Consider the following 115,343-nt stretch of genomic DNA (forward strand, 5'->3'; position numbering starts at 1 on the left):
GGCGGCCTTGCAGAGGATGAGGCCGCCGCGCGGACCGCGCAGGGTCTTGTGCGTGGTGGTGGTGACGAAGTCGGCGTGAGGGAAGGGCGAGGGGTGGTGGCCGGTGGCGACGAGGCCGGCGATGTGGGCGATGTCCGCGAAGAGCAGGGCGCCGACGGAGCGGGCGATCTCGCCCATGCGGGCGAAGTCGATGATGCGCGAGTAGGCGGAGGCGCCGACGGTGATCATCTTCGGCTTTTCGCGGAGGGCGACGGCGGCGAGCTCGTCGTAGTCGATCAGCCCGGTGTCCTCGCGGACGCCGTACTGGCAGAAGTCGTAGAGTTTGCCGGAGAAGTTTGCCGGGTTGCCGTGGGTGAGGTGGCCGCCGTGGCTGAGGTTCATGCCGAGGATCTTGTCGCCGGGCGACAGGACCGCGGTGTAGACGGCGAAGTTGGCCTGAGAGCCGGAGTGGGGTTGGACGTTGGCGTGCTCGGCGCCGAAGAGCTGCTTGGCGCGCTCGATCGCGAGGACCTCGACCTTGTCGACCTGCTCGCAGCCGCCGTACCAGCGCTTGGCGGGGTAACCCTCGGCGTACTTGTTGGTGAGGACCGAGCCGACGGCCTCGATGACGGCCGGGTAGGTGAAATTTTCGGAGGCGATCAGCTCGATGTGGCTTTGCTGGCGGGCGAGTTCGCCGGTGACGACGGCGTAGACGGCGGGATCGAGCTGGGCGAGGGGGCGGCGTTCAGGGACATGGAGAGATGGGCGATGGAGGATTCTCGGTTTTCGAATCCGGAGACAAAGGCAGCCCGGCCGGGCGCAATCCGCAATCAGAAATCCCGGCGGTGCGTGTCACGTCTTGGCCGTGAGCCGCTTAAGGAACTCGATGATCGACGGCACCGCCTCGACCATCTCATCGCGGCAGGATTCGTAGAGCCGCAGGGGGCCGCCGTAGGGGTCGCCGATCTCGTGGGCCGCAGGGGCGGGCAGGAATTCGCGGAAGAGGTGGAGGTGGGTCGGGGCCGGGCGGGCGCGGGAGCGGATGATGCTGCGGTGGGATTCGGTCATGCCGAAGACGACGAGGGCGTCGTCGAGCATCTTCTGGGTGAGTCCCTGGCTGTGCAGGTGGCTGATATCGATGCCGACCTTGCGGAGGGCGACGACGGAGTTCTCGGAAATGGGCTCGCCGGTGTGGGCGGCGACGCCGGCGGAGATGACCTTGAGGCTGCGCAGGGGTTCGGGCTGGGCCAGGAGCGCGTGGGCGAGCAGACCCTGGCCCATCGGGCTGCGGCAGATGTTGCCAGTGCAGACGACGAGGATGTGGCCGGGTTTGGGCATGAAGCTTGGGTCTGGGATCTAGGTGATAGGGTCTGGGCCGGGAAGCTAAAGGCTGAAAAACAGAAAGGCAAAAAGCGCCGGGTTGAGTCTGAGCGGAGCTCGCCGGCCGGCGGCCAGGGTGCGCCGCTACCGGGTAACTACCGTTTCAGCGCCAGCAGGGCCCGGTGCAGGTGGACGGCGCGCTGGAGCACGCGGTCGGTGGGTCGGGCGTTGACGGGGGCGTCGGCTCCGCCGCTTGGGGCGCCGGGTTCCGGCGGCGTGGCCTCGGGATGACCGAGCTTGAATTCCTGCACCAGGGTGGCCTCGTCATAACGCTCCTTTTCAATCGTGCCGGAGATGAGATCGGCAAGGGGGGTGCCGGTGGCGAGGGCGTCGTAGGCGCGGCGGTCGTCTGCTGCGGACTGGCTCACGACGACCTGCGGCGCGGGCTGCGAACCGGCGATGCCAAGGGTGAGCACGGGGGCGGGCAGGTGTTGGGCGAGGGCGGCCGGGGTGGCGGGGCTGACCAGCACGAAAAGTCGGGCGTCGGCGGGGCGGGCGGCGAGCGCAGCGGCAAAAGAGGTCACGGCCTCGGGGGTCGCCGTGGCGTGGCGCAGGTCGAGCACGAGCGCGGTGGCCCCGGCGAGCGGCTTGATCGACTCGTCCAGGGAATGGGCACGGAGGTAGCCGAGGCCTTGGCCGAGGTCGGTGAGCTCGGTGGCGGCAGCCGTGACCGAGAGCAGAAACGTCGCGAGCAAGCTCGCTCCCACAAGAAATGGTTTCATGGGCGGGTCAGCTGCCGGGCGCCGATGTCGCGGCGGTAGTATTTGGCCACGCACTGGATCTGGTCGCAGGCGGTGTAGGCGCGGTCGGCGGCCTCGCGGAGGGTCGGGGCGAGGGCGGTGACGCCGAGCACGCGGCCTCCATTCATCACGATCTGGCCGGCGGCGTTTTTGGTCGTGCCGGCGTGGATGATCGTGGTTTGCGGGGGAAGCATGGCCGGGAAGGTGATCACGTCTCCCTTCGGGTAATTATCCGGGTAGCCTTTGGCGGCGACGACGACGCAGAGGGCGGCGTCGGGGCGCACCTCGATCTCCATGCCGCGCAGTTCGCCGCGGGCGGCCGCCCAGAGCAGGGCGAGAAAATCGCTGGTGATGCGGGGGAGCACGACCTGGGTTTCGGGGTCGCCGAAGCGGGTGTTGTATTCCAGCACGCTCGGGCCGTCCGCGGTGAGCATGATGCCGATGAAGAGGGTGCCGCGGAAGTCCATGCCCTCGGCGGCGATGGCGTCGACGGAGGGTTTCACGATCTCGCGATCGATGCGGGCGAGGAGTTCGGGCGTGACCACCTCGGCGGGCGAGTAGGTGCCCATGCCGCCGGTGTTGGGACCAGTGTCGCCGTCGCCGATGCGCTTGTGGTCCTGCGAGACGGGGAGAATGACGTAGTCGCGGCCGGACACGACGACGAGGATCGAGGTCTCGTCGCCGAACATGCAGTCCTCGATGAGAATCTGGCTGCCGGCGGAGCCGAATTTGTTGCCCGCGAGCATGTCGCGCACGGCGGCCTCGGCCTCGGCGAGGGTCTGGGCGACGATGACGCCTTTGCCGGCGGCGAGGCCGTCGGCCTTGATGACGATCGGGGCGCCGCGTTTTTGGAGGTAGGCGAGGGCGGGCTCGATCGCGGTGAAGATGCCGGCGGGGGCGGTGGGGATGTTATACTTCAGCAGGATCTGCTTGGTGAAGACCTTGGAGGCCTCGAGGCGGGCGCCGTCGGCCTTGGGGCCGTAGGCGGGAATGCCGGCTTGCATGAGGGCGTCGACGAGACCCAGCGAGAGCGGGACCTCGGGGCCGACGACGACGAAGTCCACTTTTTCACGCTGCGCGAGTTCAACCAGGCCGGGGATGTTGTCGGCGGCGACGGGAAAGCAGGTGGCATCGGCGGCGATGCCGGCGTTGCCGGGGGCGCAGAGGAGGCGCGGCTTCGCCGGCGAAAGGGCAAGAGATTTGGCGAGGGCATGCTCGCGGCCGCCGGAGCCGACGATGAGGACGGAGGAGGGAAGAGGATTAGCCACGGATGGCACAGATGGACACGGATAAAGGCGGGCGTCCAGCCGAGTCTGCGGGTCCGTTATTTGTCGGATTTTTGTGCGGTTCTTCGGGCGGGCGGCGGTTACAAGGGGAATGAGCATGTCACCCGACCTCGAACTTCTGCAGCGCTACGCGCGGCACCGGGACGAACGCGCTTTTCGCGCCCTCGTCGAGCAGCACCTGGCCTTGGTCTATTCCGCCGCCCTTCGTCGCACGGGCGGCCGGGCCCCGCTGGCGGAGGAGATCAGCCAGAAGGTATTCGCCGACCTGGCCCGCAAGGCCGGATCGCTGTACCGCCATCCGGCCCTGGCCGCCTGGCTGCACCGCAGCACCCGCTATGCGGCCATCGACGCTATCCGCGCCGAGGCCCGCCGTCAAAAACTGCAGGAAACCATTGCAACCATGCCGGAAGATCACGCAGAAAAAACCGAATCGGTGGAATGGGCGCAATTGCGTCCCGTGCTGGACGAGGCGATGGACCAGCTGAAGGAGTCGGACCGGGCCGTGATGTTCCTGCGCTATTTCGACGGGCTGAGCTTCGGGGAGGTGGGGGAACGGCTGGGGCTTTCGGAAAATGCCGCGCGCATGCGGGCCGAGCGGGCGCTCGACAAGCTGCGGCACCAACTGGGCCGGCGCGGCGTGACCTCGACCGCCGGGGCGCTCGGGCTGTTGATCGCCAACCGGGCGGTAGCAGCCACCCCGGAGGGGCTGGCAAGTAGTGTGGCGGGGGCGGCGCTGAGCCAGGCGGCGGAGGCGACCGGTATTGTGTCGGTGCTCGTGGGCAGTCGCGTCATCGCATGGAGCGCGCTGACCATCGCCGTGGCGGGGACTGGCTTCGCAGGCTGGCGCTGGGCGGGCCCCGGGCGGCACAGCGGGGCAATGCCGGAGATGGCGATCGCGGCTGACGGCTTTGCGGCCACGGCCTTGGACGTCTACCGGATCATGGCGCTGGTGCACCCGACCGGGGGTGACCGGCCGGCGGCTGGAACTTCGGCCACGCCGGTCGTTCCGGCGGACAACGGCCTGGCCGCCGCACGCGCAGTCATGCTGAATTTCGCCGAGGCGTCCCGCGCCCGGGATGTCCCGCGGCTGGCGCAGCTGCTTACCTTCGACGCCAAGGGCGCCGAGGTGGCGCGCGGGATCCTGGCGAAGATCCCGCCGGCGCTGCGGGAGCAATTGCGCACGCCGGAAGAGCTGTTCGCGTTCTTCTACGCCACCGACACGCTGCTTTCGCCCGTGCCACCGGCCAAGTTCCTAGAGACCTTTATCGCGACGGAAATGAAGCCGGGGCGCGCCGCCGTGCACCGGCCCGGGACGGCGCCGCGCGGCCTGGAGTTTGTCCTGACGGACGAAGGCTGGAAGCATGAGATCCCCACCTCCTACCTCACGATTCTGGCAAACCGCATCCTGAGCAACGAAACGCTGGCGAAACTAAACGCCCTCCCCGAGATCCGCGGCCACGCGGCCACGACCGGACCGGTCCAGACGGGGACCGCCCGGGCGGCGCTGGCCAGCTATGCGGCGGCGTGCAACCGGGGCGATATCCCGGCGGTGACCGCGATGCTACATTTCGATCCGGGCGCGCGGGTGAAGGCGCTCGCCTTCATGGATTCGCTGCCCCCGGCAATGAAGGGCAAATGGCGCAGTCCGGAGGAGCTGGCGGCGGACTTGTTCGTCGACGGCGCGGTCGGCAATCCCTTCCCAACGGACGTGGTCCTCGCGACCGCGACCGAGAAAACGGCGGGTGACCGCCGGGTAATCCTGCTGCTGCCGGATGCGACCCGGGACCGCTTTGAATTCGAGCAGACCGATGCCGGGTGGAAGTACGTCGTCACCGAGGCCATGGTGGACGGCTATCTTCAGCGCCTGGCCGCGGGGGCCGCCCGCCCCTGAAGCGCGGGGCGGAGCGGCGGGGCGCTTACAGCACCTTCAGCGTCTTGCGGTAGAAGGCGATGACCTCGGCGGGGTCGTCGGTGAAGAGGATGTAGTCGCGCATCCAGGCGGGGGAGCGCTTCTGGTTGATCATCTCCTCGACCTGCTTCCGCAGGTTGCCCCAGAACTTCGCGTTGAAGAACACGTAGGGGACGCGCGGGCGGATACCGAGCTTGAGGTTGCAGAGCTCGATGCCGATCTCTTCCAGAGTGCCGACACCGCCGACGTTGAAGATGCAAAAGTCCGCCGCCTCGAACCATTTTTGGCGGAAGTGGCGGGAGTTTTCCTGGAAGGTGTTGAAGAAATCCACGCCGAGCTCGGGCGGCTGGGCCTCGAGTTCGAGGAAGCAGGCGCCGGTGAGGGCGCCCTTGTCGCGGGCCTGCTCGGTGGCGAGGCGCATGACGCCACCGCCGCCGCCGGTGAGCACGCCGAGGTTGGAGCCCATGAAGGCGGTGAGCTGGTGCACGAGGGCGGAGATGCGGTCGGTGTCGGCCTGGTCGAGGCCGACGGCGGAGCCGTAGAAGGCAAGGATCGTGGCTTCCTGGAACTTGCGGGCCATCTCCTCGCGCACGAAGAAGCCGTGGTCGCGGCGGTAGGTGTTCAGGTAGAGTTCCTTGGTCATCTCATCGTACCAGTAGACGGGGATGCCGAGGGAGTGGAAGGTGTCGAGACGGGCGTGGGCGTTGCTCGAGAGGAAGTAGCCGTGGGTGCGCGAGGCCTTGCGAAAGATGATCCGCTTGAGCCGGATGTCGCCGAGGCGCGTGACGAGTTCGGTGTGCTCGAGCAGGTCGGGGAAGTAGTCGACGATGAGGGTGTCGGCCTCGGGCGTATGGGCGTCGAGGGCCTGGATCATGGTGCGGGCGCCGATGGGGCAGGCGTCCTGGGCGAGGAGTTTCTTGAGGTCCTCGTCGCCAGCGCGGACGAGGAGGGAGCGATTTTCCATCGTGGCGGACTGGCCGCGGACGGAGATCTTGGTGCGCGGGCGGGCCTCGGTGTGGTCGACGGCGGGGGAGGCATCGAGGCACTTGTAGAGGGTTTTCGCGGTGGCGAGGAGGCGCTGGCGTTTTTTCGCGAGGGTCTTGAACTCGGGGTCCTCGGGCGGCGGGGCGCGGAAAATGTCGACCGAGACCATGGGGTTCACCACGGGCTGTTCGCCGGTGTTGTAGATCTCGAGCATGATGTTGGTGCCGGAGGTCTTGACGGGGTCGAGGAGGATGGCGGAGGTGTGGAGGCCGAAGTTGCCCTCGCCGGGGCTGAGCACGACGAAGTGCTCGCGGAGGTACATGGAGCAGCTGGTGAGCACGCCGGAGTGGGGCGGGATGGTCAGCGGCGAGGCGTCGTGGCGGACCTGGACCTTGTCGAGGAAGGAGCGGCCGGCGTAGCCCGACGCGATGTGCTCGAAGTTCACCCGGATGAGGCGGGGATTGAGGGTGTAGCTGACCGGGTGGGGCGTGAAGAAGACGCGGCCGGAGCTGTCGATGGAGAGGGTGTTCGGGAGCTTGAGCTGGTTCTCGCGGATGGCGGTCCAGACCTCGGTGGCGGAGAGCTTGGCGGCGGCGGGGGCGTGGAAGAGGCGGCCGACCGGGACGCCGGGGCGCAGGAGTTTCTGCCAGTAGCCCGCGTTGGGGAAGCTGGCGTCGTAGAGGAAGGCCTCGATGGTGAGGAGGAGGCGGTTGCCGTCGATGGCGGGGGTGCCGACCGTGACCATCTCGATGCCGATGCGGGCGAGCGAGCTGCGTTCGGTGAAGCGGAGGGAGGCGAGGTGGGTGCGGAGGAACTCCATCTCGGCCGGTTGGCGCGGCCAGAAGGCCACCGCGAGGGTGACGCGATCGGGGCTCTTGGCGCGGACGGTGAGGATCTGGCCGTCGGTGCTGTGCCAGAATTGGTTTTCGTTCATGGGATTGGGCAGGGTGGGGGACGCGGCGGGGGGAGACAAGCCCGGGATGGGACCGTTCCCCGAGGGAGAATTGCCGTGTAAGGGATTGATTTTTGCCGGGCGGGTGGGCAGTTTCGCGCGCTTTGACGGCACAAACCCACCCGGGCCGTTTCCCAACCGGGCACCCCTCATTCATGAAACTCAGCACCTCCCTCCTCACCGGCCTCGTTTGCGCCGGTCTGTTCGTTGCCGCCACCGCGCAGGACGCGGTCAAATTTGAAGTTCCGGGCGTCACCGCCCCGGCCAAGCCGGCGGCGGCCCCGCCGCCAAGCCCGCGGCCCGGCGCCGAAGCCGGCCGCGGCCGCCGCCCCGGCCGCCACCCCGGCGGCGACCCCGGCCGCCCCCGCCGCGGCGGTGCAGTACTCCGACGCGCAGCTCATGGAGGCGTATGGCTACATCTTCGTGCTCGAGAGCCGCATGGCCAGCCAGCTGCAGGCGCTGGAGATTTCCCCGGCGCTGCGGGAGTCGATGGTGCGCGGCATTGCCCTGGCGATGGCCGGCAAGGAACTCCCTTACGATCCGCAGCAGGTCCAGACCCAGCTCCAGGATTTCCTGGGCAAGCGCCAGGCCGCCTTCATGGCGAAGATCAAGCAGGCCCAGCTGACCGCCGGCACGGAGTACTTTGCCAAGCTCAAGGAAAACAAGAACGTCGTCGAGCTGCCCAGCGGCCTGCGTTATGAGATCACGCAGCCGGGCAAGGGCGCGGTGGCGAAGCCGGGTCAGCTCGTCACGATCCATTACACGGGCTCGCTCGCGAGCGGCCAGGTGTTTGATTCCAGCATCGAGCGCGGCCAGCCCGCGGAATTCGTGCTGACGGCGGCCACGGCGCAGACGCCCAACGGGGTCATCCCGGGCATGTTCGAGGGCATCCAGAAGACGGGCGTGGGCGGCAAGATCAAGCTGCACATCCCGCCGTCGCTGGCCTACGGCGATGAAGGCGCCCCCGGAGCGATCCCGCCCGGTGCGACGCTGATCTTCGACATCGAGATCGTGGGCGTGAAGGACGCGCCCGCCGCCAAGTAAGCGCGACCCCGCACACGGGATAGGATTCACGCCTCCCCTGACCGGGAGGCGTTTTTTTTGGGGCGCATGACCGGTGCGAAGCGGTCTTGCGCCGGCCCGGGGCCGGGTGTTGGCTCGGGGCCCACGCATGGACAGCAACCTCTATCTCGTCGGATTCATGGGCACCGGCAAAAGCACCGTCGGCCGGCTGGTGGCGCGGCAGACCGGTTTCGCCTTCCTGGACAGCGACCACGAGATCGAGCGGCAACAGGGCAAGCCGGTGACGCAGATCTTCGCAGAGTTGGGCGAGCCGGCCTTCCGGGCGATGGAGCGGGAATTCATCGAGCGCGGCCATCCGGCGAAACGGTGCGTGGTTTCGTGCGGCGGCGGACTCGTGGTGACGCCGGGGATGTTGCCGGTCCTCCGGGCCCGCGGGGTGGTCATCTGCCTGCATGCCCCGATCGAGACGATTTTGGAGCGCACGCGACATGCCACGCACCGGCCCCTGCTGACGGTGGATAATCCGGAACAACGCCTGCGCGATCTCTACGCCCAGCGGGAGGAAATCTACCGGCGCAGCGGCACGATGGTGCTGACGGACAAGCGGCCCCTGCGGGAGATCGCCGCGCATGTGCTGCGAATTTACCGGCAGGAAGCGGGGCCGGCGGGCAAATGAACAGCGGGGCCGGCCGGCGGATGGAGGGGTTGCCGCGTGAGGCGCTGCGCGAACGGTTGCATGGCTTGGGGTTTGACGAGGTGCGTTTTGCCCGGGCCGGCCGGGAGGCCGGAGCCGGTCTGCGCGACTGGTTAGGGGCGGGGCACCACGCCGACATGGCCTGGATGGAACGCACGGCGGAGAAGCGCGGCGCGGCTGACTTGGTGCTCCCGGGGGTGAAGACCGTCGTCATGCTGGGGGTCAATTACGGACCGGGGGCGGCGGAGAACGGAAGTCCGGGTGCGGAAGACAGGCCCCGGTGGGCACAGTATGCGTTGTATGAGGATTATCATGACACGATCGAACCGGCGCTGGCCGCGGCGGGCCGGGTATTGGAGGAGGAACTGGGCCTGGTGGCGGCGGATAACCGACCGTATGTGGACACCGGCCCGGTGCTGGAGCGCGGGTGGGCGGCGCGGAGCGGGCTCGGGTTCCGGGGCAAGAACGCGATGCTGATCTCGCGCACGCATGGCAACTGGCTGTTCCTGGCCTGCATCCTGACGCGGGGCGATATCGCCCCCGACGAACCCCTGCGGCCGGCGGCGGAGCGCCCCGGGAAGGAGGAGCCGGCGGGTTTGCTTTGTGGCAAATGCACGCGGTGCCTTGACGCGTGTCCGACCCAGGCGTTCCCGGCCCCCGGGGTGGTCGATGCGCGGCGCTGCATTTCCTACCACACGATCGAGAACAAGGGCATCATCCCACGGGAGCTGCGGGCGGGCATCGGCACGCGGATCTACGGGTGCGATGTTTGCCTCGAGGTCTGTCCGTGGAACCGGTTTGCCGCCGAGGGGCGGCGGCTGCTGTTGTCCGCGCGGGGTGACATCGCGGAGCTCGCGCTGGCGGAGATCCTCGCGCTGAGCCCGGCGCGCTATGCGGAGGTGTTCCGGCGCACGCCGATCAAGCGGTTGAAGCTGACCGGGCTGCTGCGCAACGCCTGTGTGGTGGCGGGCAACACCGGCGACCGCGCGCTGTTGCCGGCACTGGTGGCGCTGGCCGGGCATGAGTCCGCGGTGGTGCGGGCGCATGCGGTGTGGGCCGTGCAGAAAATCGCGGGAAACGGGGCGGACGGCCTGCTGGCCGCCGCGCGGGCCGGGGAGACGGACGCGGGCGTACTGGCGGAATACGCGGCCGGGGCTTAGACCGGACCTACGGGGCGAACAGTTCCTGCATCCGCGCGACCAGGGTGGCGGGAGGGCGGACGGGTTCACCGGCCTTGTTGATGAAGACGTGGGTGGTGAAACCGGTGACGAGCAGCTCGTCGCCGCGGCGGACTTCATACTCGAGATGGATCCGGAGCGAAGGGCGCTCCTTGAGCCGGGTGATGATGGTGAGCGTGTCGTCGTAGAGGGCGGGGCGCTGGTATTTCACGCCGAGCTCGATCACGGGCAGCAGGTAGCCCTGGGACTCGAGCTCGCGGTAGGGGAAGCCGCATTCCTTGAGCAGGGTGGTGCGGCCGACCTCGAACCACGGCAGGTAATTGCCGTGGTAAACGATGCCCATCATGTCGGTTTCGGCGTAGCGGACGGTGATCTGGGAGCGGGATTCGATCATGGTTCTGACGGGGGAGCGGGCGGCGGGGGCGGGCCAAAGAGGGCGAGGGCAGAGTCGTGCCAGGTGCGGGCGAGGGCACGGGTCCGCCCGGCCTCGCCGAAGCGACGGCGCAGGGCGGGGTCGGCCAGCAGGCGGGCGAAGGCCTGGGTGAGGCCCGGGCGGTCGCCGGGTTGCACCAGGAGGCCGGTCGCTTCATGGACGACCGCCTCGGGGACGCCGCCGATGTCATGGGCCACGATGGGCAGGCCGTGGGCGCCGGCCTCGAGGTAGACCAGACCGAAGCCCTCGACACTGTGTTTGTGGGGCATGCTGGTCATGGCAAAGATGTCGGCCTGCGCGTAGATGGCGCCCAGTTGGTCGTCGGGAATATCCCCGATGAACCGGACGGTGAAGCCCGCGGAAGCGGCGGCGGCGGTCAGCTGCCGGTCATAGTTTTCCTTCCCGTGACCGCCGACCAGCCAGTATTCGAGGGTGGCGCGTTGGGCGGCGGGCAGGGCCTGGAGGGCGTGGATGACCTCGAGTTGGCCCTTGCGCGGGTTAAGGCGTGCGACGGTGAGGATGATGGTGCGGGCCCCGGGCAGGGCGGCCGGGGCGGACTGCGTGAGGCGGAGGTCCGGGCGCAGGGCGCCCGGGGTGACGACGACCTTGGGTGCAGCGGTGGGGAAGTGTTTTTCCAGCAGGCGGCGGGCATAGTCGCTGACTACGCTGACCCGGTCGGTCTGGGCCAGCAGGTGGTTGGTGCTCCAGCGCAAAAGCCGGCGCGAACCCAGCCGCTGGATCTCGGAGCCATGGAAGGTGAGCAGCAGGCGGGCCGGCCGGATCGTGTCGAAATACTGCAGCAGCAGCATGGCGAGCAGGGGGCCGGGCTCCGGGATGTAGAGGGTGGCGTTGTTCAGGCGGCGGGCGTGGCCCAGAAGCTCGCGGGCCATGCGCCATTGGCTGACCAAGCTGTGGTCGCCGGCGAGGGTCAGGCGGCGCACCTGAAACGGCCAGGCGGGTTCAAGCAGGCCAGCCGGGAGGGCGGGGGCCCAGACTTCCACCGCATAGCCCATGGCCGCGGCGGCCCGGCCCATCTCCGCGGCGTACACGGCGATACCGCCGCGATGCGGAAAAAACTCGTGCGTGACGAGGATGAGCGGGGCCGGCACGGCGGCGGTGGGACTGGACCCCGGGGTCGTCGGCATGGTTGTCAAAAGGGGATGAACATGAGGCACGGGATGCCGGAAAGGGGGATGTCGGCGGTCATACTCGGCCTAGTCAACAAGCTTAATCATCCGTGGCGTCTGCGTATTTTTACGAAACCCCGGGAAGGATTTTGAGGTTTACATGTCATGTCCCCGCAACAATCTGTTTCACTAATGGCACAGTCAGTTAACAACCCCTCAGGGGTCACCCTCAAGCCGTTTACGGCGGAAGACGATAACAACTTGAGAGAGTCGCTTAAGCGCTGTTCTGCGGCTACTTATGAAGCGGCAGCCCAATTTCGCAAGACGGGTAATACGGAGCATCTGCCGGCCATTGTTCTGGGTATCATCGAGCGTTACGTGGAGCCGGACCTGCGCGCCAAATTGAAGGATGCTGATGATGATCTGCGGATTATCGAGGATCTGGGCATTGATTCCCTGACGATGATGGAAATCGTCGTGCTAGTGGAGGATGTACTCCAGATGACCATCAACAACGAGGAGCTGCGGCACCTGCGTACGGTCGGCGACGTGAAGACTTTCATTGAGTACAAGGTTCGCGGTCTCCCGCTGCCCAAGCCGACGAAGTTCATCCCGATCGAGCAGATCGTGTCGGTCATGCCCATCCAGCCCCCGTTCCTTTTCCTGGGCGAGGCCTCGGTGAGTGCGCATGGCGCCAACGCCAAGTACAAGATCAGCGGCCAGGAGTTCTTCCTGCAGGGTCATTTCAAGGACAACCCGGTGTTGCCGGCCTCCATCATGCTGGAGGCGTTGGGCCAGCTGGCCGTGCTGTTCCTCCTGGAGGGGCAGGTGGGCGAGGGCGGCAAGACCGTCGATCACCGCACCATTTTCTTCACCTCCTGCGAGGGGGTGCGTTGCCACCGCATCTGCCGGCCGGGCGATGTGCTCAGTCTTTCGATCAAGCCCAAGCGGCTCAAGTCCCCCCTGGCCACGTTTGAGGGCCAGATCCGGGTCGGACAGGAGAAGGCCGCGATCGCCGAGGAAATCACGCTGACGTTCGCGTATGCCGAGGAAGTCGCCCAGCCGACCATCCCGCAGGTTTCCGTGGCGCCCGCCGAGCAGCCCGTGGCGGTCAGTCCGGTCAAGCCGAAGGCCAAGACCGCGGCCAGCGCCTGAGTGGCCCGGTGATTGACCCCCGGCGCAAAACGCGCCTTGCTCGACGCTGTCGTGTCCGTGCGATTCCGCGCGGAGGCGCAGCCTGACCCTCATGCGGAAAGTATACATCACCGGCGTCGGATTCATCACCAGTATCGGCAACGATGCCGCCACCGTGGCCGAAAGCCTGCGGGAACTGCGGCATGGAATCGTGCAATACCCGCCCTTCCAGAAGCCGGACATCCCGGTCAAGGTGGCGGCCCCGATCCGGGATTTCCAGACCGACACGACCGACCAGGAGGACTGGGTTTTCCCCGCCCGCTACCGCATCAAGCGCGAACTGCTGCGCGGCATGGCGCCCCACGGGGTTTACGCCTACTGCGCCATGCAGCAGGCCGTCGAGGATGCGAAGCTGACCGAGGCGGACATCTCCAATCCCGGTACCGGGCTTTACGCCGCCTCCGCCGGTTCACCCTTCCTGCTCGGCCACCACCTGGAGCGCATGCGCAAGGTGGGCGTGATGCGCTGCCCGCCCCTCGGCGTGGTCGCCTCGATCTCCGGCACGATCAATTTCAACCTCGTCTCGCACTTTCGCATCAAAGGCGCCTCGACGGGTTTCTCGTCGGCCTGCGCCTCGTCGGCGCACGCACTCGGTTTTGCCTATGACGAGATCGCGCTCGGCCGGCAGCAGCGCATGTTCGTGGTCGGGGCCGAGGATGGCAACGTCGAGAGCATCCTGCCCTTCGCGGGCATGCGCGCGCTATCGCTGCAGAGCGATCCCTCCGTGGCGTCGCGGCCCTTTGACGTGGCGCGGGATGGTTTTGTCGGCACCGGCGGCGCCACTGTGCTGGTGATGGAAAGCGAGGAGGAGGTGAACCGGCGCGGCGTTACCCCTTACGGCGAGGTGGCCGGCTGGGGGCAGGCCTCGGATGGCCACAATGTCGCGATCTCCCATCCCGAGGGCGAGGGCCTGCGCCTCGCCATCGAGAACGCCCTGAAATATGCCGAGGTCGCACCGGACGAGGTGGACTACGTGAACGCCCACGCGACCTCGACGCCGATTGGCGACATTTCGGAGACGAAGGCGCTCAAGGCCATCTTCAAGGGCAATCCCTCGCGACCGGCGGTCAGCAGCACCAAGGCCCTGACCGGCCACGGGCTGTCGCTGGCCGGCGCGATGGAAGCCGGATTCTGCGCCCTCGCCATGAAGGAGGGGTTTATTCCCGGCTCGGCCCACATCACGAACCTCGATCCCGCGTGCGCCGGGCTGAACATCATCCGCGCCACGCTCCCGCAGCGGCCCAACGTGGTGATGAGCAACAGCAGCGGCTTTGGCGGCGCCAACGTCTGCCTCGTGTTCCGGGCCGTCTGACGCGCATGAGCGCCGGCGCACTTTCCTCCCGCTACCGTTCGGCGTTCGTCACCGGCGCCAGCACGGGGCTGGGGCTGGCGTTCACCGAGATGCTGCTGGCCGAGGGGGTGGAGGTCTGGGGCACCGCGCGCGACGCGGCGCGCCTGGCCCCGCGGCCGGGGTTTCACCCGGTCACGCTCGATCTCACCGACGGGCCGGCGGCCGAGCAGGTTTTCCTGGCGGCGGACCGGGCGGCCGGCGGGTTCGACCTGGTGATCAACAACGCGGGCTTCGGCGCCTTCGGTTCGTTTGCGCACACCGACTTTGCGGTCTGGGAGCACCAATTCCAGGTGATGCTGGTGAACACGGCGCGGCTCAGTCACGCGGCCCTGCGCGGCCTGCGGGCGCGGCGGCGCGGCGCGTTGGTCAACATCTCGTCCATCGCCGGGGAGTTCGGGATGCCGTACCAAGCGGTGTACAATGCGGTGAAAGCGGGCCTGTCCGCCTTGAACGAGAGCCTCATGCAGGAAGTGAAGGACACGGGCGTCGCCGTGATTGATTTCCGACCGGGCGACTACCGCACGGATTTCGAGGGCTCGGTGCGGCGGCCTGAGCAATCCGGGCTCGAGGCGCGGGATGCCGGCCGCATGGCGCGCGCCTGGGCGGCCTTCGAGGCGATGATGCGCACGGGCCCCGCGCCGGCGCATGCGGCCGCGTCGTTGCGGCGGGCCTTGCTCCGCGGTCGCAGCGGCACCGTACGCACCGGCCGGTTCTTCCAGGCGGACCTCGGGCCGTTCCTGGCCCGGTTCGCCCCGCTGGGGTTGAAGCGGTGGATCCTGGAGAAATATTTTGGTTTATGAATCACTCCGGGCACCCCTTGTCGGCCGGTCGGTGTCAAGTTGCCCTCACCCCATGACGCGCGTCCGCATCCTTGTCCTCACCTCCAGCACCGGCGCCGGCCACGACACGCGGGCGCAGGCCTTTGCGGAGTGGTGCTTCGAGCTTTACCGGCACAACGTCGATGTACGGATCGAGCAGATGCTCGAGAAGTCCTCGGGGCTGTTCAGCCTGGGGGTGCGGTTCTACAACTGGATCCAGCAGAAATCCCCTTGGATCCACAAGGCCTTCTTCCTGCTGGTCGAGTTGCTCAGCCTGCTCAACCGCCGGTCGGTGGCGATTGGCCGGGGGTACTACGAGCAGGTGCTGCGGGAATACCGGCCGCACCTCGTGTTCAGCGTGCATGATTGCCTGAACCGCGGTTATTTCCAGACGGCGCGCCGGATCCTGGGCGCCGACAAGGTGCGGTGCGCCACCTATTGCGGCGAGTTTTCCGGCGGCTTCGGCTATAGCATCAACTGGGTGGAGCCCTCGGCCGATCTCTACATTTCGCGCACGGCCACGGCCCGGGACTATGCGGTGAAGCTGGGCATGCCGCCGGAGCGCACGCGGGTGCGGGGTTACCTCATGCAACCGCGGCAGCACCTCGGCTTCATGTCGCCCGCCGAGCGGCACGCGTACCTGGAGCACGAGCTCGAGCTGCGGCCCGACCGGTTCACGGTGTTCCTGGCGACCGGCGGCAACGGCGCCAACAACCACCTGAGCCTGCTGGAACAGCTGCTGCCGTTCGCCGACCGCGTGCAGGCGGTCGTCATCTGCGGCAAGAACCGCGAGGTGTACAACCAGGTGCTGCACTGGCGCATCGAGCATCCGCAGCTGCCCTGTTTCCTGGACGGTTACTCCGAGGCTGTGCACCTGCTCATGCAGGTCAGCGATGTGATCGTGACGCGCGGCGGCACGACCTCGTGTGCGAAAGCCCTGCATTTCCGGTGCCCGATCCTGTTCAATGCCATCGGCGGCGTCATGCCGCAGGAGTCGCTGACGGTGAAGTTCTTTAACCGCGGGGCCGGCGTGCCGCTGATCGACCGTCCCGCCGACCTCGGCCGGGTCGTCGCCGGCTGGCTGGCGGATCGCTCCAGCTACGTGCGTTTCCGGGACGATTTCCGTAATCTGCGTTATGAGGAGGATCCCACGCTGGTGATCACCGAGCTGGTGAACCTGGCGCAGGAGGTGGCCCACACGAACCATCGGCCCGGCCCGTTTCCGCAAAAGCCGCGGCGCCGCGCGGAGGAAGAGGGTGAGCCGATTTACTAGAGCGGCTTGATTTGAGCTGTGGCCGGGGTCGGGGACCGCGGCCCGTGCCGGTGCCTCGGTCGCGTTCGTCCGGGGTCAACGACCCCGGCTCCAGTATTGCTGAAACCGCGGCAGTCCGGTTCAGCCGGCGAAGGGGTCGGCGCGGTAGGGGCGCTCGCGGTATTCGAACCAGTCGAAGTCGGCGGGTTTCGCCGTGCCGGCCAGGTCCTGGCAGGCCACGCCGACGAAGGCGCCGGTGAAGTTGGCCAGGCCGGGAGACGTGGCCTCGTCGGAGAGGATGCTGGCATCGAACATCTGCGGCAGGCGTTGCCACGACCGGCCCGGGCCCTCGAGACGGTACGCGAAGAACAGGCGCTCCTCGTCCACCTCGACGCGCAGCTCGACGCGCCGGCCGGGGGGCAGGGCGATGGGGGCGGTGAAGGCGTCGGCCATGACGCCGTCCGGAATGGAGGTCATCACGCGCAGGTGTTTGCCGAGCGTCTCGTCATGCGAGAGATAGAGGTAATGGAACTTGGCGGCGCCGTAGTAGCAGACCAGGCCGGCGAGCTGTTGGAAATGCTCGGGCTCGAAGTCCACAACGGTCGAGGCGCTGTAGCAGTGGGCCTGCTGGCGGCGGGCGACGAGTGCCTGCTTGAACTGACTGCCGATCGTTTCACGGCCATAGAGCCGCAGGTGGCCGGGCCGGGCGGTGAGGCTGAAGAGTTCCTCGGGCCAGGGGGAGCGCAGCCACTGGAAGTCGATCGGCAGCTGGGGCGAGTCGAACTCGTGGCGGGCGGGCGCGGCCGGCCAGGGATGCGCCGGGAGATTCGGCGCGGGAGCACTGAGCTGGGGCAGGCCCTGACCATCGGTGGTGCGGGGCCAGCCATCGGGCCCCCAGACGAGGGGTTGGATGGCGGTTTCGCGGCCGAGGGTGCAGCGACCGCGGTTCTTGAGCGGGCGGCCGCAGAGGTAGGCAATCCAGGTCTGGCCGTCCTGGGTCTCGACCAGGTCGGCGTGGCCGGCGCGCTGGAGCGGGGCATCGGGCCGGTCACGGGCGGTGAGGACCGGGCCGTCGGGGTGCAGTTCGTAGGGACCGGTGAGCGAGCGCGAGCGACAGAGCGTGACCGCGTGGCCCCAGAACGTGCCGCCCTCGGCGGTGATGAGGTAGTACCAGCCGTCGCGCTTGTACAGGTGCGGTGCCTCGGTGAAGCCGAGCGGCGTGCCGGGGAAGATGTTCACGCGCGAGCCGAGGAGCTTGCGCTCTTTCGCCGAATATTCCTGCAGGACGATCCCGGCGAAGCGGTTGTGGCCGGGCCGGTGATCCCAGAGCTGGTTGACGAACCACTTGCGGCCGTCGTCATCGTGGAAGAGGGACGGGTCGAAGCCGCTGCTGTTCATGTACACGGGATCGGACCACTCGCCGTCGATGCGGTCGGCCGTGACGAGGTAGTTGTGGAAATCGCGCATCGCGGCGCCAGCGGTGCCGCCGCCGGAGGTGCGACCGTAGCGCTTCACGTCGGTGTAGATGAGCCAGAATTTGCCGTCGGCGTACGAGAGGCACGGGGCCCAGATGCCGCAGGAGTCCGGGTCGCCGAGCATGTTGAGCTGGCTGGGGCGGGAGAGTGGCCGGCAGAGGAGGCGCCAGTGGACGAGGTCGCGCGAGTGGTGGATCTGGACGCCGGGGTACCACTCGAAGGTGGAGGTGGCGATGTAGTAGTCGTCGCCGACGCGGAGGAGGGAAGGATCGGGGTTGAACCCCGGGAGGATGGGGTTGCGGATCGTCGGAGTGGGGTGGCTCACGGCAGAGACCTTTGACGCTGGGACGGACATCGCAAGGGCCGATGCCGTTATACCTTTAGCGCAGGGCGGCTGGACCGTCGGGACGGGCGGGCATGAAAAAGGCGCGGCCGGGGGGCCGCGCCGATGGGAGGGCAAGGTGGGTTGGTAGAGATCCCGCCCGACAGATCAAGCCGCCAAATAAGGGAGCTTCTTGGCTGTTTCCTTCACGGCGGGGACGCCGTCGAGGAGTTCGCCGATGGCGTCCCAGCGGCCGTTGATCAGGGCGTCGCGGGCGGATTCGCGCTGGGCGATTTTGACGGTCTGGCCGGCGAAGCGGACCTCCAGCTTCACGAGGTCGATGGTGACCTCGGTGGCGGGATTCTGGTCCACGGCGGCGGCGATCTTGGCGATGTCCTCGCGGGCGGCGGTGACGCAGGGCATGCCGAGGGTGGTGCTGTTGCCGAAGAAAATCTCGGCGTAGCTTTCAGCGATGATGGCCCGGAAGCCGTATTTCTGGATGGCCTGCGGGGCGTGCTCGCGGGAGGAGCCGCAGCCGAAGTTGGCGCCGGAAAGGAGCACGGTGGCGCCCTGGTAACGCGGCTGGTTGAGCGGGTGGTCGGTGGTCGCGCCGGTCGCGGGATCGTTGCGGACGTCGTTGAAGAGGTAGGCGCCGAGACCGTCGAAGGTGACGCACTTCATGAAGCGCGCCGGGATGATGCGGTCGGTGTCGATGTCGTTGCCGACGACGGGAACGGCGCGGCCGGTGACGGAGGTGATTTTAGCGAGGGCCATGGGGATGAAGGAGTGAGTAGCGAGTAGTGGGTAGCGAGTAGGATGAGGGCGTTGACGGCGGGATGCTCGCTAGTCGCTACTCACTACTCGCTACGGTGAATTTAGTTTACGGCGAAGACCTCGCGGGCGTCGGCGACGGTGCCGGTGACGGCGGCGGCGGCGACCATGACCGGGCTCATGAGGACGGTGCGGCCGGTGGGGGAGCCCTGGCGGCCCTTGAAGTTGCGGTTGGAGGAGCTGGCGCAGAGTTGGTCGCCGATGAGCTTGTCGGGGTTCATCGCGAGGCACATGGAGCAGCCGGCGGCGCGCCACTCGAAGCCGGCCTCGCTGAGCACCTTGTCGATGCCTTCCTTCTCGCACTGGAGGGCGACGATCTGCGAGCCCGGGACGGCGATGGCCTTGACGCCGGCGGCGACCTTGCGGCCCTTGATGTATTTGGCGACCTCGCGGAAGTCGGAGAGGCGGCCGTTGGTGCAGGAGCCGAGGAAGGCGACGTCGATCCGGGTGCCCTTGATCGGCTGGCCGGCGGGCAGCTTCATGTAGGCGAGGGCCTCGATGATGCCGGCCTTGTCGTCGGCCGAGGTGGCGGTCTCGGGGCTGGGGATGTTCTCCACGATGGAGATGCCCTGGCCGGGGTTGATGCCCCAGGTGACGGTCGGGGCGATGCTGGCCGCGTCGATCTTGACGACATCGTCGTAGGTCGCGCCCGGGTCGGAGGCGAAGGACTTCCAGCTCGCGACGGCGGCGTCCCACGCGGCGCCGGTGGGCGAGTAGGGGCGGCCCTTGAGGTAGGCGAAGGTGGTCTCGTCGGGATTGACGTAGCCGACGCGGGCGCCGCCCTCGATGGACATGTTGCACACGGTCATGCGCTCCTCCATGGAGAAGCCATCGAAGGTGGAGCCGGCGTATTCGTAGGCGAAGCCGGTGCCGCCGTTCACGCCGAGCTGGCGGATGATGTGGAGAATGACGTCCTTGGCGTAGACGCCAGGGCGGAGTTTGCCGTTAACCTCGATGCGACGGACCTTGAGGCGGCCGAGGGCCATGGTCTGGGTGGCGAGGACGTCGCGCACCTGGCTGGTGCCGATGCCGAAAGCGATGGCGCCGAACGCACCGTGGGTGGAGGTGTGGGAATCGCCGCAGGCGATGGTGGTGCCGGGCTGGGTGATGCCCTGCTCGGGGCCGACGATGTGCACGATGCCCTGCTTGCCGGTGGCGCGGTCAAAGAAGGTGATGCCGAACTCCTTCGTGCTGCGGCGGAGCTCGTCCATCATGGCCTGGGCGAGGTCGTCCTTGTAGGGTTCGACGAGCTCGTTGGTCGGGATGATGTGGTCCACCGTGGCGAAGGTGCGGTGGGGCATGAGGACCTTGAGGCCGAGGTCGCGCAGCATGCCGAAGGCCTGGGGCGAGGTGACCTCGTGGATGAGGTGGGTGCCGATGAGGAGCTGGGTCTGGCCGTTGGCGAGCTGGCGGACGGCGTGGGCGTCCCAGACTTTCTGGAAGAGGGATTGGGGCATGGGAGTGGTGACAGTGAGAGTGGCGGTGAAAGGGAGAAACCTTCCGCGGATTACACGGATGAGCGCAGATAAAAGCCAGATTGCTTTGGGTATCCGCGTGCATCCGCGGGCTCCGCGGGGAATCGAAGCGGGAGAGTAGCAGATTCTTGCCATAACCAGAAATACTTGTTTCGTGCTCTGTGATGCCTCGAGAGTATCAGTATCCCTTTGAACTCCGGCACCTCGTGGGTTTTCGCGAGGTGGCGCGGCAGCTGCATTTTCGGAAGGCGGCGGAGACGCTGGCGGTGGCGCAGCCGGCCTTGTCGAGGACCATCGCGCAGTTGGAGCAGGCGATGGGGGTGGATCTGCTGAACCGGACGCGGCGCAAGGTCGAGCTGACGGCGGCCGGGCGGGCCTTTTTGGAGCGGATCGAGCCGTTGTTGCGGGCGTTGGCGGCGGTGCCGGCGGACATCCAGGCGCTGGCGGGCGGGCAGGCGGGGCATGTGCGGGTGGCCTTCACCGGTCTGGCCATGGCGACGGTGCTGCCGGGCATCCTGCGCGAATTCAACCGGCGCTATCCCGGCATCAAGGTGGAGTTGAACGAGTCGCCGACCTCGGCCCAGCTCGAGTCGTTGAAGTCGGGCGAGATCGCCTGCGGCTTTTTCCATCCGGACGCCGCATCCTCGCCCGGGCTTTCCACCCAGGTGTTGTTGCAGGAGAAGAACGGCGTGTTGCTGCCGGCGGAGCATCCGCTGGCGAAGGCAAAAAAACTGCGGCTCCGTGATTTGGCCGGTACGCCGTTTGTGATGTTTCCCCGGGCGCACAATCCGGGGTTTTATGACCGGGTGCTGGCCGCGTTCCAGCAGGCGGGGGTGACCCCGCGGATTGCCGATGAGGTGTGGCCGCGGGCCAATGCCATCGGCTTGGTGCGCGCGGGGCTGGGGGCGACCTTCATGGCGCCGTCGGAGGCGAAGCAGTTGCCGGACGAGGTGGCGTTCCGGCCGATCGACGGGCCGGCGCCGGAGAGCCGGCTGGTGCTGGGGTGGCGGAAGGACGCGCCGGCGGATCCGGCGCTGGGGGCGTTCCTCGTCGTGGCGGGGGCCGCCACGGCTTGAACGCGGCATGCCGTTTTGTCCAAACATGACCGAAAACCAATCAGCCGGAATAGCGCCGAAGCACGGAAGGGCCGAAGCACGTAATGGGCTTCCTGTGTTTCCGCCCATTCGCGCTTCTGCGATTGGGCCGGGCTTGGAGCTTGGAAATTTCCCGTGGGCTGAAATTAATCTCTTCCCGGTTTGAGCTCTCCCCGTTCCATCGTCCTCCTGTTCACCACGTTTCCGAAGACCTCGGAGACCTTCCTGCAGCGGGATGTGGCGGCGTTGCAGGCCAAGGGGCTGAATTTGAAGCTGTATTCGCTCTGGGGTGGGGGCGGGGAGTTCCGCGGGCTGCCGGTGCGAAGCTTCAACAAGTGGCGGCTGGTGCCGCTGTTCCTGTTTGAAATCCCGTGGCAGTGCGTGCGGCGGCCGCGGTTGATCCGCGACCTGTTCGAAGGGGTGTGCACGCGGGCGGCGCCGTCGTTCCTGAATTTCTGGGAGAACATGCTCGGGGCGGGTTATGCCGGTTGTTTTTACCGGGAGCTGCAGCGGGATCCGCCGGCACTCATCCACGGGGCCTGGGCCGGTGCGCCGGCGACGGCCGGCTGGGTGCTGTGGCGGATGTTCGGCTGGAAGTACAGCTGCGGGGCGCATGCCTACGACATCTACGAGCATGGCGGCGACTGGTGGCTGCTGGAGAAGCTGCGGCACGCGCGTTTCATTCATGCCTCGACCGAGACCGGACGGCGCGAGCTGGTGGACCGTGGGGTGCCGGTGGACCGGATCCGCGTCATCCGCCGCGGGCTGGCGGAGTTTCCGGCGTTCAAGCCCCTGCGGCCGGACCGCACGCCGTTGCGGCTGGTTTGCGTGGCGCGGCTTGTGGCCAAGAAGGGGCTCGATCACCAGCTGCGGATCTATGCCGCGCTGCAGGCGGCCGGTTTTGCCTTCGAGGCGCGGATTATCGGCGACGGCCCGCTGGAGGCCTCGCTGCGGGAGCTCGCGGCGCAGCTGGGGTTGGGCGACTGCGTGACGTTCTTGGGCCGGCTGGAGCAACCCCGGGTGTGGGAGCAGCTGGCGTGGGCGGACGTGCTGTTGCATACGGGCGTGGTGGCGCCGAGCGGTGACCGCGATGGTCTGCCGAACGTGATTCCGGAGGCGATGTCCGCCGGCGTGCTGGTCGTGACCTCACCGGTGTCGGCCACGACCGAGGCGGTGGCGCAGGAGCGCACCGGCCTCGTGGCCGATGTGGACCTGCCGCTGGCGTGGCAGGTGGCGTTGCAGCGGTTGGCGACGGACGACGGGCTGGCCGAGCGCTTGCGCGGCGCGGCGCGTCGCTGGGTCGAAGAGAATTACAACGCCCACCGTAACACGGACCGGCTGGTCGAATGCTTTCAGGAGGCGATGACGGAATGATTGCCCCGCCCAAGACTTTTTTGCCCCGGATTACACCGATGAGCCCGGATGAACGAGCCGGAATCACGATGAGCCCCTGCAGGATTGAATCCGTGGTGATCCGTGCCATCCATGGCTAACCCTGGCCTATGATTTATTACGACACCACCAAGATGGGGGCGGCGCGGCACCGGTCGGGGCTGATGCGGTTGAGCTCGCGCATCCGCGAGGAGCTGGGGTCGGTGGTCACGGAGGTGGCGTGGGACGGGAAGCGGCGGGGCTTCACGACCGGGGAGCCGCGGGTGCCGGTGAGCTTCAAGCGCGACGACTGGTTGCTGACAGTGGAGCAGTTCTGCGAGGCGGACCGACCGGGTTTCCGGGATTTCGTGGCGCGGCCGCCGTGCCGGCTGGCGGCGATGTTTCATGACGCGATCCCGGTGCGGTGGCCGCACATCACGTGGCCGCAGAGCGTGCGCCGGCATCCGGAATACATGAAGCTATTGGCGGGTTTTGACCGAACCTGGGCGATCTCGGAAGCGACGCGACGGGATTTCACGGAGTTCTGGGCCTGGCAGGGTGTGACGCCCAAGGCGCCGACGGAGGTCATCGTGCTCGGGGCGGATTTTGACGGCGGGCACCGGGTGCAGCGCGACCCGCTGATCCCGCGGGGCCGGCCGGCGTTGTTGGGCGTGGGCATAGTCGAGCCGCGCAAGAACCAGGCGTTCCTGCTGGATGTGGCGGAGGCCCTGTGGCGCGACGGTCTCGATTTTGAATTGCACCTCGTCGGGCGGGTGAATCCGCATTTCGGCCGGCCGGTCGAGGCGCGCATGAAGGCGCTGCAGAAGCGGGAAACGCGGTTTCAGTTTCACGCCTCGGCGGGCGACCGCGAGCTGGGCCGGTTGTACGCCGCGGCGCGGGCGGTGGTGTTCCCGACGATCGCGGAGGGTTGCGGCCTGCCGTTGCTGGAGGCGCTGTGGCGCGGCGTGCCCTGTGTGGCGAGCGACCTGCCGGTGCTGCGCGAGAATGCGGACGGGGGCGGCTGCCTGCTGGCGGCAGTCAACGACGCGGGAGACTGGGCGGCGAAATTGCGCACGGTGCTGACCGACGAGGCGGAGAACCGGCGCCTGCAGCGGGAGGCGATGGCCCGGCCTCTGCCGCGGTGGATCAACACGGCGCAGGCGTTGCGGGCCGCGTTGTGCGCGACCTCCTGAGGCGGGGTTCGGAGACCCCGCCCTACCGCGGTCACATTTGCTTCACCGCGTAGGCCATGGCGGCGGCGATCTTCTCGAGATCCTCGTCGCTGTGGAGGGCGGAGACGGCGGTGCGGATCAGGTCCTTGCCGGGGGGCACGGCGGGGGCGATGGACATGACGGTGAACACGCCCTGGTCGAGGAGGGCGTTCCAGAAGCGGTAGACGAGTTCCTTCGAGCCGAGCACGATCGGCACGGCGGGGGTCTCGCTTTCCCAGATGTCGAGGCCGAGGCCCTTGAGCATCTCGCGGTAGCGCTTGGTGTTTTTCCAGAGGCGCTCGAGGTGCTGCGGCTCGCTCTGCATCAGGTCGAGGGAGGCGGAGGCGGTGGCGGCCATGGCGGGGCTGATGGCGGCGCTGAAGAGGGTCTGGCGGGAGTTGGTGCGCAGGTAATCGATCATCGCGCGCGAGCCGGCGACGAAGCCGCCGGTGCTGGCGAGGGATTTGGACAAGGAGCCGCAGACCAGGTCGACCTGGTCGCCGAGCTTGAAGTGGTCCACGGTGCCGCGGCCCTGGCGGCCGAGCACGCCGATGCCGTGGGCGTCGTCGAGGACGGTGAAGCAGCCGTGTTCCTCACCGATCTGCGCGAGTTCGGGCAGGCGGCAGATGTGACCCTCCATCGAGTAGACGCCCTCCACGACCAGCATCTTGGGGGTGTTGTGCGGCAGGCCCTTGAGGATGGCACGGAGATCCTCGGGGTTGTTGTGGCTGAAGCGCTCGACGGTGGCCATCGACAGGCGGGTCGCGTCGACGAGGCAGGAGTGGATGTTCTTGTCGGCGAGGATGAGATCGCCCTTCTGGGCGAAAGAGGCGACGGCCGAGCAGCAGGAGATGTAGCCGGCGACGCTCACATGGCAGGCCTCGCGGCCGAGGAAGGCGGCGATTTTCTCCTCGAGCTCCACGTGATAGGAGCGGGAGCCGTTGGAGATGCGCGCGCCGGTGGTGCTCGTGCCCCAGACCTTGGCGGCCCCGCCGCAGGCCTCAATCACCTTGGGGTGGAACGAGAGTCCGAGGTAATCATTGCTCGACAGCATGATCATGTCGCGGCCGTTCAGGCGGATGCGGGTGCCTGACTGCGACTCCATGGCATGGTAGTACGGCTTGTACTTCAGGCGCATCTTCGTCGCGTAGTCGTCCTGGGCGCGCTCGATGATGGCTTTCTTGGACTTGGAGAAGAGGGACAGGGCCATGGAATTGTCGGGGGAATAGACGGCAGCCCCGGGGCCTTAGCAACCGCAAAGCCACCTGCGTCAGGACGCGGCGGCGGGCCCGTGGGCTCAGGGCCGGCGGGGCAGCGTCGCCATCCAGGCGGTGAAATCCGCGGCATATTCCGGCCAGGTCCGGAGGTGCCGGGCGCGGGCGGCGGCGGCCAGACGTGCCAGTTCGGCCGGTTGTTGGAGGAGGCGCCGGATGGCGGAGGTGAGAGCCGGGGCGTCCACCGTGTCGAGTGGCACGCAGCCGCCGCCGTGCGCGGACTCGCCGAGGGCGCCGCGGCCGGAGCACACGCAGGGTTTGCCGTGTTGCAGGCTCTCGAGCACGGGCATGCCGAAACCCTCGATCAAGGACGGATAGACGGTGAAGGCGCAGCCGCGGTAGGCGTCGTGCAGCGCGGCCTCCGGGACGGAGCCATTGAAACGGAGGGGCCGGCCGGCCGCTTGCAGCTCGGTGATGCGGGTGAGGGCGGCGGCCGCGGTGTCGGGGCGCGCCATGCCGACGAGGTGCAGTTCAAAATCGAGGCCCTCGTCCCAGAGGGTCGCGCACGCCTCGAGCAGGGCCAGGTGGTTTTTGCGGCCCTCGATGGTGCAGACGCAAAGGAGGGTGGGGCGCGCGCCGGCGGGGGTGGGGACGGAGGTGGGGTCGGTGTGGGCGCGATCGATGGCCAGCGGGAGGGCGTGAACCGGCGGCAGCTGGGTCACCCCGAGCCAGCGCCAGTAGTCGCGCAGCGCGGTGGCGGAGTCCTCGGAGATCGCGGCCACGCCATCGAAGAGCAACAGCTCGCGCAGGTAGGCCGGGAAGCGGGCGACGGTGCCGGGCGGGGTGAGTTCGGGAAACTTGAGGGGGATGGCGTCGTAGAAGATGGCGACGCGCGGACCGGGCACGGCGGCCAGCAGTTCGGGCAGGTGGGCGCCGACCTTGGCGGAGAAGAGCTCCGGACAGATGAGTCCGGCCGCGGCCGGCAGGGCGGGGCGGGCGCCGATCCACCGGCGCGTGGCCCCGGAGATTTTCTGGGCCAGGGTCCACTTGGCGCCGCGGGATTTTCCGGTGCCACCGGAGCGGTCCGTGAGCACGGCCTGCTCACCGGGGCCGAGGGGGCGCCAGCCGATCAGGTGTGGGTCGTAGCAGACCGGGGCGACCGGGCGAGTGGCGGCGAGTTCGACGAAGAAGGTCCGGCACACCCGCTGGATGCCGGTCTGCGCCGAGGTGTGGCTCGTGTGGGAGGCATCAAAGAGCAAGGGAGCGCGGTTCATGGGGCGTCCTCGATGCGGAGTCCGCGCACCTGAAAGGTCGCGGGCCCCGGGGGCTCGCCGGCGGAGGTGAAATGCAGGGAAAGCTGGTTGACCACGGAGGGGATCAGCGGGAGGCGGACCGCCCAGGGCGGCGGGCCGGCAAGTTCCGTGGTGAAGTCCGGGTGGCCCGCGGCCCGGCGGGCCACCGCCCACCTGCCGGTGAGGGTGCTGTCGCGTGGGCGCGGGGTGAGGGTGAGCAGCAGGTGGGCGGCGGAGTGCGGCTCGATCTCGAGCGTGATGGAACCGGAGGCGTTGTCCGGCGGGCCGTTGAGCGGTTGCACGCCGTCCATGGCCAGCACCCGGTTGCGCTTTTGCAGCAGGGTGAACTCGCGGCCGGTGAGGAGGCGCGGCGTGTTGGCGTCGAAGGTGTCGGCCCACAACCGGCTGACCAGGTAGGCGGCGGGGGCGGGCATGTCGGGGTGGAGCTCGGTGTGCACGCCGTTGCGCAGGTAGCCGCCGTTCTCCTCGCCGCGGGCCGCGTAGTAGAGATGGCTGTCGCGGAGGAAATAGGCCGCCCACATGCCGTGGAAGAAGGCCATGCGGAAGGTGGCGGGCTCGACCAGCACGGTTTTCCCGCGGAGGGTCTCGCCGGCCAGTTCGCGCAGCTTGAACCAGTCGGCGGAGATGACCTTGCGGTCGCTCCACTTGTAGCCCTCGCGGAATTCCATGGCGGTGGCGAAGACGAGGAAGGCGGCCAGGCCGGCGAGCCCGGCGGTGGTGAGGCGGCGCCAGATAACGGGGCCGGTGGCGCGGGCGCGGTTCAAGCCGTCGAGCACGGCGGCGGGAAAGGCCATGCCGAAGAACACGCCGGCGAACTGCACGCTCTTCTGCCAGCCGTAGGAGAAGTCGTGGATCAAGGTGTAGCCGATGAGCAGGAGGGTGCTGGCGAAAACGGCCGCCAGGCCGAAGCGGTCACGGGCGAAGCGGAACATGCAGCCGAGCCCCACGACGATCGCGAGGGAGAGCGGCCAGCCAAGCCAGGGGCCCAGGTCCCGGGCGGCGCCCACGGAGAGCGTGGCGAGGGCGGGCAGGTATTCCGCGACGACGAGCGGGTTGAAGAGATTGGCCCAGTTGGTGTCAGCCCGGGCAATGGCGAGGGAGGCCATGAAGCCATGCACGGCGCGAAGGGTGGAGGCGGCATTCAGCAGGAAGCCGAGGATGATGGCGGAGGCGACCAGCGCGGCCGGGCGCCAGGCGGCGCGGGGACCGGTGACAACCCAGTGGCGGAGCCACAGCAGGCCGGCCGGCAGCAGGACGAAGGGGACCATCTCGGGATAGGCGCACAGGAGGCCGTGGAGCGAGAGCAGGATCAGGAGCAGCCAGCCGGTGGCGGGGGCGCGGCCCGCGGGGGCGGTGAGGGCGCGGGCGGTGGCGATCACGAGCGTGGCGCCGGCGAGCGCCCCGAGGAGGTTCGGGAGGTTGGAGTTCCCGAAGAAAAAGGTGAAGACCGGCTGGAGACAGACGAGGGCGGCGGCGATGGGCCGGGCCGACAGCGGACCGTAGAACGTGCGAAGGCCGAGCCACGCGAGGGCGACCCACGCGAACTGCAGGCTGGCCGTGGCGTAGAGGAAGAGCTTGAGGGGCGAGACGCCGACCACCGACGAGAGCATCGCGAGGAGGCCCTCGGCGCCCATGCGGCCCCAGTCGGGTTTCCAGCCGATGATGGCCGGCGTCGCATTGGTGAGCGGCTGCGTCGGGCTGAGCACCGGCCGGTCCATGTAGGTATTCCGCTTCAGGTGTTCCGCGCCGGAGATCCAGAAGAAGCTGTCGTGGTTGCTGGTGCCGTCGTAGAAAAGGGCCGTGGGATGGTGGAGCACGGGCCAGAGGAGGCAGGCGAAGAACAGGCCGCTGGCGGCGAGCACCGGACCCTGCCGGGCGCGCCAGGCCGCGGTTATGTCGCGGACGAGCGCGCGGCGGAGGGCCGGCACGAGCACGGGGAGGAGGGCGGTCGAGAGGCAGGCATAGGCCCAGAGGCCCGCGAGCGGGTGGAAAAAATTGATGGCCGCAACGGCGGCGAGGGCGGTCACCAGGCCGGCGGGCAACGCCAGCGCCAGTCGTTCCAGCGGGGTTTCCGCCGTGAGCAGCCCGGCCACCCAGTAGCCCGTCAGGATCAGGCCGGCGGGCAGCGCGAGGAGGATGAGCAGGCCTTCAAGCTGGTTCATGCGGGCGTTACCATCCGGCGATGACCTCCAGGCGGCGGCGGTAGCGGGCACCGATCACGGCGGGGGCCAGGGTGGTCTCGATGCTGGTGCGGGCGGCGAGGCCGGTGCGGCGGACGAGGGCCGGGTCGGTGTGGAGCTGTTGCATCCACCAGGCGGCATGGTCGATGTCGGGCTCGGCCCAGGTCTGGCCCTTGGTGTAGGGGCCGTGGGTGCGGTCGAGCGTGACCGGGACGCAGCGGACCGGGCAGGCGTTGTCCGGGCGGATGAAATCGGTGGTACCCGACCAGTCGGTGGCGATCACCGGCTTGCCGAGGTGCATGCACTCGGCGAGGGCGAGGCCGAAGCCCTCGGCGCGGTGCAGGGAGACGAAGCAATCGCAGGCGGACTCGAGCTCGTAGACCTCGGCGCGGGCGAGGGTCTGCGTGATGAGCGTGGTACCGGGCAGGGCGGCCACCGCCTCGCGCAGGCGGGCGAAGTCGGCGGGGTTGGTCGGGACGTTGTGGACCTTGATGACGAGCGCGGCGCCACGGCCGGCAAGGCCGGAGCGGCGGAAGGCCTCGAGGACGGCGGCGGGATTCTTGCGCTCGGAGTAGGAGTTGAGGTCGTAGAGGAAGAGGAAGAGGAACTTGTCCTCGGGCAGGCCGTATTTCCGGCGGAAGTCGCCCTGCGGCCGCGCGAAGCCGATGGCGTGCGGCATCGTGAGCACGGGCAGCGGGACCTTCTGGGCGATGGCCTCGGTGGTGAAGCGCGAGGGGGTCCAGATCTCGTCGAAGTGGTTCGCATGGTGCACCCAGGCGTCGGGAAATTCCGGCAGTTCCCAGGCCCAGTAGGCGATGTTGTATTTGCCCTTTCGGAAACCGGCGCCGTGGTGATGGTCGATGTCGCCCGAGACCGGCGCGTCGAGGTGGAAGACGTTCACCGGGTACGGATTCGCCTCCTGCAGGCGGTCGGCGAAGGTGGCATCGGTCTGCGGGTTGATGCAGTTGAGCTTCAGGTTGACGAGGGCGGCGGGGAGGCCGGCGGCGTCGGCGGCGCGGGCCATGCAGCGGACGGACTCGCCCACGCCGAGGTCGGCACGGAAAAAGCCGGCGATGTTGAGCCCCACGCGGAGGAAGCGGCGGGCAAAGGCGCCGTTCCACGGGGCGGTCCGGTTGGCGAAGTCGAAGAGGACCTCATCACCGGCTTCGATGCGCTGAATGCGCAGGCGGCGGTTGCGGGGTTGCCGGCGCCAAGGTTGGAGAAAGCCCAGGCCGGTGAGGCGGGCGAGCCAGGCCAGAAAGTTGCCGCCCCCGACCCCGCAGAGGTGAAGCGTGAGTTCGTGGCCGGTGGCCGGATGGTCGGCCCGGAGCGGGACGGTGAGACGGAAGAGGCCCTCGGGCAGCACCGGGTGGGCGGAGGCCAGCTGGCCGTCGAGGCTGATGTTCAGCCCGAGCGGGCCTTGCGCGGCCGATTCGGCGCGGGCGGGCAGCACTTCGCCGACCACGGTCAGGCGGTCAATGCCAGCCAGGGAGGGCAGGGAAAGCCGGCCCGTTTCGCGGATCCAGAAGGAATCCGTCACGGATTCATCGTGGAACAGGCCGGTGAACTTGGGACGAAGGCGGAAAGACATGCCGATCACTCGATTTAGGGAACAGACAGCGACAGATTTTCAACCATGAATCCCAGTTCCCGCGGATCGGTGCCGCCAGGGCGGAAGGTCCGCCCGATCAGCTCCCATTCGAGCGAGTTGAGCCCGGGAGCCAGGGGCAGGGGAATTTCGCGGAGGGCCGGATCGGGGGGCCCGCGCCAGATCTCCCGGCCGCCCAGGCGAAGGACGACGACGGAGCCGGCGGGAGCGCCGAGGCGAAAGTGCAGTCGGCCAGCCTGGGCGGTCCCGTTGTGCCAGGCGCCGAGCACGGCCGAGCGCTGGGCCCAGCGCCAACGGTTGCCGTCGGCCTGTTCGAGCGGATACCAACCGCCCAACGCCAGCAGGGGCGAGGCCGCGGCAGCGGTGGGATCCCAGGATTCGTTCAGACGCGGATCCGCCAAGTCGGGGCGCACCGGGTTGGCCGCCGGCGTCAGGCCGAAAAGACGCACCGGCAGGGACCCGGCCGGCGGCGCCAGCTCGGCGACACCGGCGGAGGACAATTGGGCGGCCAAGGCGTCGCCCTCATCGCGGTAGGCGCGCCGGTCCAGCCAGATCAGACCGAATCCCGCCTGTTCGAGTGCGGCGACGAGGTCGCGGCCCGGCAGCCGGCTGACGTAGCGCATCCATCGCAGCGCTGGGGAACCCTCGAGCGGGCCGTAGGAGAAATGCAGGGATGAGGAGGTGAACAACGGCAGGAAATGATCATAGTCGGGCATGGTGCCGGTGCGTCCGGCCTCGGGAAAGGCCACGACGGGGAGCTGGAAGACCCGGGTGGAGGGGGGCAGTTCCTGTTCGAGGCGGGCGGTCAGGTCGGCGACGGCCTGCCATCGGGCGAAGTTGCGCGTCGGGGCGGTGCGATCCGCCAGGGGCGGGGTTTGTTCCCAGACGGCGACCAGCGCGAGAAATAGCGCCAGCAGGACCGACGTCAGGCGCGACCGGCTGACGCTGTGGCGGGAAAGCCAGGTGCCGGCGGCGAAGAGTGCCCAGGGCAGCGCATAGATCCCGATGCGGGTGCTGGCGCGAAACATGTCCAGGCCGGCGGCGCCGAGCCACGCATTGAGTCCGCCGGCCACGCCGAAGATGAGAATCCAGGCCAAGCCCAGCAGCGGATCGAGCCGGGACCAACGACGCTGGCGCAAGCGCTGGCAGCCCTGGACGAGCAGGAGAGCGAGGCCCGCCAGCCCGGCGAGGCCAAGGTAGTTGTAGAAAAACTCGCCCGGTCCGGTCCGGGCCGCCTGATAGTCGCGGCCCCACGCGGCGAGCGCCGGCACGCGATGATCCGCCGGGGGTACGAACCAGTCGGCCGGACGCAGCGCGTAGCGGCGCAGGTCGAGGGCAGAGTCGCCCCGGTTCGTGAGCACCGAGCCCTGCAGCTGAGACGCGATGGCCGCGTGGTTGCTCAGGCCGAAGCTGGTGACGAGGGTGCCGAGCAGGATGAGCAGGGGGAGGAGGCGGGGACCCGGGGAGCGGCGCAGCAGGCTGAGGATCAGTCCGCCGCCCGCCACGATACCGGCGAAAAAAGCGACATACGGATTGGCCTGGCCGAGCCACAGCCCGAGCCCGGCGGCCAGCACCAACCAGCCGCGGTGGGGTCCGACGGCCGGCCCGGGGCGCGCGGCCCGGGCGGCGATCAGCAGGAGGGGCGGGATCAGGAAGGTCTGGCTGAAGCTGAGCGTGATGCCCCAGCGGATGTTGTAGGTGCTGAAGGCGAAGATCGTGGCGAGGGCGGCGGCCCATTCCCAGCGGCAGCGCAGCCAGCGGGCGCACAGATAAAAGGAGGCGGCGTTGAGGGTCGTGATGAGCGCGGCCGCGAGATGGATGGCGGCGATCAGGCCGGTGAGCCGTGCCACCAAGCCGGTCAGCACAAACACCAGGCGGTCGGGCACCGGGTAGGCGGACCAGTCGGCGCCGAACGGCGCGCCCAGCCGCTCGAGGTGGGTGAAGCTGAACAGGGCGTGGAACGGTTGCTCTCCGGCAATTCGCACGCGGGCGTACACCTCCACCGGGTCGCCCTCCAGCCAGTTGGGCTGACTCCAGTCCGCCCAGCCCCACCGGCCGAACAGCACGGCGACGCCGGCTCCGCAGAGGAGCATCAGGAGCAGGGTCTGTAGCCAGAGCGGTGGTTTCGACAGCGGGAAGGGGGACATGAACAACCGGGTGCGGGGGTGACCGCGGAGTAATGGGCCCTGGGTGCGGGTTCGCCAACATCAATGCAGCGGGCATGGACGACTGGAGAAGGGCGCTTGAGTCCCGGCGGTGGGGTGTCACGCTGCGCGCATGCTGGCAGTTTTCTCCTCCGCCGGCCGGCTTTTCCCGGCGGCATGAACCCCACCCCTGCGTTCCGCCGGGCCTTCCGGGGCCGTCGCGTCGTCATCACCGGGGGCCTGGGCTTCATCGGGTCCAACCTGGCGGCGCGCCTGGTCGGCCTGGGGGCCAAGGTCACGCTCATCGACAGCCTGATCCCGGAGTATGGCGGCAACCTGCGCAACATCGCCGCGATCCGCCGGCAGGTGACGGTCAACATCTCCGACGTGCGCAACAACCATGCGTTGCCGCACCTGCTCCGCGGGCAGGATTTTCTGTTCAATCTCGCGGGGCAGACCAGCCACCTGGACTCGATGACGGAGCCGGACACCGACTTGGAGATCAACTGCCGGGCGCAGCTCGCGCTGCTGGAGGTCTGCCGCCGGCACAATCCCGGCATCCGGGTGGTCTTCGCCAGCACGCGCCAGATCTACGGCCGGCCCCGGTATCTGCCGGTGGATGAGAAGCACCCGCTCCAGCCCGTGGATGTGAACGGCATCAACAAGCTCGCGGGCGAGCAATACCACCTGCTGTACAGCGCGGTGCACGGCATCCGCAGCAGCGTCCTGCGGCTGACCAACACGATCGGCCCGCACATGCGCGTGAAGGATGCGCGGCAGACCTTTGTCGGCACGTGGATCCGCCAGGCGCTGGCGGGCGAGACCTTTGAAGTGTGGGGCGGGCAGCAGCTGCGCGATTTCACGTATGTGGATGACGCCGTTGAGGCCTTCCTGCTGGCGGCGACCCGGCCCGAAGCGGTGGGCCATGTGTTCAATCTCGGCGGCCGCGGAAAGATCAACCTGGCGGATCTCGCCGCGATGCTGGTCAAGGAGGCCGGATCGGGACGGGCCAAAGTCCGGGCTTATCCCGCTGACCGGCGCAAGATCGACATCGGGGATTTCTACGCCGACGGGTCGCTGATCGCGCGCCGCCTGGGCTGGCGCCCGCGGACCACGATCCGGCAGGCCCTGGCGCGGACGGTCGCTTACTACCGCACGGAGCTGCCGCATTACCTGTGAACACGGCCAAACCGCGCTACCTTCCCGCTGATCCCCGGGCCGGCTATCTGGCGGCCGAGGCGGAGATTGACGCGGCCATCCGGCGCGTGATGCACAGCGGCCACTACATCCTCGGGCCGGAGACGGAGGCCTTTGAGCGGGAATTCGCCGCATGGCTCGGCACGGCGGGTTGCGTCGGGGTGGCCAATGGCACCGATGCGCTCGAGCTGGCGCTGCGCGCGGCGGGCATCGGGCCCGGCGACAAGGTCGTGACCGTGGCCAACACCGTCTCGGCGACCGCGGCGGCGATCGTCGCCACCGGGGCGACCCCGCTCTACGCCGAGATTGAGCCCGGCACGATGCTGCTGGATGTCGCGGCGCTGGCCGCGTTCCTCGAGACCCGGCGCGACCCGCGGATCAAGGCGGTGGTCCCGGTGCACCTTTACGGGCAGGCGGTGGACCTGCCCCGGCTGATGGAGATCGCGGCGGCGCATCATCTCACCGTCATCGAGGACTGTGCGCAGGCGCACGGGGCGGAAGTGGCGGGGCGCAAGGCGGGGGCCTGGGGCCACCTGGCGGCGTTCAGTTTTTATCCGACCAAGAACCTCGGCGCCTTTGGCGACGGCGGTGCGGTCGTCGGGTCCGATCCGGCAGCCCTGGAGAAGGTGCGGCTCTGGCGGCAATACGGCTGGCGCCGGCGTTACGTGAGCGACCAGCCCGGCCGCAACAGCCGGCTGGACGAGTTGCAGGCGGCGATCCTGCGGGTGCGGTTGCCGCGCTTGGACGCGGAGAACGCCCAGCGCGCCGGGTTGGCTGCGCGTTATGCGGAACGGCTGCTCGAGTCCGGCCTGATCCTGCCGGTGACCGCGACCGGGCGGCGCCATGTCTGGCACCAGTATGTGGTGCGGCACCCGCGGCGGGACGAACTGAAGGCCTGGCTGGAGACCCGGGGCGTAGTGAGCGGCGTGCTGTATCCGGTGCCGCTGCACCGCCAGCCCGCCTTCCACCGGCCGGAGTTGTCGCTGCCCGCCACCGAGGCCGCCTGTGCGGAGGTGTTGTCGCTGCCGCTGCATCCGGGCCTCGGCCGGGCCGACATTGACAGCATTTGCGACATGGTGCTTGCTGCGCCTGCTTTCGCTTAGCCCGCCGGTCCCTCCTGCACACCTCAGATCCAAGGCCCACCGCGCCCGTTCCGGCGCTCAGTTTTGTGATACCGTTGTATCACAGCGAGCAGAGCATTGGCCGGTTGCTGCGGGAGATCGAGGGACTCACGGTCGAGGGCGGCCACGAGGTTGTGCTGGTGAATGATGGCAGCCGCGATGCCACGGCGAGCGTGTGCCGCGAGTTTGCGCGCACGGCGCGGATCCCCGTTACCTTCATCGAGCACGCGCGCAACTTCGGCGAGCACAACGCCGTGCTGACCGGTTACCGGCACGCGCGGGGGGCGCACGTGGTGAACATCGACGATGACGGACAGAATCCGCCGGCCGAGGCGCTGCGCCTGTGGGCCCACGCGCGGCGGGAGGGACTGGACGTGGTCTATGGGCATTACGCGAGGAAGGAGCATTCGCTCTTCCGCAACCTGGGGAGCTGGTTCACGAACCGGCTGACCGACTGGGTGCTGGACAAGCCGCGGGGCTTCTACCTGTCGAGCTTCCGGTGTGTGAGCGCGTTCGCGGCGGGTGAGGCCGCGCGCTACACCGGGCCCTTCCCCTACATCGACGGCCTGTTGCTGCAGGTGACGCAGCGGATCGGGGCAGTGACGGTGGAGCATGCGGGTCGCGCGGCGGGCGAGAGCGGGTACACGCTGCGCCGGTTGCTGCGACTGTGGGTCAGCACCTTTGTGAATTTCTCGGTGATGCCGCTGCGGCTGGCCACGTTGCTCGGGTTGCTGATGGCGCTGGCCGGGCTGGCCGGGCTGGGTGTGGTCTTTTATCTGCGCCTTACGAACCAGGGGCCGGATTACGGCTGGGGCACGCTGATGGGGGCGTTGCTGGTGTTCTCGGGCGCGCAGCTGGTGATGCTTGGGCTGATCGGTGAATACCTGGGTCGGACGTTCCTGACCGTGAACAACCGGCCGCAGGCGGTGCTGCGCTCGGTCGAGCGGAGCGGGGGCTGATCGGGACGGAAAGGTAGCCGCGGTCGAGGTCGGCGCCTCAAAGGGCCGGCGCGTTTTCCGGGCGGACGGGGTAGAGCTGCCACGCGATCTCGCGGGCGGGGCGGGCGGGGGCGCCTTCGAGCAGGTGGCGCCAGCGGGCGAATTCCACCTCGAGGAGCGCGGCGGCGGCGGCGCGGAGGCGGGCGGAGGCGGGGGCCAGGTGGCAGAGGTGCAGGAAGGCGTCGCGGGCCAGCGCGGGGTCGGCGTAATCGCGGGGATCTTCCCATGCGGCGGCAAGCCACTCGCGGCAGCCGGGACGCACGAGGTGGGGAAGGATGGAGGTGTGCCAACGGCGCAGCAGGCGCGAGGTGTTCTGCTCGTCGCGGAGTTTGCGGCCGGCGGAGGCGCTGATGTGGTGGCGCACGACGCTGTGCAGGGCCACGTGGTTGGTGTGACCGGCGGCGAGGGCGCGCAGGCAGAAGTCCACGTCCTCGCAGCCGTTGACGTAACCCTCGTCGAAGCCCCCGAGTTCGCGCCAGACGTTGGCGGGCACGGCGAGGCAGGCGCCGGTGACGGCCACGACCTCGCGGACCGCGGCGACCCCGCGGTGGGTGGCGTGGGCGGGTTTGCCCTTCGTGTTGAAGAAAATCCCCGTGTGGTCCACGGCACCGCTGGCGAAGTCCAGCTGGACGTTCCCGACCGCGCCGGCGCGGGGGAAGCGGCTGAAGACGTCGAGGATGGGGGCGAGCCAGCCGGGCAGGAGTTCCAGATCGTTGTTGAGGAAGAAGAGGAATTCGCCGGTCGCCGCGGCCGCGCCGCGGTTGCAGGTGGCGGCGAAGCCGAGGTTCTGCTCGTTGAGCACGACCCGGCAGGGCGAGCCAAGCCCGGTGAGCCAGTCGCGCGTGCCGTCGGTCGAGCCGTCGTCCACCAGGATGATCTCGTGGGCGAGATCGGCGGGCACGGTGGCGCGCAGGCTGGTCAGCATCGCCTGCGTGAGGGGCAGGCAGTTGTAGAGCGGGATGATGAACGAGACCTTCATGGGCCGGCGGGCAGGAAGCGCAGGCCGAGGAAGATCGCCGCGAGCCGGCGCGAGTCGTGATCGGTAACCAAGCCCTGAGTGTAATGGAACTGGAGGTCGTTGCTCCCGGCGCGGAGGGCGAGGGGCACGGCGAGGCGTTCCCGCTGGTTGATGCGGGTGAAGGCCAGCTGCCGCTGCCGGACGCCGTTCAGCTCCACGTCCACCGTCTGGTTTTCCGAGTACGTGAGCAGATCGGCGATCAAGGTGACGTTTTGCGCCGCGGGGGCGGTCACGGCCAAATGAGTGGCGGGGGCATAGCCCCAGTGGAAGGGGGGCAGGAAGGCCTCGGGCACGGGACCTTCGGCGGGGCCCCAGCCGGCGAGCGCGGTGAAGCCGGCGAAGGCTCCGGACTGCCCCGAAAAGTCTGGAACGGAGGTCCTCACCAATTCGCGGATGTCCAGCCCAGCCGGATCCAGATTCGTCGGTTCAGGCCGAGCCGCATCGAGCAGTCGCCCGTGGCTGGCGGCCAGCTGTTCGAGGTAGGGGAGCAGGGCGCGCGCCACTCGGGTCCAGCCTTGGGCGGTGGTGAAACGCAGGTTGCCACCGTGGTAGTAAATCGGCCGCAGGTCCAACTGATCGGCGGACAGTTTGACCGTGGCAAAAAAGAGCTCCGGATCTTCGGCGAGCAATTGGTAACCAAGCCGGTAGTGGACATCGAGCCCGGCGGCGGGGCGACCGCGGCTCGTTTTTTGCAGCTCGGCCAGAATCACGCGGAGCACCTGGTGTTCCGGCGAGCGCAGGGCCAGATGGGCCAGGTGCCAGCCTGCAGGCAAGGGCCGGGCAGGCTGGGGCACAGAGCCGCGGTAAAGAGCGTGGCTGCCTTTCCCGGCGACGAGGTCCGGATCAAGCGCGAGTTCACGCGGCAAGATGATCTTGCGGGTGACGGATGGAACGCGCCGACTGTGGCGGAGGCGAAGAATCGGGTTGGGTTCAGTGGGGTCGTCGTCCCGGGTCGGACAGTAGTCAAGCAGAGGAAGGCTTGCGGGTTGCGAGGTGCCAGCCAGAAGCAGGGCGGCTTCCAGCGCGGCCCGGCCGGGCCCGGTCAGGATCTCGTCCGCATCAAGTGGCAGGATCCAGTCGGCATCGTGGGTCCGGGCGGCAAGGCGGGTCAGGTGGTTGCTGCGGGCTTGCTGCAGATTGGCCAGGGCCTCGTCGTGGAAGAGCGTTAGCGGCAGGCCCTCTGCCTGCAGGGCACGGAGGATTTCCCGGGTGCCGTCGGTGCTGTCGTGGTCGAAGACGAGGTGGTGATCCACCCAGGCACAGGTGTGCCGGACGAAGGCCTCGATGATATCGGCTTCGTTCTTGACCACGGATACGGCCACCAGACGCATGGCGGCCAGTGTGGGTGTTCCCATGGGAAAGCAGAGCCCAAAAACGAGGGTGGGCCGTGGATCAGTGCAGGAACGGTTGCCACTGCGTGCCGCGCTTGGGTGCGACCAGCTCGGCAACGGGAGCAAGCAGTTTTTCAATCGCGACGACCTGGGGATAGAAACTCACCGAGCGGATGCTCGCCTGGAACGGACTGGTGCGACAGACGAGCCGGCGGTCCGGGTCGTCGCTGTTGCCCGTCACCTCGCCGGCGCTCAGCATGGCCGCGAGGCCGGTGGCATAGGCCGCGAAGGCGTTGTCCTCACCATGGATGTCCTCGCAGAGGTAGACGCCACCCGGCCTGACGTGGGGGAGGAGTTCCTCCAAGGTGACCCGTTGCTGGTCATAAAGGTGGCCACCGTCGTCGATCACAATGTCCAAGGCTGGGACCTCGGTGCGGAAATCCCGCCAGAAATTGCGGTCAGTCTGGTCGCCGATCATGATCTTCACACCGTCGCCCTCGTAAGCCTTGCAAGCCGGTTCGATGTCAACGCCGTGGAGGCGGGCCTGCGGGCCAAAGTAGTCACGCCACATCTCAAGGCTGCCGCCGCTGTAAACGCCGATCTCCAGCACATTCACCGGCTGCCCGCGAAAGCGGGCGAAGTGCCGTTCGTAGATTTCAAAATAGTGCTGCCACTTCCAGATTCCGCGGCCGCTCCGGCGCGCCGCGAAAAACCCCGCGAGAGCATTGCCGGTGACGGCAGGCGGGGCCGAAGTGGTCGCCGGGTGCGACCAATCCGCCGCGGTGGTAAAGGCCCGGCCGGCCACGTGGGCCACCAGGTTGCGGCTCGCGGCGGCGTGCCAGGCCGCGGTCGGAGAAGCGGAGCCGGTGCGCCCCTCCCGAAGACCGTAGCGCTCGTAATGTTCCCTGCCTGAAGCGAACCGGCCCGACTGCACCGCCGCGGCCACGTCCGGGTAGGCGGCAAGGTAGAAATTCTCGTCGAAACCGGTGACGAAACCGGCAGGCTTTCCGGAGGAGGAGAGGCTCATGGGATGGCGCGGAAGGGTGGCTTGCCGGGGCGGCGGTTTCGGAGGATTGCAGCCGGACTACAGCAGCCGCTTTAGGTATTCGCCGTAGGAGGACTTGCCGAGCTTCTTGATGTTGGCCTCGAGGCCGGCGCGGTCGATCCAGCCGTGCTTGTAGGCGATCTCCTCGATGCAGGCGATCTTGAGGCCGGTGCGGTTCTCGAGGACGTGGACGAAGGTGGCGGCCTCGACAAGCGAATCGTGGGTGCCGGTGTCGAGCCAGGCGGTGCCGCGGCCGAAGAGCTCGACGTGCAGGGTGCCCTTTTCGAGATACAGGCGGTTGAGATCGGTGATCTCGAGTTCGCCACGTTTCGAGGGCTTGAGGCTGCGGGCGAGGGTGACGACCTCCCGGTCGTAGTAGTAGAGGCCCGGGACGGCGTAGTTGGACTTGGGCTGCGCGGGTTTTTCCTCGAGGGAGAGCACGCGGCCGTCGGGCGCGAATTCCACGACGCCGTAGGCGGTGGGGTTGGCGACGTGATAGCCGAAGATGGTGGCGCCGCTGGTGCGGGCGCTGGCTTCCTTCAGGGAGGCGACGAACTCCGAACCGTAGAAGAGGTTGTCGCCGAGCACGAGGGCGCAGGGTTCGGTGCCGGTCAGGAAGCCGGTGTCGCCGGCGATGGTGAAGGCCTGGGCGAGGCCGTCGGGGCTGGGTTGCTCGGCGTAGCTGAATTTCACGCCGAGGTTGCCGCCGTCGCCGAGGAGCTTGCGGAAGAGGGGCAGGTCGGTGGGCGTGGAGATGATCAGGATCTCGCGGATGCCGGAGAGCATCAGGACCGACAGCGGATAGTAGATCATCGGCTTGTCGTAGACCGGCATGAGCTGCTTTGAGACCGCGATGGTCAGGGGGTAGAGCCGGGTGCCGGAGCCACCGGCGAGGATGATGCCTTTGCGATTCATGGGAGGGGTTTAATGCAGGCCACAGAGGACACGGAGCCGGCCACAGAGGCCACAGAGAAATTCAGGAAAGTCTGATCCGGGGCGCTGTGATCTCCGCAAGGGCTCAGTGCGCTCTGTGACAAAAAATTTCAGGCTTGGGTGCCGAGACGTTCCAATTTGTAGGAGCCGTCGAGGATGCCTTTCCACCAGGACTCGTGGTCCAGGTACCACTGGACGGTTTTCCGAAAACCGGAGGTGTGGTCCTGCTTCGGGGTCCAGCCGAGCTCGCGTTTGATCTTGGTGGCGTCGATGGCGTAGCGGAGGTCGTGGCCGGGGCGGTCGGTGACGAAGGCGATCTGGTCGGCGTATTTTTTGCCGTCGGCGCGCGGGCGGAACTCGTCGAGGAGGCCGCAGAGCAGGCGCACGAGGTCGATGTTCTGGCGCTCGTTGTTGCCGCCGATGTTGTAGGTCTGGCCGGTGCGGCCGCGGGCGACGACGGTGTGCAGGGCCTCGGCGTGGTCGCCGACGTAGAGCCAGTCACGGATGTTCTCGCCCTTGCCGTAGACGGGGATCGGGTCGCCGCGCAGGGCCTTGAGGATGACGACGGGAATGAGTTTCTCCGGGAATTGGTAGGGGCCGTAATTGTTGGAGCAGTTCGTGACGAGCACAGGCAGCCGGAAGGTGTCGGCCCAGGCGCGGGCGAGGTGGTCGGATGAGGCCTTGCTGGCGGAGTAGGGGGAGTGCGGGTCGTAGGGGGTCTCCTCGGTGAAGAGGCCGGTGGCGCCGAGGGAGCCGTACACCTCGTCGGTCGAGACGTGGAGGAAACGGAAGGCATCCTTGGCCGGGCCGGCGAGCGACTCGAAGTGGGCGCGGGCGGCCTGAAGGAGGGTGTAGGTGCCGACGACGTTGGTTTGGATGAAGGCGCCGGGACCGTCGATCGAGCGGTCGACATGGCTCTCGGCGGCGAGGTGCATCACCCAGTCAGGCCTGAATTCCACGAAGAGTTTCGTCATCGCCGCGGCGTCGCAAATATCAGCTTGGGCGAAGCGGTAGCGGGGGTTGCCCTCGAGGTCGGCGAGTGAGCGGCGGTTGCCGGCGTAGGTCAGCGCGTCTACGTTGAGCACGGTGTGTTCCGTGGTGGAGACGAGGAGACGGACGAGGTTGCTGCCGATGAAGCCGGCGCCGCCGGTGACCAAAATGTTCATAAGGTTGAAGTTTAAGCTCAGGCTTTACGCCAGGTGCGCAGGGCCTGGGTGATGGCGTCGTGGACCTCGGTCATCCGGATGCCGGTGGCGGCGAGTTTGGCGGAGGTCATGGTGCAGTTCGAGCGCGGGGTTTTGGCAGCGGTGCGCATGAACTCGGCCTCGTTGGGGAAGAACTTGAAATCCTTGGTGGCGACGCCGGACTTTTTGATCAGGTCGACGACCTCGCGGGTGGTGACCTCGCCGGGGTTGGTCACGTTGTAGGTGCCGAAGGGGACGCGTTTTTCCCAGCAGGCGAAGGTGGCGGCGACGAATTCCTCGAGTTGGGAGATCGAGTTGGCGGCCTCAAGGAGGGTGTCGTAGCGGATGAGCTTGGTGAGGTAGTTGCGGGGGTTGTCGACCTCGTTGAAGGGGATGCGCAGGCGCCAGATGTAGACATCGGGCCGGCCGGCGAGCACCTCCTCGCCGAGGGCCTTGGTGCCGGAGTAGAAGCTGCAGTTGTCGGTGCGGAAGGTGAAGTTGGGCGTATCGGTCTCGGTGAAGCCGGTGCCGTCGGGGCGGGAGCCGGTGTAGATGCAGCCGGAGGAAACGTGGCCCCAGGGGACGCCGGCGTCGGTGCAGGCCGCGGCAATGCGGCCCGGGAGCACGCCATTGCCGAAGAGGCACTCGGCCTTGTGCAGCTCGCAGGCATCGACGTTGGGCTTGCCGGTGTAGCCGGCGGCGTTGATCAGGAAGGCGGGCCGCTCACGGCGAAGGAGGGAGGTCAGGGCGGCCTGGTCGGTGTAATCGAAGTCCGCCCGGCGCAGGTTGCGGAAGGGCAGGCCCTTGCGTTGCAACAGGGTCTGATAGGCTGAGCCGACGTAACCGGAGCCACCGAGGAGGAAGATCATGGAAGGTATCTGAGTAATCGGGCCGACGGGGGCTGCAAGGCGCGTTTTGAGCCGTCAGTGGGGGGATTTCAGGTGATAAATCCGGGTCGATCCGATCTGGGCTTGGAGCGCATATCGCTCGGCAATCAGGGTCTGCAATGCCGGGAAGATTTCGTGGCCGTGGCGGGCGGCGTCGAAGACGAAGGCGCCGGGCCCGGTGGCATCGACAAACCACGCGGGCTGCCGGGCCTGCAGGTCCCGCAGGTAGCGCGAGCGGTAGAAATCCTGCATGGGTCCCGCGAAGAGTTGGAAGGCGCTGTGCGCCTCGCGGGTACCTTGGGCCAGTTGGGTCTCGACGTGGAGCCGGGGCTCCCAGCCCCAGACGGTCAGCAAATCGCCGGGCTGGGAACGGGCCTGGATGTGGCGGGCCGCCGCTGAGGCGGGGGTGGCGAGGTGCTCCGCCAGTTGTCCGGGGTGAAACGGCACGGCGAGCCAGCGGTTAACCGCCTGGGGCAGGACCGTGAGCAGCAGCAGGACGGCGAGCAGGCTTGCCGGGATCCCGCGGAAAGCGCGGCCCGTGGTGGGCGGGCTCGCCAGATGGAGGCCGGCGAGCAGGGTGAGGGGACCAACGAGCAGGTGGAGGTAATGGGCGACGCGCCGGCCGGGATAAATGACGCAGAGGTAAGCGAGCAGGACGAGGAGCCAGGCGGCGAGGAGGGCGCGGCGGCGGGTCACATCGGCGGCCTGCCAGACGGCATGGGCGCGATACAGCACGTAGGCCATGGTACCGTAGAAGAACCACGCGAAACTTTGTCCGGTCGTGAGGAACGACCAGAAATAGTTGGGCATATCGTGGAGCGGGTGGTCGCGCGAGCCGGCGTAGGCAAGGTTGCTGACCACGTAGGAATACCAGAATTGCGCCTCGAGACCGTAGACCACGAGGAACAAGCCGAGGCCCGCGCCGACGAGCAGGGCTCCACCCACGAGGCCGGCGGCGAGGCGGACCCAGCCGGCGGGGCGCGACCAGACAAGGGTGGACAGCGCGGCGAGGCCCAAGACCAGGGCGAGGGGCGTGGCCTGGAGCTTGGCCAGGGGGACGAGGGCAAGCAGGGCGCCGGCGACCAGCGGGGCGGTGCGGCTCGGCGCCTGGGGGCGGAGCATCGCCGTCAGCGCCCAGCCGGCGCCGGCGAGCAGGCTGACCGCGACCAGCTCGCTGGAATAGTGCACGTAGTCACCGGCCCAGGAAAAGGCCCAGACGCAAAGCGCGGGGAACACGGCCAGCCGGACGGCGGGTTCCGCCAGGAACGGGCGCAAGGTTTGCCACAGGCAGATGAGGGTGCCGGCGAGCAGCAGGGTGGCCATGGCCCGGGCTCCCGCGTGGGTCAGCGGCAGGCCGAAGAGCGCGGCGAGGTTGAGGGCATACTCGTTGAGCGGGCCGTGGGTCGTGCCGTCGACGTATTTCCAGAAGACAGGGGAGGATTGCAGCGTGAGGGCCCCGGCGACGATCTGCGACTCGTCGGGATTGAACTCGACGGGGGCAAACCACGAGGGCCAGCGAAAGGCGAGGAGGGTCAGCAGCAGCAGGCTGGCGAACACCGCGGGGTGGCCCAGAAAAGGGGCGCGGGATGACGGCGCGGCCGGCCGGGAGGGCGAGAGCGCGGAGGCCAGGCCGAGGGCGAAACAACCCCAGGCAGTCAGCCCATGGGCGACGGGATGGGTGTCCAACCACTGGAGGAAGGACATCATGCCGCGTCAGCGTTTCCGGTAGTCGCCGCGGCTGAAGTATTTTTCCAGCCAGACGTAGGCGCAGATGAAGAAGTAGCGGCTGCCCATTTCCTTGATCTTGAGCTTGGCCTCGCCGTATTTGCGGTTGTGCCAGGAGATCGGAATGACGGTCCAGGTGTAGCCGCGCACGATGGCCTTGAGCGGGATCTCGACGGTGAGGTTGAAGTGCGGGCTGAGGAAGGGGCGGCAGCCCTCGATGACGGTGCGGCGGTAGGCCTTGAAGGCGTTGGTCGTGTCGTTGAGGGCGATGGCGAAGCCGATGCGCACGAGAAAATTCGCGATGCGGTTAACCCAGAGCTTCACGCGCGGGTAGTCGACAACCTGGCCGCCCTTGACGAAGCGGCTGCCGAAGACGCAGTCCCAACCCTCGTTGAGCAGGCGCCAGTAGCGCACGGCGTCGGCGGGCGAGTCGGAGGCGTCGGCCATCATGATGGTGCAGGCGTCGCCCTGCATATGGTTGAGGCCGAAGACGACGGCGCGGCCGAAGCCGTTGGGCCCCTTGTTCTGCACGGGGGCGAGGGTGGGGATGGCGGCGCGGAGGTCCTGGAGAACCTGCCAGGTGCCGTCCTTGCTGGCGTCGTCCACGACGACGATCTCGTGCGGGACCTGCTCGCGGCTCAGCACCTCGTACAGGGCGCGCAGGGTCGGCGGCAGCGATTCCTCCTCGTTGTGGGCGGGGATGACGATGGAGTAGAGCTTGAGCGGCGCGGGTGAGGCCTCGGGCATCGAGTCAATGAGGGGAATTCGGCCCCCGGCGGCAAGCCTCGGGTTGGGCGGGCGAAATTAAGAATTAAGAAGGAAGAATTAAGAAACAGCCTCGAACCTTGCCTGGCGACGGGCTCGTTTCTTAATTCTTAATTCATCCTTCTTACTTCTCCCGCGGGGCGGAGAGTTCGAGCCAGCCGGGGTGTTGTTCGGCATGGGTGGCGATCTCCGCGAGGATGGCAGGGGTCGGGGTGGCGGGGTGCCAGTCCCAGAGGCGGGTGGCCTTGGCGTGGTCGAGGACCATCCAGCCGATGTCAAAGGGGCGCGGGGTGCCGTCCTCCACGACGCCGTGCGGACCGAAGCGTTGGGCGCACCAATCGCTGAGCTGGCGGAGGGACATGGCGGAGGCGGCACCGCCCGAGAAATTGGCCAGGCGGTCGGCGGCGGGGAGCGGGGGCGCGGCAAATTGTTTTTCCAGGACGGGCAGGAGGTCGCGCGGGTGGAGGCAGTCGCGCACCTGGTGGCCGAGGCCGCCGAAGCCGAGGTACTTGAGCGGCTTTTTGCGGAGCCAAGCGTTGATCCAGTAGGCGAAGATGCCCTGGTCGGCGCGCCCGAACTGGCCGGCGCCGGCGAGCACACCGCAGCGGTTGATGAAGACCGGAAAGCCGAAGGTCTCGCCGTACTCGAGGGCCATGGCCTCGGAGGCAAGCTTGGTGGCGCCGTAGAGGGAGATGGGGGCCTGGGTGGGGAAGGACTCCGTGAGTCCGGCCGGGCTGACCCCGGGGGGGAGATCCGCGGCGCCCGGGGGGAGGCCGAGGGCATCACCCTGGGCGACGAGGGGCAGGCGGGTGAGCGGGGGGATCGAGTAGACGCGGCTGGTGGAGAGCAGAATGAAACCGGCCCGGTGGGTCTTGCAGTATTCCAGCAGGTTGATCGTGCCGGTGAGGTTGTGGTCGACGAGTTCGCGGGAACTGGTCTTGCCGTCGATGCCGGCGAGCACACTGGGGTTGGCGGCGGCATCCAGCACGAAATCCGCGGCGGGCAGGGCGTCCATGGCGCGGGCGTCGCGCAGGTCGGCGGTCAGGATGGTCGCGCCGAGCCGCTCCAACGGCGCGCGGTTGGTCTCGCTGCCCGGGCGGATGAAGTTGTCGAAACCCGCCACCGTGTGGCCGGCGGCGAGGAGTTCGCGGGCCAGGGTGCTGCCGACGAAGCCGCAGATGCCGGAGATCAGGATTTTCATGCGAAAACCACTTTAAGGGGGAAGTTTTAGTTTAAGGAAGCCGGGAATCGGCGGGGTGGGCGCCCGCGCGGGGATTAATGGGTTGAACCAAGGCGCTCCGCCGCGGTCTAGTGGGCATCGCATGAAAACCTCCCGTTTGCTCCAAGCCCTCCTGCTCTCGTCCTTGCTGGCCGCGGTTCCCGCCTGGGCGGTAACCCGTACGCTGACCATCCAGGCGCCGGCCACGGCCAAGCCGGGCACCAACATCCATGTTGAGATCGCGGCGGCGACGGATGCCGTCGATGCCGAGCAGATCGGGTTTCTGCATGCCGAGTACTCGGTCGATGGCGGCCGGACCTGGGTGCCGGTCTACGCGGAGAAGCTGGGGCGCAAGGCCACCCGGAGCGTGGACATCCCGGCAGGTCTCGAGGGGAGCAAGGCCCTGGTGCGGGCGCGGGCGGCCTTTCGCGGCGGCAAGGCGGGTGACGTGGATTTTTCGGGCGCGCCGATCCTCTGGGGTGATACCTGGGGCAAATGGGTGACCCCGCCGGCCCGGACGGCTACGATCAACGTGACCGGACGCTGAGCCGGCCCCGAACTGGGCAGGGCGGAGTGCCGGGACGGAACGGGCCGCGCCAGCCGGGCGACTAGACCGCCGCGGCCGGGGGTGGGAGATAGTCCTCCCTGACCGGCGAGAAGACCTCGATCGCGACCGAATCCTCGAGGATGGCCGCCTCGTGCTCGACATTGCCGGGGATGCACCAGCTGTCGCCCGGCCGTACGTCGAAGGTGTCGGTCCCGATGGTGAGGCGCAGGTGTCCGCTGACCAGGTAGCCGGTCTGCTCGTGTGGGTGGGCATGCCGCGGCAGCGGATGGCCCCGGGCGAGGCGGAATTCCGCGAAGAGCGTGTGCTGGCCGTGGACCAGCGTCTTGAAGCGCACGCCGGTGAAGGGCTCGCGGTAACCGGAGGGATGGGCGGGGGTGAACATGGGTCGCCCCGGCATCAGGGGGTGCGCGGGGGCGCGGATCAGGCCGGCTGGTGACGGGTCTTCCAGGCCTCGACGATCTGGCGGATCGTTTCCTCGAGGGACTGGGTGATGTCCCACTTCGGGTAGTGGGCGCGCATCTTGCGGAGGTCGGAGTAGTAGCAGATGTGGTCGCCGGCGCGGTTCTGGTCGACGTAGGTGAAGACCTGCGCCTTACCGGTGAACTTCTCGGCGATCTTGAAGGCCTCGAGGATGGAGGTGCTGTTGGCCTTGCCGCCGCCGAGGTTGTAGACCTCGCCGGCACGCGGGTTCTCGACGAAGGCGGCCATGAAGCGCGCGACGTCGAGCGAGTGGATGTTGTCACGCACCTGCTTCCCCTTGTAGCCGAAGACGCGGTACTCCTTGCCCTCGAGGTTGCACTTCACGAGGTAGGAAAGGAAGCCATGGAGCTCGACGCCGCTGTGGTTCGGGCCGGTGAGGCAGCCGCCGCGCAGGGCGCAGGTGGGTAGGTTGAAATAGCGGCCGTATTCCTGGACCATGACGTCAGCCGCGACCTTGGAGGCGCCGAAGAGCGAGTGCTTGGACTGGTCGATGGTGAAGGTTTCGGGGATGCCGTGGGCATAGGCCGGGTCGGCGTAGTCCCAGCGCGTCGCGAGTTCCGTGAGTTTGATGCCGTTCGGGGCGTCGCCGTAGACCTTGTTCGTGCTCATGTGCACGAAGGGCGACTCGGGGCAGGCCTGGCGGGCGGCCTCGAGGAAGTTCAGCGTCCCGACGGCGTTGGTGTCGAAGTCATCGAAGGGAATGGCCGCGGCCCGGTCGTGCGAGGGCTGGGCGGCGGTGTGGACAATGACGGACGGCTTGACCGACTGGACGAGCGCGAGCACGCCGGCGCGGTCGCGGATGTCGAGCTCGTGGTGGACGAAACCCTTGAGGTCCGAGACCAAGCGGTGCTGGTTCCAGCGCGTGTCACCCTGCGGGCCGAAGAAGACGGCGCGCTGGTTGTTGTCCACGCCGTGGACGGTGTAGCCCAGCGAGGCGAAATAAACGCAGACTTCCGAGCCGATGAGGCCCGAGGAACCGGTGACGAGGAGGGTCTTGGCCATATGAAAAAGGGGAAGGGCCAGCCAGACAGGGGTGGGGCCCGGTTTCCAGCCGAATTTAGGGGAAGGGGATCGCGCTTGCCTCAGGGCGGGGGGTGGCCGTCATGGAGCCATGATTTCTCCGCCGATCACCCTGGGCCAAGGCCTCTGGACGGCCGCGTGGCTCGGCCTCGCCGTGTCCGCCGGCGCGGTGGAGCGCACGCTGACGATCGAGGCGCCGGCCGCAGTGGCGCCGGGGGCGGATTGTCCGGTTGTGCTCGCGGCCGGCACGGACGCGGGGCAGGGCGAGCGGATCGGGATGTTCCAGGCGGATTTTTCGGTGGACGGCGGGCGGACGTGGACGGGCCTGGTTTACCTGAACAACATCGAGCCGGCCACGCGGCAGGAGCGGGTCATCACGGCGGGACCGGCCGGTACCTCCGTGCAGGTGCGGTTGCGGGTGGCGTTCCGGGACGGGCTGGCGGGCGACGTGGATTACACGGGCGCGGCGCTGCGGTGGAACGGATCCTGGGGGAAATGGGCGGAGCCGCCGGCCAAGTTGGTGACGGTGCTGGTCAGATAGGCGAAGCGACCGCCGGCTCGCGGGCGAGATCGCCCGCGCTTCAGGTGAGGCCAATCGCGCCAACCACACGCCCCACTCAGTGCAGATGGTAGGCGCGCTGGAGGGCCTTGGCGCGCTCGATATGCATGAACTCCAGCGCCGGAACCCGCGCGGCCGGGTCGGAGGTCGCGGGGGCGGCGATGAGCTGGCGCAGCTCGGTGCCGCGCCAACCCGTGAAATCCGCCAGGGCGGAGGGCCAGCCGCGCAGGCAGAGGCCAGCGATGAGCAGCAGGAGCACGGCGGCCAGACCCTGGCGCAGACGCAGCCCGGGCAGCTGCGCGAGGCCTGCGGCTAAGAGCAGCCCGGCGAAAGGCAGGGTGGCGAGGAGGGAGCTGTATTGGTAGCGGGAGCTGAGTGCCGCGAGGAAGCCGGTGTGATGTCGGCCGATGCCGACGAGCACCGCATTGCCCAGGTCGTAGGCGAGCAGGAGGAGGAGCAGGTGCAACATGCGGCCGCGCGCGAGGCCCAGGGCGCCGGCCAGCACGGCGAGCTTGCCGGCCGCGAGCAGCAGCAGGACCGCGGGATGGAGCGAACTGCCGCCGGTGAGGGCATGGCCGGGGTTGAGCAGGAAGTAGGTGGCCCCGAACTCCAGGATGTCACCCCAGTGGCCGGCCAGCTGTTGGTGATTGCCGCTGGAGTTGAGCTTGATGACGAGCGCCACGGCGATGGCTGGCAACAGACAGAAGAGCGCGCCAGGCAGAGCGGGCAGCAAGCGACGGATTTGTCCGCTCAGCAGGGCCGGCAGCAGGAGACCGAGGGATAGGACCGCGCCGGTCAGCACGCCGCGCGAGAAAGAGCAGGCGCTGGCGGCGGCGAGGAGAAACAGCGGCAGGTGCCGGCGCCACGCGAACATGGCGGTGTCCGTGCGGTGGCGCTCGTGCCAGACGCAGGCGAGGAGCAGGAAGCTGGTGGCGAGCACGGCGGACCATTGGACGGACCAGCCGAGGGTCTCGAGGTTGGCGGGCGTGAGGGCGAAGACGAGCAGGGTGGGGGCGGTGGCGAGCAGGGGGAAACCGGCGCGTTGCAGCAGGCGGCCCAGCACGACGGTGTTGGCGGCGTGGGTGAGCCAGAGCAGCCAGAGCATGGCGGCGTAGCTGCCGCCGAAACCGAGGGCGGCACCGCCCCAAAGAACCTTGAACAGCGGCACGAAATTTTCGGCGAACACCAAGGTGGTCCATTGCCACAGGCCCATCTGCGCCAGCTGGTCGAGGAGGAAGAAATCGTCGCCAAACCAGAAGAGTTCCCGGAATTCCCGGTGCCAGATCAGGAACGGCGCGAGGGCGGCCAGCCCGGCGAGCCAGGGCAGAGCGCGGGTCGCGCGCGACTCCGATTCGGGTTCAGGCGCACCGGCGGGTGGGATCGCGGCGGGCGCGGCCGGGGCGCCGCGGCCGGACCACAGACTCGCGGCCTCCCAGGCCATGGCAGAGATGAAGACGAGCACCAGCGGGTAGACCGGCGCGAACGAGCTGATGGTGTGGACGGGGAATGAGCTGGCCTCGATCATGGCGTGCATGAGCACGGAGGCGGCGACCGCGCCCCAAGCCGCGGCGGCGACGGTGAAGGGAAAGGTCCAGCGGCGGTGCAACACCAGCCAGCCCAAGCGGACGAGGGCGCCGAGCTGCGCGAGCCAGAACAGGCCGGTCAGCACCGGGCGCAGCGCCTTGCCGATCGCATGCAGCGTGTCCGTCTTCGCCACGTTGAGCAGGTAGCGTTTGGCCCCGACCACATCGAGTTCCCCGGCCGGTGGGGAGAGGCGTTCGCGGGTGAGGTCGCGGAACAGCTGCAGTTCCTCGGCCGAGCCCGTGCTCGGGGGCGGCCGGGCGCCGAAACGGCTGAAGCGAATGACGAAGTCGGCGAAGTCGCGGGTGGCGCGGACGAAGGCGGGCGTCTGCGCATCGCGCCACGGGGGCACGAAACCGTGGCGCGGAGGGCCGGCGGGCAGGCGGCCGGAGTCGGCGGCGGCGTTGAGCTCGCGGGCGAGGCGGTCGTAGAACGCCAGGGCGTCGGCGGCGCTGGCGGCATGACCGGCCTTGGCCGTCGCCTCGCGCACCGCCCAGATCATCCAGCCTCCCCCGATCTGGCCCTCCTCGGCCGGCAGCCCGGTGAGGAACGACGAGGAGCCGGCCCACCCGGCGGCGAGACCGGCGTCGAACTGGTGCTGGAGTTCCGCGAAGGCCGGGCTGATCGCCGCCATCGCCTCACGCGCCTCGCGGGACACGGGGACAAAGGGCCGCTCCGGCCCGACGTGCACGCGGAGCATCGCGCCATAGGCCGCCTTGAATTCCGTCGCATGAAACTCACTGGTGCCAAACCAGCCGTAGTGGGTGCGGTTCAGGGTGCAGACGGCCAGCACCGGCAGGGCGGCGGCGAGGATCGCGGTGCCGAGCCCACCCGCCGCGCGGCGGAGGGCGATGCGGTCGAGCCGCGCGCAGCCGGCGACGTAGGCCGCGGCCAGCAGGAGCACGCTCGGGGCGAGCCAGACAACCTCCTCGCGGGTGAGATAAAAGGCGGCGGCGGCGAGACCGGTCAGGATCGCCCACGGGCGCTGGTGGCGGCTTGGTTCCGACCGGCGCAGGTATAACGCAATGAGTCCGGCGAGAATCAGGAGGGCCAGCGGACCGTAGACATGCTGGCGGAGCACGCGGCCCATGCTCGGACCGTCGAAGGTCATCGGGTTCCAGAGGAGCAGCGCAAAAATGGCGAAGCGCGCGCCGGCCGCGGTAACGGCCGGGCGCAGCGCGCGCACGAAGGCGCCGCAGGCCGCGGCGTAGAACGCGTGCTGGGCGAGGAAGAGGGGCAGCCCGATCAGGAAGGACGCGGCGATGAACAGCGGGTAGAACGGGCCCTTGGCGAGGGTAAGCTCGTGGTAGGGCCCGAGCCACTCGCCCGCCACGAGGTGGCGGGCGAGTTCGAGGAAGAGGCGGTCGTCGTGCCCGGCGCTGCCGATGGCGTAGACCCCGGGGCCGCGGCTGAGCCAGAGCTTGGCGGCCGTCAGCGTGAGCGCCGCGGCGAGCCACAGGCGGTTCCGGAGGGCAGGGGTCATGCGGCGTCGGTGCGCGTGTCGAGCCGCAGCACGCCGAGGAAGAAGCTGGTGAGGATCATCTGGCAGCCGAGCACGAGGCAGAGGGCGCCGGGGATGACGAGGCGCAGGGTCTCGGCGGGTTGCAGGCGGCCGAAGCCCTGGCCGCCCCAGAACCACACGGCGCCGAGGGACAGGCCGAGGCCGGCGGCGACCAGCCCGCTGCCGCAGACCAGGCCGGCTTCCAGCGTCAGGTACCGGAACCAGCCGTCGAAGCCCGCCTCGGCGCGGCGAAGCCCGGCGCGGATGGCGAAAAACTTGCTGAGGACGGCGAACGAGGCGGCCTGGAAACCGATGAGCACCGCCACGGCGGCGAAGAGGAGGGTGTGCACATCAAGTGTGATGCGGCCGAGCGGGAGCGGGCCCGGCACAAGGGCGGCACCGAGGATGAGGCCGACGGCCATGAGGAGGATGCCGGGATACCAGAACAGCCAGCGAGGGCTGAACAGGAGCATGAAGCGCAGGTGGCGCCAGCCGTCACGCCACGGGCGCAAGTGGGGCGGGCGGTCGCGGCCGTCCTTGCGCAGGATGGTGGGGACCTCCTCGACGCGGAGGCCGAAGAGCACGGACTTGATCACGATTTCGGAGGCCAGCTCCATGCCGGTCGTGCGCAGGTCCATGCGGCGGTAGGCGTCGGCGGAGAACGCGCGCAGGCCGCAGTGGAAGTCGCCGATGCCGGTGCGGAAGAAGAGGCGGCCGATGAAGGAGAGGATGGGGTTGCCGATGTGGCGGTTCTTCCACGGCATGGCGCCGGGCTCAATGCCACCGAGGAAGCGGTTGCCCATGACCAGGTCGGCACCCGCGCGCAGGCGCTCGACGAAGCGGGGAAGATGGCCGAAGTGGTAGCTGCCGTCGGCGTCGCCCATGAGAATGAACCGGCCGCGGGCGGCCGCGATGCCGCCGCGCAGGGCGTTGCCGTAGCCCTTGATGGCGATGGGCACGACGCGGGCGCCGGCCGCGGTGGCGAGCGCCTGCGAGCCATCGGTGCTGCCGTTGTCGGCGACGAGCACCTCGCCCGCGATGCCCGCGGCGGCGAGGGCCTCCATGGCCTCGCGCACGCAGCCCGTGATGGTCAGCGCCTCGTTGAGGCAGGGCATGACCACGGTGAGCTCGAGGTCCGGGGCGGAGGAAGGTACGGGGGCAGACACGGCCCGGAGCAAAGCACCCGGGCCGGTCATGGCAAAGGCAGAAATGACGGTAATGAAACCCTGACGCAGGCCGGTAGAATCATCTGTACGGCCGGGTTCGGCCGCGCACAACTCGAGCGTTGCCTATGGACATCTGCGCTCCATCACTTCTGGGCCTAACTCCCTGCAACCGCCGTACCAGACAAGTCTATCCCAAGCCCGAGCAATGCATGCCCAGACTGCCCGTTCCTTTGCCTACATTGATTGGCAGGGGGCCACCCGATCATGAATATCATCGCGACGGTACATGGCCGGTATGTTTTTGGGCGCCGGGTGCGGGTGCTGGCGGAGCACTTGGCTGCACTCATACCGCCAGGCGCTTCCGTGCTGGATGTGGGCTGTGGCGATGGCACCTTGGCCAAGCTGATCGGGGCGCAACGGCCGGATGTGACGATACGGGGTATCGATCTGCTGGTGCGCGAACACACCGCGATACCCGTGGAGGCATTTGACGGAGCCAAGTTTCCCGCCGCCGACGGCGCGTATGATGTGGTGATGTTCGTGGATGTGCTTCATCACACGGACAACGCCAGCCAACTGTTGCAGGAGGCGCGCCGCGTGTCCCGGCACAGCATCCTGATCAAGGATCACACGCGGAACGGGTGGCTGGCGGGGCCCACCCTGCGCCTGATGGATGCTGTCGGCAATGCGCGTTTCGGGGTGGCCTTGCCCTATAATTTCTGGACGCATGATCAGTGGCGGTCGGCCTTTGGCGAGCTTGGCGTCGTCGTCGAGGCCTGGAGTTCCCAGCTCCATCTTTATCCGGCGTGGGCGGATTGGGTATTCGGCCGGTCGCTGCACTTCATCGCGCAGCTGCGCGTCCAGCGTCCCGCACCGGGCGAGCGGTGAGGTTCCGGTGTGGCCGGGCGGGCGTTTGCATGGCGTGTGATCCCGGCGCCCGTCATTGCCACACGGCGGCATGGACCCGGTTGACGAATGGGCTCTCCGCACCTCGCAGTCACTCGATCAATTGATGCCGGACGAGTGCAAGCGCCGGGCTTAGGCCTACGCCACACGTCACGCCGGGAAGGCCAGCCCCAATGCGCAAGATCGCGCTTCAGAAATTCCCCGTCAACGAGATGGAATAGGTGCGGCCGCGCCAGTCGCCGTAGGCCTGCACGCCGGCGCCGGAGATGTCGTTCGCGTATTTCGGAAATGCGAAACCGGAGAGATTGTTGACGCGGAGCTGGGCGCTGAGGCGGAATTTTTCCGGCTCGCGCGGCAGCCAGCGGGTGAGGTCGGTCTGCGCGAAGACATCGAACTGCCAGTAAGGCTTGATGTGGGAATTACCCTGGGCAGGGCGCTCGCTGACGGGCAGGGTGCGGGCGCCGAGGTAGTGGCCGTCCACGCCGAAGCCCCAGGCGGGGGCGGACCAGGCGGCGCCGAAGGTGAGGCGGTGGCGCAGCAGGCCGGGCGCCGTGCCATCGGGCCGGCGGAGCTGGTCGACCGTCTCCGAATTCGCGAACAGCCGGCGTTCGTAACGTTGGAACCACACCCATCGGCCGCGCAGCTCGAGCCGGCCGCCGGCGAAGCCGGGCCACGCGTATTCCGCGGCGAGGTTCCAGTTCTGGGAGTGGCGGCGGGCGGCGTTGGCGGCGCCGGTGAGGAGCGCGGTGATGCGGCCGGTGCCGGCGGGGTCGCGCCGCACACGGTCAGGGAAGACGGACTCGAGGTTGAGCAGGGCGGCAGGCTCGAGCATGATGAACTCGTTGGTCTTGGTGGTATCGGCGAAATCGAGCGACGCGCGGAACCGGTGCGTGCGGCCGCGCGTGAACACGAGGCCGGCGGTCTGGGTGGCGGCGGACTCGGGGCGGACATCGGGGTTGATGGCGACGCGGGCCGCGGTGAGGTAGGTTTCCTGGCGGAGCGGGTCGAAGATGCTGATAAGGTCGGAGCCGCCCCCGCCGTCCCCGCCCTCGGCGAGCGGCCGGCTCATGACCGCGGTGGGAAAGCGGTTGGACGTCGTGAAGGAGCCGCGCAGGGCGAGGCCGCCGCGGAAATCGACCTTGAGGCCGAAGGTGGGGGCGAGGCTGGTCTCGTTGGACTGGGCGGAGATAATGTAGCGGACGGCGGAGTCGGTCTCGACGGCCGTAATGGCGCGGGGCAGCCAGCGGGCGGGCACCAGCGGGGCCTGGATCTCGCCGAAGACGCTCATGCGTTCCAGCGTGCGGCCGCTCCAGCGGACGATCTCGGCGGCGGGCGTGCCGTCGGCGTAGCGCGGTTCCTCGGTGTAGGCGGCCAGCCGGTTCAGGCGGTAATCCGTGCCAAGGTTGACGGTGCCCTCGCCGGTGGGCAGGGGCAGGGCCTCGTGCGTGAGGCGCACGGCGCCCTCCAGCGTGTGGTAGTCGCCGAGCTTCACGAAGCGGCCGGGGCCGCCGTAATAGATGAGCGCGCGGTCATAAAATTCCGGCGGCGGCCCGTGGACCTGCGTGTCGCGCAGCGGCTGGTAGCGGCCGTCGTCCACGAGCTGCTGCCAGCGGTCGGAATCGACGCCGACGAGGCCGCGGTAGCGCGCGAGGTTGCGGGCGTACTGGGTGTCGAGGGTCAGCCGCCAGCCGGCGGGCAGCTTGAGCAGCGCGCCGCCGACCAGCGACCAGGAGTCGAGCTGCGCCTCGTTGTAATCCTGGCCGAGGGCAGGCGTGGTCTCGTGCAGGGCGACGGCCACGTCCTGACCGAACGGATTGAGGGGCGAGCCGGCGGGCAGATCGAGGACGCCGGAGAAAATATCATAGCCGCGGTGGACGATGGTCCGGCCGTAGGTGGCATCGAGGCCGAGCTGCAGCCACGGGAAAGCGTCATAGACCGCCGAGCCATACCACGAGGTGCGCTGCTGTTCGCGGCCGTAGAGGTAGTCGCGGCTGTTGAGCGAGGTGGCGAGGCCGCCGGGTCCATCAAAGAGGTCGGTGCTGTAGCGGCCCTCGCGTCCCTGGAATGCGGCGATCCCGCCGGTGCCGTCGGCCCCGGGCGCGACGGAGGTGAAGCCCGCGGAACCCGGACCGAAGAGACCGGGAGCGGCGGGGTCGGCGCGGACGATATTGGGCGTGGCGCGGGGCGCGAAGGCGGCGGGGGTGCGCGCGAGGCGGGCGCGCTGGTAGCCGAGGTCGCGTTCCACGGGCGGCGCCGTGCGGGTGTGCGTGGCGTTGAAGCGCAGGCGCAGCCGACCGTCGAGCAGGGTCTGGCCGTGTGAGAGCGAGACGGAGGACTGGGGGGCGTCGAAACCGCCGAGGGCGTTGGTGTAGGTGGTGCGCAGCTCGGTGCCGTCGGCGTCGGGGGCCAGCACGATGTTGATGACGCCGCCGACGGCGTTGCCGCTGTAGAGCGCGGAGGCGGAGGCGGGAAGGACCTCGATCTGCTGCACCAATGCGAGCGGCACGAGGTTCACGTCCGGCGCGCCGAGCACGCCCGGATCGCGGGTGAAGGTCTCGGGCAGGCGGCGGCCGTTCACGAGGACGACGGTCTCGTCGGACTCGTAGCCGCGCATGCGGAGGTTGGAGCTGCCCGCGCTGATGCCGCTGGCGGTGCCGTCCTGCTCGGGCGGGCGGGTGGTGGTGGACTCGAGGATCTCGCGCTGCAGGAACTCGTTCAGCTGCACCACGCCGCTGCGGGCGATCTGCTCGCGGGAGAAGATCGTGAAGGGCAGGGCGTTGTCGGTGGTGCGCGGCAGGTCGAGGTTGCCGGCGGCGCGGCGGGGTGCGGCACCGACGCCCTCGCCGATGGGCAGGCGGTCGTGGCGCTCGTGGACGACGTACGGATCCAGGACGGTGACATCGGTCGCGGCCTGCAGGCGCAGGGGCGGGAGGACGAGCGCGTCGCCGGCCGTGACGGCCAGGCCGGCCTGTTCCAGGAGCCGGTAGCCGGGGCCGCCGGTATAAAGTCGGTAGATGCCCGGCGGCAGGTCGGGGAAGATGAAGGCCCCGGCACCGTCGGTGTGGGTGCGGTGGCGGGTCCCGGCGAGGGCGACCGGCAGGCTCGGGGCGGGTTCGCCGGCGGGGGTGAGGATGACACCCCCGAGTGAACCAGGTCGCGGCGTGGCGCGGGCGACGAGGAATTTCCCGCGCAGAGTGCGCCGGGCGGTGAAGCCGGAGGCCTGGAGCAGTTGCTGCAGCGCGGCCTCGGGCTCGAAGCGGCCGACGACGGCCGCGGCCGGCACGTCGCGCAGATCGTCGTAGGCGTAGAGCACCTCGACCCCGGCCTGACGGGAAAAGGCGAGCAGGGACTCGGCGGCGGAGGGGTGCGCGGGCAGGTTGAACTCAAGCGGCGCGGCGTGGCTGGCGAGGGCCAGCAGCGCTCCGAGGATGGCGGTCAGGCGGCGGAAGAGGGCCGGGCGGGCGGGCACGGGCGGAGGGGAAGCCTCAGGCCCCCGGGGCGTCGGAGACCACGATGGTGCCGTCGGGGGCGCGCGTGGCGTGCACGCCGAGGGCCGATTCCAGGTCGGCCAGAAAACCGTCGAGGTCATCGAGGCTGTAGCGGCCGCCGACCCGCTTGAGCGCGGCAGATTCCGAGGCGGAGATGCGGCGCCCGTGATAGGTGGCGAAGCGGTCCAGCGCCCCGCGCAGGGGGGTGTCGGCGAAGACGACCTGCCCCTGGCGCCACGCGAGCGTGTCGTCGAGCTGGCTGGGGGTGAGCGCCGTCTGCGCGACGGCTTGATCCGTGCGAACGAGGCGGTCGCCCGCCACCAGCGAGCGGGTGGTCTCGTCGCCGGGGCGGACCTCAACCGTGCCAGCGCGGACCGTGACTTCAAGGCGGCCGGAGGAGGCGGTGAGGACATTGAACTCGGTGCCGGTGACACGGACGGAGCCGGCGGGAGTCTCGACAAAGAACGGCCGGGCCGGGTCGTGGGTGACGCGGAAGAAGGCCTCGCCGCCGGCGAGGCGTACGCGGCGCTCGGTGGCGGTGAACGCCACCACGGCGGCGGTCTGGGCGTTGAGTTCGAGCACGGAGCCGTCCGCCAGCGTGTGGCTCTGGCGGGTGGCGACCGGGGTGCCGAGGTTTTGCAAATGATTCTGTGGCTGGCCTGGCCACAGAAAAACCGCGAGAGCTGCGGCCGCCGCCAGCGTCGCGCCGGCCAATGCCGGCCAGCGTGACCAGGGAAACGATCGGGCAGTCTCACGCGCGGTTGGGGTTTCCGCCAAGTCGTCCCTGACCCCTGCAAGCAACGGTAGCTGCTGTTCGAGATCGGCGGAAAATTGACAGTAAGCGGAGAGGAGCGGGCGGTGGGCCGGGTCGGAGGCGAGCCAGGCATCGAGGGCGGCGCGGTCCGCGGCGGACAACACGGAGCCCTCGAGGCGGGCGGCCCAGAGGGCGGCCTGCTCGTCGGCGGCAGGCGAGGTGGGGGAAGGCAGGTTCATGGGCGGGCCTCCTGGGTGGGTGCCGGACCGGGTCGGTCGGCGGCGGGTTGGAGCGCGACGCGCAGGAGGCGGAGCGCGCGGGCGTGGTGTTTTTCGACGGAGCTCACGGCGAGGCCGAGGCGGTCGGCGATTTCCTGGTGGGAGAGGAGCTCGACCTTGCGCAGGAGGAGCACGGTGCGGCAGCCCTCGGGCAGGGCGGCGATGGCCGATTCGAGCTGTTGGAGTTCCTGCCGGGCCATGACCTGCTGGACGACGCCGGGCGCGGCGGAGGCCATGCCGTCGATGGCGGGCGAATCCGGGGTGATGGCGGCGATGCGCCGGCGCTTGAGCCGGTTGAAGGCCAGGCGCCGGGCGGTGGTGTAGAGCAGGGCCTCGGGTTTCTCGGCGGACTGTTTTTCCACGACGGGAAAGACGCGCAGGTAGGCGTCGTGGGCGACATCCTGAGCCTCAGCCGGATTGCCGAGGATGCGGGCCAGATGGCGGCGCAGCGGCGCGACCGTGCGCCGGTACAGGCCGGCAAAGTCCCGGGACGGCGGCAGCAGCTCTGACATGGGGGGATCTTGTAGCACGGTACCCCCATCTGACAATCCTGCTGAACAAACCCGCCATCGGGGTCCGCAATTTCAGGCCGGCCCGACCGGATGCCGCCGGCACCACCAGGAACCGAAGGCCAGGAGGTAGGCGACCAGGGCGATGATGCCGAGGGAGGCATGCAGCCGGCCGCGGGTCTCCTGTTGGAGGCGCTGGCCCAATGTGTCGGCGAGATCGGGGGTGTCGGAGGGGATGGGCGGCGCGACGGCCACCCAGCCTTCCGGGCCGCTCCGGCCATCATAGAGCACGAGGCGGGCGGGCAGTCCGACGTAGGCGCTGACGTCTACCGGCCAGTAGGCGATGGTGTCCTGGTTGGGACCAGGGCAGCCAATCTCCTCATCATGCCAGACCCCTTGGGTGTCGAGCAGACGGAGGCGCAGGCCGTTGCCCTCGCTGTTGGGGTAACCCGCGATGGGTACGATCAGCCAGGGTTTGGTCAGCGGGAAAGGCGAGCTGAGCACGGTGCCGGTGAATTCGGAGCCGGCCGGGGCGGTGCCGAAGTAACGGTTGCGCACCTCGATCGGGTCCAGGGGGGCGGCGCCTTGCAGACGTTCGGGGCCGTAGGGGGACTCCGTGACAAATTCAAAAGTCAGTCCGCGTACGGCCGAGTTGCCGCCGAGCAGTTGGTCCCAGCGGGCGGCGCGATCGAAGGCCAGGGGATTGTGCCAGGCGAAGAGACCGGCGGTGCAAGCGAGTCCGAGGACCAGAGCGACCCGGCCGGGCCAGCGGTCGGTCAGGGGCGCAGGCGCGGGCGGCGGGCGCGCGGTCGAGCCGCGCCAGGCGAGCACGCCCAGGCCGGCGAGCAGAACGGCCAGACCGAGGACGAGCAACCCCGGCCAGTGGGCCAGGAGCCAGCGGAAGAAAGTGCCGAGGGCGTAATCGGGGGCGGCGGGATTCACCGAGGTGGGCAGGAGCTCGCGGAACGCGGGTTGGTCCAGGAGGGCGGTCACCACGTCCGTGTTTTGCGTCAGAACCCAGCGGGTCTCGGGCTGCTCGAGCAGCTGGCGGTCGCCCCGCTGCAGGTACGCCTGCACCGCGTGGCGTCGGAGTTCGGCGGTAGGCGCGGCGGTCTGGTGGAAGTAGCGGGCGTGGGCCTCGGTGGCGTTGTGGAAGAGCCCCGCGCCGACCAGTCCGGTCCAGGCCAGGGCGGCGCCGAGGAAGAGCGCGCGGCGGGGTCCCGGGGCGGGCAGCAGCCGGGTGAGGGCGAGGGCCCCGGCGAGGACGCCGATGAAGAGCACATCCCCGTAGCGGGAGACATGCTCGTTGATGTCGCCGACGCGGGCGAATGCGAGGGCGCCGGCATGCGCCCAGCCCCACAGGCCCAGGGCGAAGATGATCCGGTCGAGGTTGCTGGTGTCCGGCCGGCCGCGGAGGCGCAGGGCATGGATCAGCCAGGGCAGCGGCACCAGGACGGCGGCGCCCGGCAGGATGCTCGGCCAGCCGAGCAGGTGGAGGAGAGCGCGGAGCAAGTCGAGGGGCGAGCGCGCGACCTGGGCGAAGGAGTGTCCCGCCGGCGCGCACGCGTGGATGAGGGCCAGCAGCCCGAGACCGAGGAGGGCGACGGCGGCGGGGGCGGCCCAGGCGCGGCGGTCGCGCGGCCCGGTCCAGAAATACGCCGCGACAACCGCCAGCGGCGCCAGCCACATGCTGGCGAGGGTGAAGAGCCCCGCCAGACCGGCGGCCTGGGCCAGCCACCAGCCGCGGCTGCCGGGCGCGTGCGTGAAGCTGCCGAGCACGTGGAGCAACAGGAAGACCAGGGCGAAGGGGAACTGGGACTGGAAACCCCAGGCGATGTTTTCCCAGGCGAAGGGCAGGGCGCCGCCGGCGAGCAGCACGATCGTGGCGTAGCCGGCCGCGCGCGGCGCGAGGGATTGCCAGACCCAGCGGGCGGCGAGCCAGAGGAAGGTGCCGTGGAGCGCGGCGTTGACCGTCATCTGCACCAGCGGATCCCAGCGGCCGGTGAGCGCGACCTGCAGCCAGGCGAGCAGGCGGGTCCAGACCGGCAGGTGCTCGAAGTGCGGCACGAAGAAGGCCCACGGGCGCAAGGTGCCCGCGAGCCAGGGGCCGATCAGCTGCTGGGCCTCGATGATCCACTGGTCGTTGTAGGGCACATCGCTGCCGAAGAGATGGATCTCGCGGAGCCGGGCGGCGAAGACGGCGAGGGCCACACCGGCCGGTACGAGCCAGCGCCAGCGTGACGGGGCCGCTGATGAGGATGAAGCGGCTGTCGCCGGGCGGTTCCACGCCTGGAAGGCCTCGACGGCCATAACGGCAAGCGCAAGCAGGTAGAGCGGGTAGGCCGCCGCCATGGCGGCCGGTGTCATATTGTAGAATGAGGTGACGTGGACGAGGACGTTGATCGTAAAGTAGGCCAGGCAGGACACCAAGAGGGCGGTGGCAAACCCGAGCAGGAAGGTGATGCGACGTTCGAGCGCCGACTCGACCAGGCGGGTGAATCCGACCAGCAGCAGCAGCGGTCCCAGCCAGCCGAGCACCAAGCCGGTCTGCTTTCCGATCAGATCCAGCCATTCAACCTTGCGATGTTCGAGGTCGCTCTGGGTGGGCGGAAAAGGGTCGGGGGAGCGCGGGGCGTGGCTAAGCCGGGTCCCGACCAGATCCCGGAAAGGCTTCAATTCCGCATAATCGCCCTCGCTGTCGAGGGACCGGGCGGTGAAGCCCTTGAAAAGCACGAAGTAGGCGCAATACTCCCTAGCGCCAGCCAGCAGCGGCCCGATGGAATCGTGCCCAAGCGGCGGCAGGAAACCACGGCGGGGCGGCAGGGCAGGGACGCGGCCCGCGTCGCAGGCAGCGTTCAATTCATCCGCGACCTGCTGGTAATAGCGCAGCGCCTCACCGGCATCCGAGGCCAGTCCCGCCTGGATCACGGCATCGCGCATCGCCCACATGAACCAACCCCCGCGGATCTGACGCTCGGAAATTGGCGCCACGCTTGCATCGAACCAATGGGCACCGGCGGCACCCTCCAGAAAAGGGCGCACCCGGTCGAAAGCCGGGCTGAGGGTGTAGGCGGTTTCCCGCATCTGGCGGGTCACGGTAACGTGTTCGATCCTTGGGCCGGTCTGGAGACGGGTCAGGGCGCCATAGGCGGCGTTGAACTCAGGCGCGCGGAATTCCACGGTCCCGAACCATCCGTAATACCGGTGGTTCAAGCTGCAGACGACCAGCACCGGCAAGAGCGCGGTGATGAGCAGCAATGACAGGCTGGCCGCGAGGGGGCGCCAGCGGGTGATGGCTTCGCGGCCGAGGGAGGTTGCGATGCCGAACAACACCAAACCGACGGCCGGCAGCAGCCACACGCTTTCCTCGCGGGTGAGCCAAAACAACCCGAGGGCCAGACCGGCGGATGCGGCGGGTAGAGCCTGGCGCCGCCAGGATTCCCGGCGGCGGGCGAAGAGAGTCACGAGGCCGGCAAACACCAGCAAAGCCAGGGGGGCGTAAATATTCTGCCGCATGAGCCGGCTGAGGTTGCCCGCGTCGTAGCTCATGGGATTCAGGAGCAGAACAGAGTAGAGCAAGAACGCGATGGAGCCGGAGCGCAGCCAAGGGGTGAGGGCGCGGGTCGCAGCCGCACAGGCCCCCGCGTAGAGGAGGTGTTGGGCGAGCAACAGGGGCAAGCCGGTCCAGAAAACCAGGGCCAGGAACAGAGGAAACATCGGTCCTTTCGCCAGCGTGAACTGGTTGTAAGGCCCCAGCCAGTTGCCATCCAGGAGGTGACCGGCGAGGCCGACGAACAGTTTGTCGTCGTGGATCGCCGGGCCGATGGCGTACACGGTCTGTCCGCCGGTGAGCCAGAGCTTGACGGCGGTGAGCGTTACCGCCGCCCAGAACCACCCGCGGTTGACGGCGGCGGGGGACATCAGGGGCGGGTGGAGGCGTGGCGGATCACTTGAACTCGATGCCGGTCCAGCCGGTCCAGTCGAAGGCGTACTCGCCGAACTCGCCCGGATCGATGCGGAAGGTGACGTGGCCCTTGCCCTTGGGCAGCCGCGCGGTGAAGCGGGCCAGGCCGCGGTCGTCGAGTTTGGTCACCGGGTTGAGGTAGCGCTCGTGGAGCACCACGCGCTCGCCGCCATCGCTCCAGTAGATGGTGAAGTGCGCACCGTTGGTGCGGCCGCCGTTGAGGTAGGCGCCGGGCACGAAGCCGTAGCCGCCCGAGACCGTGGTGGCGCCGGCCGGCACCTCGAAGACCATCTGGCTGGGCGCGTGCATGATCATGACGCGGTGCTTGTCGATCGCGTCCTCGTTGGGGGCGTTGAGTGCCTCGTAGGAGATCGGGGTGTCGACGAACATGTGGAATTTCGCCTTGTCGGCGTTCTTGAAGTATTCCTTGCCGGCGTCGGAGGGCGGCAGGGAGAAGAACGAGACCTTGATCTCATCGCGCAGGCAGTCGGCGTCCTGCGGGGCGATCACGAGGCGGATGGACGCGGCCCGGCGGGGCGGCACCCCGCCGGCGGCGCGCATGAAGTCGAGCATGTCATTGACCACGGGGCTGAGCATGAAGCCGGCCCGGCCGATGGGTTGGGGCAGGCGGTGGACCGACTCGACGCCCTTGTCGTCGACGATGTGGAGGTGCACCAGCGGCGGGCGGAAGAGGAAGCGGCGGAGTTTGCCGAGCAGGTTGAAACGGTAGTCGATCTCGACCCAGATGTTGCGGTCGGCCAGGTCGGTGAGGTCGATGGTCTCCTCGAAGCGGTGCGTGGCCTGCCGGATGGGCTTGGGCTCGAGGACGGCGGCGTCGAAGGCGCCGGGCTTGCGTTGCCAGAGGGCGTAGCCCTGTTCCGAGAACAGGTAGGTGTAGCGCTGGATCAGCAGCCGCAGGGCGTGGGGGTCGTCCATGGTGGCGAGCCGGCCGTCGATGGTCTGCAGCTTGAAGAGGACAAATTCCGGGGCCCGGTCCGAGGCGTAGTAGTCGTGGTTGAGGCGCGAGAGGTACGGGGTGTAGGCGGAGTAACCCTGGAAGACGGGCCGGGGTTGGTAGTTAAGGCCGTTGTAGATCGCGATGGCCTGCTCGTAGCCGAGGACGTCAACCGTTGCATTTCCGACGATGGCCTTGGTCTTTTTCAGATCCACGGTGTCGCGCTCGGCCGTGAGGCGGTCCTGGTAGAGGTTGCGCTGGTGGGTCTGGCCCCGCGCGAAGGCGATATGCAGGTTCACCTTGTCTTGGTTGGCCGCGAGGATGCCACGGACCAGGCCGGGCAGGACGGTCTCCAGGCTCACGAGGGTGATCAGGCTGGCGGCGCCCAGGAGCACGGCCTTCAGGGTCCGGAGGCGGGGCCCGTCCGCCAGGAGGAGCGGGGACGTGGTGGCGATGGTGAGCACCGCAAAATAGAAACCGATCTGGTGGCCGTCGGCGCGGATGAAGCCGTGTTTCCAATTCAGGTAGAGGTGGGCGAGGGCCGCGAGGGTGAGCGCGCCGCCCCGGACGAAGTCGGGGCTGGTGGCGAAGTTGACGGCTAGGTAGGCGAGGATGAGCGCGACAACGCTCAGGCCGAGATAGAGCTGGGCCGGGGGGCAGGAGTAACCCATGGCGTCCTGGTAACCCTGGCTGATCTCCCACGAGCTGTGGAAATAGGCGGGCAGGTTGGCCAGGTGCTGGCCGCAGAGCGTCCAGCCGGCCAGGAAGAGCCCGAGGAAGAGGGCGGGGACGCGCAGCGCGGGGTAGCGACGGACCTGCCACAGTTCCAAGGCGCCGGCCAGCAACACGAGAAAGAAGCCGAAGAGCAAGTTGGTGAACTTGACCAGTGCAAGAATCACGAGCAGCCCGATCAGGGCGGAGGAGCTCCAGCGCCATGGTGCTTGGCTGCGCCGGATCAGCTCCGTGCCGATCATGGCCATGATGGACTGGTGCATGGCGTCCTGATACGACAGGCCGAACAGAAAGAAGAAGAGGAAGCAGAAGATGCGGGCGTAGCCGGTCAGCCGGTAGGCGTACCAGAAGACGATGGCGGTGAAGACCACAGCCTGGACCACGTGCCAGCCGATGAGGGCGCCCCATTGCCCGCCCCAGTAGGTTTTGCCCATGGCCCAGCCGAGGGGACCGTAGGTGAAGACGACCTCGGTGCCGAACTGCCGTCCCTCGGTGAAAAACTTGCCGAGGGCCATGCGCCACGAGGCATCCAGTTCGACCGAGGGAAATTGCGGCAGGGCGAACGCAATCAGGGACATGGTCAGGAAGCCCAGGATGCGGAAAGTCCAGTCGAGGGGAGTGGCTTTGGAAGAAAGTGGGGGGACGGTGTCCATGGATGGCAGAGGATTGCTTAAAATCGGGCGGGGGGCGCGTCTAGCGATAATTTTCCAGCAGCAGGTCGGACCAGAAGGTCCAATCACTGGCGGAGTTGTCGGCGGGGCCCATGCCCGTCACCAGCTCGAGTTCGCCGCCCCCGTGGGGCGGGAGGGTGACGCGGAAGGTGTGAAGCCCGCGGTCGGCGGGTTCGTCGCGGGGGCGGAGCAGCCGGCGCAGCAGCACCTGTTCCGCGCCGCCGGCCGGCCGCCAGCGCACGATGAACTCGGCGCCGTCGCTCGGACCGGAGTTCTCGGCCGCGTAGGCGCCGGGCCGGATGCCGAAGCTGCCGCGCAGCGCCGCGGCGGCCGCCGGCACGCGATACACGAGGGAGGAGGGGGCGTGGGCGAAGTATTCCAACCGGCCCTCCACGAGGGAAGCGCCCGCTCCGAACGGAGCGGTGGCGACCACGGGAGCCAGCGGTGCACCGAGCGTGCCCAGCGGCAGGGTGGCGGCGAGCTCCGCGGCGAGGGGCGGGGCGGCGGGGGTCGCCGCGGCTTCGCCGGGGGCCAGCAAGACGTAGAGACGGAAACCCTGCGGGATGAACTGCTCCGGTTTCTCCAGGCGGTAGCGGGCCCGGATAAATCCTTGGAGGGCGGGGAAGTCGTCGAGCGGGTATTTTTGCCAGTGGCGGTTGGGGCCGGCGCTGCAGTCGACGATGTACCGGGGCGGGCGGGCGGTGAGTTCGGCCAGCAGCGTGTCCATGGTGCCGGGGACAACAGCATAGGCCGTGTTGCGGCCGGGCGCGATGTTGGTCCACGGCACGAGCCCGCTCAGGAACGAAGCGTAGAGGAAACGGCTGGCGGGGCGGCGGTCGGCGTGGAGGTAGATGTCGGGGTGGTAGCCCCAAACAAAGATGCGGTCGGCGGGGGCGCTTTGTTCACGGATGTAGGCGGAGACGCGGATGGAGGGATCTTCGGGCAAGGTACGCTCGCGGGCGGACCAGGCGGCGACGAGGGCATGGCCAGCCACGCCGGCGAGGATGAGGGCGGCCACCACGCGGAGGCTGCGGGTCCGGGCGGCGGCCCGGGCAACCGCGGCAAGGTGCGCGAGGACCAGTCCCGCCCCGAGGCAGAACGGAGCCAGAAACTGGATCGTGTAGTGGTCGAAACTGCGGCCGCCTGACGCTGCGCCGCCCAAGCCGGCGAGCGTCCACACCGCCAGGTAGACCAGGGCGGGGTTGCTGGCGGATTCCGCGGGGGCGGGCTGCCTTTGCAGGAGCCGGTGGACGATGACGAGGCTGCCGGCGAGCCACAGGACCAACAGCAGGGGTTGGGTGCCGACCAGTTGGAGCGGCACAACAGCGGAGGCCACGCGGGTGGCTGTCGTGATTTCCGGGCCATAATACGCGAGGTTGTAGCTCCAGGTGTAGAAGACGGCGTCGCGCAGCGCGCCGTGCGCGGCGAAGTAGGCGAGCGCCAGGCCGATGGGGAGGCCCCAGCCGGTGGCGATCGCGGCTAGGTCAGCCAGAACGGCGCGGGCGGACCGTGCCTGCCGCCAGCCCAGATAGAGCACGGCGGCCAACGGGGCGGACAGGTCGAGCAGGGCGGGTTGCTTTGAGAGAAACGCGCAGCCCGCCAGCAGGCCCGTGGCAAGGAGCCGGCCCAGACTGGGGAGGGCGCCACCGGTCAGGAAAACCGCGGCGGCTGCGCTGGAGAAAAATGCCACGAACCACTCGGTGTTGGCGGCATTGGCGTCGCCTTGGAAGAGCACGCTGGTGGCGAGGAGCACGTAGAGCAGTCCGGCCGCGACCCCGGCGGTGGGGTCGCGGATGGCGCGGGCCGCCAGGAAAAGCATCCCGCCGGTGGCGGCGACGAGCGCGGCAATGAAGAGGCGCACGGCCCAGAGATTGTTCTCGCCGGCCACGGCGAAGACCGCCGCCACGGCATAATAGGAAAGCGGCGTGCGCTGATCGACCGCATCGCGATAGAGCACGCCGCCGTCGAGCAGCGTGCGGGCGGCGGCGGCGTGGATCGCCTCGTCGACGTTCCACAGGCTGAAGCCCAGCGATGGCCAGCGCAGCCACAGGGTGAGGGCGAGCAACGTCAGGGCGGCGACGAAGCCGATGCGGCGGGCAGGGCTCATCGGTGGGCGGCGGGCGCCACCGCCCATAAGCGGGTGGAACACCGGCAGGCGGCCGTGGCGTGCGAGCTCGTCATAGGCCCGGTATAAAACAGGGAGAGGCGCGGCGGTGTCAGCATGAATCGGGAGGGAGCGTCGGCGGGCGGGCCGTTTGGGTTACTGACCACCGGGCCGGGAAAAACCGCCGCCGGGATGACGGGTGGCCGCGGGCAGGGCAGAACGCACTTGCCCGAACCCCGGGGGGCGGTTGTCTCGCCGCGTGACGTCCCCCAGTCCCACCGGCCGCAATCTCATTCCCTGGCAGGCCGCGTTGCTGGGCGCGGCCGCCGCGCTGGTGCTGCTGGGGCCGTGGTGGAAGCACCACGGCTATTTGCGGGATTTTTATGACTACGGCCTGGTGATGGCGGGCGTGGGCCGGATCGACGCCGGGGAGCGGCCGTACGTGGATTTTGTGACCCCGATCCAGACGGGGCTGTTTTTGTTCAACGGCTGGGCGGAGCAGCTGGGCGACGGCACCTACCAGGCCATGACGCGGGGGGCGGCGGTGCTGACGGTGCTCGCCGTGGTGGGGGTCCTGGGGATCTACGCCCGGCGGTGGGGCGCCGGCGCGGCGGCGGCGCTGGCGGCGGCCTTCACGGCCATGACCGCAGCGCAGCATACGATCATCTGGCACAACACCCTCGGCGCGCTCTGCATCGCGGTGGCCGCCGGCAGCGCGGCGGTGGCGCCGGTGTGGACCCGGGCGCAGTGGCCGTGGCATCTGCTGACGGCGGCGGCGCTGGTGATCGGCGGCCTGACCAAACTCAACGCGCACCTCGTCGCCGTGGCGGGGGTGGTGGCGTGGGCGCTTTATGCCGGCAGCCAGCGGCGGGCGACGTGGTCGGAGGTGGCGGCGACGCTGAGCGGGGTCGCGCTGTGTGCGGTGGTCATTCCCGTGGCGGTCGAGCTGCTTTGGACGCGGGCAGACGTGCCCACCTGGTGGTATAACGTCGTGGCGCTGCCCTTCAGCAGCCGCTCGGGCGACCTGGCCACCATGCTGGACGCGAAGTTTTATTTCGCCGTCCACCATGACTATTACGGGGCGCTGCCCGTGCCGCAGGTCGGGGCCCTGGGATTGGCGGTGACCGCGGCCTTTGCCGTGACCGGGATCAGGCAACGGGGCCGCGGCCAAGCCGGCTGGGTGGTGGCGTCGGCGCTCTTCGCCGCGGCGGCGGGGGCCGGGCTGCTCGCGACCAACTATGAGATCGCGTACGTGGCGATGGGGGCGTGGTTCGCGCTGCTGGCCGCGCTGTGGGTGGGCTTTGGGTTGCGGAGCAGCGGGGTCGCCTTCTACGGCGGTCTCCTCGGACCCGCGCTGCTGGTCGGGGTCCTGGCTTGGCTCTCGGCGTGGGAGGGGCAGCGCTCGCAGTTTGGCTATTCGCGCGCGGCGCGGAGCGAGTACCGGGCGGGCGAGGCGATCGGGGCGGATTTTGCGTATCTGCGGGGCACGTCGGTGCCGCCGGAAACGGCGCAGTCGATGCAGGTCGCGGCGGCCCGGCGGGCGGCGCAGCCGGCCGCGGATCGCACCCGGGTGTTCTACGGCCCCGGGGCGGAATGGCTCGAACGGATCTGGCCGACGTACCAGATGCCGGGCATGCCGCTGTGGATGCACGGTGGCACCAGCTACGGGGCCGCCGAGGAAGAGCGCTTGCACGAGGCGCTCTCCGCCGGCGGGCCCTACCTCCATGTGATCGTGCCCGAGGCCCGGGACCATTGGGGCCCCCGGATCGCGCCGCTGCTGGCGGGCAAGTATGAGCTGAAGCGCATGGGCCCGGTGTGGTTCCGGTACGACCAGCTGCCCCGGGGATCGTCTCGTGGCAGCCGCTGGAGTTCCAGCGACCCTTTGGCGGCAACGTGAACGCGATGCTGCTGGAATCCTTCATGCCGGTGCAGACGCTGGCCGACGGACGCACTTTTCTCGGCGTGGACCGGGCGCAGGGTGAGGTGAAGGTGCTGGCCCCGAGCAACCGCATGCAGGCGGAGGCCGTGTTGCGCCGCGCTCCCGGGGTGCGCCCGGCCGCGGGGGCGGTGGTGCGCTTCGAGGCTTTCTCGGTCGCGGGGGGTAACTCTTACCCGCGGGGCACGGTTGAGCTGACGCTGGGCGTCGACGCAGACGAGCAGGTCCTGAACGTGCCGGTGGATAGTGGCGGCTCGCCGGTGCGGTTGGTTGTGACGGTACCCCCGGAGCTGGCCGGACAGGTGACGGCCGGTTGGCGGGCGTTGAACATCCTGCACGCGGTGGATGGTCCGGCGGCGCCGTCGGTGCTGCGGTCCGGCGCGCGGGACATCCATCCGGCCGGCGCGGAGATCCGGGCGGCGTTGCTGCCGGCGGACTGGTCGCCGCCGGAGGTCCACGTGCGGGACGTCCAGGTCGGGCCGGACGGATTGGAGCTGCGTCCAGGGGGCGAGATCTGGATCAGGCTGGCGGGTTTGTACCAGGAGATCAGCGGCGTGGCCACGGTGGTGGACCGGCCCGCCGGGGCGGTGGACCCGGTCCTGCGGGTGGTCTATTTCAAGGGGCCCAAGCTGGACGTGCTGGTCCAGTCAGCGATCCGGGCCCCGGCGGACAACCTGCCCTTCAAGGCGTGGTCGGCGGAACGGGACGGCTGGCTGGTGCTGATGCTGGAGCCCTATCGGACCTCGCCTGCGGTGCGGATCCGCCTGACCGGGGTGCGGGCGGCCGAGTGAAGAGGACGCGGAAGTTGGCTTGCCCCCGGCCGACGGGCTTGGCCTATATCGGCGACACATGACCGAGACTCCCCGCCGTTTGTCCCCGCTTGCGTGGTGTTTGCTGGCGGTGGCGATGATCGCGGCCCTTCTCCCGTGGTGGCGGAACCACAATTACCTGCGCGACCTGTATGACTACGGCCTGGTGTTGGCCTCGAACGGTCACCTGGACCGCGGGGAGCGGCCGTATGTGGATTACACGACGCCGATCCAGGCGGGGTTTCTCGGCCTGAACTGGCTGATCGAACGGGCGGGCGGCGGCACCTATGCCGCGCTGACCCGGGGCGGGGCGGCTCTGATCGCCGTGGCCTCGCTGGTCCTGACGTTGATGCTGGCGCGGCGCTGGCCCTGGTGGGCCGCGTTGATCGTCGGTACTGCGGTGACCGTGGCGAGTGCGTCGCAGCACACCATCCTCTGGCACAATACGCTCGGGGTCTGTGCCCTCGCGCTGGTCAGCTGGGCGGCCGCCTGTGCGCCGGTGGTGCGCCGCGTCACCTGGCCGTGGCATCTCCTGGCGGGCGTGGGGCTGTTTCTCGGCGGGATCAACAAGCTGAATTTTCACCTGGTCGCGCTGACGGCAGCGGTGGCCTGGGCGGTGCGGGCGGGATGCCGGCGGCAGGCCGGCTGGGGGCGGGTGGGGGTGACCGTGCTGGCCGCCGGGGTGGCGGGGGTGGGGTTGCCGCTGGCGGTGGAACTGGCCTGGACCGGGGCCTCGCTGCAGGTCTGGCTGGCCAACGTGGTGCAGGTCGCCGCCGGTTCACGGCTCGGCCTGCTGAAGGACGTGTGGTCCGTGCATTTCCTGCTGAGGCCCATCCATGAGTATTACGGCGAGCTGCATCTGCCCCAGGTTGGGCTGATGGGGGCGTTGCTTTCAGTGATGGGGCTCGCCGGCTGCTGGCCGCGGCGCGCGGCGGTTGAGGGTTGGGACCGGCTGTTTGTACCGGTGGCGGTGGCCGGAACGGCGGCGGCGGGGGCGGCGCTGCTCGCGACCAATTTCGAAATCGCCTACGTGGGGCTGGCGGCGTGGCTCGTGCTGGTCACGAGCCTGTGGCTGGGATTTGCCGGGCCGGACCGCCGGGCCGTATTCGTCGCCGGCCTGATCCTGCCGGCGGTGGTGATCGGGGGCACGGCCTGGTGGTCGGCCTGGACCGGGCAGCGTTCGCAGTTCGGTTTCTCGGATGCGCCGCGCGCGGACTATGTGCCGGCGGAGAACGCCGGCGCGGCCTTCGCGCCCCTGCGCGGGCTGCGGCTGCCGCCCGACCTGATGCTGAGCCTGGAACTGTTCGAGGGGACGCTGCCGGACCCGGACCCGCAGGGCCGGCGACCGGTGTTTTATGGCGCCGGCTTGGAATTTGTGGACCGCTTCTACCCGGCGCGGGCGAGAAAAGGTGAGCCGCTGTGGTTCCATTGGGGGACGAGCTACGGTCCGCCCGAGTTGGCGCGGCTGGGCCGGGAGCTGGCGCGGGATGATCTCTACGAGGCGGTGTTCATCCTGCAGGCCTATGATGTCTGGCCGCCGGAGCTGCGGCCGGTGCTGGAGCAGCATTACGTCAAGGACCTGATCGGTCCGCGGGTGCGGCGCTGGAACCGCCAGTACGGCTACAAGGTGAACCTGGCCGACACGCTGGAGACGCTGGCGCAGCTGGGGGGCAACGTGGATGGGCGCATGCTGCACCTGCAGCGCCAGCCGCTGGGGATCCGCCGGACAACGGATGGCCGGCTACTGCTGGGCACCACGCGGGCGGCCGGGCACGTCCTGCTCCGCGCGCCGAGCTACCGCTTTGGAGGCAAGGCGGTCCTCGACCGGCTGCCCGGCGCGGGGGACGGCCCGTTGAGCGCCGACGTGAAAGTCATCGTGCACGGCGCGATTCCGGAGGAGGTGCGTTGGTCGGGCCGGCTTGAGCTCCCGGCCGGGCAGCAATCGGTGACGGTGCCCTTCCTGGCGGACGGGCATGGCAAGCAACTGCTGGTGTGGATCACGCGGCCGGAGGAGATGGCGGGGCGGGTGCTGGCAGGGGTGCGTGATCTGGAAATCACGCATGCCTTCGAGCAGCTGGGCGAGGCGCCGCGGTTGCGCGACGACGTGCCGGCGGACAGCCCAGCGGACCCGGAGTTAGGGACGAGTCTCTTCGGCCCGATCGCCTGGCGGCCGCAACAACTCGTCGTGCGCGGCGGGTGGGCGACGGCCGGGGGCCTCGCGCTGCCGCCGGGCGGTGAGCTGTGGCTCCACACCGAGGGTATGACCGGCGAGGTGAGCGGCCAGCTGGTGTGTGCGGACGTGGCCGGCACGCCGCCCGCGGTTCGGGTGCTCTGGTACAAGGGTGGTCGCGTACAAATCCTGCAGCAGGGTTGGCTGAGCCGGGATCAACCTTTTGCGTTCCGGGTCTGGACGGCGGAGCCTGGCGGATGGATCGGCGTGATGGTGGAGCCGACCGCCGGGGCGGCACCCGCGGTGGCGCGGGTGCTGAATTCCACGCTGATTCCCTGACCGGCCCGGCTAAGGGTGGGCGAGGCAGGCCTCGCGGGCGAGGGCGACGTGGAAGGGCAGGACCTTGCGGTGATCGTAGGTCCGCAGGGCCTTCGAGTAGGCGGTCGGGGTGAGCGACTTGCCGCTGCGCTCCTTGGCGAGACAGGTCCACATCATTCGGGAGAGACCGAGGTGATCGCCGGCGGAGACGAGGTAGCCGTGCTGGCGCTGGCCGATCATCTCGGCGATGCCGTGCACATCGGTCGTGACGATCGGCGTGCGGAAGGCCATCGCCTCCATCACCACGCGCGGGAACGATTCCTCGTAGCTGGTGCAGACGAACTGGTCGGCCGCGACGAAGAAGTCGAAGACCTCGCGGGTCTCCGGGATCAGCGTGAGGTTGGGCAGGCCCATCCGCGCGATGTCGCGTTTCAGCAGGTCGAGGTAGATGCCGGGCCGCGCCCCGACCAGGACGAAGCGGAACTTCCCGCGGTGGCCCTGGCGGTTGAAATGCTCGATGGCGCGGAGGAAGACGTGCTGGCCCTTGCGCTCGCAGACGGTGCCGATGTTGGCGATGATGGTCTCGTCGTCGGCGAACCCGTGTTTGCGGCGCATCGCGGCGCGGGTGTGCGCCGCGCGGAAGGTGTCGATGTCGTCGAGGTTGATCCAGCTGGGCACGATGCGGAAGTTGCCGCTGACGTTGTGGTCCTCGTAGTAGGCGCGGGTGGCGTCGCACAGGAAGAGCGCGCGGGTCGCGCCGTGGAAGGCCTCGGCGACCAGGCGGTGCAGACTGAGTTCCAGCTTGCGCTCGAAGAACCGGAAGACGGTGGAACTCTCGTGGATGTAGAAGAGGGAGGGTTTGCCCGCGCGGGCGGCCAGCAGCACGCCCCAGAAACTTACGAGGGTGTTGCAGACCACGAGGTCGATGTGGTCCCAGTCGAGCCGGTGCTTGATGTCCCCGAGCCGCTGGTGGAAGGTCTCCTCATCGGGCGACGCGTAGAGCGGCGCGGCGTCCACCACGGTGATGTGAGCGCCGAGGGCCTCGTAAGCGGCGCGGAGCGGACCGTCCTGGGAGGCGAGCACCTCCAGGGTGAAGCCGGCCTCGCACACCATCCAGGTGGCGTATTCCAGCAGGAAGAGCGGCGCGCCCTCGAGGTTGAGGTTGTGGGTCAGGAGCAGGAGGCGGAGTTTCCCGGCCCGCCCGGCGCGGACCGGGGTGGCGGGGGTGCAGACCAGGCGGTTGCCCGCCAGCGTGAGGTGCGGGCTGAGGTAGGGATCGGCGAACTGCGGGTAGCGGCGGACGAAGGCGATGTGCTCGCGATCGTCGAAGGTCACCCCGCGCGTGGCGCTGCCCCAGTGCATGAGTTTCGCCTGCGGGGTGTAGATCACGCGGCGGCCGGCGGCGCGGACGCGCAGGCAGTAGTCGACATCGTTGTAGGCGACGCCGAAGTCGGGCTCGTCGAAGCCGCCGAGCTCCCGGTAGAGGTCGGTGCGGGTCAGCAGGCAGGCGCCGGTGACGGCGGAGACCTCGCGCGCCGCCTCGTGCCAGACCACGGGCACCTCGGCCGGGGGCAGCTTGGCAAACGGGGTGTCGGCGAGCCCGCCGTGCGGCCCGATGATGATGCCGGTGTGGTTGAGTGTCCGGTCGGGGTAGATGAGTTTCGCGCCGACGACGCCGATGTCCGGTTGCAGGAACCAGGTGGCCATTTCCTCGAGCCAGCCGGGCTCGAGCGCATTCACGTCGTTGTTGAGGTGCAGGACCAGCGGCGTGTCGAGGTGGGGGCCGGCGAGGTTGACCAGGTGCGAGTAGTTGAACGGCGCCGCGCGGTCGGCGGGCCGCACCACGACGCAGCGGAGGTCGGTACGCTGCTGGATCAGTTCGAGGTAGCGGACGGCGTCGGCGTCGCGCGAGTGGTCGTCCACGATGACGAGCTTCACGTGGCGCCAGTCCACGGTTTCCTCGAGGAGCTCGACGCATTCCTGCAGCAGGTGCAGGCGGTCGCGGGTCGGGATCACGATGGTGACAGGCAGGCGGGCGAGGATGCCGGGCTCGGGACGGAACTGGTGGAAGCGGACCTGCCGGTGATGGCCCGCCTCGGGCAGGAAGGGGGCGGTGGCGCGGCCCCGGCGGCGGGCGGCGTCGGCGAGGGCCCGGCGCGCCTCCTCGACCGTGGGGTCGGACGGCGGGGTTTGTTCCGGAATCCCGGCATCGGCGTGGGCGCAAACCAAGGGTACATGGGCCACGCGAGCGGCCTCGAGCCGGTCGGTGAGTCGCAGCAGGAGATCGAACCAAGGCCGGAGCGGATAGTCCTCCCGGAAGGAACCGAGTTCCAGGAACCGGTCCTGGCGCACCACGGTGAGGTGGCCGGGGAAAAGACCGGAGTCGGCGAGGGCGGGGCTCCAGGCGGGTTTGAACACCGGCGAGGAGCGCCGGCCCGCATCGTCCATGCGGTCCTCGTCGGTGTAGACCAGTTCCAGTTCCGGGGTGGCGGTCAGCGCCCCGGCGATCTCGCCCAAGGCATCCGGGCTCAGGCGGGCGTGGCCCGGGAGCAAGGTCAGGTGCGTGCCCTTCGCGGCGTGGGCGGCGGTGTTGCACGCGCGGATGAAATCGGCCGGCTGGGCGGCCGTCTGGCTGAGGATGCGCGAGTCGCCCGCAGGCGCGGGGGCGCCGACGAAGCAGGCCTGCCAGTGCGGGTAGATCTGGGCCGTGAGCGAGGCGCCGAGCCGCGCCAGCTGGGCGGGAGTGCAGCCGCGCGGATCGACGAGCACGGTGAAGCGGGGGTGGTCCGGCGTGGCTGGCGTGGCGGCGGATTCCAACAACGAGCGCAGGCGCGGCGTGAGGGCGTGCGCGCGTTGCCAGGCCAGGTAGGGTTCGATCGGTCCGGCCTGCAGGTGGGCGAGCGAGGTCGGGGCGAATTGCCGGTAGAGGCGGTAGGCGACACCGCATTGCCGCCAGTAGTCGGAGAGACGGCCGAGGCGGATGTCCTCGGCCCGGCAGGCGGAGGCGAAGGCGAGAGCCGTCTCCAGGAAAGTGGCGCGGCTGAACTCGGGCAGCGGGCGTTCCTCCTGCGTGCAGCCGCGTTGATAAAAGCGGCGGACAAAAACCAGGTGGCGCGTGCCGTCCTCGAGGTCGGCGAACACCTTGAGGCACGCCGGGTCGTCGGCCTGCTCGTCGATGTCGACCATGCCGAAATACTGCGAATGGCGCGCGTAGGGGTGGCCGGGGAACATCTCGCCCGCGTCGAGGCGCTCGCGGTCGCCGTAGTCCATCTCGACCTCGACGAGCGGGTGGGTGGAGGCGACGAGCCGGCGGATGCGCTGCTCGCGGTGGATGATCCAGCCCTCGACGGAGACCTTGCCGAACTGCGAGCCGCCGGTGAGCAGCGGCTTCTCGAGGGCGCCGAAGAACGGCGGGTTGGGGAGGGAGTCCAGCGGGATGACGGCGGATTCGCGGGCCAGGCGTCGGGCCCGCGGGGCGAGGTCGGCGGCCGGGTCGGCGCGCCGGGCCTGGAGGAGTTTTCGCAGCTGGTCGGGCACGATGCCGGCGTTGAGGCGGCCGCCGGGCGCGGGGCCTTGCTTCACCCGGATGCCGGTGCGCCAGATCTCGACCCAGCGGCCGCCGGCGTCGAGCAACTCGAGCCGGAGATCCTTCGCGCCGAGCGGAGGCCGGACCTGGAGCACAAAACCGGCGTGGGGCAGGCCCGCGTGGCCGCGGTGCCGCTCTTCGACCTCCGGGCGCGGGATGCCGAGGATGCCAAGATGGACCGCCCCGCCGGTGACCGCGCGGATGTCGCTGAAATAGGCGCTGGTCTTGGACAAAAACCAGCCGCTGATCCAGGTCGGCTCACCCGCAAAGGTCCAGTCGACGGGCAGCTCAACATCAAAGATATAGGAGTCGTTTTCGTTCACGCAGCAGTCGGGAAACCAAGGCAGAGCCCGTCCCGTGGCGCAAGCCCTCAGCCGCGGGTCGCGGCCACGCGGGCGAGCAGGCGTTCCCAGCGGGCCAGCAGCTGGGCGGGGTCGTGGCGGGCGCGGAAGAGCGGGGCGAAGGCGGCGGCTTCCGCCGCGAACGAGGCCGGCAGGGTTTCCCAGGCCAGCAGCGCGTGGGCGAGGGCCGGGGGATTGGCTTCGTCCACGAGCGGGAGGCGGGAGTCGCGGAAGAGTTCCGCCGTGAGCGGCAGACGCGGGGCCACGACGGGAATGCCGGCGGCGGCCGCGTCGATCAGCGGGCGCAAGGGGCCGCGGCCGAAGAGTGGACCGAGGCACAGCGCGACGCCGGCCACGGACCAGTCCGCTGTGCGCTCGACCCGGGTCGGCGGCAGGGCGTCGTCGAGGCGGGCGAGGCGCTCGTCATCCACGCGGCCGGCGGGGCCCTGGCGAAAAGTCCAGCACGCGGCGACCGCGGGATGGTACCGCGCGAGCCAGTCAACCGTGCGCAACGGGGCGAAGGCGACGCGCGACGCCGGCGTCGGGACCGGGAGCTCCGGCGAATGCCAGGGCGTAATGATTTCCGCGGGCCGGTCCTTGAGCTGGCCGAGTTGGGCGCGGGCGGCGGTGACGGAACCAAAACAGAGCGCCGTGGCCGCGAGCCAGCTGGTGCGCAGCAGCGCCTGCACGGCGGGCAGGGCGGTGGGATCGGGGGCCAGCGGCTCGTCGGACTGGCAATCGAAGAGGACGGGGATGCCCTGTTGCCGGGCGAGCGTGATCGCCCAGCCGCAGACCGGATCAAAGACGGCGACGGCATCGAGATGGCCCCACCAGATTTGGCGGTGCAAATCGTGCAGCGCGTTTTTCAGCGCGGTTTCATCGGCGGCGGCGAACAGCGGGGCGGGGCTGACGACGAGAGACTCGGCGCCGGCCTGTTCGAAATCCTGGCGGAGCGGCCCGTCCTCCGCGCTCACCACGCGGGCGGCCCACCGGTGGGAAGCGGTGAGATGACGCGCCAGGTCGAGGGCGCGGAGCGTCTCGTCGTTGGGCCAGAGGCTGCGGACGACCAGCAGGAGGCGCCGGGGACGGCCGGAGGGCAGCGGGAGCAGGGGCCGGTCGGGAAGCACAGGATAGGAGGGGCGGCTCACGTCGATCAACTTGTCTGGAGGCCGGGTACCAGCGGGGGAGAGTCGTTGCGCAAAACACAACGTGGCGGTGCCGTCGGGCGAAAGGGCGTAGACGCGCAGGCAGGCCGGGACCGTAAGCGTGGCGGGATAATCCACCGGCCCGCGCAGGCGGCCATGGCGCGCGGCCGGCAGGTGCGGCACCTTGGCGGCCAGGGCGTCATCGGTGAGGCTATGCTCGAGGTGATTGAAAACCAGGCCGTCGGTGGTCGCGAGCACGGCGGCGAGTGGCCGGGTCGCGTCGAGCAGCCACCCGAACACGGGGGCGCGGCCGTGCCGCAGCGCGGGAGTGCCGCCCGGTTCGTCGAGGTGGCCGTGGAACGGATGGTGGGCGTCGCGCACCGTCCAGGTGCCGTCAGGGGAGGTTTCGAGCCGGCCCTCGGTGCGGGGGGCGGGCAGGCCGTCGGGGGCGATCGTGAGATCGATCCGGTGCAGTTCGATCCAGGCGCCGAAGGCGTCCATTGCCTCGACCGTGAGGGTGACCGGACCGTCGCGGACGGGGACACCGACCACGTACTCAGCGGGCAGCCAGGCGCGCGGGGACGAGAAATGGGCGGCGAGATCGGTGCGGGGCAGACCCAGGATGCCCAGGTGGGTGCCGCCGTCGTGGCGCACGCGCACGTCGGTGAAATCGTGGCCCGGCCGGCCGACGACCCAGCCGCGGAGCCATACGACGGGACCGGCGAGGCGGCTGCCGGGGTGCGGCCACTCGAGCTGATGGAAGCAGCGGGCGGACGCTTGCATGTCAGGCGCGGGCGGCGGCGACGGCGCGGATGAGGCGGACGTGGCGCGGCAGGGAATTCGCCTCGTGGTATTTTTTCAGGACGGAGGCGCGGGCCTTTTCCGGCCGGCTCCGGTCGCCGGCGGCGTGGGCGGCGAGGGCCAGGGTGAGGGCCTCGGCGAGGCGATAGCGGTCGCCAGGCGGGGTCAACCAGGCCTCGTCGGGACCGATCATTTCGGCGATGCCGTTCACGTTGGTCGAGACGATGAGGCGGCGGAACGCGGCGGATTCGAGCAGGACCCGGGGAAAGGATTCCTCGAAGCTCGTGCAGACGAAGATATCAGCGAGTTGGTAGAAGTCGAAGATCTCGCCGGTCTCGGGGATGAAGCGGGCCAGACCGCTGAGGCCCAGACGGGTGACTTCCTCCTCGAGGGTCTGGAGGAACAGGCCGGGCCGGGCGCCGACCATGAGAAACTCGACCTTTCGGCCGGGGTGCGTGCGGGCCAGTTCGTCCTTCAGCAGGGCGATGGCCTGGATGAAAATGTGCTGGCCCTTGCGCTCGCAGACCGAGCCGATGTTGACCACGAGCACGGCGGCGGGATCGAGCCCGTGCTTGCGCCGCAGGTCGGCGGGGGTGTGCGCGGCGGCGAAGGTGTCGACGCGCCCCGCGTCCACCCAACTCGGGAGCAGCGCGAAGTTGTCCCGGTCGCCGAGGGAGTCGAACACGTGGCGGGAGGAATCCGCGGTGAACACGACGCGATCCGCGGAGCGGAAGGCCGCCTCGATCACGGGGAAGAGGGCGGGGTCCAGGTCGGACTTGAAGAAGCGGCGGATGGGCGAGCTTTCATGGACATAGAGGAGGGAGGGCTTGCCGGCGGCCCGCGCGGCGTGGACGGCCCAGAAGGAGACCATGGTGTTGGCGATGACCACGCCGGTGGTGGTCCAGGGTAGGCCGGCGGTGGCGGTGGCCAGGCGGGTGGAAAATTCCGGGGCGGATTTTGCGGCCAACACCGGCCCGAGATCCACGAGGTCAACAGCGAGGCCGGCCGCGGTGAAGACCGCCCGCATCGGGCCGTCCTGGGGCGAGACGATGCGCACGGTCACCCCCGGCTGGCAGGCAAGATGCCGGGCCAGCTCGAAGATGAACCAGGGGGCGCCCTCAAAGTTGAGGTTGTGGGTCACCACGAGCACATGGAGCGGTGCGGCGGAGGGGGGGACGGCGGCGGGTTCGGGCGCGAGGCGGGAGCGACCGGCGGGCGCCGGGGCTTCGGTGGCATAGGCGGCCCAAGCGGCGCGCAGCGCGGGGAGCGTGGCGGCCCAGCCGCCCGCGGGCAGGCCGTGGCGGCGGCAGGAGGCGCGCAGGGCCCACGCGGTGCGCGCAAAGGTGCGGCGGTCCAGGGCGGGTAGCGCGGCTTCGGCGCCGGCGATCACGCGCGGGGTGAAGCGTTGGGCCCAGACCAGATGCTTGGTGCCATCGGCGAGGGTGGCGAAGAGCTTGAGCAGGGCGGGCACCGTGGTGTCCGCCGGCAGGTCCACGTGGCCGACAAAGGCGGAGGTCTCCCGTCCGGGCAGGTCAGCGAACTCGCCGCCGACGTCGGTGCGGGGCAGGCCGTAGAGCAGCGCGCCCTCCTGCAGCGGGTCCACGAGGGCGGTGAGGCGGGTGACGCGTTGGTCGCGGTGGGCGAGCCAGCCGGTGATCGAGAGGCGGCCGTAGCGCACCCAACCGACATCACGCGGGGCCTCGAGCGCGCCGAAGAACGGGGGGCTGGGCAGGGCGTTGCGCGGCTCGGCGAGGGCGCCGGAGACGATCTCGTCGGCAAGGGCGGCGAGGGGGGTGGCTGGGCGGCGGCCGTGCAACCGGAGCAGCGGGTTGACCAAGCCGGGCAGCAGCGACGGGAAAGCGGGCGGCGGCGGGCAGCCGGGGGCGGCGGGGTCGACGGTGATGGCGGTCTGAAAAATCTCCGTCCATTGATTGGTCTGGTCGCGGACCTCGAGGCGGAGCAAGGCGGCACCGGCGTGCGGCTCGAGCAGGAGGGTGAAGCCGAGGTAGGGCGGGCCGGGGTGTTTGAGCCAGACCTCGTCGAGGCCGGGCTTGGGCAGGCCCCAGTTGGCGAGGAAGCAGCGCCCGTCGACCCAGGCGCGCAGGTCGGTGGTCACGCGGTTTTGGGGCGACCAAAGCCAGCCGGCGAGCCAGGTGATCCCGGCCGGAAAGCGCCAGTCCGCCGGGTGCACCTCGATCGCGAGCTTCCACTGGGGGCTGTCGATGATCATGGGCGGGCCGCGACAGATCCCACGGCAGCGCCGGAGCGGACGACGAAGGGCGAGGAGGCGGACATGCGGTGCGCAAGGGCACACGAAGCGGTGCGGTTTAGTCAACGTTAAGCTGGCCGCCGGCTGCGCGGATAAAGGTTGCCGCTGATGGGGTCGGTCCTTTTCTGGGGCGTCATGTCCAGTCCAGCCGCCGACCGGCGGGAGAGCCGGTTCCTGATCGTCCTCTTCGTCCTCGCGTTAGGCTTCAACCTTTACGGGGTGACCTACCACTGGACCATGGGCTTCATGGCCGGCCATGAGTTCCGGCAGGCGCACACGGCGATCGTGGCGTACCACATCGACCAGCAGAACAATTTCTCGCTGCTCTATGAGACCCCGATCTTCGGGAAGCCCTGGGTCTCGCTCCTGCTCGAGGTGCCGATCTACGAGTGGGCGGTGGTCGGGTTGAGCCGGCTGACCGGCCTGCCCCACGTGATCGCGGCGCGGACGATCACGGCGGCCTGCTTTTACCTGACGCTCCCCGCGCTCTGGCTGCTGCTGGGCCGGCTGGCGCTGCCGAAGCCGCGCCGGCTGCTGGTGCTGGCGCTGGTCCTGAGCGCCCCGGTGTATATTTTTTATTCGCGCGCCTTCCTGATGGACTCGATGGCGCTGATGGCCAGCGCCTGGTGGTTGGTGGCTTTTGTGCGCACGATGGACGAGCGGCGCTGGGGTTGGCTGGGGCTTGCCGTGGTGGCGGGCACCCTCGCCGCGCTGGTGAAGAGCGCGATCCTGGCCGTCTGGATGGTGCCCGGCGCGGCGTACGGCGCCTGGCTGCTCGGGCGGGATCTGCGCGCGGGCGCCGGCTGGCGGGCGCCGCTGCGGACGCTGCTCTGGGGGCTCGCCACGGTGGTGGTGGCGCTCGGTTGCCTGCGGGCCTGGGTCGCGTACACCGATCCCATCAAGGCCGCGCACGCCTCGGCGTGGATCTTCACCTCCAAGAATCTGTCGCAGGGCAACTGGGGGCTGTTTGATTTTGACGCCTTGTTCTCGGCCCAACTCTGGCGCTACCTGCTGGCCTGCTGGGAGCAGGCGATCATGTCGCGCTGGATGATCGCGGCGCTGCTGGTAGCGGGGTTGGCTTTGCCGACGGCACGCGGCCGCGTGGCCGGCGCGGCGGCATGCTTCTTGGCCGCGCAGATTCTCTTCCCCTTCGCCTACGCCTATCAGGATTATTATTTCTATGCGTGCGCGGTCTTCCTGCACGGGGCCCTCGGCTGGGCCTTGCTCGCGTTGTGGGACTCGCGGCTGCCGCGCTGGGCGGCGGGGGTGGTCATGCTGGCGGTGCTCGGCGCGCAGGGCGCCACGTACTGGCGCGACTACCGGGTGCAGCAGAGCGTGGTGCACCACGGCGGGTATCCCTTCACCGATGTCATCCGTGAGCTCACACCCAAGCAGACGGTGATCATTGTCGCCGGGGCGGATTGGGCGGCGATGTCCCCGCTCTATGCCCAGCGCAAGGCGCTGATGATCCGCAACGGGCTGGAACACGACCACGCCTACCTCGAGCGGGCGTTCAACGACCTGGCCGGGGAGGAGGTATCGGCCCTCGTGGTCTACGGACCCCTGCGGCAGAACAAGGATTTCATCAACAAGGTCGCGGAGCGCTTCGACCTGGATGCGCGGGCTCCGACCTTTTCGTTTGTCACGACCGCGGACACCTACCTGGCCCGGCTATATGCGAAGGGCGCACAACTCCGCCTGAAGAACAGCCGGCGCTATCCGGATCTCACGATCCCGCCGGAGGCCTTGGCGGAGATCCCGACGAAGGGCCGGGCCCAGATTTCACCGGCCATCGCGCGCGACGTTTTCATCAACATCCGGCCGGGTCCCTACCAGATGGACTTTGAATTCGGCCTGGACTGGCTGGGGGAGGGAGCCATGCCGGTGCTCTCGGCCCACCCCAACTCGGACCTGTGGGTGCGGCCGCCGCCCCACGCGAAACAGATCCGGTGGAGTTATGGCATTTTCGCCGGCGCCTACGAAAAGCCGGAGGCCCGGACCGACGGCGTCGAGTTCATCATCCACGGGGAACTGCCCGATGGAACGTCGCGCGAGATCTACCACCGCTTGTTGGACCCGGCGCAGAATCCGGCGGACCGCCCCGACCAGCATGAGGTCATCGCGTATGAGCCCCGGCCGGAAGAAAGCCTGCGTTTCTCGACCCGGCCCCACCAGAGCAGCGCCTACGACTGGGCCTACACGATCCGCATCGAGGTGAAGTGAACGCGCCGCCGTTGCGTCACCCGGCGTTCAGTCCGAGGGAGCGGGCGAGGGTGAGGTGGCGGGGCAGCAGGACGGCGCTGTCGTATTCCGCCGCGACGCGGGTGCGGGCGGCCGCGCCATAGTCCCGGCCCGTCGCGGGCGAGGCCAGCAACTGCTGCAGGCCGGCGGCGAGCGCGGCCGAATCCCCCGGCGGGACCAGCAGAGCCTCGCGGTCGGGTCGGACGATCTCGGGGATTCCGTGGACTGCGGTGCTGAGGATGGGCAGGGAGAAGGCCATGGCCTCGAGCACGACACGGGGGAAGGACTCCTCGTAACTCGAGCAGACAAAGAGGTCGGCGGCACCGTAATAGGGGTAGACGTCGCCGGTCTCCGGCACGACGCGCAGGTTGGTCCGCCCGAGGGTCCGGATAAAGTCGGCCAGGTCCCGATCGTAGGGCGTGTCGCGGCCGCCAATCATGAGGAAGTCCGCGGTGGCGGCGAGTTCCGGGGCCATGCGCCAGAGTTGGGCGACCGCGCGGGCGAAGAGGTGCTGGCCCTTCCGTTCGCACACGGTGCCGACGTTGATGACCAGCCGTCGGTCCGCGGTCAGACCAAGCCGGGTGCGGAGTGCGTCGCGGTTCGCGGTGGCGCGGAACGCATCGATCCGCGCCAGGTCGATCCAGCCCGGATGGAGGCAGTAGTTGGAGCCGTCGGAGAGGGCGGTGTAATAGTGCCGGGTGGCCGGGGTGAGGAAGGACACGCGGTCGGCCAGGCGGAAGGTTTCCTCCACGACCGGCACGGCGGACGCGGGCAGGGCGACATGGAAAAAAGCGCGGGGCGGCGTGCTTTCGTGGATGTAGAGCAGCGCCGGGCGGCCGGCCAGACGGGCGAGGTGCACGCCCCACCAGCCGGAGAGGGTGTTGGCCACCACCAAGCTGGCCGGGGAAAGATCAACGTCGGCCGCCAGGGTGCGCAGGGCCGCGCGCAGACCGCCGGCGTCACGGCACTGGTAGAGAGGAGCCGGGTCGACCACGCGGACCGTCGCGCCCAAGGCCTCGAAGGCCGCGCGCAAAGGGCCTTCCTTGGCGCTGGTCACCTGCAGCGTGACCCCGGGCTGGGTCCGGAGATGACGGGCATATTCCAGGAGGAAGAGCGGGGCGCCCTCCTGGTTGAGGTTGTGCGAGATCAGGTGGACAACACCGGGCCGGGTGGGAGCTGCGGCGCGGGCCGGCGGGTGCGGGCGGATCGGGGTGGGGCGCGGGGCCCGGGTGCGGTAATCGCGCCAGGCGGTCAGGATCGTGGCGCGGTAGTCCGGGCCGGAAGGAACGGTCCAACCGCGCTGTTGGATCGCGCCGGCCAGGGCGCGCCAGGCGCACCAGAAGCGCAGCGGGGAATACGCGGCGTAGGCCTGCTTGGCGAATTCCTGGTCGGTGACCGTGAAGCGCGCGACGGAGCCGAGGTGCCAGCTGCCGTCCTCCAGTTCCGCGTAGACGCGGACGGTGGCGGGGCGCGGGAGCTGGGCGGGCAGGTCGAGAAAGCCGTCGTAGCCGGCGTGCGCCGCGTGGGGCGGGGTCCCGGGTCGTTCGAGCAGGAAGGGTGTCCCGCGACCGTGCTTGAGATCCTGCGTTGCGAGGAGGTCGGTGGTGGCGAACACGCGCTTGAGCGGCAGGCTCTCATGGAAAACCCAGCCGGTGAGCGGCAGGCGGCCGAAGAGCGAGAAGGCCCAGAGGTGGGGCTGGTCGAGGTGGCCGTGGAACGGGCGGGGGGGGTGCTGCAGGTGGTGGCGCGGCGGGGTTTCGCGGATGAGGGCGGTGGCGGCCGCGGCGGGGGTGAGGCCGGGCGCGGCGAGCCGGCGGAGCAGGATGCCCAGGGTTTCGCCGATCATCGGGGCGGACAGCGGCGCGTGCGCCTCCGGATCCGGGGTCGCTTCCGCGGCGGTGACATCGCGTTCCACGGTGTCGATCGCCTCCCAGGCCCCGGCGAGGGTGCAGGCCTCCAGGGTGAGGCGGTAGCGGCCGGCCGGGAGGTTCAGGGTGACGCTGAAGCCGGCCAGGAGATAAGGCTGGTCGGACTTAAAGTACTCGGCCAGATCGCGGCGCGGGATACCGTAGACCCCGGGAAACAAGGCGTCGCCGGCGACGACGCGCACGTCGGTAAAATGGTGGCCGGTGCGGGGTACGAGCCAGCCGTGCAGGATCGAGCCGCCCACCAGCCCGGGGTAGGGTGGGTCGAAGTGCAAGGTGGCGTGGGCAAGCTCGTGCATACGCGGCGCACGGTGAAAAACAATCCGGCACGGCACAACCCCGAATGCGGTGCCCGGCGGTTTCAAAAAAGCTGTGATACAATGGCGGATCGACGGGTTCGGATGGTCAGGATGGGGGAGGGATGTGATGCTCCCGCTCTCGTCCACAAATTTTTATTGCCGCCTGCGCCCGTCTTTATTTCCAGAATTCCCCATGACACCCCGGAACCCGGCCCAACGTGAACGCCTCGGGCTCCTGCTGTGCCTGGTGGTCGCGGCCCTGGTGCATGGCTGGCTGGCGACCCGGAACTGGACGGCGGGTTTCATGCCGGGGCATGAGTTCAGGCAGTCGCAGACCGCGTTCATCAGCCACTTTATCGACCGCGAGAATGATTTCTCGCTGCTCTACGAGGCGCCGATCGTGGGCAAGCCCTGGGTGTCGATCCTGCTGGAGGTGCCGGTCTACGAGTGGAGCGTGGTGCTGCTGAGCCGGGCCACGGGGTGGTCGCACGTGGTGGCGGCGCGGAGTATCTCGCTCGCCTGCTTCTACCTCACGTTGCCGGCGCTGTGGCTGTTGTTGGGCTGGATCGGGGTGGAGCGGATGCGCCGGGTCCTGCCGCTGGTGCTGATCCTGACCTGCCCGGTCTATATTTTTTATTCGCGGGCCTTTCTGATGGAATCGATGGAGCTAATGGCCTGCGCGTGGTTCCTCGTGGGCTTCGTGGGGATGATGGAGCGGCGGCGCTGGCCGTGGTTCGTGCTTACAACCATCGCGGGCACGGCGGCGGCGTTGATCAAGAGTGCGACCTTCGCGGTCTGGCTGCTGCCGGCCGCGGCCTATGGGGCGTGGCAACTGGGTCGGGACCTGCGGGCGCGGGCCGGGTGGGGTCCGATCGTGGTGACGGTATTCTGGGGGCTGGCCGGGGCGATCGTGCCGTTGGGGGCGCTCCGCCTGTGGATCGAGCTGACGGATCCGATCAAGGCCAACCATGCCTCGGCGTGGATCTTCACCTCGGCGAATCTTTCGCTGGGCAACTGGGGGCTGAACGACCTGTCGGCCCGGTTCTCCGCGGCGACCTGGGGGACGCTGCTGCAGCGCTGGCAGGAGGCGCTGATGGCGCCCGCGTTGATTGGGGTCGCCTTGCTGGCCGGGCTGGTCGCGTTCCCGGCCCAGCGGGTGCGGGTGGCCGGGCTGGCGGCCGTTTTCTTCCTGGCGCAGCTGCTGTTCCCCTTCGCCTATGCCTACCAGGAGTATTATTTCTATGCTTGCGCCGTGTTCCTGCTCGCGGCGCTGGGGGCGGTGCTCGGCGGCGTGCTCGACTCGCGCCTGCCGCGGTGGGCCGCCTGGTTAGTGGTGGCGGTGCTGCCGCTGGCGCAGCTGCATAATTATGGGCGGGTGTATTATCCCCAGCAGATCATCCCCTCGCCGGGCGGGCATCCTTTCACGCTGGCGTTGCGGGACCTGACGCCGCGGGAGTCGGTGATCGTCGTCAGCGGCGCCGACTGGGCGGCCATCATCCCGCTGTATGCGGAACGGCGCGCGCTCATGATCCGGAACGGCCTGGAGAACGACCGCGCGTACCTGCAACGGGCCTTTGCCGACCTGGCGGACGAGGAGGTGTCGGCCCTCGTGCTGCTGCGCGAGTACCGGTACAAGCCGCTGGTGCGCGAACTGGCGGTGGCGGCCTTCGGGCTGGAGAGCACGCCGACCTTCTCGTACGCCGATGTCGATATCTACTGTAGCCGGCGCCTCGGCCAACGGGTGCGGCAGGGGCTCAAGGAGCGAGGGAACTACAGTGCGCTGATCGTGCCGTCGACGGAGGCCGCGGCACCGGTCGAGACCGGTGTGTTCCGCCTCAATGCCGGGGTGGCACGCACGGAGCTGCGGGCGGTGACGCCGACCCCGTTCCAGGGTCGGTTTGACTATGGGCTGGGCACCTTCCCCTACGAGGGGCGGACGGTGATCAACGCCCACCCGCACAGCGAGCTCTGGCTGCGTGCGCCCGGCGCTTCGTCGCGTATCGAGTGGGATTACGGCATGGTGGCCGCGGCCTGGGAGCGGGCGGGGGACAAGTCCGACGGGATCGACCTGGTCATCACGGGGCTCCGGCCGGGGCAGGGCGAAAGGGAGCTTTACCGGCGGCGGCTGGATCCGGTCGCGCGGCCCGCGGACCGGGGCTTGCAGCGCGAGGTCATACCTTACGCGCCCCTGCCGGGTGAGTTGTTGCACTTCAGCACCGGGCCGGGCGGGAGCCTCAGCTACGACTGGGCCTACTGGGCGAGGATTGAGGTGAAATAGGACCGGCGCCGGCTCAGCCGGGGCGCAGCGCCGCGGTGGCGGCCAGGGCGAGATGACGCGCCATCACCGCCGGGGCGGCAAATTGGTTTTCCGCCCGGGCGCGAGCACGGGCCGCGAGTTCACGGCCCACGGTGGGGGTCGCGAGCAGGCGGGCGAGGCCGTCGGCCCACGCGACGGTGTCGCCGGGTGGCAGCAGGCAGGCCTCGAGCCCATCGCGCACCAGTTCGGGCACGCCATGCACGGCGGAGGCGATGATCGGGACGCCGAGGGCCATGGCCTCGAAGACGACCCGCGGCGACGATTCCTCGTAGCTGGAGCAGGCGAACAGATCGGCGGCCAGGTAATAGCGCAGGTAGTCGGTGGTCTCGGGGTGGACGAGCAAGTTGGCGTGGCCGAGATCGGCCAGGGTGTCGGCCAGCATCGTGTCGAACGGCGTGTCGCGTCCGCCCAGGAGCAGGAAGCGGGTGCGGGCCATGAGTTCCGGGTGACGCCGTCCGAGCAAGTCCACGGCGCGGGCGAAGGTGTGCTGGCCCTTGCGATCGGACACGGTGCCGATGTTGCAGACGAGTTGTTCGCCCGGTTGGACGCCGAGATCCCGGCGTAGCGCCGCGCGATCCTGCGTCGCGGCCCAGGTGTCCAGCGCGGCGACATCCACCCAGCCGGGCGTGAGCCGGTGCCGCTCCGGCCGCCCGTAGCCGAGGTGGCAATTCCGGGTGGAGGCGGTGGTGAAGGACACGAGGTCGGCCAGGGCGAAGGCTTCCTCGGTGAGCGAGATGACCGGGGGCGGCACCCGCTGGCCGTAGAAGGAGGCCGGAGTCGTGCTTTCGTGGACGTAGAACAGCACCGGCCGGTCGGCGGCCTTGGCGGCGTGCACGGCCCAGAAGGTGGTGAAGCTGTTGGCAATCACGAGATCCGCGGCGGCCCAGTCGGGCTCGGCCGCCAAGTCGGCCAGAGCGCTGGTCGCGGCCGCGGGCGAGCCGGCCTGCATGACCGAGGTGCAATCGAGGATCCGCACCGTGGCGCCGAGCGACTCGAAGGCGGCGCGCAAGGGGCCGTCCTCAGCGCTGACCACCTGCAGGCGGGCACCGGCGGCGGCGAGCGCGCAGCCGAGCTCGAGGAGAAAGCGCGGCGCACCCTGCAGGCTCAGGCCGTGGGTGGCCAGCAATACGCGCGACGGGAGCGGGGCGGCGGCGCGGGCGGGAGCTGTTACCAGGGCAGGGACAGTGGGCGCGGGACGCAGACGGGCACTCGCCGCGTGCGCGGTACGCAGCTCGGAAACGATGCGATCGAGATCGGCGTCGCGGGCCACGGACATTTCGCGTTTTGCCAAGGCCTGTTCCCAGGCGGTCAGCGCGGAGTCAAAGGACGCGGTGGCCGGGCCGGGGTCCTTTTCCGCCTCCTGCGTGTGCAGCCGGGTCCGCACGACCGGGCCGAGGTGCAGGCTGCCGTCCTCCAGCTCGGCGTAGATCCTGAGGCTGACGGGATTCGGCAGTTGTGCGGGGACGTCCACGAGACCGATGAAACCGCAGGCCCGGGCGTGGGGGTATTGGGTGTAGAACGCGGCCGGGCCGGGCGAGGGTTGGTGGATGGCCAACAGTTGCCAGGATTGCAGATCGACGGTGGCGAGGATGCGGCGGATGCGCTGCGTCGGGTGGAAGAGATGGCCGAAGGCGGGGATGCGCCCGAAGCGGCAGCAGCAGACGGAGGCTGGCTCATCCACGAAACCGATCAGCGGGGTCGGCGCATCGCGCAGGACGCGGGGCCACGGGAGTTCGTCGGCCAACTGGGCGGCCAGGCCGGCGAGGGACTCACCCGGGTGGCGGGCGGCGGCGCGCAGGAGCTGGCGCAAGCCGTGGCCATGATCGATCCAGCGCAGAGGGCCACGGGGAATGGCGAAGTCAACCGGCGCCGCACCGGCGGCAATGGTCCAATTCACAATCTGGAAGGGGATCCAGCGACCCTCGATCGTCAGCGCCTCGAGCACGGTCTCGCGGTCGCTTGCATTGAGTTCCACGGCGATGGCGAATTCCGCCAAGGCGACGGGGCGGCCGGTGTGGAAGTGGGTGGCAAGGTCGGGGCGAGGGAGGCCATGCACGCCGGCAAAGATGCGGTCGCCCACGCGGGCGCGCACATCGACGAAATGCCCGCCCGGTTTCGGCCACACCCAGCCGCGGACCAGGTGGCGGCCCGGGGGCAGGGTGGCGCCCGGGGAGGGTGTTTCGAGATGGCTGAAGCTGAAGGCTGTTTCTGGCATCGGGCGCGGGACGGGTTCAATGGAACGGCACGGCCGCCACGGTGCGAATCAGATCGGCATGGAGCGGAAGCAGGCGGGTGGCGTCGAACCGGGCAGTGACCGTGGCCTGGGCTTTTTGCGCGCGGGTCCGATCCCCGCGCAGATGCGCCTGCAGCGCGGCGAACATCGCCTGGGCGAGTCGTTCCGCATCCCCGGGGGGCACAAGCCAGGCTTCGTCCTCCGCAAGGATCTCGGGAATGCCGTCGACCTGGGTCGACACGATGGACCGGCCGAAGGCGGCGGCCTCCAGCACCACCCGGGGGAAAGCCTCCTCCAGGCTGGAGCACACGCAGACGTCGGCGAGTTGGAAGAACGCGTACGCGTCCGGGGTCTGCGGGAAAAGCTGCACGCCCGGCAGCGATTGCGTGGCGAGGGTGTGTCGCAGGAGATCGGTGTAGGCGTCGGGCCCCTCCTTGGCGCCGACCAGCAGGAAGCGCAGGGGGGTGGTCTCCGGGACGAGTTGCCGGAGGCGGGCGATCGCGGCAAGGAAGACGTGCTGGCCCTTGCGGGGCAGCAGTGAGCCGATGTTGGCAAAGATGATGGCATCGGCCGGCAGGCCGTGGGCGTGGCGCAGTTCGCCCGGGGTATGGGCGGCGGCGTAGGCGCGAATATGGCTGACCTCGATCCAGCCGGGCAGGACCCGGAAATGGCCGCGGCCGGCGAGCGCGGCGTGGGCCCCTTGGGCCGCCCGGGCGGAAAAGGCCACCCGGGTGGCAAGGGTGAAGGCCTGTTCGATTCGCCTGATCGCGGCCGAGGGCAGCTGCAGGGCAAAAAAGCGCCGGGCGGCGACGCTTTCGTGCACATAAAGGAGGGAAGGCCGGCGCAGTCGCGCGGCCAGGTGTATCGCCCAAGCGGCGACCATCGTGTTGGCAATCACGACGTCGGCGCCGGCCCAGACCGGGTCGGCGGACATCCGGTCAAGCGCGCGGGCGTGGTGGACGTCGTCAGCGGCCGTCAGGAGCGGGGCGGCATCCACCAAGGTGACCGGCAGGCCGGCGGCGGTCAGCGTGGTGCGCAGGGGGCCGTCCTCCGGGGAAACCACCCGCACGCTCCAACCGGGCAAGGCGGCGAGATACAGGGCGAGTTCGCAGGCGATGAGCGGAGCGCCCTCCCGATTGAGGTTGTGCGTAACGAGGACGACGCGGTGAGCAGCGCTCGGATTGGGGGCGGGGTCGGTAATCGGGCGGGGCAGCCGGTGCGCCGGTGCGCCGGTGCGGTATTCCTGCCAGGCGCTCCGCATGACGCTCCAGCCGCCGCTCCAGCCCGCCCGGCGGAGGTCCCAGGCGGCCCGGGCGAAGGTGACAGGAGAAAATTCGGGCAGATCCGTACCGCGTCCGCTGACGACCGCAGGCTGGAAACGGTGGAGGAACACCAGTTCCTGCCGTCCGTCGGCGAGGCGGGCGAAGATGCGGAGCGCGAGCGGGCGGGGCAGCTGGGCGGGAACCGGCAGGAAACCGGCAAAACGCGAGGAGGCGCCATCGACCAGGCCGGGAAACACGGCATCCGCATCGGGCCGGGCGAGGCCGTGCACCAGGGGCAGCGGGGAGGCGGAGTCGAGGAAAGCGGTGAGACCTAAGATCCGCTGTTCGCGATGGGCGATCCAGCCGCTGACCAGCAGGTGGTCGTATTGCACCGCGGCGACCGCGGCGATTTGCTCGAGCGCCCCGTGGAACGGAGGGCTGGGCAGCACGGCGAAAGTGCCGATGTGCGCGGCGGTGGCGACCTCGCGGGCGAGGGCGGCCCCGTCCTCGTCGGGCCGGGCGTGCCGGGCCCGCAGCAGACCGAGCAACGCTTGCGAATCGGGCGGCGGGGGCGGGGCCGGCGCGCTGGTGCCGGAGGAAGTGACGGCGCGGTGGAAGATCTCCGTCCAGCGGCCATGCTGGTCGCAGACCTCGATGCGCAGCGTGCGGGCGCCGGACACCGGTTGGATCAGGAAGGTAAAACCGGCGTGCGGCGGCCCGGCTTGGCCGCGTGCGGCGGCCTCCCGGTCCGGTCGCGGCAAACCGCAGAGACCGAGGAATGGCCGGGGGCCGAGCCAGGCACGCACATCGACCGGTACGAGGTTGGCGGCCGAGGTGACCCAGCCCGCAAGCCAGAAGGGCCCGGTCGGGCAGACCCAGTCCACGGGATGAATCTCGATTGCGGACTGCCAGTCGGGCGGTGCCATGTGGGAGTTCAGCCCAGCCAGGCCTCGCGGATCACCTGCAGGTGGCGCGGCAGGGCGCGGCTGTGATGGTAGGCGCGGGCGGCGCGGGCGCGGGCCAGGGAGATCATCTTCCGGTCGCCGGCCAGATGGTCGGCGAGGGCGAGCTTCAGGGCGGCGGCGAGCTTGTGCTGGTCGCCGGCGGGCACGAGGTAGGCCTCGTCGGTGTTGGTGAGCATCTCGGCGATGCCGTTGACGTCGGTGCTGACGATGCGGTTGCCGAAGGTCATCGCCTCGAGAATGACGCGGGGGAAGGACTCCTCGAAGCTGGTGCACACGAGCAGGTCGGCGAGCCGGTAGAAATCGTAGATGTCGGGCGTCTCGGGGAAGACCTTCACGGTGTCCTGCAGCCCCATGAGCGCGATGTCCTCCTGCAGGGTCTCCATGTAGAGGCCGGGGCGCGCGCCGACCATGACCCACTGGATCTTTTTCCCAGGGTACAGGGCGGGCAGTTCCTTGCGGAGGAGGTCGATGCCGCGGATGTAGATGTGCTGGCCCTTGCGCTCGCAGATGGAGCCGATGTTGACGACGACGACGGCGTCGGGGTCGAGGCCGTGCTTGCGGCGCAGGGCGGCGGGCTCGTGGGCGGCGGCGAAGGCGTCGATGCGGTCGAAGTCCACCCAGCTGGCGAGGAGGCGGAAGTTGTCGTTGACGTTGAATTCCTCGTGGAGGTCGCGGGTGGAGGTGGCGGTGAAGACGACGCGCGTGGCCAGCCGCAGGGCCTCCTCGGCGACCGGGTGCATCAGCGGGGGCAGGATAGATTCGAAGAAGCGTTTCACCGGCTTGCTCTCGTGGAGGTAGAACGCGGAGGTCTTGCCCAGATGCGCGGCGAGGTGCACGCCCCAGAAGGTGAGCAGGGTGTTGCAGAGGAACAGGTCGGCGTCGTCCCACGCGCGGGTGCCGGCAAACGTCTTCAGCGCGGCGGCGAACTGCTCCGGGGTCTTGGCGCCGGTCAGCGGGGTGGCGTCCCAGATCTCGACCTTGAAGCCGGCGGCCTCGAAGCGGGCGCGGAGCGGGCCGTCCTGGGCGGAGGCGATGGTGAGCTGGACGCCCGGCTGGGCGGCGAGGTAGCGGGCCAGCTCGAAGAGGAAGATCGGCGCGCCCTCGAAATTCAGGTTCTGGGTCAGGGCGATCGCGCGGAAGGGCCGGGCGGTCTCGGCGTGGCGCCGGTGGTAGGGATTGAGCGGCAGGTTGCGCGGCGGGAAGTGGAGCGCCTCGCTGTGGTAAGGGTCGCGGCGGGTGCCGTGTCGCGCGAGGTACTCGAGGTGCTCGCGCTCGGCGTAGACGGTGCCGCGGGAGGCGCTGCCGACGTGGCGCAGCACGGCCGACGGACTAACGACGGTGCGGAAACCGGCCGTGCCGGCGCGGAGACAGAAGTCGACATCGTTGTAGGCGACCTGGAGTTTGGGTTCGTCGAAGCCGCCGAGCTGGCGGTACAGGTCGGTGCGGGTGAGGAGGCAGGCACCGGTGACGGCAGAGACGTTGCGCGCGGCGTGGGGCAGGAACAGGTAACCGAGGTCCTCGGCGGGCTCGCGCTCAAAGAGCACGTGCGGCAGGCCGTCCTCGCGACCGAGCGAGATGCCGGCGTGGTTGATCGTGCCGTCGGGGTACAGCAGCTTCGCGCCGACGATGCCGACGCCGGGCACGGTGAGCCAGCCGACCATGTCCTCGAGCCAGCCCGGGGTGAGCGCCTCGACGTCGTTGTTGAGGTGAAGGACGAGCGGGGTGTCGGCGCGGGCGGTGCCGAGGTTGACGAGGCGCGAGTAATTGAAGCCGGTGGTGGCCGGTGTGCCGGCCTGGCCGGCGGCGGCGAGGGCGGCGGACGCGGCCGTCTTGGGGATGGTGATGCCGGCATCCGGCGCGCGGTCGGCCGTGGCCGGGGCGCGGAGAACCTCAACGCGGAGGTCGGCGCGCGCGGGCAATTCCTGCAGATAGGCAAGGGTGGCGGGGTCGTCGGAGTTGTCGTCCACGATCACGACCTTGACGGACTCGCGCGGCGTGGTGCGGGCGAGCGAGTCGAGACAGGTGCGGAGGAGATCGGCGCGGTTCCGCGTGGGGATGACGATGGTGACGGGGTTTTCGCGCAGGAGGGCGGCGTCCCATTTCAGCTGGTGGAGGCAGAGCGCGTAGTGTTTGGCGAATTCCGGCAGGACCGGTTCCGCGCGGAGGCCGCGGCGGGTGACGGCCTCGGCGATGCCGTTGCGGGCGGCGGCGAAGAGGTAGCCCTTCTGGTCGCCGCGGGAGGCGGTGCTTTCGGCGTGGGCGCGCCAGTGGTAGCCGACGAAGGGCACGTGCACGACGTCCTGGGCGTCGATCAGATCCCAGCAGCGGAGGAAAAGGTCGATGTCCTGGGCGCCGTTGAACTCGGGCCGGAGACGCCCCGCCTTTTCCACGATGTCGCGGCGGATGACGGTGAGGTGGTGCGTGTAGTTGTGCGTGATCGCCATCTCCGGGCTCCAGCCGCCCTTGAACTGCGGGTCGAAGCGGCGGCCGGTGTCGTCGATCTTGTCCTCGTCGGTGTAGAGATAGCCGGCGGTGGGGTGGCGGAGGATGGCCTCGGCGACATGGAGCAGGGCGTCGGCGGGCAGCAGGTCGTCGTGGTCGAGCAGGGCGACGAAGGTGCCGGTGGCAACGTCCAGGGCGGAGTTGGTGGCGCGGGAGATGTGGCCATTTTCCGGGCGGAAGACGGGCTTGATGCGGGCGTCGGTGCGGGCCGCCGCCTCAAGCAGGCGGCGGACGTGGGGTTGGGGCGAGGCGTCGTCAGCGATGCAGAGTTCCCAGCGCGGGTAGAGCTGATCCTTGAGGCAATCGAGGAGCTCGCGGAGGTATTTCTCGGGCGTGTTGTAGGCGGGGACGACCACGCTGATGAGCGGGCCGCCGGCCTGGACCGCGGTGGCGGCGTCCTGCTGCAGGACGGTGTGGAGGCGCGGGGTGAGGCGGTTGTGCCAGCACCAGCGGGTGTAGGGATCCTGGTCCTTGCGGCGGACGATGGCCGCGGGAATTTTGGCCTCCTCGCCATGGCTGAGCACCGAGGCCAGATGCGTCCGGAGGCGGGCGATCTCGGCGCGGGTCTCGGGCCAGCTGTCGAACTCGTAGCGGCCGAGGAGCCGGCCGCGGAGGAAGGCGGCGACGACGCGGTAGAAGAGGAAGGGCTTGAACACGGGCACCGGACCGGAGTGCTCGTCGCGACGGTCGAGGTGCAGGCGGCGGGCGAAGGCGAGGGAGCGCGTGCCGTCGGGCGCCTCGGCGAAGATCAGGAGGTTGGCCGGGCTGGGGGTGTCCTTGCGGATGTCGACCAGGCCGTAGAAGCCGGACTTGAGGGAATTGGCGTGGTCGGGGCGGTGGCTGGCGACGTCCGGCCGATCCTTGGGGTAGACGAGGCGGTTCTCGCTCAGGACGCCGGTCGTCGCGCCGAGGCGGGCGAGGTCGTGGCCGACGCCGAAGGCCCAGCCGGTGACGCGGAATTTCTCGTAGCCGACGTTGATCCAGTAACCAGGGTTCTCGATGCAGCCGAGGAGGCGGTCGGCGACCGGGACGTCACTGTTGGCGGTGAGCACGTCACGCAGCACGGCGTCGGTCTCGCGGCAGAGCTCGCCCCACGAGGCGCGATGGAAGTGGCGGTAGAGGTGATGGAGGGTCTGGTGGACGAGGCCCGCGCGGAGGATGCGCGGCGGTTTGGCGGCGTTGGCGGGCAGGGCCCAGCTGTCGAGCGCCGTGCGGAAGAACTCGCGCCACTGCGTACCATCGTGCCAGTCGAGGGCAATTTCCTTCGCCCCACGCCAGACCTGGACGCGCTGGATGAAGCCGGTGCGGAGGGCGGCCTCGGAGCCGCCGAAGATCCTCTGGGTGTCGGGCCGTTCCAGGCCGTAGAGGCCGAGGGTGGCGCGCTTGTCGACCCGCGCGCGCAGATCGACGCAGCGCGTGACATCACCCGCGTAGAGCCAGCCGACGATCTCCAGGTGGGCGGACTCGGGCCGCCAGGCCGTGGGCCGGTCGATGTGGAACTGGGGCGGGAGCGGGTCGGGCATGCGGGGCAAAATTAAGCGAGGGCGGTGGCGGGGGAGTAAAGCCTCTTCCGGCCGGGTGGGCGGCAACAATCAGGTTGGCATCGGGAGGGGGATTTCGTTGCCTCGCGCGATGGATGTCGCCGCCCCCCGGGAGCCCTCACGCTTGGAAAGCCGCCTGGCGCTCGCGGTGTTCGTGGTGGGCCTGGTTTTTCATGCCTGGGGCATGACGGTGGGCTGGACGAGCCGGAACCTGCCGGGCGGGGAGTTCCGGCAGGCGCAAACGGCGCTATCGACGCACTGGATCAAGGCGGAGCAGAACTTCGCGCTGGCCTACCCGACCCCCGTGCTGGGCAAGCCGTGGTCGCTGCCGATGGAGTTTCCGCTCTACCAGTGGACGGTGGTGAAGGTGAGCGAGGTCACGCACTGGAGCCTGACGAAGGCCGGGCGGGCGGTGAGCATCGCGTGTTTCTACCTGCTGCTGCCGGCCGTGTTTCTGCTGCTGCGACGGTGGCAGGTGGCGCCCGCACACCGCTGGCTGGTGCTGGCGGTGGTGGTGACCTGTCCGCTCTATATTTTCTACACGCGGGCGTTCCTGATCGAGACGATGGCGCTGATGGCCAGCCTGTGGTTCTGGGTGGCGTTCGAGCGGGCGGTGGGTGACCGGAGCAAGGTCTGGTTGGCGGTCGCCGTGATCGCGGGGACGGGGGCGGGGTTGGTGAAAGTCACCACGTTCATGCTTTATTTGCTGCCGGCGGGCGTCTGGGCGCTGGCGCGACTGTGGGCCGCGCGGCGGCAGGGGTGGAAAACCGAGCTGGCGTGGATGGCCGCCGCGGTGGCGGTCCCGTTTGGCGCGACCTTGTGGTGGCTGGATTTTGCCGACGCGACGAAGGCGTTGAACCCGCTCGGGACCTTCCTGACCTCGGCGAATCTGAAGGAATTCAATTTTGGCACGCTGGCGATCCGCCTGTCGCCCGAGGCTTGGGCCACGAAAGCGCGGATCGTGCGCGAGGCGCTGACGTGGCTGCCGGCGATGCTGGTGTGCTTGCTATTGCTGCCCTTCGCGGCGCGGGCGCGGTGGCGGCCGGTCGCGGCCTGCGGGCTGTGGTTTGCCTCGGTGCTGGTGATCTTCCCGGTGCTGTATGAGCACCACGAGTATTACTATGTGGCGAACACGTTGCTGTTGTTGCTGGCAATGGGCCTCGTGTTGGTGGCGGTCCTGGAATCGCGGGTGGCGCGATGGGTGGCGTACGGCGCGGTCGCGGTGGTGCTCATCGGGCAGGGCGGGCGTTACCTGGCCTGGTATTATCCGGTGCAGCGGGCGATCAGCCCGGGCGGGGACGGGCTGACGACCTCGCTGCGCACGCTCACGAACCCCGGCGATGTGATCCTGGTGCTTGGGCAGGACTGGAACTCGATGACGGCCTACTACGCGCAGCGGCGGGCGATCATGTTCCGCAACGACGTGGCGCGGGATGGGGCGAGGGTGGAACAGGCGCTGGCCGATCTCGGATCAGACAAGATTGGCGCGCTGATCATCGTGGGCGAGCCGGACGGCGCCCAGTGGCTCATCGATCGGGCCGCGGCCCGCGGGCTCGGGCCGGAGCCGTTGTACGTGTGGCGGGATGCGCGCGTGTTCGTGCCGCAGGCGCGGCGGACGGAGCTGCTGCACTCGCTGCTCGAGAATGATTTTCACGAGGTGGCGCTGGCTCCGGGCGTCGAGCCGCCGCGGGCCAGTCTGGCCGGGAAGTGGTTCGAGATGGCGGCGATCCACCGCTGGCAGCGGAAGCCCTTCGTCGGCTTCCAGCCGGCGCCGGTGCGTTTCTTCGCCAGCTTCGGTCCGGCGATGGACGGGTCGAGCGGGCAGCCGATGTACGGGGCGCATCCGGTCACCCGGCTGGTGTTTGCCTTGCCCGCGGGCCAGCACACGCTGCGCAGCGCGCTGCAGATGTCGGTCGACGCGTACCGGCTCGACCTGACGGACGCGGAAACCACCGATGGGGTGGAGGTGAGCCTGTTCCGCCTCGGGCCCGGGGAGGAACGCACGCAGATTGGCACACGGCATTTTGATCCGCGGCACAACCGCGAGGACCGGGGCAACTTGCGGCCGTTGGAATTCACCTTCACACTGGAGGCGGCGGGGGAAGTGGAGTTGTTCTTCGGACCCGGTCCGGCGGGCAAGGACACGCGGGATTGGATCGAGCTCGGGCCGGTGCGGATTGAGTGAAGGCGGGGTACCGACCGGGCGACGAGGTTGTAGGGAAGGGCCTCGCGCTAAGGGCGCGGAGTGCGCGGAGGGGAAGGTCGTGGGAAAGGCGGGGTTCAGCCGTCGCCATGGCTTTGGCTGACACAGTCGGCGACCCCGCCCTACAGCAAACCGAGGGTCAGCGGATCTCGACCTTGGCCACGTAGGCCCAGTCGTTGGTGGGGCTGCCGGCGGGGCCGTTGCCGAGGCGCAGGTGCAGGTCGCCGCTGAAGCCGGCGGGCAGGGTGAGGTCGATCGTCTGGGGACCGCGGTCGGCCGGTTGGCGCGCGGGATCCAGCTGCCGGCGGTAGAGCAGGCGGCGCGGACCGTCGGCCGGGACGGCGACCACCTCGAGGCTGATGCCGTCGGTCACCGCCTTGCCATCCGGCGCGAACGCGGCGTCGGGAAGTCCGGCGACGGCCTGGAAGCGGCGGGCGCCCGGGGCGGGTCGGAAGACGAGTTCGGCCGGCGCGTGGGCGTTGAGGATGAGGCGGCCGTCGAGTTCGGCGGAGCCGATGCCGTATTGGCTGTGCACCGCGTGGGGTGCGGGCTGGAAGAGCGCGAGGGCGGGGCCGGTGAGCAGGTTCGCGGGCAGGCCGGCGGGGAAGGTGTCGTCGGTGAGGACGGGTGCCAGATCGAGCAGGTTGGCCGGCGCGGTACCCGCCGGCAGGTAGAGGGCGTCGTCACCGTGGGTGGCGGCAGGGGCGGGGGAGAGGCCGAAGCGGGCGGCGCGTTCGCGGATGAAATCGGGGCGGTCGCGGAGCTTGTCGCCGTGGATCACCATCGCCGCGATGCGGCGGGGCGGGAGCTGGGCGATGATGTCGTCGAGCACAGCCGTTTCGTTTTCCCGCTCGCCGGGCACCATCACGGCGCGGCGTTGAAAATAATAGGGCAGGAGCGGGTTCCAGTCGGCGCCGTAGATGAGCACCACGCCGTCGGCGGGCACGGCGTCGCGGATGAGGGCGGCGAGCGGTGGGGGCGGCGGGGCGGGGTTCCGGTGGTGGGAGTAATAGCCGCGGTAGTAGGCGTGGAACTGGAAGAGCAGGATGAGGCCGAGGGCCAGCCAGTTGGTGCCGCGGGGGAGGCGCGCATCGTCCCAGGCCGCGGCCAGCATCAAGCCGGCGGCGGCGAGGAGTAGCAGCGAGTTGGCCGCGTAGTAATAATCGTGGATGTGGTAGAGGTTGGCGAAGACGAGCGGGCCGGAGAGGAAGCCGAGCACGGCCACCCCCGCGATCCAGCGGGTGCGGGCGGGGGCGAAGGGGGCGCACAGCAGGGCGATCGCGATCGCGCCCTCGGCGAGGTTGTGGTCAACGACGGTTTCCTGTAGGTGGACCCAGAACGACCAGTCGAAGCGCAGGCCGAGCGCGCCGAAGTTCCAGTGGTGTAGTTCCCGGGCGGCGAGGAAGCCGGTGAAGGGGTTGGAGTCCTTGACGGCGTCGCCATGGCGGACCCACCACCACGCGAGGCCGAGGGAGACCACGGCGGGGATGATGGCGGCGACGAGGTTGCGCCGGACGGCGGTCGTGGGCTGCCGTAGCGAGTTCAGCACCAGGGCCAGGGCGGGCAGGCCGAACACGAGGAAGGTGGTGATCTTGGTGAGACCGGCCAACACACCAGCCGCCGTCGTGGCGAGGATCCAGAGCGCGCGCGGATTTTCCAAGGAGCGACGGAGCAGGGCGAGGAACCAAACGCTGAAGCACAGGGCCGTGGTCTCGATCATGAAGGTCCGCGCATAAAACAGGTAGACCGGAGAGGAAAGCACCACGGCCAGGACCACGAGGCGGCGGGACGGCGGGAGGGAGGCAAAGCCGAGCAGATCGTAGAGCGCGGGCAGGCAGGCCAGCAGGAAGATGATGCCGGTCAGGCGTCCCGCCTGCTCCAGCGGCAGGCCGGTGGCCTGATGCAGGGTGGCGACGATGATCTGGTAAACGGGGAATTCCATCGGCACCGACCAGGGCGGGCCGAAGAGCGGGAAGAGGTAGTCCAGCTGCCAGCCGGCGCTGGCGATCCACCAGGTGCTGAGGGCGGTCTGGAGCTGGCGGAACTCGTAGCGGTCGAGGAGGGAGGCGTGCCAGGATCGGGTGAGCAGCGCGAGCGCCAGCAGGAGCACGAGGCCGAACATCACGGCCAGGGCGCGGGGGGAAGTCCGGGAATGGTCGGTTCCGATCATGGTCAGTCGCCGGTCGAGGCGGTGGCGGCGCGGCGAATGCCCTCGTCGAGGGCCACTTGGGGCCGCCAGCCGGTGGCGGCCTGCAGGCGGGTGGGGTCGAGCCGGCTGTCCCGCACATCCCAGGCGGGGGCCGGGGTGGACGTGGTGAGGATCTTCCGGCCGGTGTGTTGCTCCACGAGGGTGATGATCTCGCGGACGCTGTGGGATTCGCCGGAGCCGAGGTTGTAGGTGCCGGGGGGCCGGCGGCTGACCACGGCGGCCAGGGCGGCGAGAAAGTCGGTGTGATGGATAAAATCCTTCCGTGCGCCGCCGTCGCCCCAGAGTGGGAGCGGCCGGCCCTCGAGCGCGCAACGGATGGCGTGGGGAATCACGCCCTGCACGCGGCCGGCGGGCACCGGATAGCCGTAGGGATTCGCGATGCGCAGGATGGTGCAGGGCAGGGAGTGGCGGGTCGCGGCTGCGTTGATTAGTCCCTCGGCGGCCAGCTTGGCGCGGCCATAACGGCCGATGGGCTCGCAGGGGTCGGTCTCGACATTCGGCCGGCCGGGGGCGTTGCCGTAGACGGCGCCGCCGGAAGAAAAAAAGATGAGGTGCGGCCGCGCGCCGGCGGGGAGCGCGGCGAGGCCGGCCAGCAGCCGGGCCAGGCGGGGCAGGTCCTCGCGTTCCTCCGTGCCGGGCTGCTGCTCGGAGGTGGCGGGCAGCGTGCTCCAGGCGAGATCGAGGAGCACATCGGCCCGGGCCAGGTGCTCTGGCCGGTCAAGTTCCGCCAGGGGGTGGCAGCCGTCGCCGTCGCGGCGCGAATGCAGGATGACCTCGTGGCCCGGCGCGCGGAAATGGGCGGCGACGAGCGCAGCCAGGCGGCCGCGGCCCCGGTGACGAACAGACGTTGCGGCCGTGAAACGGGAAGGGACATCACGGTCAGGCTGTCAGGCCGGCGTAGAAACTGGCAAGCGCCTCCGCGCTGCGGCGCCAGCTGAAGTGCTGCGCGGCGAAGGCGGTGGCCCCGGTGCCAAGGCGTTTCCGCAGGGCCGGGTCACGCCAGAGCTCCGTGATCGCCGCGGCGATGCCCGCGGCGCCGGCCTGGTCGAGGACATAGGCGTCGACTCCGTGGCGGAGCTGCAGGCCGAGATTAGTGCGGGGGAGGATGACGGGGCGGCCGAGGGCGAAGAACTCGGGGAGCTTGGACGGGAAGCGGTAGTCGTTGAAGGCGTCGGCGCGGCCGGGTTGCACGAAAAAATCGGCCAGGGCCATGAGGGGCGGCAGGTGGTGGTGGTGCAGGATCTGGCCGAGGGACAGGACGTGCGGGGCGACCTCGCCGGCCAGCGGGCCGAGAAAATCCACGGCATCGAGGCCGGTGCGCAGGAGGAGGGTCGACGAGCCGGCGCGGTTGAGTTGCAAAACGGCGGCGTAGAGCTCGCGCACCTCGGCGGCGTTGGCGGCGTGCACGTTGCCGTGATAAAACAGCACAGTGGTGCGGGGCGGGAGGCCAAGTTGCCGGCGGAAAGCACGCGGCACGGGGCGCGGGAAAAAGCAGCGGGCATCGGCGGCGGGCGTCAGGGTCAGGCGGGATTTCGCGGCGGGCACGAATTCCGCGAGGCGCTCCGTGATGTGGGTGACGCCGGTGGCGGCGGCGAGGAAGGCGCGGCTGTGGTGCGGGTGCGAGAGGTCCGGCGGCACGAGGGCGTCGAGTGTGGCATCGTCGAGGGCGTCGAGCTCGGCGAAGGACCGGCGGAGGGTGAGGGCGAGGATCTCCTGCTCGTTGTCCTCGAGGTGCACCACGAGGCGCGCCTGGTGCCGGGCGGCGAGCGGGAGGGCGAGGCGGCGGACATTTTCGCGGGTCGTCCAGGCGTGGATGACATCGGGTCCGCGGCCGTCGGGAAAGGTCACGCCCGCGGCGGCCTGCGCGTGGGTGAGCGCGGTGAAGGAGGGGCGGAGGTGGTGGGCGAGGGTGGAGGGATCGTGGGCCACGGCCACCGCGCAGCGATGGCCGGCGGCGGCGAGCTCGTTGGCGAGGCCGGCAACGTGGAGCGCGCTGTTGGCGGCGAAGCTGCCGGGCAGGATGAAGAGCAGGTTGAGCGGACGAGTCTGGATGGGCTGGGCGAAAACGGGTTGGAGCGGCGCGACCGGGAGCGGGATGCGCGGCGCGGCGAGCTCCAGGCTGGCGGCGTGATTTTCGTCGGTGGCCACGTCAACCTGCAGCAAGGACCGCGCGATCTCGACGGAGCCGTCCGCAAACCGGGCCTTGAGGCGCACCGGACCGCGGCCGGCGGAGAGGATGGTACGGCTCTTGAAACCGGCGCGGGCGGCGTGGGCTACGCCGGGATGTGCGGCGGGCAGGTCGGGCCGGCGGCGACCGACCACGCAGGAAATTTCCTGATGCCCGTAGCGGACGGACAGTGCCTGGACGGGTTGATCGTGGCGGAGGGCCCAGCCCTCGACGTGGAGGCGCCGGGTGATCGTGCCCGTGGCGGCGGGCAGCTCGATGCCGGCGCGGAAATGCGGGGGTTCGACGGCGAGGCTAAGCGCGCGAAAGCAGCGCCAGCTGCCGTCAGGCAGACAGGCCTCGAGGCGGGCCTCATAAACCCCGGCGGGCAGGCGGCCGGTGATGGTGAAGCCGCAGTGCGCGGCGGCGGGTTCGCGGGGGCGCTGCGCCGCCACATCGCGGCGGGGGTGGCGGGCGGTGAGCGGGAGGGCACCGGCGGAGGTGGCGAGGCGCACGGCGGGCGGCTCGGCGTGGCCGGCCAGCAGACACCAGCCGGTGACCGAGACGAGTCCGTCGCGGGCGTGCAGCGGGCGCGGGGACTCGATCTCGCCGTGCAGACGGCTCATGGCTGGTGGCGGCCGAGCGTGCGTTCCAATGAGCGCAGCCAGGCGGTCCAGCGCCAGCTGCGCGAGGCCTTCATGGCGCGTTGCTCGGCGTCGAGCTGATTGATCCGTTCCAGCCGGCTGGCGGATTCCGCGAGGGCGGTGGCGAGCCGGGCGGCCAGGTCGGCGGCCCGGGCCTGCTCCGCGCGGGCGAGCTCGGCCTGGGCGGCGATGAGTTGCTGGAGCTGTTCGGTCTCACCGAGGAGGTCCTGTTCGCGGCCCGTCGTGGCGGTGAGGGCGGCGCGGGTTTCCTCGAGGGCCTGGTTGGTCACGTGTTGCACGTGGCGCAGGTGGTCGAATTGCTGCTGCAGGCTGGTGCGGACGCGCTCCAAGTGCGCGGCCTCGTCGGATTTCCGGTCGGCGAGGGTCTGGGCCTGGGCAAGAAGTTGCTCGAGGGAGGCGAGACGGGGCGAGAGTTCGTCGCGGGTATCCTCCAATTCCATGATGCGGACCTGGGCCAGGATGAGCTGCTGGCGGAGCAGGTTCGTCGGATCGGCCGGCGCGGCGGGGTCGGGGTTCATGGGACGGGGGAACTCAACGTACCGGGGGTCGGAATGTGAAGCCTATAGTCGGACGCCAGGGAACGGCGGCCCTCGCGACCAGCGGCAAAGGGCGAGACCAGGGCCGCGCCCACGGGCTGGCCTGGTCGGTCGGCGGGAGTGCCGCTCAGACGAACTTCAATTTCCGCGCGGCGAAGAGGACCATGCGGAGCAGGAGCCAGCCGTGTTTCCAGCGCTGGATGTTGGTGGTGCCGTAGGTGCGCTCCTTGTAGCGGATGGGGACGTCGGCGATCTTGAGGTTCAGCCGGGCGGCGCCGAAGAGCAGGTCGAAGTCGCCGAAGGGGTCGAAGTCGCCGAAGTAAGCGCGGTTGGCGGCGACGCGGTCGTAATGCGCGCGGCGGAGGACCTTGGTGCCGCAGAGGGTGTCCTTGACGGGCTGGCCGAGCAGCCAGGTGAAGATGATGCCGAAAGCCTTGTTCGCGCAGAGATTGAGGAACTGCATGGCCTTGTCGTCCATCGGATAGACGAGGCGGCAGCCGTTGGCGAATTCCGCCTGACCGCTGGCGAGGATGGCGTAGAACTTCGGCAGCTCCTCGGGGGGCATGGTGAGGTCGGCGTCGAGGATCATGAGGATGTCGCCAGTGGCGGCGGCGAAGCCGCAGCGCACGGCGTCGCCCTTGCCCTTGCCGGGTTGCTGCATGATCTTGATTTTCAGTTCCGGGTGCTCGCGGGCGACGCGCTGGATCTCGGCCCAGGTGTTGTCCTTGGAGTGGCCCTCGACAAAGATGAGCTCGGTGCCGCCGCCCATCTGGGGGGTGCGGCGGATGGCGGCCTCGATGTTGCCGGCCTCGTTGCGGGCGGGGATGACGACCGAGACGGTGGGAAGCACCGTGCCGGCCTCCCGGTTGCCGGCTGCTGCCGGCCCCGGGCCAGTCGCCGAACCTTCGTTCTGGCTGGGCTGGCCGGCCGGTGTTTGTCCGGGCCGGTCGCCCGGCAAACGGCTGGGTCGGGCCACGATGAAGACGGTGAGGCAGAACCACTGGAGGAGCGGGGCGAGCCAGCGGTTGAAGACCAGGTCCAGCCCGGGCACCGGCACGGGCAGCAGGATGCGCGATTGGGAGGCGAGGGGGGTCCAGCCGCCGAGGTGGAGCAGGTTGACGACGTCGGCGGAGGCCAGCCAGCTGCTGCGCGGTTGCGGGCCGCGGAGGCCGACGAGCTCGGCGAGCGAGAAGAGCGGGCGCCAGAGGGAATTCTGGAAGTTCACGGCGAGCCGCGTGCCCGGGTGGGAGCAGGGGAGCAGGCGGGCGAACAAGGCCTGGACGTCGGCGGCGAGGTTTAGCGTGTCGGAGACGATGATGTAGTCGAAGGTGCCGGCGAGCTCGAGGGCCTCGCCGGCCTGGACGTGGAACTCGGCGCCGGGCACGCGGGCGCGCGCCGCCTCGATCTGGCGCGGCGAGAGGTCGACGCCCACACGGCGGGCGGCATGGAGCTGCCCCAGGAGTTCGCCGGCGCCACAGCCGATCTCGAGCACCGAAGCCTCGGCGGGGATGAGGAGGTTGTAGTAATGAGCGAGCAACCGACGGTAACCGCGGGAGGCCCACCGGCTGGCGGCCGGCGCGGCATCGTAGAAGCCCTGGATCTCATCCAGGTGCTGGCGGGTGATCTCGGGCAGGGCGGTCATGGCAGGCCTCCACTCAAGATGGCCGGTGCGGGATGTGAAGCCAATAGTCGGTCACGGCGCGCGGAGGCCGCATTTCCATAAAAACTCGATGAAAGCGCTGCGGCGAAGGTAGCGGAGCAGGGTGGGATTCCGTTCCAGTTCCTCGGGCGGGAAGGGGCGGCCGAAGGTGCGTTCGCGCAGGCGGGTGATTTCCTCCTGGCCGGTGCTGTGCATGACGGCGGAGGTTTTCTGGGCGGCATGCACGCGGAAGCAGGCGAGGAAATACGGGACGCGCACGATCTTCGCCCCCGCGGCCTGGAAGCGGAGTAGGAGGTCCCAATCCATGGCGAACTTGAAGGTAGGATCGATGCCGCCGACCCGGTCCCAGATCCGGCGCCGCCAGAACATCGTTTCCTGCGGGACGAAGTCATTGAGGCGGAGAACGACGGGGTCGTGCTGCGGCAGGAACCAGCGGGCGATCTCCTGCGAATCCTCGTTCACGACGATGCGGTGTCCATAGATCACATCGACGTCTGGATGCCGGGCGAAATAATCGGCGACATACGCGAGGGCGCCGGGCTGGTAGAAATCATCGGAGTTGATCCAGGCCATCACGTCATCGGCCGTGCCGGTGGTTTGCGCGAAGCCCCGGGCGATGGCGTCGGCCTGGCCCTGGTCGCGTTCGCTGGACCAGGCCGTGAGGCGGGCGGCGTGGGTTTTGATGTGTTCCGCGCTACCGTCGGTGGAGCCGCCGTCCCGGACGACGTAGTCACAGGCGACGCCGGATTGCTCCAGCACGCTGCGCATCGTCTCGGGGAGGAAGCGGGCCTGTTGGTAGGACGGCGTGACAATCGTCAGCTTGGGCCGGGAAGCCGACGGCTTGGTCCGAGGAAATTTATCGGGCCGCACCGGGCGGGCGGGGTAGGCCATGTGGGCCGGCATCTGGAAGAACATCAGATCCGTCCACGCGCCGCCGCCGAGCCAGAGCGGGAGGATCTGCCGTGGCACCGTGACGGTGTGCGCCGCCAGCTTGTGCCAGGTTTCACCCGCGAACCGGGCCTCGATCACGAGCGAAACCCGGCCGGTGGGCAAAGTGCCCCGAATTTCAAACCCAGAGTTGTCGTCGGGAGCCTCGGGCAGGGCGGCCCGCACATCGGGCCGGGGCAGGCCGACGACGCCATGGAGGGTGAGCTCTCCGCCCGCGCGCAGGCGGATGGCGGTGGCCGGTTGGTGGGATCCGGCGAAACACCACCCGCGGATGATCAGGGAGCGCGGCAGCACGCGCCAATCGGCCGGCTGCTCCAGGTTGAATTGGAGGCGAGCGGTGGCGGCGGATTGAACCGGCGCGACGTAACCGAGGGTGTAGTCCCCGCGGTCGGCGTCGAAGTGGGGGTTGTAGAATTCGTGGGAGACCGGCCCCGGGCCGGACGCGGCTGGTTCGTCGACGCCCGCGGCTGGGGCCACCAGGCGGGCCGTGGCGCAGACGCGGTGAAAGAGACCGCGCTCGCGCAGCAACCGGCAGAGACCGGGCCAGTCCTCGGGCTGGTCGGGCGGCAGAGACAGGATGACGGAGCGGCGGACGGCGAAGCAGTGGGGGGAGACGAGGTCCACCTCGCGGTTGCAGCGCAATGAACCGTTGTAGCCGTCGCTCTCCGCATGGAAGCCGCGCAGGACCGGCCCGCCGCCGTGGCGGCCGGATTCGCGCACGCGACCGGTGGCATCCAGCAGAACGGGGGCGACGCAGGCGGAATCGGGGAGATTGGCCAGCGTCGCCAGATCCTGAATCCAAGCGGCGCCGGCGGCCTCGGCGCCGGGCGGCAGGACGACCAACACTGCCGCGGTGCTGGCGGCGGCAGCCTGCCGGAGTTGGGCAACCACTGGCGTATCGGCCGCGGCGGGAATGAGCACGAAGCTAGGGGCCAACGGGCATTCCAGCCTCACGCGATGGCCGCCGGAGGCAACGGCCCGGCGGGGGTCGCCGGTGCGTTGCAGGTGGGCCTTTACGGCAGCGGCCTGACGGGCGTCCATATCGCCCTTCGCGTTGCCATGCAGGGCGCTGGAAGTTTCGGTGCGGCGCCAGTGATAGAGGATGCGGGGGACGTGGCCGATCCGGCCGGTGCGTTCGGACACGCGCAGCAGAAATTCAAAATCCTGCACGCCGTCGAAGGCGGGATCGAAACCCACGGCCCGGGCCACGGTCGTTCGCACGCACAGCACGTGCCCGGCATACATCACGCCGCGCAGGAATTCCGGGGAGAAGGCGGGCTTGAGGAAGGGGACGAGCCGCGCGCCGTCCTCGGTGATCTTGTCCTCGTCGGAATAGAGCGCGTCCCAGGCGGGATGCCGCTCCAGGGCGGCGGCCAGTTCGGCCAGGGCGTGGGGCCGCAGCAGGTCATCGTGATCCAGGAATACGACGAATTCCCCTTGGGCCAGCGCGAGGGCGTCGTTGGTGGCGCGGCTGATGCCGCCATTCTGGGCGCGCGTGGCCACCCGGATGCGCGGTTCGGCTTGGGCGTGGCGTTGCAGGGCCGCGGTGAGTTCGGCGGAGCCCGAGCCGTCGTCCACGATGCACAGCTCCCAGGTGCGGTGGTGTTGAGCGAGCACGGACTGGAGGCAGGCCTGCAGGAGTTTGGCGGGGGTGCGGTAGACGGGCAGCAGGATGGAAAACAGCGGACCACGGGCGGGGGCGCCGGCGGGGGGCGGGGCGGGATCCGGATCCTGTTTTTCGGCCCAAGCCGGATAGTGGGTCCAGCTGAGGCCAGCGGGTATCTCGGCCGGGGCAAGAACCCGCCAGGGTAGCAGGGTGCCCTGATCGAGGACGGCGCAAAGGGTGACGGGGGCGGCCAGCTGGTGCCGGTCCAGCTCGAACCTGAAACCCGCGCAACCCGCGCCAGACCGGTCGGCGAAATGCTGTTCCACATCGGGTCGCCGCCGCGGCTGGGCGCGGCCGAGCACGCGGCCGTCCGAAGCCAACGCCACGAACTCGCGCAGCAAGGCCGGGTCCGGGGCGCAGCACCACCCGGTGACCAGCAGGGTTGCCGGCTCCGCGTCGGACCAGCGGATATCCTCCACGTGATGGTCGGCGGGCAAGGCGGGCACAGACCAACCGGTGAGATCCAAATCGAGGAGATGTTCGGCAAGCCGGCGGATCAGGCCGAGGCGGTGGCTGCGGTAGCGGGCGAGATAGGCGGGAGAGTTCTGCTCGCACTCGAGCTGAAGCTGCCGCAACCAGAAATACAGGTGCCACGCCAAACCGGGTGAACGGGGCAGCACCGGCTCCAGCTCCGGATGATCCCGTACCACGGAAGACAAGACGCGAAAGCGGACGGCATCCTCGTGGAAGAAGTGAGTGCGGTGCGCGAATTCGGCGTCGATCAGCCCGGCCTCACCGCCTGCGGACAGCAGGATGTTGCCCGGTAGAAAATCCCCGTTGGTCCAGCGGGTGGTTGGGGGCGCGGAGGCGAGCAGGCGGTAGAGGGCGGGCAGCAGGGTGCGGCCCAGGATTTCGTTTTCGGCCGGCTGCCAGACCGGGAGCGCACGCAACACCCCGACCCAAGACTCCCATTCCTGGGTACGGGCGGATTCGGTGGAAGGTTGCGCGGTGGCCGCGAGCGTCTGGTGAATCTTTTCGACCGCGGTGCGGATCGCCAGCGGGGACAACGATCCCTCCCGCACGACGGTTTCGAGGCTGGCGCCGTCGAAGTAAGCCTCGGCCATCGCCTCGCCCGCGGACCACGGCGTATGAAAAAGCAGGGCGGGGACGATTGCGGGGCAGGCGCTGGCAAACGCTGCGTGCCGGTCGGGGAGCGGGCCCAGCTGGCGGGCTACAACGAGCTTGGCCTGCGAGCCATCGGGCAGAGTCACGACCCACGCGCTGCGTGCCGCGGGGTCCCGGCGATCGACATTGCCGCCGGTCAGGGCGCGCGGGGGCGGCTGGGCGGCGATCAAGCCGCGGGCGATGAGTTCCGGAAAGGCATCGGCTGGACGCAGGTCGGTCATCGCTGGTGGCGCGTCAACCCGCCCGGACGAAAAAGCTGGGCACAAAATGCTGGGCTGTGCCCCGCGCCGCGAGTTCCCGGTAGTGGCGCTGGAGGTCGAGTTGAAATCCGGGAGGCAGCAGAGTGCCGTCGTAACCGTTGTGCTCCGCCGGCACCGGTTGGGTGGTGAGCCAGGCATTCAGCTCCCGGCCCTCGTCGTCGAGCGGGATGATCGCTGCGGGCAGCTTGTAGTCAGGGAAGGCGCCGAAGAACTCGATCCGGGTGAAGCCCGTGTCGAGGAGCAGGCGGCGCAACTCAATCAGCGAGTAGGTGAAGGACTGCAGTCGGCCTTGGCCGGCCTCGTCCCACCGCCGGCGGGCCAGCGGCGCGGGGAGGCTGGCGACGTGCGGGACGCCCACGTGGTCGTCGGGGCAGCCGAGCAGATATTTGAGACCAAGGCGGTTTTCGATGCCGAGGATGAGGCAGCCGTCGGGGGCGAGTTCCGTGCGCGCCTTGCGCAGGAAGGCCCGTTGCCGCTGCTGAGGATCCGTGTGGTCCTGGAAAGCGCCGGCCCATTCGAGCACGCCGATCGCGCAGATGGCGGCGAAGGGGGTGCGGAACTGCACGTCGAAGTAGTCCGTCTCCATGAACGCCATCCGGTCGGAAACGCCATCCTGGCGCGCGGCGGCGCGGATGAAGGCGAGGCGTTCCGCGACCGGCTCCAGGGCGACCACCGGGCGTTCGCGGGCCAGCGGCCGGGCGACCTGGCCCCAGCCGGAGCCGATGTCGAGTACCGGTCCCGCGCCGGGCGGGAGGACGGGACCGACGAAAGCGGTCCGGGATTCGGCGGTGATGATGCGGTAGAGCCAGTTTTTGGAAGTCTGGTATCGGGCGGCCACGGCCTCGCGCCAGGGGCGGCCCGCGTCGATCTCGGCGACGAGCGCGTGCAGGTCGGTCGAAGGTGTGTCGCGGAAACCATGCTCGCCGGGCCGAGCGTAGTGGCCGCCCGGTGGGAGCGTCTGTTCCCGTCCGTCGCTGGTGAAGCCGATCATCCGGAAGTGGTGGCCGTATGCACCTCGATGGTGGCCGGGCACCAGGCCAGGCCGAAGGATTTGTCGCGGGGCATCACGTCAAAGCGCAGCACGTCGTAGCGCCGGTGGATGACCACGACCTCGCCGTTGACGAGGCGCACCCAGCCCAGCGAGATGAAAAAGACCCCGGGCAGGATGTTGAGCGGGAGGGTGAAGGTCACCGTGGCGCGGCCACCGGCGGGAACGTCGGGCGGGTTTTGATTCTGGAAGTAGGTGTTGGTACCGTAGATTTCCTGGCCGCGGACATCCTTGAGGGTCAGCGCGTAGATCGGGGCCGTCACCGTCTGCCGGGCCGCGCAGGTGATGCGGACCTGGATGGTCTGGCCGGTGACGAAACTCAGGCGGGGGGCCCCGGTGTGGTCGGCGAGGACGACGGACGTGATTTCACCGAACTCGCCGCCGTAGGCATACTCCTTGTCCGAGATCTGCTGGTGGGTGCGTTCCTCGGCGAGGAGGCGGGTGCCGGGGTTCTCGGCGGAGAGGGAGGAGGAGAGGAGCTGCGGGGCGGGGGTGGGGGTCGGAGCGGGGTTGGCCTCGTCGGATTCCGGCGGCTTGTTTTGCAGGGCGGCCAGGTCCTCGCGGATGGATTCCAGGCCGTGGGGGCTGGTGATCAGCTTGGTGTAGATGTTGGTGACGTCGTTGGGCGAGCCCTTGAGGAGCATCTCGCCGCGCTCGAGCAGGACGGCGGTGCGGCACATGCGCTTCACGGCGTTGGTGTCGTGGGAGACGAAGATGATGGTGCGGCCCTCCTTGAGCATCTGTTCCAGCGTAGCGTGGCACTTGAACTGGAAGCGCGCGTCGCCGACGGCGAGGGCCTCGTCGATGATGAGGATGTCGGCGTCGACGTGGGCGCAGACGGCGAAGGCCAGGCGCAGGGTCATGCCGCTGGAGTAGGTGCGGACGGGCTGGTCGATGAATTCCGCGATGCCGGAGTATTCCACGATGGAATCGTAGCGCGCGGCAATCTCCTCCCGGCCCAGGCCGAGGATGGAGGCGTTCATCAGGATGTTCTCGCGACCGGTGAAATCGGGATTGAAGCCGCTGCCCAGTTCGAGGAGGGCGGCCACGCGGCCGTTGATCTGCACGGTGCCTGAGGTGGGCTGGACGGTGCCGGCGATCATCTGGAGCAGAGTGCTCTTGCCGGCGCCATTGCGGCCGATGATGCCGAGGCACTCGCCGCGGGCGATCTCGAGGGAGAAGGCCTTGACGGCGGTGAACTGCCGGCCTTCGGTCCCGCGGGCCGACTTGGACCAGAGCCGGCGGAAAGGCGCCATCAGCCGGGCCGTCGGATCGTCCCAGATGGTGTAGGTCTTGGTGACGCCCCGCAGGGTGATGAGCGGCGGGGATTCACTGGGGGAGGGAGGCGACATGGTCGAAACCAGAGAAAGCGACCCGGCCTTGCCGGGCCAGCCGGAAGTTCAGGGCGAGGGTGGCGACAGCCGGGCCAGATTGATGCGTTCCACGGCCGCCGGGGTGAAGACCGTGACCGCGTCGCGGCCCGTCGGGGTGGTTTGCAGGCGGAGGGAATCCGGGGTGGTTTCCCAGCGGGCGATATCGCGTTCCGTCCGCAGCGAGTCCAAGGGGAGAACGGCCCGGGTGCGTTGGCCGGCATCGACGAGGCGGATGCCGCGGATCTCGACGCCGCCGGGATTGTCGCGCGGGTCGAAGCGCAGGGCCCGCAGCGGACCCTCGGGGAGGGTAAAGCGGAGGGTCTGCAAACCGCGGTGGGGTTCGTGGTTCTGGCGGGCGCTGTCCGCCTCGCGAAGGCCCTGACCGGAGTCCCAGAACACCTGGGCGACGGAAGGGGCGTCGCTGGTGACGTCGAATTCCAGGCTCAGCGTGGAGGGGAAGACCGGAGCAACGAAGCGGGCGTAGTGCAGGGAATTGCGGATGAGGCCGCGGTTGCCGACGAGGGCGAAGCAGAGGGCGATCGCCGCGAGGAAGCCGGCGTGCCGGAAGAAGTCGCGCCAACCGCGGGGGCGGGAGGTGGCGAAGAAGACGGCCAGCAGCAAAATGAGCAGCATCATGGCCAGGTAGCCGCTGGAGAGGAGGCAGCGCAGGAGGTTGCGGTGGTCCATGCCCACGGGGACGATGGGGGAGAACAGTTCGAGGCGGGCCGAGGGCGCGGCGGCGCCCGGCGCGGCGACCAGTTTCCACCCGCCGGGATCCGGGGCGATGGTCACGTCGCGCTCAGCGCGGAACAGGTCGGGGGGGAACCGGCGGATCTCCTCGTTCCGGCGGTTGATGATCCGCATCTGGCGGACGGTGAGCTCACCGTCTTGCGGCGGGAGGACGCGCAACTCGACGAGGGGCGCGTCGGGGAGGGGGAAGGTATAGGTGAGCGTTTGCGCCGTGGGGGTGACGGGCCAGCGGATGGTGTCAATCGGCCGGTGGCCGAGCCGCCCGACATCGTAGCGGAGTTCCAGGTCGCCCGCGACGTTTGACGAGCACGAAATCTCGAGATAGTTGATGTCCGTGCCTGGCTCGTTGAGCGGGTACCACTCGAGCGGGACTTCCTGGGGCAGGAGAAAGCCGCCGAGAGCGACTGCGGCCGCGAGGCCAAGCTTCCCCCAGGTTGGTTGCAGCCAGCTCGGGGATGGTTCGGCGACGGGATCACTCATGACGGGACCCGTCGGGACGGTGAGGGGGCAGTCAGGCGGCAACCCGGCCGGCAGGTTTCAGCAGGCTGAGGCCCATGCCGAGGGCTGAGCCGGCGACCAGGCCGATGATCGCACCCAAAACCACGTTGCGCAGCATGGATGCGGTTCTGGCCTGCATGGAGACGCGGATGGCGTCGGCAAATTCCTGACGGGAATAGTCGTCGAGGGCGATGCGCACCTTGGAGAGGAGCTCCTGGTAAGAGGCTTCGAGTTCGACGAGGGCCTTTTGGGTGCTGGCAATCGCGGCCGCCTGGTCCTTGCTCTCCCCTTTGGTGAAGGACTCCATGCGTTGGCGGCGATCTTCCAGCTGGGCGATGTCCGACTGGACCCGCTTCACGGCCAGGCCGGTCTTGAGGGCTTCGCGTACCAGGAAATTATAGGCATCATTGGCCAGCAGGGTGTCGATGAAACCCTGGTCGAGCAGGGGTTGCGTGCCCTGCGGTTGCTGAGCCCGCGTGGCCAGCACGTAGTTTTGTGCGCGCTCCTGGGTCTTGGTCAGCAGGTTGGTGACCACCTCGGCTTCCTGGGTCAGGCGCTGCTCCTGATCGGCAAGGGTGCGCATGTAGTAATCCATTTTGACCAGCGCATATCCCCGGTCCTTGGACAAGCCGTTGATATAGATCAAGCCGAGCACGTCATTGAGACGGATTTGGGTGAAGAGCTCGGTTTGCTTGAGCAGGTCCTGAAAGGAAAGCTGATTGCTCGGCGAGCGGAACTGTTTGGCCTTCTCGATTTGCTGCTGCAGGAAGGCGCTCAAGGACAGGGTTTCCTTGGTGAGAATGAGTTCGTATTCCACAAAATCGGCATTGCGGAGGGAGGTGAAGGCGTTGCCAAACTCCGGCGGCAGCTCCACGTAGGTCCGGCGGAATTTCTCGAGGTAAACATTGATGATTTCGGCCAAAAGCAGTTCGCGCTGGCGCACATCCACCGGGAAATCGCGCGGCAGGCTGAGGGTGATTTCATATTCGTCCGGAATGTAGGCCGGCAGGCTTTGGCCGGAGGCGCGGAGCAGGTCGCGTTCCTTGATGATATTGGGCGAGACCAGGCCGCTGATGCTGATGGCGCCGCGAATCTTGCTGGCGAGATCCGTGTCCTCCAAACGGAGGCCCAGCCGCTTGATGGCCTCGTTGACCACGTCGGGAGCCCGCACGTCATCGGGTTGAAATTTCGCCCCGTTGGGGTAGGCGCCGGCCTCAAACCCCGGAAAACCAAAGGTAACCCGCAGGGTGGTTATCGCGGATTGCCGGCTTGCGGTCAGGACGGTGACGATGATGCCCAAGGCCAGCCCCAGCAGGGTCAGGCCGAATATCTGGATCAGGCCGCGGCGAAGGCGCGCAAATAGCTCCGCGAAATTTATCGAGTCGTCGTCGGCGTAGGGGCGGGATTCAGGGGAATTCGTCATGATGGGCAAAAAGAAGCGACCGGATGATGCGGGCTGTGAAGCACTTCAGTGACAGCAAGGCAACCGTGAAACGGGTCGTAAGCCAATCGGCCCGATGGTTGCGACAACCCTCACGGCAGCGCAAAACGGATTCGTGCCCCGGCCCGGAATCACTGGCGGCGGCGGAGCTTTACCCGAAAACAAGATCGGTCGGATGGATCGCGCCCCCCGTCGCAAACGTTGGCGGGAGCATGACGCAAGGGGGCGCGGCGGGACGATGCCACGGACAGGCCAGCCAGGCTGAAGCCAAACCAACTGTACGGCGTCATCACCCGGCAGCGGCAGCGGCGTTGCCGGGTGTGGTCGAGAGGTCTCTGGATGGATAACCGATCAAGCCTGGCGGCAGACGCGGCCGGGCGCTGGCCGTGCCACCGGACAGCGCCGTCGTCGCGGGGTCGGGCAGGTTCGGGAGCGGGGCGCAGAACATGTGGTCCGAACCGGCCGGGCAAGCTTACCACTGGACAAGGGGTGAAATCATTACGGATACTGGCGGGGTAAAACATGCATCCCCCAAGCCCCAACTCGAAGATTCTTGTCACCGGAGCCGACGGTTTTATCGGCTCTCACCTTACGGAGGAACTGGTGCGCCAAGGGCGCAAAGTGAAGGCCTTCGTGCTCTACAACTCATTCAATTCCTGGGGTTGGTTGGATCGTTGCCCGAGCGAGATCAGGAAAAACCTGGAGGTGTTTGCCGGTGACATCCGCGACCCGCATGGGGTCAAGGCGGCCATGGCGGGCTGTGATGCCGTGCTGCATCTGGCTGCGCTGATCGCCATCCCGTATTCCTACCATTCACCGCACACCTATGTGGACACCAACGTGAACGGCACGCTGAACGTGCTGCAGGCGGCGCGCGAGCTGGGCGTCAAGCGCTTGGTGCACACGTCGACCAGCGAGGTTTACGGCACCGCCCGGTTT

The 115,343-nt window shown here is 69.1% G+C and carries 76 protein-coding genes (2 of these 76 running past the window's edge); 24 read left to right on the plus strand and 52 right to left on the minus strand.

What is annotated here, in order from left to right; genetic code table 11:
- From Verru16B_RS09775 to purD, 4 genes are all read right to left on the minus strand, one after another.
- A protein-coding gene (locus tag Verru16B_RS09775; protein ID WP_069962109.1) for a serine hydroxymethyltransferase crosses the window boundary here: on the minus strand, positions 1-756 show its 5' portion. Its footprint begins 534 nt before the window's first position; the window shows 756 of its 1,290 coding nt (coding positions 1-756); the start codon lies at positions 754-756; its stop codon lies beyond the left edge, outside the window.
- 75 nt (positions 757-831) lie between these two features.
- On the minus strand, positions 832-1,317 hold the full coding sequence (locus Verru16B_RS09780) for an arsenate reductase/protein-tyrosine-phosphatase family protein (protein ID WP_069962110.1): 486 nt from the start codon (positions 1,315-1,317) through the stop codon (positions 832-834).
- A 137-nt stretch (positions 1,318-1,454) separates the two neighbouring features.
- Positions 1,455-2,081, minus strand: coding sequence for a hypothetical protein (locus Verru16B_RS09785; protein WP_157772368.1), 627 nt, complete (start codon positions 2,079-2,081; stop codon positions 1,455-1,457).
- On the minus strand, positions 2,078-3,367 hold the full coding sequence (gene purD, locus Verru16B_RS09790) for a phosphoribosylamine--glycine ligase (protein WP_069962112.1): 1,290 nt from the start codon (positions 3,365-3,367) through the stop codon (positions 2,078-2,080). Before purD ends, Verru16B_RS09785 begins: the two co-directional genes overlap by 4 nt.
- Before the next feature lie 115 nt (positions 3,368-3,482).
- On the opposite strand from purD, the gene Verru16B_RS09795 reads away from it, so the two are divergent.
- The gene (locus Verru16B_RS09795; RefSeq protein ID WP_069962113.1) at positions 3,483-5,276 is read left to right on the plus strand and encodes an RNA polymerase sigma factor; all 1,794 of its coding nucleotides are present in this window, start codon (positions 3,483-3,485) and stop codon (positions 5,274-5,276) included.
- Between the two features lie 25 nt (positions 5,277-5,301).
- On the opposite strand, the gene Verru16B_RS09800 is transcribed toward Verru16B_RS09795, so the two are convergent.
- Both Verru16B_RS09800 and Verru16B_RS18595 read right to left on the minus strand, forming a co-directional pair.
- Positions 5,302-7,212: an LOG family protein gene (locus Verru16B_RS09800; RefSeq protein ID WP_069962114.1), complete on the minus strand. Its 1,911-nt coding sequence runs from the start codon at positions 7,210-7,212 to the stop codon at positions 5,302-5,304.
- A 167-nt stretch (positions 7,213-7,379) separates the two neighbouring features.
- The gene (locus Verru16B_RS18595; protein ID WP_069962115.1) at positions 7,380-7,631 is read right to left on the minus strand and encodes a hypothetical protein; all 252 of its coding nucleotides are present in this window, start codon (positions 7,629-7,631) and stop codon (positions 7,380-7,382) included.
- Here Verru16B_RS18595 and Verru16B_RS09810 point away from each other — a divergent pair.
- The 3 genes from Verru16B_RS09810 (at position 7,606) to queG (ending at position 10,107) form a co-directional block, all read left to right on the plus strand.
- Entirely contained in the window at positions 7,606-8,274 is a 669-nt protein-coding gene (locus Verru16B_RS09810) for an FKBP-type peptidyl-prolyl cis-trans isomerase (RefSeq protein WP_157772369.1), read from the plus strand. The two genes, Verru16B_RS18595 and Verru16B_RS09810, sit on opposite strands and share 26 nt — an antisense overlap.
- Positions 8,275-8,401: 127 nt before the next feature.
- Positions 8,402-8,929, plus strand: a complete 528-nt coding sequence (locus tag Verru16B_RS09815; protein WP_069962117.1) for a shikimate kinase — start codon at positions 8,402-8,404, stop codon at positions 8,927-8,929.
- Entirely contained in the window at positions 8,926-10,107 is a 1,182-nt protein-coding gene (gene queG / locus Verru16B_RS09820; RefSeq protein WP_237023382.1) for a tRNA epoxyqueuosine(34) reductase QueG, read from the plus strand. The genes Verru16B_RS09815 and queG overlap by 4 nt, the downstream gene beginning before the upstream one ends.
- A gap of 7 nt (positions 10,108-10,114) precedes the next feature.
- On the opposite strand, the gene Verru16B_RS09825 is transcribed toward queG, so the two are convergent.
- Entirely contained in the window at positions 10,115-10,519 is a 405-nt protein-coding gene (locus Verru16B_RS09825; RefSeq protein ID WP_069962118.1) for an acyl-CoA thioesterase, read from the minus strand.
- Complete coding sequence (locus Verru16B_RS09830; RefSeq protein WP_069962119.1) at positions 10,516-11,703, minus strand: glycosyltransferase family 4 protein; 1,188 nt, start codon at positions 11,701-11,703, stop codon at positions 10,516-10,518. The genes Verru16B_RS09825 and Verru16B_RS09830 overlap by 4 nt, the downstream gene beginning before the upstream one ends.
- 360 nt (positions 11,704-12,063) lie before the next feature.
- On the opposite strand from Verru16B_RS09830, the gene Verru16B_RS09835 reads away from it, so the two are divergent.
- The 4 genes from Verru16B_RS09835 to Verru16B_RS09850 all read left to right on the plus strand — a co-directional run bounded on the left by Verru16B_RS09835 (position 12,064) and on the right by Verru16B_RS09850 (position 16,321).
- Entirely contained in the window at positions 12,064-12,840 is a 777-nt protein-coding gene (locus Verru16B_RS09835; protein ID WP_069962120.1) for an ApeI family dehydratase, read from the plus strand.
- 91 nt (positions 12,841-12,931) lie between these two features.
- Positions 12,932-14,191, plus strand: a complete 1,260-nt coding sequence (locus Verru16B_RS09840) for a beta-ketoacyl-[acyl-carrier-protein] synthase family protein (RefSeq protein WP_069962121.1) — start codon at positions 12,932-12,934, stop codon at positions 14,189-14,191.
- Positions 14,192-14,196: 5 nt separating this feature from the next.
- A complete protein-coding gene (locus Verru16B_RS09845) occupies positions 14,197-15,030 on the plus strand; it encodes an SDR family NAD(P)-dependent oxidoreductase (RefSeq protein WP_069962122.1) in 834 nt (277 codons plus the stop codon).
- Between the two features lie 52 nt (positions 15,031-15,082).
- The gene (locus tag Verru16B_RS09850; RefSeq protein ID WP_069962123.1) at positions 15,083-16,321 is read left to right on the plus strand and encodes a glycosyltransferase family protein; all 1,239 of its coding nucleotides are present in this window, start codon (positions 15,083-15,085) and stop codon (positions 16,319-16,321) included.
- A 120-nt stretch (positions 16,322-16,441) separates the two neighbouring features.
- Here the strand turns inward: Verru16B_RS09850 and Verru16B_RS09855 are convergent, their stop codons facing one another.
- From Verru16B_RS09855 to leuC, 3 genes are all read right to left on the minus strand, one after another.
- Complete coding sequence (locus Verru16B_RS09855) at positions 16,442-18,100, minus strand: glycoside hydrolase family 43 protein (protein ID WP_237023383.1); 1,659 nt, start codon at positions 18,098-18,100, stop codon at positions 16,442-16,444.
- A 165-nt stretch (positions 18,101-18,265) separates the two neighbouring features.
- Positions 18,266-18,871 carry a 3-isopropylmalate dehydratase small subunit gene (gene leuD / locus Verru16B_RS09860; RefSeq protein ID WP_069962125.1) on the minus strand — a complete coding sequence of 202 codons (606 nt, stop codon included), beginning with the start codon at positions 18,869-18,871 and terminating at the stop codon, positions 18,266-18,268.
- Positions 18,872-18,972: 101 nt separating this feature from the next.
- Positions 18,973-20,385 (minus strand): 3-isopropylmalate dehydratase large subunit, encoded by a 1,413-nt coding sequence (gene leuC, locus Verru16B_RS09865; RefSeq protein ID WP_069962126.1) that lies wholly within the window; start codon positions 20,383-20,385, stop codon positions 18,973-18,975.
- Between the two features lie 182 nt (positions 20,386-20,567).
- On the opposite strand from leuC, the gene Verru16B_RS19125 reads away from it, so the two are divergent.
- From Verru16B_RS19125 to Verru16B_RS09880, 3 genes are all read left to right on the plus strand, one after another.
- Positions 20,568-21,479 carry a LysR family transcriptional regulator gene (locus tag Verru16B_RS19125; protein WP_069962127.1) on the plus strand — a complete coding sequence of 304 codons (912 nt, stop codon included), beginning with the start codon at positions 20,568-20,570 and terminating at the stop codon, positions 21,477-21,479.
- Between the two features lie 180 nt (positions 21,480-21,659).
- On the plus strand, positions 21,660-22,871 hold the full coding sequence (locus Verru16B_RS09875; RefSeq protein ID WP_069962128.1) for a glycosyltransferase: 1,212 nt from the start codon (positions 21,660-21,662) through the stop codon (positions 22,869-22,871).
- Between the two features lie 128 nt (positions 22,872-22,999).
- Positions 23,000-24,061 carry a glycosyltransferase gene (locus Verru16B_RS09880; RefSeq protein WP_069962129.1) on the plus strand — a complete coding sequence of 354 codons (1,062 nt, stop codon included), beginning with the start codon at positions 23,000-23,002 and terminating at the stop codon, positions 24,059-24,061.
- A gap of 31 nt (positions 24,062-24,092) precedes the next feature.
- Here the strand turns inward: Verru16B_RS09880 and Verru16B_RS09885 are convergent, their stop codons facing one another.
- The 5 genes from Verru16B_RS09885 to Verru16B_RS09905 all read right to left on the minus strand — a co-directional run bounded on the left by Verru16B_RS09885 (position 24,093) and on the right by Verru16B_RS09905 (position 32,542).
- Positions 24,093-25,289 carry an aminotransferase class I/II-fold pyridoxal phosphate-dependent enzyme gene (locus Verru16B_RS09885; RefSeq protein WP_069962130.1) on the minus strand — a complete coding sequence of 399 codons (1,197 nt, stop codon included), beginning with the start codon at positions 25,287-25,289 and terminating at the stop codon, positions 24,093-24,095.
- An 87-nt stretch (positions 25,290-25,376) separates the two neighbouring features.
- Positions 25,377-26,567, minus strand: a complete 1,191-nt coding sequence (locus tag Verru16B_RS09890) for a glycosyltransferase (protein WP_069962131.1) — start codon at positions 26,565-26,567, stop codon at positions 25,377-25,379.
- A complete protein-coding gene (locus Verru16B_RS09895) occupies positions 26,564-28,768 on the minus strand; it encodes a hypothetical protein (protein WP_069962132.1) in 2,205 nt (734 codons plus the stop codon). The genes Verru16B_RS09890 and Verru16B_RS09895 overlap by 4 nt, the downstream gene beginning before the upstream one ends.
- 7 nt (positions 28,769-28,775) lie before the next feature.
- On the minus strand, positions 28,776-30,377 hold the full coding sequence (locus Verru16B_RS09900) for a glycosyltransferase family 4 protein (RefSeq protein WP_083270252.1): 1,602 nt from the start codon (positions 30,375-30,377) through the stop codon (positions 28,776-28,778).
- Positions 30,378-30,391: 14 nt separating this feature from the next.
- Complete coding sequence (locus tag Verru16B_RS09905) at positions 30,392-32,542, minus strand: hypothetical protein (protein WP_069962133.1); 2,151 nt, start codon at positions 32,540-32,542, stop codon at positions 30,392-30,394.
- A gap of 174 nt (positions 32,543-32,716) precedes the next feature.
- On the opposite strand from Verru16B_RS09905, the gene Verru16B_RS09910 reads away from it, so the two are divergent.
- The 3 genes from Verru16B_RS09910 (at position 32,717) to Verru16B_RS09920 (ending at position 35,816) form a co-directional block, all read left to right on the plus strand.
- Complete coding sequence (locus Verru16B_RS09910) at positions 32,717-33,718, plus strand: NAD-dependent epimerase/dehydratase family protein (RefSeq protein ID WP_069962134.1); 1,002 nt, start codon at positions 32,717-32,719, stop codon at positions 33,716-33,718.
- Positions 33,715-34,839 carry a DegT/DnrJ/EryC1/StrS family aminotransferase gene (locus Verru16B_RS09915; RefSeq protein WP_069962135.1) on the plus strand — a complete coding sequence of 375 codons (1,125 nt, stop codon included), beginning with the start codon at positions 33,715-33,717 and terminating at the stop codon, positions 34,837-34,839. The genes Verru16B_RS09910 and Verru16B_RS09915 overlap by 4 nt, the downstream gene beginning before the upstream one ends.
- A 65-nt stretch (positions 34,840-34,904) precedes the next feature.
- Positions 34,905-35,816 carry a glycosyltransferase gene (locus Verru16B_RS09920; RefSeq protein ID WP_237023384.1) on the plus strand — a complete coding sequence of 304 codons (912 nt, stop codon included), beginning with the start codon at positions 34,905-34,907 and terminating at the stop codon, positions 35,814-35,816.
- Between the two features lie 37 nt (positions 35,817-35,853).
- Here Verru16B_RS09920 and Verru16B_RS19130 read toward each other — a convergent pair whose 3' ends face one another.
- From Verru16B_RS19130 to Verru16B_RS09965, 9 genes are all read right to left on the minus strand, one after another.
- Entirely contained in the window at positions 35,854-36,834 is a 981-nt protein-coding gene (locus Verru16B_RS19130; protein ID WP_069962136.1) for a glycosyltransferase family 2 protein, read from the minus strand.
- A complete protein-coding gene (locus tag Verru16B_RS09930; RefSeq protein ID WP_083270253.1) occupies positions 36,831-38,228 on the minus strand; it encodes a glycosyltransferase family 2 protein in 1,398 nt (465 codons plus the stop codon). The genes Verru16B_RS19130 and Verru16B_RS09930 overlap by 4 nt, the downstream gene beginning before the upstream one ends.
- A gap of 37 nt (positions 38,229-38,265) precedes the next feature.
- A complete protein-coding gene (locus Verru16B_RS09935; protein WP_069962138.1) occupies positions 38,266-39,231 on the minus strand; it encodes a class I SAM-dependent methyltransferase in 966 nt (321 codons plus the stop codon).
- A gap of 57 nt (positions 39,232-39,288) precedes the next feature.
- Complete coding sequence (rfbA, locus tag Verru16B_RS09940; RefSeq protein WP_069962139.1) at positions 39,289-40,164, minus strand: glucose-1-phosphate thymidylyltransferase RfbA; 876 nt, start codon at positions 40,162-40,164, stop codon at positions 39,289-39,291.
- 128 nt (positions 40,165-40,292) lie between these two features.
- Complete coding sequence (gene rfbB, locus Verru16B_RS09945) at positions 40,293-41,348, minus strand: dTDP-glucose 4,6-dehydratase (RefSeq protein WP_069962140.1); 1,056 nt, start codon at positions 41,346-41,348, stop codon at positions 40,293-40,295.
- A 17-nt stretch (positions 41,349-41,365) separates the two neighbouring features.
- Complete coding sequence (locus Verru16B_RS09950; RefSeq protein ID WP_069962141.1) at positions 41,366-42,235, minus strand: sugar nucleotide-binding protein; 870 nt, start codon at positions 42,233-42,235, stop codon at positions 41,366-41,368.
- Between the two features lie 54 nt (positions 42,236-42,289).
- Complete coding sequence (locus Verru16B_RS09955; protein ID WP_069962142.1) at positions 42,290-43,960, minus strand: hypothetical protein; 1,671 nt, start codon at positions 43,958-43,960, stop codon at positions 42,290-42,292.
- A 6-nt stretch (positions 43,961-43,966) separates the two neighbouring features.
- Positions 43,967-44,725 carry a glycosyltransferase family 2 protein gene (locus Verru16B_RS09960; RefSeq protein ID WP_069962143.1) on the minus strand — a complete coding sequence of 253 codons (759 nt, stop codon included), beginning with the start codon at positions 44,723-44,725 and terminating at the stop codon, positions 43,967-43,969.
- Positions 44,726-44,867: 142 nt separating this feature from the next.
- Entirely contained in the window at positions 44,868-45,944 is a 1,077-nt protein-coding gene (locus Verru16B_RS09965) for an NAD-dependent epimerase/dehydratase family protein (RefSeq protein WP_069962144.1), read from the minus strand.
- A gap of 121 nt (positions 45,945-46,065) precedes the next feature.
- On the opposite strand from Verru16B_RS09965, the gene Verru16B_RS09970 reads away from it, so the two are divergent.
- A complete protein-coding gene (locus tag Verru16B_RS09970; protein WP_069962145.1) occupies positions 46,066-46,509 on the plus strand; it encodes a hypothetical protein in 444 nt (147 codons plus the stop codon).
- Positions 46,510-46,570: 61 nt separating this feature from the next.
- Here Verru16B_RS09970 and Verru16B_RS09975 read toward each other — a convergent pair whose 3' ends face one another.
- Complete coding sequence (locus Verru16B_RS09975; protein ID WP_069962146.1) at positions 46,571-46,912, minus strand: cupin domain-containing protein; 342 nt, start codon at positions 46,910-46,912, stop codon at positions 46,571-46,573.
- A gap of 38 nt (positions 46,913-46,950) precedes the next feature.
- Positions 46,951-48,012 carry an NAD-dependent epimerase/dehydratase family protein gene (locus Verru16B_RS09980; protein ID WP_069962147.1) on the minus strand — a complete coding sequence of 354 codons (1,062 nt, stop codon included), beginning with the start codon at positions 48,010-48,012 and terminating at the stop codon, positions 46,951-46,953.
- A gap of 109 nt (positions 48,013-48,121) precedes the next feature.
- Between Verru16B_RS09980 and Verru16B_RS09985 the strand changes: the two genes are divergently transcribed.
- Positions 48,122-48,571, plus strand: coding sequence for a hypothetical protein (locus Verru16B_RS09985; RefSeq protein WP_069962148.1), 450 nt, complete (start codon positions 48,122-48,124; stop codon positions 48,569-48,571).
- Positions 48,572-48,647: 76 nt separating this feature from the next.
- Here Verru16B_RS09985 and Verru16B_RS09990 read toward each other — a convergent pair whose 3' ends face one another.
- Entirely contained in the window at positions 48,648-51,653 is a 3,006-nt protein-coding gene (locus Verru16B_RS09990) for a hypothetical protein (RefSeq protein ID WP_069962149.1), read from the minus strand.
- The gene (locus Verru16B_RS09995; protein ID WP_069963700.1) at positions 51,650-52,786 is read right to left on the minus strand and encodes a glycosyltransferase; all 1,137 of its coding nucleotides are present in this window, start codon (positions 52,784-52,786) and stop codon (positions 51,650-51,652) included. The genes Verru16B_RS09990 and Verru16B_RS09995 overlap by 4 nt, the downstream gene beginning before the upstream one ends.
- 315 nt (positions 52,787-53,101) lie before the next feature.
- Between Verru16B_RS09995 and Verru16B_RS10000 the strand changes: the two genes are divergently transcribed.
- On the plus strand, positions 53,102-53,725 hold the full coding sequence (locus tag Verru16B_RS10000; protein WP_069962150.1) for a class I SAM-dependent methyltransferase: 624 nt from the start codon (positions 53,102-53,104) through the stop codon (positions 53,723-53,725).
- A gap of 208 nt (positions 53,726-53,933) precedes the next feature.
- Here the strand turns inward: Verru16B_RS10000 and Verru16B_RS10005 are convergent, their stop codons facing one another.
- From Verru16B_RS10005 to Verru16B_RS10030, 6 genes are all read right to left on the minus strand, one after another.
- A complete protein-coding gene (locus Verru16B_RS10005) occupies positions 53,934-57,212 on the minus strand; it encodes a TonB-dependent receptor plug domain-containing protein (protein WP_069962151.1) in 3,279 nt (1,092 codons plus the stop codon).
- Positions 57,213-57,228: 16 nt separating this feature from the next.
- Positions 57,229-58,224 (minus strand): FecR family protein, encoded by a 996-nt coding sequence (locus Verru16B_RS10010; RefSeq protein ID WP_069962152.1) that lies wholly within the window; start codon positions 58,222-58,224, stop codon positions 57,229-57,231.
- A complete protein-coding gene (locus Verru16B_RS10015) occupies positions 58,221-58,775 on the minus strand; it encodes an RNA polymerase sigma factor (RefSeq protein WP_083270256.1) in 555 nt (184 codons plus the stop codon). Before Verru16B_RS10015 ends, Verru16B_RS10010 begins: the two co-directional genes overlap by 4 nt.
- Before the next feature lie 72 nt (positions 58,776-58,847).
- Complete coding sequence (locus Verru16B_RS10020) at positions 58,848-62,693, minus strand: hypothetical protein (RefSeq protein ID WP_069962153.1); 3,846 nt, start codon at positions 62,691-62,693, stop codon at positions 58,848-58,850.
- Positions 62,694-62,718: 25 nt separating this feature from the next.
- Positions 62,719-65,076, minus strand: a complete 2,358-nt coding sequence (locus Verru16B_RS10025) for a hypothetical protein (protein ID WP_069962154.1) — start codon at positions 65,074-65,076, stop codon at positions 62,719-62,721.
- A 40-nt stretch (positions 65,077-65,116) separates the two neighbouring features.
- On the minus strand, positions 65,117-67,201 hold the full coding sequence (locus Verru16B_RS10030) for a glycosyltransferase family 39 protein (RefSeq protein WP_069962155.1): 2,085 nt from the start codon (positions 67,199-67,201) through the stop codon (positions 65,117-65,119).
- A 256-nt stretch (positions 67,202-67,457) separates the two neighbouring features.
- Here Verru16B_RS10030 and Verru16B_RS10035 point away from each other — a divergent pair, with 256 nt between their 5' ends.
- The 3 genes from Verru16B_RS10035 to Verru16B_RS10045 are packed head-to-tail and all read left to right on the plus strand — an operon-like array spanning position 67,458 to position 72,452.
- The gene (locus tag Verru16B_RS10035) at positions 67,458-69,095 is read left to right on the plus strand and encodes a hypothetical protein (RefSeq protein WP_069962156.1); all 1,638 of its coding nucleotides are present in this window, start codon (positions 67,458-67,460) and stop codon (positions 69,093-69,095) included.
- Entirely contained in the window at positions 69,092-69,925 is an 834-nt protein-coding gene (locus Verru16B_RS10040) for a hypothetical protein (RefSeq protein WP_157772371.1), read from the plus strand. The genes Verru16B_RS10035 and Verru16B_RS10040 overlap by 4 nt, the downstream gene beginning before the upstream one ends.
- Before the next feature lie 58 nt (positions 69,926-69,983).
- Positions 69,984-72,452 carry a hypothetical protein gene (locus Verru16B_RS10045; RefSeq protein ID WP_069962158.1) on the plus strand — a complete coding sequence of 823 codons (2,469 nt, stop codon included), beginning with the start codon at positions 69,984-69,986 and terminating at the stop codon, positions 72,450-72,452.
- A 9-nt stretch (positions 72,453-72,461) separates the two neighbouring features.
- Here the strand turns inward: Verru16B_RS10045 and Verru16B_RS10050 are convergent, their stop codons facing one another.
- From Verru16B_RS10050 to Verru16B_RS10060, 3 genes are read right to left on the minus strand one after another with little or no spacing between them, the layout of a single operon-like run.
- Positions 72,462-76,340: a glycosyltransferase gene (locus tag Verru16B_RS10050; protein WP_069962159.1), complete on the minus strand. Its 3,879-nt coding sequence runs from the start codon at positions 76,338-76,340 to the stop codon at positions 72,462-72,464.
- 47 nt (positions 76,341-76,387) lie between these two features.
- A complete protein-coding gene (locus tag Verru16B_RS10055; RefSeq protein ID WP_069962160.1) occupies positions 76,388-78,286 on the minus strand; it encodes a glycosyltransferase family protein in 1,899 nt (632 codons plus the stop codon).
- Position 78,287: 1 nt separating this feature from the next.
- The gene (locus Verru16B_RS10060; protein WP_069962161.1) at positions 78,288-80,534 is read right to left on the minus strand and encodes a glycosyltransferase family 4 protein; all 2,247 of its coding nucleotides are present in this window, start codon (positions 80,532-80,534) and stop codon (positions 78,288-78,290) included.
- A 174-nt stretch (positions 80,535-80,708) separates the two neighbouring features.
- Here Verru16B_RS10060 and Verru16B_RS10065 point away from each other — a divergent pair, with 174 nt between their 5' ends.
- The gene (locus Verru16B_RS10065; RefSeq protein WP_157772372.1) at positions 80,709-82,796 is read left to right on the plus strand and encodes an ArnT family glycosyltransferase; all 2,088 of its coding nucleotides are present in this window, start codon (positions 80,709-80,711) and stop codon (positions 82,794-82,796) included.
- A 16-nt stretch (positions 82,797-82,812) separates the two neighbouring features.
- Here the strand turns inward: Verru16B_RS10065 and Verru16B_RS10070 are convergent, their stop codons facing one another.
- Entirely contained in the window at positions 82,813-85,038 is a 2,226-nt protein-coding gene (locus Verru16B_RS10070; protein ID WP_069962163.1) for a glycosyltransferase family 4 protein, read from the minus strand.
- A gap of 193 nt (positions 85,039-85,231) precedes the next feature.
- Here Verru16B_RS10070 and Verru16B_RS10075 point away from each other — a divergent pair, with 193 nt between their 5' ends.
- Positions 85,232-87,316: a hypothetical protein gene (locus Verru16B_RS10075; RefSeq protein WP_069962164.1), complete on the plus strand. Its 2,085-nt coding sequence runs from the start codon at positions 85,232-85,234 to the stop codon at positions 87,314-87,316.
- A 13-nt stretch (positions 87,317-87,329) separates the two neighbouring features.
- Here Verru16B_RS10075 and Verru16B_RS10080 read toward each other — a convergent pair whose 3' ends face one another.
- The 3 genes from Verru16B_RS10080 to Verru16B_RS10090 are packed head-to-tail and all read right to left on the minus strand — an operon-like array spanning position 87,330 to position 95,840.
- Complete coding sequence (locus tag Verru16B_RS10080) at positions 87,330-89,570, minus strand: glycosyltransferase family 4 protein (RefSeq protein ID WP_069962165.1); 2,241 nt, start codon at positions 89,568-89,570, stop codon at positions 87,330-87,332.
- Positions 89,571-89,586: 16 nt separating this feature from the next.
- Positions 89,587-91,776: a glycosyltransferase family 4 protein gene (locus Verru16B_RS10085; RefSeq protein WP_069962166.1), complete on the minus strand. Its 2,190-nt coding sequence runs from the start codon at positions 91,774-91,776 to the stop codon at positions 89,587-89,589.
- An 8-nt stretch (positions 91,777-91,784) separates the two neighbouring features.
- Complete coding sequence (locus Verru16B_RS10090; protein ID WP_069962167.1) at positions 91,785-95,840, minus strand: glycosyltransferase; 4,056 nt, start codon at positions 95,838-95,840, stop codon at positions 91,785-91,787.
- A 142-nt stretch (positions 95,841-95,982) separates the two neighbouring features.
- Between Verru16B_RS10090 and Verru16B_RS10095 the strand changes: the two genes are divergently transcribed.
- Positions 95,983-98,043 carry a glycosyltransferase family protein gene (locus Verru16B_RS10095; RefSeq protein WP_169829285.1) on the plus strand — a complete coding sequence of 687 codons (2,061 nt, stop codon included), beginning with the start codon at positions 95,983-95,985 and terminating at the stop codon, positions 98,041-98,043.
- 157 nt (positions 98,044-98,200) lie between these two features.
- Here the strand turns inward: Verru16B_RS10095 and Verru16B_RS10100 are convergent, their stop codons facing one another.
- The 10 genes from Verru16B_RS10100 to Verru16B_RS10145 all read right to left on the minus strand — a co-directional run bounded on the left by Verru16B_RS10100 (position 98,201) and on the right by Verru16B_RS10145 (position 114,386).
- Entirely contained in the window at positions 98,201-100,231 is a 2,031-nt protein-coding gene (locus Verru16B_RS10100; RefSeq protein ID WP_069962169.1) for an ArnT family glycosyltransferase, read from the minus strand.
- A gap of 2 nt (positions 100,232-100,233) precedes the next feature.
- The gene (locus Verru16B_RS10105) at positions 100,234-101,088 is read right to left on the minus strand and encodes an NAD-dependent epimerase/dehydratase family protein (RefSeq protein ID WP_083270258.1); all 855 of its coding nucleotides are present in this window, start codon (positions 101,086-101,088) and stop codon (positions 100,234-100,236) included.
- 61 nt (positions 101,089-101,149) lie between these two features.
- On the minus strand, positions 101,150-103,060 hold the full coding sequence (locus Verru16B_RS10110) for a glycosyltransferase (protein ID WP_069962171.1): 1,911 nt from the start codon (positions 103,058-103,060) through the stop codon (positions 101,150-101,152).
- Positions 103,057-103,617, minus strand: coding sequence for a hypothetical protein (locus Verru16B_RS10115; protein WP_069962172.1), 561 nt, complete (start codon positions 103,615-103,617; stop codon positions 103,057-103,059). Before Verru16B_RS10115 ends, Verru16B_RS10110 begins: the two co-directional genes overlap by 4 nt.
- 145 nt (positions 103,618-103,762) lie before the next feature.
- On the minus strand, positions 103,763-105,277 hold the full coding sequence (locus Verru16B_RS10120; protein ID WP_083270259.1) for a glycosyltransferase: 1,515 nt from the start codon (positions 105,275-105,277) through the stop codon (positions 103,763-103,765).
- Positions 105,278-105,328: 51 nt separating this feature from the next.
- Positions 105,329-109,255 (minus strand): glycosyltransferase, encoded by a 3,927-nt coding sequence (locus Verru16B_RS10125; RefSeq protein ID WP_069962173.1) that lies wholly within the window; start codon positions 109,253-109,255, stop codon positions 105,329-105,331.
- A gap of 13 nt (positions 109,256-109,268) precedes the next feature.
- A complete protein-coding gene (locus tag Verru16B_RS10130) occupies positions 109,269-110,285 on the minus strand; it encodes an SAM-dependent methyltransferase (protein WP_069962174.1) in 1,017 nt (338 codons plus the stop codon).
- Positions 110,282-111,694, minus strand: a complete 1,413-nt coding sequence (locus tag Verru16B_RS10135) for an ABC transporter ATP-binding protein (protein WP_069962175.1) — start codon at positions 111,692-111,694, stop codon at positions 110,282-110,284. The genes Verru16B_RS10130 and Verru16B_RS10135 overlap by 4 nt, the downstream gene beginning before the upstream one ends.
- A 48-nt stretch (positions 111,695-111,742) precedes the next feature.
- Positions 111,743-112,945, minus strand: a complete 1,203-nt coding sequence (locus Verru16B_RS10140; RefSeq protein ID WP_157772373.1) for a hypothetical protein — start codon at positions 112,943-112,945, stop codon at positions 111,743-111,745.
- A 31-nt stretch (positions 112,946-112,976) separates the two neighbouring features.
- On the minus strand, positions 112,977-114,386 hold the full coding sequence (locus tag Verru16B_RS10145; RefSeq protein ID WP_069962177.1) for a hypothetical protein: 1,410 nt from the start codon (positions 114,384-114,386) through the stop codon (positions 112,977-112,979).
- A 540-nt stretch (positions 114,387-114,926) separates the two neighbouring features.
- Here Verru16B_RS10145 and Verru16B_RS10150 point away from each other — a divergent pair.
- A protein-coding gene (locus tag Verru16B_RS10150) for an NAD-dependent 4,6-dehydratase LegB (RefSeq protein WP_069962178.1) crosses the window boundary here: on the plus strand, positions 114,927-115,343 show its start. It continues 600 nt past the right edge of the window; the window shows 417 of its 1,017 coding nt (coding positions 1-417); its start codon is at positions 114,927-114,929; the stop codon falls past the right edge of the window.

This window comes from Lacunisphaera limnophila (assembly GCF_001746835.1).
Classification (GTDB): domain Bacteria; phylum Verrucomicrobiota; class Verrucomicrobiia; order Opitutales; family Opitutaceae; genus Lacunisphaera; species Lacunisphaera limnophila.

Coding starts and splice junctions, on each gene's coding strand:
- Verru16B_RS09780 (WP_069962110.1), bottom strand. CDS start 1,317: ATGCCCAAACCCGGCCACATCCTCGTCGTCTGCACTGGCAACATCTGC.
- Verru16B_RS09785 (WP_157772368.1), bottom strand. CDS start 2,081: ATGAAACCATTTCTTGTGGGAGCGAGCTTGCTCGCGACGTTTCTGCTC.
- Verru16B_RS09795 (WP_069962113.1), top strand. CDS start 3,483: ATGTCACCCGACCTCGAACTTCTGCAGCGCTACGCGCGGCACCGGGAC.
- Verru16B_RS09800 (WP_069962114.1), bottom strand. CDS start 7,212: ATGAACGAAAACCAATTCTGGCACAGCACCGACGGCCAGATCCTCACC.
- Verru16B_RS18595 (WP_069962115.1), bottom strand. CDS start 7,631: ATGAGCTGCGCGTCGGAGTACTGCACCGCCGCGGCGGGGGCGGCCGGG.
- Verru16B_RS09815 (WP_069962117.1), top strand. CDS start 8,402: ATGGACAGCAACCTCTATCTCGTCGGATTCATGGGCACCGGCAAAAGC.
- queG (WP_237023382.1), top strand. CDS start 8,926: ATGAACAGCGGGGCCGGCCGGCGGATGGAGGGGTTGCCGCGTGAGGCG.
- Verru16B_RS09825 (WP_069962118.1), bottom strand. CDS start 10,519: ATGATCGAATCCCGCTCCCAGATCACCGTCCGCTACGCCGAAACCGAC.
- Verru16B_RS09830 (WP_069962119.1), bottom strand. CDS start 11,703: ATGCCGACGACCCCGGGGTCCAGTCCCACCGCCGCCGTGCCGGCCCCG.
- Verru16B_RS09840 (WP_069962121.1), top strand. CDS start 12,932: ATGCGGAAAGTATACATCACCGGCGTCGGATTCATCACCAGTATCGGC.
- Verru16B_RS09845 (WP_069962122.1), top strand. CDS start 14,197: ATGAGCGCCGGCGCACTTTCCTCCCGCTACCGTTCGGCGTTCGTCACC.
- Verru16B_RS09850 (WP_069962123.1), top strand. CDS start 15,083: ATGACGCGCGTCCGCATCCTTGTCCTCACCTCCAGCACCGGCGCCGGC.
- leuD (WP_069962125.1), bottom strand. CDS start 18,871: ATGGCCCTCGCTAAAATCACCTCCGTCACCGGCCGCGCCGTTCCCGTC.
- leuC (WP_069962126.1), bottom strand. CDS start 20,385: ATGCCCCAATCCCTCTTCCAGAAAGTCTGGGACGCCCACGCCGTCCGC.
- Verru16B_RS19125 (WP_069962127.1), top strand. CDS start 20,568: ATGCCTCGAGAGTATCAGTATCCCTTTGAACTCCGGCACCTCGTGGGT.
- Verru16B_RS09880 (WP_069962129.1), top strand. CDS start 23,000: ATGATTTATTACGACACCACCAAGATGGGGGCGGCGCGGCACCGGTCG.
- Verru16B_RS09885 (WP_069962130.1), bottom strand. CDS start 25,289: ATGGCCCTGTCCCTCTTCTCCAAGTCCAAGAAAGCCATCATCGAGCGC.
- Verru16B_RS09890 (WP_069962131.1), bottom strand. CDS start 26,567: ATGAACCGCGCTCCCTTGCTCTTTGATGCCTCCCACACGAGCCACACC.
- Verru16B_RS09895 (WP_069962132.1), bottom strand. CDS start 28,768: ATGAACCAGCTTGAAGGCCTGCTCATCCTCCTCGCGCTGCCCGCCGGC.
- Verru16B_RS09900 (WP_083270252.1), bottom strand. CDS start 30,377: ATGTCTTTCCGCCTTCGTCCCAAGTTCACCGGCCTGTTCCACGATGAA.
- Verru16B_RS09905 (WP_069962133.1), bottom strand. CDS start 32,542: ATGTCCCCCTTCCCGCTGTCGAAACCACCGCTCTGGCTACAGACCCTG.
- Verru16B_RS09910 (WP_069962134.1), top strand. CDS start 32,717: ATGAACCCCACCCCTGCGTTCCGCCGGGCCTTCCGGGGCCGTCGCGTC.
- Verru16B_RS19130 (WP_069962136.1), bottom strand. CDS start 36,834: ATGAAGGTCTCGTTCATCATCCCGCTCTACAACTGCCTGCCCCTCACG.
- Verru16B_RS09930 (WP_083270253.1), bottom strand. CDS start 38,228: ATGGGAACACCCACACTGGCCGCCATGCGTCTGGTGGCCGTATCCGTG.
- Verru16B_RS09935 (WP_069962138.1), bottom strand. CDS start 39,231: ATGAGCCTCTCCTCCTCCGGAAAGCCTGCCGGTTTCGTCACCGGTTTC.
- rfbA (WP_069962139.1), bottom strand. CDS start 40,164: ATGAATCGCAAAGGCATCATCCTCGCCGGTGGCTCCGGCACCCGGCTC.
- rfbB (WP_069962140.1), bottom strand. CDS start 41,348: ATGAACATTTTGGTCACCGGCGGCGCCGGCTTCATCGGCAGCAACCTC.
- Verru16B_RS09950 (WP_069962141.1), bottom strand. CDS start 42,235: ATGATCTTCCTCCTCGGTGGCTCCGGTTACGTCGGCTCAGCCTATCAG.
- Verru16B_RS09955 (WP_069962142.1), bottom strand. CDS start 43,960: ATGATGTCCTTCCTCCAGTGGTTGGACACCCATCCCGTCGCCCATGGG.
- Verru16B_RS09960 (WP_069962143.1), bottom strand. CDS start 44,725: ATGCCCGAGGCCTCACCCGCGCCGCTCAAGCTCTACTCCATCGTCATC.
- Verru16B_RS09965 (WP_069962144.1), bottom strand. CDS start 45,944: ATGAAAATCCTGATCTCCGGCATCTGCGGCTTCGTCGGCAGCACCCTG.
- Verru16B_RS09970 (WP_069962145.1), top strand. CDS start 46,066: ATGAAAACCTCCCGTTTGCTCCAAGCCCTCCTGCTCTCGTCCTTGCTG.
- Verru16B_RS09975 (WP_069962146.1), bottom strand. CDS start 46,912: ATGTTCACCCCCGCCCATCCCTCCGGTTACCGCGAGCCCTTCACCGGC.
- Verru16B_RS09980 (WP_069962147.1), bottom strand. CDS start 48,012: ATGGCCAAGACCCTCCTCGTCACCGGTTCCTCGGGCCTCATCGGCTCG.
- Verru16B_RS09985 (WP_069962148.1), top strand. CDS start 48,122: ATGATTTCTCCGCCGATCACCCTGGGCCAAGGCCTCTGGACGGCCGCG.
- Verru16B_RS09990 (WP_069962149.1), bottom strand. CDS start 51,653: ATGACCCCTGCCCTCCGGAACCGCCTGTGGCTCGCCGCGGCGCTCACG.
- Verru16B_RS09995 (WP_069963700.1), bottom strand. CDS start 52,786: ATGCCCTGCCTCAACGAGGCGCTGACCATCACGGGCTGCGTGCGCGAG.
- Verru16B_RS10000 (WP_069962150.1), top strand. CDS start 53,102: ATGAATATCATCGCGACGGTACATGGCCGGTATGTTTTTGGGCGCCGG.
- Verru16B_RS10010 (WP_069962152.1), bottom strand. CDS start 58,224: ATGAACCTGCCTTCCCCCACCTCGCCTGCCGCCGACGAGCAGGCCGCC.
- Verru16B_RS10015 (WP_083270256.1), bottom strand. CDS start 58,775: ATGTCAGAGCTGCTGCCGCCGTCCCGGGACTTTGCCGGCCTGTACCGG.
- Verru16B_RS10020 (WP_069962153.1), bottom strand. CDS start 62,693: ATGTCCCCCGCCGCCGTCAACCGCGGGTGGTTCTGGGCGGCGGTAACG.
- Verru16B_RS10025 (WP_069962154.1), bottom strand. CDS start 65,076: ATGGACACCGTCCCCCCACTTTCTTCCAAAGCCACTCCCCTCGACTGG.
- Verru16B_RS10030 (WP_069962155.1), bottom strand. CDS start 67,201: ATGAGCCCTGCCCGCCGCATCGGCTTCGTCGCCGCCCTGACGTTGCTC.
- Verru16B_RS10045 (WP_069962158.1), top strand. CDS start 69,984: ATGACCGAGACTCCCCGCCGTTTGTCCCCGCTTGCGTGGTGTTTGCTG.
- Verru16B_RS10055 (WP_069962160.1), bottom strand. CDS start 78,286: ATGCAAGCGTCCGCCCGCTGCTTCCATCAGCTCGAGTGGCCGCACCCC.
- Verru16B_RS10060 (WP_069962161.1), bottom strand. CDS start 80,534: ATGATCATCGACAGCCCCCAGTGGAAGCTCGCGATCGAGGTGCACCCG.
- Verru16B_RS10065 (WP_157772372.1), top strand. CDS start 80,709: ATGTCCAGTCCAGCCGCCGACCGGCGGGAGAGCCGGTTCCTGATCGTC.
- Verru16B_RS10070 (WP_069962163.1), bottom strand. CDS start 85,038: ATGCACGAGCTTGCCCACGCCACCTTGCACTTCGACCCACCCTACCCC.
- Verru16B_RS10075 (WP_069962164.1), top strand. CDS start 85,232: ATGACACCCCGGAACCCGGCCCAACGTGAACGCCTCGGGCTCCTGCTG.
- Verru16B_RS10080 (WP_069962165.1), bottom strand. CDS start 89,570: ATGCCAGAAACAGCCTTCAGCTTCAGCCATCTCGAAACACCCTCCCCG.
- Verru16B_RS10085 (WP_069962166.1), bottom strand. CDS start 91,776: ATGGCACCGCCCGACTGGCAGTCCGCAATCGAGATTCATCCCGTGGAC.
- Verru16B_RS10090 (WP_069962167.1), bottom strand. CDS start 95,840: ATGCCCGACCCGCTCCCGCCCCAGTTCCACATCGACCGGCCCACGGCC.
- Verru16B_RS10100 (WP_069962169.1), bottom strand. CDS start 100,231: ATGATCGGAACCGACCATTCCCGGACTTCCCCCCGCGCCCTGGCCGTG.
- Verru16B_RS10110 (WP_069962171.1), bottom strand. CDS start 103,060: ATGAGCCGTCTGCACGGCGAGATCGAGTCCCCGCGCCCGCTGCACGCC.
- Verru16B_RS10115 (WP_069962172.1), bottom strand. CDS start 103,617: ATGAACCCCGACCCCGCCGCGCCGGCCGATCCGACGAACCTGCTCCGC.
- Verru16B_RS10120 (WP_083270259.1), bottom strand. CDS start 105,277: ATGACCGCCCTGCCCGAGATCACCCGCCAGCACCTGGATGAGATCCAG.
- Verru16B_RS10125 (WP_069962173.1), bottom strand. CDS start 109,255: ATGACCGACCTGCGTCCAGCCGATGCCTTTCCGGAACTCATCGCCCGC.
- Verru16B_RS10130 (WP_069962174.1), bottom strand. CDS start 110,285: ATGATCGGCTTCACCAGCGACGGACGGGAACAGACGCTCCCACCGGGC.
- Verru16B_RS10135 (WP_069962175.1), bottom strand. CDS start 111,694: ATGTCGCCTCCCTCCCCCAGTGAATCCCCGCCGCTCATCACCCTGCGG.
- Verru16B_RS10140 (WP_157772373.1), bottom strand. CDS start 112,945: ATGAGTGATCCCGTCGCCGAACCATCCCCGAGCTGGCTGCAACCAACC.
- Verru16B_RS10145 (WP_069962177.1), bottom strand. CDS start 114,386: ATGACGAATTCCCCTGAATCCCGCCCCTACGCCGACGACGACTCGATA.